Consider the following 112,626-nt stretch of genomic DNA (forward strand, 5'->3'; position numbering starts at 1 on the left):
GCGGGCAGGCGTGCCGCGACACGAATGCCCGAGTGGGGTGGTCCAGGACTGGTCGAGGGGACGAAGGGACGAAGTCGGTCACACACGGTCTCCTGCCGAGAGGACTGAAGCAAAAGGGTGGTCCGGCGTACAGGTCCCTGCGCGGGCGGCGGAACGCCGTGCGGCGGCTGCCGGGCCGGGACTGCCGGCCGCAGGCACGGCGCGGCCGGAGCGGGACCTTACCTGCTGGACGGCGGGAGGCCGGCCCCGTGCCGGTCGGCACCGTGGCCACCGGCGGCGGTGCCCCCGGGGACGATCCCGGGCGCCGAGGTGGCCGCCGGGGCTCCCCCGAGGTCTTCCTGGGCGGCGCGCAGGTTGCGCCACTCGCGAGGGGAGACGCCGTAGGCGGCGCGGAAGGACCGACTGAAATGGGCCGGGCTGACGAAGCCCCACCTCTGGGCCACGGCGGCCACGGTAGGGGCCGTCCTGCCGCGGCGGGCCAGTTCGCGGGAGCACTCCTCCAGGCGCCGTTGCCTGATGAGCTGGCCGACCGTGGTCCCCTCGCTCTCGAACAGCCGGTGCAGGTACCGGACGGAGATCCGTTGCACCCGGGCGATGCGCTCCGGCGACAGATCCGGGTCACCCAGGTTCCGGTTGATGTGGTCACGGACGCGCAGCACCAGATGGCTGGGTGCGTCCGTGTTCGTGCCGCCCGGGTGGGCCCGCTCGGCGATCAGGGTGGCGAACAGCTCGACGACATTGCCGGCCAGCCGGTCCGCGACGGCCGGCTGGTAGCCGTCGGCAGGGGAGGAGGCCAGGGTTGCCAGGAACGGGAGCAGCATCGCGCCGAAACCGTCCCCGGTGCCGATGGCGTTGCCCGTGACCCGCCGGATGTCGCTGTCGGGCACGCCCAGTGTGCGGCGCGGAAGTTGGAAGACGTGCGTGGCGAACCGCTGCGGATAGTCGAAGGAGTACGGCCGGGTCGTGTCGTACACCACCAGGTCACCCTCACGCACCTCGGCCCGCCTGCCGTCCTGGACGAAGGTGGCCGTGCCGGATATCTGGACACCCACCGCCACCAGCGCCTCGGACGACCTGGCGATGAGCGCCGGCGTGCGGCTGACCCGCTCCGCGTCGGCCTCCACGGTGGAGACCTGGAGATACCCGAGACAGTCGGTGGCGATCCGGCCGTCGAACGGCCCGTCACCCCGTGGGGCGACCTCCATCGGCACCAGCGTCCTGCTCACCGCATCGTTCCAGTACGCGACCTTGTCCTGGTCCGGCACGGAGGCGGTCGTCAACACCACGCTCAATTTCTCTCCGCTCAGGGGAAGTGACTCCGGGGCTGCCGCGGGCGGGAACAGGACGCTGCACCTACCCGGAAGACGGCCGCCGGGTGCCCCGACAGGGTCGGACGGCTCGTCGTACGGGCAACGACCCCGCCGGCGTGCAACCGGACCACGTCGACGAGGTCCGGGTTCCCGCCCGCACCGAACAGCCAAGCAGCGGGCCGTTTCCGTCTCCAGGCAGAACCACAGGCAGGAATCGGCAGAACGCGACGCCGTCCGAAGGCGGCTTCGACCTGGCCGTATTCGAGGGCGGCCAGTTCGTCGACGTCGTGGACCACAAACTGTGGCGCTCGAGGATCGGCCCGAACGAAGAGAGGCGAGGCGGCGAAACACCAGGGGAACTCTTCAGCGACGCACTCAATTTCCCACTGTTGCCGGGCAACGGATACGCGGTGAACGTGGGGGTCCGGGCCCTGAGCGATCGCACGCCGGATATCGGCGCCGCAGCGGTCCAGTCCCTCATGCGAGCCACCATCGCGCGGATCAGCGTGTTGGGCTGAGCCCGGCGGCCTCCCTCGCAACAACCTCGCCGAGACTCACCACCTGAGCGGCGAACAGCTCGTCGGCACTTGCCGCTGATGCTCGGTCAGCGTGGGGACGAAGACCATGGCGTCGGCACGGTTGCTTCCCGCGCCTCGGCCACCTCGCGGACCTTTCCGGCGCAGCGGGGCGCCGGTCGCGGACGACGACGGGCCGGGTCGGTGGTGGTCATCGCCGCACGCGTGCCGCCACCGGCAGGTGGTCGCTGCCCGTGTCGGGCAGCGTCCAGGTCGCCCCGACCTCGGCGGCGCCGCGCGCCAGGACGTGGTCGATGCGGGCGAGCGGCAGGACGGCGGGCCAGGAGAAGGCGAAGTCGTCACGGTTGCCGCGCACCTCGGAGAGGACCGGCGCCAGGCCCCGGTCGTCGACGGTGCCGTTGAGGTCGCCGAGGACCAGGACGGCCGCGGACCGGTCGGCCGCGAGCGCCCGGCCGAGCCGGCCGGCGCTCTCGTCGCGCCATCCGGTCGCGTACCCCTGGCTCGCCCGCACCCGGACCGACGGCAGGTGCGCCACGTAGGTCGTCACGTCCCCGTGCGGGGAACGGACGACGGCCCGCAGCCCGCGGTCCCAGCCGGCCTCCACCGCCGCCGGCTTGAGGTCCACGCGTGTGATGTCCGTCAGCGGGTGCTTCGACCACAGCCCGACCGTCCCCACGGTCGCCCGGTACGGATGCGAGGGGTCGAGGACGAGCCGGTAGGCGGGCAGGCTCGTCGGCGTCAGCTCCTGGAGGGCGATCACGTCGGGGTCGGGCCCGAGGAGGATCCGCGCGACGCGGGACGGGCTGGTGTTCTCGTCGCTCACGTTGTGCTGCACGACCGTCAGGCCGTACCCCGGAGACGCCTCGGGTGACCCCAGCGGCCCTCGGAACACCCCCACCCAGACGACGCCGACGACCAGGCACACGAGGGCCGGGAGGAGCGAGCGGCGCACGGCGGCGACGAGCAGGCCGATGGGCACGGCGAGACCGAGCCACGGCAGAAACGTTTCGACCAGGCTCCACGGATTGCCCGGCAGCCCGGGCAGCCGGCGATGTACGAGCAGCAGCACGCCGGCCACCCCCACGACGACCGCCGTCACCAGCCCGCGCTTCCTCCGCGTCCCCTCCACATGACCCCCTTCGGGGGAAGGGACGCCGTCGCGCTTGATCCAGTTCCGGGGGGGGGGGGTGGGCACCCCCTCGGAGCGGCCGGCCCGGTGGCCGACGGCGACCACCTGGCACGGGGAGTCCGTGCCTCAGGGTTCACCCAGGCGTACGGCGAGAGCGGCGATGTCGTCGTCCAGGCGTCTTCTGCTGTAGCGGAGGAGGTCGCGGTGGAGGGCCGTGAGCAGTTCGCGGGGCGGTGTCGGGGGCTGGCGACGCATCCAGGCTGCCAGTGGGAAGAACTCGCCGTCGCGGGCGCGGGCCTCGGCGATCCCGTCCGTATAGAGGAGCAGCAGGTCGCCGGGGGCGTAGTCGAAGGTGTCGACGTTGTAGTGGTCGCCGATCAGTTCCGAGAGGCTGAGCAGTGGCGAGGGGGTGGCGGACTCCAGGACACGGAGTTCCTTGCGGTTCAGGAGCAGCGGCGGGGGGTGACCGCAGTTGAGGATGTCGATACGTCTGCCCTTGTGCGGGATCTGGACGAGAAGGGCGGTGGCGAATCGCTCCATCGGCCCGTCGGCGGGGAAGGCGGCGTTGTAACGGGCGCTGCTGGCGTCCAGCCTGCGTGCGACGTCGACCATGTCCGCCTCGCCGTAGGCCGCCTCCCGGAAGGCGTTGACGATCGCCGCGGCCGCCCCCACCGCCGGCAGGCCCTTGCCCCGCACGTCACCGATGAGCAGCCTGACGCCGTACGGCGTGTCGACCACCTCGTAGAAGTCGCCGCCGATGCGGGCCTCCGCCGCGGCCGCGAGGTAGAGCGACTCGATCTCGACGTTCCCGAAGCGGCGTGGCATGGGGCTCAGTACCACCTGCTGCGCCGCGTCGGCGACGAGCCGCACCTGGAAGAGGGTGCGCTCCCGCTGGAGCCGGACATGGCTTCCGTACGCGGCGGCCACGGTGACCGCGATGATCCCTGCGGCCGTCCACCACGTTCCCAGATCGGGGAAGACGAGGCTGAGGCCGATCATCAGAAACAGGCACACCGTCCCGAGCAGGACGGTGGGGAGGACCGGCCACATGGCGGCGGCGAGGGCCGGCGCCGCGGGCAGGAGGCGGCTGAAGGCCATTTCCGGCGGAGTGGCGTAGGCCAGGCTGGCGATGACGACGGTCAGGATGACCGGCGACAGCCGCACAAGTCTTCCCGTGCCGGGGCGCCTACGGAGCCGCGGCCGTCCAGACGCGATCATCTGTCCAGAATATCGGTGCAACCAGGGCATAGCGCTCTGACGTAGGGCGTCCTGCCTGCCCTGCGGACCGATCAAGCTCGACTAAAACCGAACGCGTGTGCGATGTTCTGTGGGTGCGGGCGGAACGACGAGGACCGTCGCGAGCGCGGCGACTGACGCGCCCCGTGCCCACGGGCCCCTGCCCGTACGGTCGTGTGCGGAGCGCGCCTCAGCGGGAGGTCTCCCCTCAGGAACGGGCCGTCGCGGCTGCCAGGAGGCCCGCGATGCCCGTGAAGCCGCGTCTGCGGGCGTGGGTGAGCGGGGTGGTTCCGTCGTGGTCCGCGAGCAGCGGATCCGCACCGGCGGTGATCAGCAGCTCGACGATCTCCTCGTGCGGCCCGCCTCCGTCGCCGAGGATCACGGCCTCCAACAGGGCGGTCCAGCCGAGCCGGTTGACGTGGTCCACGTCCATGTCCGTCTCACGCAGCACGGCCCGGACGTACGCGACATGGCCGCGCTCGGCGGCCGGGATCAGCGAGGTCCCGCCGAAACGGTTGGTCAGCGTCAGGTCGGGGCCCGCCGGGAGCAGCACGCGCATCATCGGGACGCTGCCCGTCACGCCGGTGACCAGCCACGGCGTGTCCGCCCGGCTGTCCCGCGCGTCGGGGTCCGCGCCCGCCTCGACCAGGAGCGCCGCGGCCTCCACCCGGTCCGCCCGCGCGGCCAGCAGCAACGGGGTGCGCAGCTCGGTGTCCCGGCAGTCGACATGCGCGCCGGCGCCGAGGGCCGCCCGGATTCCCACGAGGTCGCCCCGGTGGGCGGCCGCGAGCAGCAACTGGTCATTCGGATCCATGACGGTTCTCCTTCTGATGGCGGTCAGCGGCACGGAGGTCGTCCCTTCCCGGTAAGTGGCTCCCCGTGGAATCGAGGTCGGTCCGCTCTCCCCACCATCGTGGGCCGACCTTGGTCCCGAGCCGGTAGGCCCTGTGGATCTTTGTGGAGGCCCGACCGGGGGACCGGCGGGTCAACCGATCGGCTGACCCGGCCCCGCGCCCGCCCTGGCCCGCCCGGGGGGGGCATGACCGAGATGCGGTAGAAATCCGCCAGGGGTGATCTTGAACGTCTGGCGGTCGGCGACGGGTGTCGGCCACGAGGGCGTCGACACCGATCTCCTGCTCGCGGCGGCCTTGGGCTGTGCGACCTGGGGGCCGGCGGTCGCAGGGACCCAGCACGACCTGCGTGACCGTGAGAGCCCGTGAGGTGCTTCCTGCGTGCGGGCCTACCGTGGGGTCATGCCTCACGACATCACACGCTTACATCACGTCGGTCACGTGGTCAGCGACATGGCGCAGGCCATAGCGCTCTACCAGCGGTTGGGATTTCACGTTCCACCGCCCACTGTGCCGGCGCTGGCACCCCGCGAGGGCGCCGCGCCGGAGCCCTTCGGGGCAGCGAACACCCACGCCGACCTCTCCCGGAGCTTCGTCGAGTTGGTGACACCGGTGAAGCCCGGGAGCACGGCGGGCCTCCCACCCGACGCCCGGATCGTTCCGCTCCAGGCACCGCCGGAGAAGCTCCCGGTGCTCCTGTCGCGGATCGAGGCGACCAGCGCCCAGCTTGGCGGTTGGTGCGATCGCTTCGAAGGGCTGCACATCCTGATGTTCTCCGCACCGGACGCCGTCGGCGCGGCGGACCGGCTCACCGCTGCCGGGGTCGGCCACGGCGGGGTGAACACCGTCGGCCGGCCGGTCGAGACTCCTGACGGCGTACGCACGGAACTCGTCCGCTACTTGGAGATCGACGGAGCGCCGGAAGGCCGGATCGGCGTCGTGGGCGACGTGGACCCGGAATTCCAGCACACCCGTCGCCTCGACCACCCCAACGGCGCCCAGGACCTCGTCGAGGCGGTGCTGTGCGTACCTGACGGACAACTCCCCCCGGTTCGCGAGCGGTATCTAGGCCGGCCGATCTCCGCCGAGGGCCCGGTCACCCTCGTGGCCAAGGCCGACCTCCCGGATCTGCTGCCGGGCGAGGATCCGCCCGCGCTCCCGGCGCTCATCGCCTGCACAGTCACCGTCCCCGACATCGCTCGAGTGCGTGCGCTGCTTGAAGAGAACGGGCTCCCGGTACGCGAGACGGGCCGAGGGGAGCCCTTCGTTCCCGCCGATGCGGCCCTAGGCGCAGCCCTGATCTTCCGGGAGGCCTGAGAGGGGGCCTTGGAATCCCGGCAGCATGCCCTCCCTGGGGTGCGCCGGGAAAAGCGGTGTCGGTGCACGGCCCGCGCAGGTGACAATGAGTCACCACTGACCAGGAGGAACCATGAGCCAGGCGCACCTGACTCTCCAGGAGCTGCTGCCCGCGGACGAGCTGGCCGAGGCCATCGACGCCGGGCACGTCACCCGCAAGGCACACCCCGAACTGCCGCTGTCCCTCTACACGTACACGCGGGCGTGCCAGTACGAGCGGATCTGGAACCAGGTGACCACGCGCTGCCGTGGGCTCGTCGCCGACGACGCGACGGGCGAGATCGTCGCGCTGCCCCTGCCCAAGTTCTTCAACATCGGCGAGCACGAGGCCGGTCAGCCCTACGCGCCCGCGCTGCCCGACGAGCCGTTCGAGGTCTACGACAAGGTCGACGGCAGCCTCGCCGTGATCTTCCACTACGCGGGCCGCTGGCAGGTCGCGTCCAAGGGGTCCTTCATCAGCGCGCAGGCGACCTGGGCGCAGCGCCGCCTCGACGGCCGGGACACCGGGGCCCTGACGCCCGGCGTCACCTACCTCGCCGAGATCCTGTACCCGCAGAATCGTATCGTCGTCGACTACGGCGACCGCCGGGATCTCGTCCTGCTCGCCGCCATCGGCCCGGACGGCACCGAGCTCCCGCTCGCCGAGGTCGCCGCCGACTGGGCGGAGATCGGCTCCGTCGTACGGACCTGGCCCGCCATGCCCCTCGACGAACTGCTCGCCCACACCGAGGCGAACACCCTGCCCGGCGGCAGCCCCGCCACCGGCACCGACGCCGAGGGCTTCGTGCTGCGCTACGCCTCCGGTGTGCGCGCCAAGGCCAAGCTGAGCGAGTACGTACGCCTCCACAAGGTGCTCACCGGCGTCACCGAGCGCGACATCTGGCGCAGCCACGGCATCCAGCGCTTCGCCGGCACCTCCGTCAAGCGCCTCGCGCAGGGCCTGGGCCTCTCGGTCTCCGAACTCGGCGGCGTCACGTCGGCCGGCGGCCGGCCGCTGGACGCCCTCCTGGAGCAGGTGCCGGACGAGTTCGACGCCTGGGTGCGCGGGGTCGTCGCCCGCCTGGAGGACGAGGCCGCGGAGCGTGAGCGCGCGATCGACAAGGCGTACGAGAGCATCGTCCACCTCGCCGGGGACCGGGGCGCGTTCGCCCGTGCCGTCAAGGCCCTGCCGGTCGACCCCGACATCCGCTCGGCCATGTTCCTGCGCCTCGACGGGCGGCCGACCGACCTCTTCGTCTGGCGGTCCGTCAGGCCCCTGGCGACCGACCCGTACACCACCGACCTGGAGAACTGAGCCGTGCCCGAAGTACACGTCATGACGGGGCTGCCCGCCTCGGGGAAGACCACGGCCGCCCGCCGCCTCCAGGCGGAGGCCGAGGGCAGGATGCGCCGCGTCAACCTCGACGACCTGCGCACCATGCTGGACGTCCCGGCCCCCGAGCGGGGCCGCTCGCACGCCCACGAGCGGACCGTCCTCGCCATCCAGGACGCGGCCGTCCGCTCGGCCGTCGAGGGCGGATTCGACGTCGTCGTCGACAACACCCACCTCACCCCGCACATCCCCAAGCGGCTGAAGGCGGCCGTCGTCGGCCTCGACGCCCGTTTCGTGGTCCACGACTTCACCGACGTACCGGTCGAGGAGTGCGTACGGCGCGACGCCGCGCGCGAGCGGTCCGTGGGCGAGGAGATCATCCGTATCCTCGCCGACAAGCACGCCAAGGCGGTCCGCGGCGGCTGGCGGCTGACCGCGGAGTGGCTGGACGCCCGGCCCGTCGCCGCGCCGTACGTTCCCGACCCGGCGCTCCCGTCGGCCGTCCTCTGCGACATCGACGGCACGCTCGCGCTGCGCGGCGACCGGGGACCGTACGACTTCACGCGCTGCGACCTCGACCTGCTGAACGTCTCGGTGGCCCGCGCGCTGCGCGCCTTCCGCCGCGCCGACAACGACACGATCGTGCTGCTGTCCGGACGCAGCGAGGACCACCGCGCGCTCACCGAGGCGTGGCTCGCCCGCCACGAAGTGCCGTACGACGAGCTGTGGATGCGGGCCTCGGACGACGGCCGGGGCGACGACATCGTCAAGGCCGAGCTGTTCGACGCACACATCCGGCACCGCTACGCGGTTCGCGTCTCTCTCGACGACCGCGACCGGGTCGTCGCCCTCTGGCGCCACATGGGCCTGCCGACCTGGCAGGTCAACTACGGCAACTTCTGAGCCGGACGGCGAGGAGGCCCGGTCGGCCCCGCGCGGCGGGGCGGCCACGGGCCTCCTCGCCATGCGGGGCCCGCGAGGCTGGGCCCGCCGGGCGGCCCCAGCCTGAGGGAGGAGCGTTGCCCTCGTCCGGCAGGAGGCTGCCGTGAGCTACTGGTACCCGGGCCGGCCGGCGCGTCGGCGCAGACTCTGTGTGGGTGTCGCCGCCACCGGCGCACTCGCCCTCCCGGCGTCGGCGGTCACCGCCCTCGCGCCCCCGCCGTCCCCTAGAAGGCGATCACCGGCATCGTCTCCCCGGAGCACGTCTACGACCTGCCCGGCACCCGGCCGTCACCCTCGTCATGAGCCTACCCTGGGTACATGGGCAGTGACCTGGTCGGACTGTTCCTCTGCGGCGACGTGATGCTCGGCCGCGGGGTGGACCAGATCCTTCCCCACCCCGGCGACCCGGCCCTGCGCGAGCGGTACGTGCACGACGCACGGTCCTATGTGGCGCTCGCCGAGGCGGTGAACGGCCCCATTCCCCACCGCGTGGACTTCACCTACCCCTGGGGCGCCGCGCTCGACGCCCTCGACGCCGCCGCGCCCGACGTCCGCGTCACGAATCTGGAGACGGCCGTCACCACGAGCGACGAGTTCGCCCCCGGCAAGGCGGTCCACTACCGGATGCACCCGGAGAACGTGCCGAGCCTGACCGCCGTCCGCCCCGACGTCTGCGTCCTGGCCAACAACCACGTCCTGGACCACGGCCACCGCGGCCTCGACGACACCCTGGACACCCTCGCCAAGCACGGAGTGCGCACCGTGGGTGCCGGCGGGGACGCCGAGGCGGCCGCCCGGCCCGCGATCGTCGACCTGCCCGGCGGCGGACGGTTCGTCGCGTACGCCCTCGGCATGTCCTCCAGCGGCATCCCGCGCGACTGGGCCGCCACCGCCCACCGCGGCGGGGTGCACTACGCCGCCGGGCCCACCGCCACCAGCGCCGCCCGCCTTCTCACCCGGATCCGCAACGCCAAGCGCCCCGGCGACATCGTCCTCGTCTCCCTCCACTGGGGCTCGAACTGGGGGTACGCGCTGTCCCGCGCCGAGGTCGACTACGCGCACGCCCTGGTCGACGCCGGTGCCGACGTGGTGCACGGCCACTCCTCGCACCACCCCAGGCCGCTGGAGGTCCACCGGGGCAAGCTCGTGCTGCACGGCTGCGGCGACCTGATCAACGACTACGAGGGCATCACCGGCTACGAGCAGTACCGCGACGACCTGCGGCTTCTCTACCTCGCCTCGGTGAGGCCCGACGACGGACGACTCGAGGAGGTACGCATCATTCCCCTGCGGGCCCGGCGCATGCGGCTGGAGCACGCCCCCGGCCGTGACACGCGCTGGCTCCACGACGTACTCGGCCGGACCAGCCGGCCCCACGGTGCGCAGGTCGACCTCGACGAGGACGGAACCCTCGTCGTACGCCCCGCCTGACGGGGCGGGCGGCGGCGCTCACGCGCCCGCGCGCAGGCTCGGGACCGCGCACGCTCAGGACCAGGGAGACGAGCGGGACATGTACTTCACCGATCGCATCGACGCCGGACGGCAGCTCGCCGCGCGCCTGGAACACCTCAAGGGCCGAGACCTCGTGGTCCTGGGGCTCCCACGCGGCGGGGTTCCGGTCGCCGAACAGGTAGCCGACGCACTCGGGGCCCCGCTGGACGTCTGCCTCGTCCGCAAGCTCGGGGTGCCCTACCAGCCGGAGCTGGCCATGGGCGCCATCGGCGAAGGAGACGTACGGGTCCTCAACGACCACGTCCTGGCCGGCACCGGCGTCTCCTCCGGGGATCTCGCCACCGTGGAGGCGCGCGAGCGGGTCGTGCTCGGACAGCGGTCCCGGCGCTACCGAGGTGCCCGGCCGCCGGCCCGGCTCGACGGCCGGACCGTCGTGGTCGTCGACGACGGCATGGCGACGGGCGCCACGGCGGTCGCCGCCTGCCGGGTCGTGCGGGCCCAGGGGGCCGCGCGGATCATCCTCGCGGTGCCGGTCGCGCCGGCCGACTGGCGGGAGCGGATCGGCCGGGAGGCGGACGAGGCCGTCAGCGTCCACGAACCGGAGTTCTTCTACGCGATCGGCCAGTTCTACCAGGACTTCTCACAGACCCCGGACGAGGAGGTCATCGCCTGTCTGGAGCGCCACCACGCCGGGCAGGGCCAGGGCGGCGAGAGCCCGGAGGTGCGCATTCCGGCCGGGGAGGTGGAGGTCGCGGGCCACCTGGTCGTGCCCGACGGTGCCCCGGGGATCGTGGTGTTCGCCCACGGCAGCGGCAGCAGCCGGCACAGCCCCCGCAACCGGGCGGTCGCCGAGAGCCTCAACCGGGCCGGGCTCGGCACGCTCCTCTTCGACCTGCTCACCGAGGAGGAGGCGGCCGACCGTGCCAACGTCTTCGACACCGAACTGCTGGCCGGCCGGCTGGCCAGGGCCACGTACTGGCTGGGTGGACGGCCCGGTCTCGACGGGCTGCGGACCGGCTACTTCGGCGCCAGCACCGGTGCCGCTGCCGCCCTCTGGGCCGCGGGCGACCCGCTGTCCGGGGTGGCCGCCGTGGTCTCCCGAGGTGGTCGCCCGGACCTGGCGGGCCCCCGCCTCGCGCAGGTGCGCGCCCCCACCCTGCTGATCGTGGGAGGCAACGACCCGCTCGTGCAGGACCTGAACGAGGACGCCCGCAGCCGGCTGCGGTGCGAGAACCAGCTCGTCGTCGTCCCCGGCGCCGGGCACCTCTTCGAGGAGCCCGGCACGCTGGAACAGGTCGGCGAACTCGCCGCGAACTGGTTCGCCGACCACTTCTAGGAGCTGCCCGCGCGGCGGGCAGTCGCCGGTCAGTACGGCCCGTCGACGTTGTCGATGGAGCCGTAGCGGTCCGCCGCGTAGTTGCAGGCGGCGGTGATGTTGGCGACCGGGTCGTAGAGGTCCATCGAGGTACCGGGCACGTGGTACGCGAGGAACGTCGGCTCGATCACCTGGAGCAGACCCTTGGACGGGGTGCCCTTGGCGGCGTTGGAGTCCCAGTTGTTGATGGCCTGCGGGTTGCCGGAGGACTCACGCATGATGTTGCGCTGGATCCCCTCGTACGAACCGGGGATGCCGTACTTCTGCATGATGTCCAGCGACTCGCGGATCCAGCCGTCGAGGTCGTTGGTGTAGCTCTTCGCGACCGTCTTGGCCGCCGGCGCGGCGGCCTTCTTCGCGGGGGCCGCCTTGGCCGGAGCGGCGCTGCGCTGCTGCGAGCGGTCGGCCCGGTCCGTACTCGTCGTACGGGCCGGGGCCTTCGGCTTCTGCGGGGCGGCGGCCTTTCCGCGGAGCGTCAGTTCCAGACCGGGGTGGATAAGTGACGGGTTGTCACCCACCGCGGCGCGATTGGTCTTGTACAGAGCCTTCCAGCCGCCCTGCACATTCTGCTCCTGAGCGATCACCGAAAGGGAATCACCGCGGGTGACGGTATAGGTGGTGGCGGCTGATTTCGGCGCGGCCGGAACGGATTCCACGATCTTCGTCGGCGCGCTGAGAACGGTCTTCTCGACGGAGGCGATCGCGGGAGCCGAGCTGGGCGCGGCGTGCGCGGTGGCCGTGCCGACCAGGGGCAGGGCCAGGGCGGCGCCGCCGGTGCTCGCGAGGGCGAGACCGCGGGTCAGGGGCCTTTTCTTGGGGCGCCGGTGCTTACCGTGTGCGGGCATGATGCAGTCCTCTCCGGCGCCTGCGGGGTGAGCTGTCGGGTTCGGGCTGGAGATGCCCGGCCGCGCATGCGCGACTTCACCCCGAGCCGTGCCGGAAATCCGGACCGGCGAAATGGTGGGTCCCCCGCTCCTGCCTTCGGGTGAATGAGCGGTGTTTTCGGACGGTGGCAGGATTCGGCGATCCGTCCGGGTCGAGGTGACCGTAGGCGAGAAATGTCGACCGAAACAAGACGTCGAATGCGCGGTTTATTCACGGATGAGTTCCGTGCACCGCGCGGCGCGCCTAACTTCCTTGCCCGACAAGGGGAGGGGCCGGTCGAGGAGGTCGTCGAAACGCTCGGCGTGATTCACCTCACCCGCCCTCTCATATCGGACATGCGGGGAAATGCGACCGAGTTGAGAAATCGGGCACAAGGGGCGGTAAAGCCGCTTGTGCCCGATTTGATCGGAAGTGTGGGCGTGCGTACGTCAGCCGGTGATACTCGGGGCGCCCGTCTCGATGTGGCCGGTGTAGCGGCGCGACCAGGTGCCGTCGATGTCGGCCAGGATCGTGAAGTCGTACCAGCCCTCGTGGTAGGCCACGGCGTTGAAGAAGTCCTCGCGCGAGGAGTTCGCCGGCACCGTGTACGTCCACGGCCCGTCCGTGCGGTAGGCGTTCGAGCGGATGGTGAAGGTCACCGGCCCGGCCGAGGTGTTGGACAGCTTGAAGAAGATCGCCGTCCTGCCGGTGCCCGGCTCGGTCGCGAACCGCGCCGCCACCTCGATCGCCTTGCCCGCCTTGGACGCGTCTCCGATGAAGCGCCGCAGGAAGCGGTTGGGACCCATCATCGAGATGTCGTACTTGCCCGAACCGGACCCGGTCCCGATGTTGAAGAAGTCCGTGGACGTCGTCCCCGGGTCGACCGTGTACTGCCAGGCGGCCGTGTCCCGGTGCTGGTGCGGGTGGATCGTGACATGCGCGGCACGCTTCGCCTGCGCGCCCTGGTTCGTCATCGAGAACCAGGCGAGGATCTTGCCCGACGCCCCGAACTCGAACCGGTCGAGGTTTCCGTTGACCTGGTACGGCAGGGCGCGCGCCGGGCGCGTCCCGGACTCCTGCGCCGGCAGGGCGTTGTCCTGCGGCACCGGGTTGGGCAGCGGGCCGCAGGTCGACTGCCCGATGACCTTGGCGGTGGACGGGAGACCCGAGGGGACGCCGTACACCGGGCGCGTGAAGTCGAAGACGCCCGTCAGGTCACCGGTGACCTTCCGCCGCCAGGCGCTGATGTTCGGGCAGGTGGCAGGGGTGCCGAGGGCGGCTGTCCAGGTCTCCATGAAGCGCAGGACGGAGGTGTGGTCGAAGACCTCCGAGCTGACCCACCCGCCGCGCGTCCAGGGCGACATGACGAGCATGGGGACCCGGAAGCCCAGGCCGATCGGCACACCGTCGAGGTACTCGCCGGGGGTGCCGGGCGGGGCGACCGGCGGCGGTACGTGGTCGAAGAAGCCGTCGTTCTCGTCGTAGTTGAGGAACAGTACGGTCGAGTCGAAGACCTCGGGGTTGGCCGCCAACGCGCGGTAGACCAGGTCGACGAAGTGCGCGCCGTCGCCGGGCGGGGCGTAGGGGTGCTCGGAGAACGCCTCGCTCGCCACCACCCAGGAGACCTGCGGAAGCGTGCCCGCGACCACGTCGGCACGGATCGCGGCGGCGATGTCGTCCGGAGTGGACCCGGTGACCTTCGGCACCGAGCCCATGCCCCGGTCGTACAGCGGATCGCCCGGCCGGGCGTCGGTGAACTTCTTGAAGTACGCGAGGCCGTTGTCGCCGTAGTTGTCCTGGGCGTTCTGGTAGACCTTCCAGCTCACGCCGGCCCGCTGGAGCGCCTCGGCGTACGTCTCCCAGGTGAGCCCGGACTCCTCGCCGCCGTCCTTGCTGGAGGCGTCGATCTTCCCGCTCCACAGGAACGTGCGGTTCGGGCCGGTGGCGCTGAGCGCCGAGCAGAAGTAGGCGTCGCAGACGGTGTAGTGGTCGGCCAGGGCGTAGTGGAACGGTATGTCACCGCGGTCGAGGTAGCCGAGGGTGCGGGTGTTGCCGACGCCCGTGACCCAGTTGTCCATCCGGCCCTTGTTCCACGCCGCGTGCTGCGAGATCCAGCTGTGCGGAAGGTCGCCGTTGCACTGGGCGAGGGTCTCCCCGTCGACACCGCCCGCCGGCGGGGTCGCGCTCAGCTTCCACGGGTACTGGCGGCCGCCCCAGTTGGGCTGGTTGAACATGCCCCAGCCGCCCGGGAGGTTGCCCGCGGCCCGGTCCCCGAAGCCTCGCACACCGCGCAGTCTGCCGAAGTAGTGGTCGAAGCTGCGGTTCTCCTGCATGAGCACCACGACGTGCTGAACGTCCTTGAGGGTGCCCGTCGCGGATGCGGCGGCGGCCGAGGCCGTGCCCGTGGGCAGCGCCGCGCCGGCCGCGAGCCCTGCCCCGATTCCGACGAATCCCCTGCGGCTGATGGGAGTCAATGCCCCGCCTCTCGTGTCACCGTGTGCCCTCCTGGCACACGGTGGACAGGATGAGGGAAGGCGCCTTAAAGGTATACCTCCGTGCGGTAAGACATGGGTGAACTTCCGACAGTACGCACGAAGTTGGGGACTGATTGGTTCGGGCATGGACCAATGCGGTCAGGGTGCCGTCCCCGCGAAGTCCCGGCGCACCATCAGCAGAGCCGCGTCGTCCTCCGCGTGCGGGCCGCCGGTGAGGGTGTCGAGGAGGTGGTCGGCCAACGCCTCCAGATCGGGCGGGCCCTCCGCGAAGGCGGCGGCCAGTCGCGCCAGGCCGATGTCGAAGTCCTCGCCCGGTTTCTCGACCAGTCCGTCGGAGTAGAGCAGCAGCGTCTCGCCCGGTTCGAGCCGGGCGGTGGTGTACGGATAGCCGGTCAGGCCCCACTCGGCGGGCAGGCCCAGGGGCGGCCCGCCCGCCAGCCGGACGTGCTCCACCGTGCCGTCGGCGTGGCGCAGCAGCGGCGGTGGATGGCCCGCGTTCGCCGCACAGACCTCTCCCGTGGCGAGCACCACCCGCAGATACTGGCAGGTCGCGAAGCGGTCGGCCTCCAGATCGGCGAGGAACGCCGACGCCTTCCCCAGCACGCTGTCGCAGCCGTGGCCCTCCGCCGCGTACGCCGTCATGGCGACCCGCAACTGCCCCATGAGAGCCGCCGCCTCGGTGTCGTGCCCCTGCACGTCACCGATCGCGAGCCCGAGCCCGCCGTCGGGAAGCGCGACCGCGTCGTACCAGTCACCACCGACCCGTACCCCCCTCCGGGCCGTCCGGTACCGCACCGCGATCGATCCCCCGGGCGTCCGGGGGATCCGGCGCGGCAGCATGGCGTTCTGCAGCGCGGCCGCGATCTCCCGCGACCCGTCCAGCGGCACCACCCGGTGCACCGCCCGCGCGACCGCCTTCGCCCAGCCGGTCATCAGGGTGTGGTCCGCGAGACAGAAGACCGACCGGTCGTCGTAGAACACGCCCAGCGCGCCGAGCGGCTGCCCCTCGTCGACCAGCGGCAGGAACGCGGCGGCCGTGGCGCCGAAACCGTGGCGGTAGGGCGCCAGCCGCGGGTAGCGGTCCAGGAACGCGTGGACGGAGGTGAAGAAGAGCGGGCTGCTCGTGCGCACGACGTCGTTGAGCGGCCAGGCGTCCGCGAGCCGCGACTTCCGGGGAAAGTCGGTCGCGCCGGGGGAGAGCACCGTACGGACCATCTGCAGGCGCCCCTGCTCCAGCACGCCCAGCGACATCGCCTTCGCCCCCAGCGGCCGCAGGCTCGCCTCGCTCCCGAGCACCTCGGCGACCTCGCTGACGCTCATCGCGCGGGACAGCGCGAGCGCCCCCTCGCCGAGGGCGCGCAGTGGATCCTGCTCCTCCTCGGCCGGCAGCCGCAGGGCGGAGTGCGCCAGGTCCAGCGTGGCGTCCCGGACCACCCCCACCACCCGTATCGCCCCGCCCGGGCGCTCGCGCACCACGGAGCCCCGGGCATGGGTCCAGCGGTGGCGCCCGTCGTGCAGGACGACACGGAAGTAGGCGCTGTACGCGTTCCTGCGGCCGGCCAGGAGATCCGCCGACAGTCCCGACAGCAGGGCCCAGTCCGCCGCCCGTATCCGGGGACGCAGATCCCTTGCCAATCCGCTGAACTCGGCCGGGAGCAGCCCGAACACCGTCCGCGCCACGGGGTCCAGGGACATGCGTCCACCTGCGGGATCCCAGGCGAAACAGCCCACGCGGGTCGCCGCGAGCGCCTCGCCCGGCTCAAGGCCGGGATCCCTGTCGCCCATACGGGTGCCGGTCAGCGGCGGGCGCGCCGGCGGGCGATGTACATGCCGAGGGCGATCCCCACGAGGAGCGTGACCGTGAGAACGCTCCAGAGCGGCAGTGTGACCTCGGGGATCCACAACCTGATCGTGACCGACCCTGTGTTGGCGGCGATGAACCAGATCGCCAGCGCCGCGAGCAGCACGAATCCGATCGTGCGCAGCCGCATGTCCCGCCCCTTGACGGTCACGGTCGGCGGAGCGTGCGGAGGTGATTGCTTACGGGTCATAGCGCTCATTATCGGATGTTTCGGGCGAGTGCGCTGGGTGCCGACCAGGCTGACTTTTCGGGATGCCCCCTCACCCGCGCGGGACTAGGCTCCCTCGACAACGGCAGATGACAGCCGACGCCGAGTGCGAGGCACGATGGCAGAGCGTGAGGAACCCCCGGGGCAGCATGTCCGTGCAGGGCGTGCCGGGCGCGGAGCGGTCGCCGTCCTCGACGAGCACGGTGTGGTCGTGGCCTGGAGCCGGGCGGCCGAGCGGCTCCTCGGCGTGGACCGCTCCCGCATCCTGGGCCGCCCCGTGACCGACCTGCTCACCCAGGTGGTGGCCGAGGACCTGTCCGAGGGCGTGACGGTCGGACCGGTACGCCACGCGGGCGAGGTCGAGCCCGGGCGCTGGGGCCTGTGGCCCGCCGGACCCCTCCCCGGGGGCATCCGCTCCGGAGTCCTGGAGGCCGTCTTCACCCAGTCACCGGTCGGCCTGCACGTCCTCGACGCCGAGCTGCGGGTCCTCCGGGTCAACTCCGCGGCGATCGGCATGCGGGGGGTCCCCGAGGAGGAGATCGTCGGGAGGTACTTCACCGACGTGTACGACCGTTTCGACCCCGAGCCGATGGAGCAGTGCCTCCGCGGGGTCCTGGCGACGGGTACTCCCGACTTCGACCGCCGGGCCGCCGGCTACCCGACCGCGGATCCCACGCGCGAACACATCTTCTCCGTCTCCGTCTTCCGGCTGGAGGACGACGAAGGCCGCCCGCTCGGTCTCGTCGCCTCCGCCGTCGACGTCACCGCCCGCGACCGCGCCCAGGGCCGGCTCGCCGTACTCCACCGCGTCCACGCCCGGATGGGCCTCAGCCTCGACCCGGTGCGGTGCGCGCAGGAACTCGCCCGGGCGGTCGTGCCCGTCCTGGCCGACGTCGCCGTCGTCGCCCTCACCGCGCCACCGCTCCACGGACCCGACGCCGACGTGGCCCCGGAGGCCGACGAGCCACCGCGCTGCGCGGCGGTCTGGCCCCCCGGCGCCGAGGGGACGCCCGAGGTGGGTGCCGTACTGCCGCCGACCGACGGAGCCGGCGCCGATGGCGTCACGGATCCGCTGGGGGCCGTGCCGTACGTCGAGCGGACGGCCACCGGCGGGCCCGTGCTCGTCGCACCGATCGTCCTGCGGGGCGCCCTCCTCGGCTTCGCCCGCTTCGCCCGGCCGCATCGGCCCGACCCCTTCGAGGACGACGACCTGCGGCTCGCGGCGGACCTCGCCGCCCACACCGCCGTCTGCGTCGACAACGCCCGCCGCTACGAGCACTCGCACGCGGTGGCGCTCGCCCTCCAGGGCAACCTCGTCCGGCCCGGCCGTACCTGCGGCAGCACCCTGGAGACCGTCCACCGCTACCTGCCGACCGGCCTCAACACGGGTGCCTGGTTCGACGTCATCCCGCTCTCCGGCAGCCGCGCGGCCCTGACGGTCGGCCACATCTCCGGTGTCGGACCGGACGCCACCGCGGCCATGGTCCAACTCCGCTCCGCCCTACAGGCCTTGGCCGCCCTGGACCTCGACCCGCACGACCTGCTCGCCCGCCTCGACGACGTCGCCCACCGACTCGAAGAGGAACGCTCGGCCGCCGGTACGGAGGGACGCCTGACCGCCCAGTGCGTGTACGCCGTGCACGACCCGGTCGAGGAGACCTGCGCCGTCGCCCGCGCCGGCTGCCAGACCGTCCTCGTCGGCGCCCCCGACGGCAGCTGGCGGACCCACTCGCTGGAGGAGACCAGCGCGCTCGGCGAGGAGGGGCCGCCGTTCGCCGCCGACGAGATCCCCGTCCCGCCGGGCAGCACGCTCGTCCTCCTCTCCGGTCGCGCGGCCCCCGACGACCCGGCCCTGGACGCGCTGCGCACCCGCCTGACCAGTGCGAACCCCTCCCGTACGCTCGACGCCACCGCCCTCGACGGTCTGCCCGCCGACCAGGCGGCCGTCCTCGTCGCCCGCACCCGGGCCCTCGCCGCGGGCGACGTCGCCGACCGGGAGATCGAGCAGGAGCTCACCTCCGTCGCCGAGGCCCGTCACTGGGCCGTCCGCCGACTGGAGGAATGGGGCCTGGCGGAGACCGCCTTCGCCGTCGAACTCATCGTCAGCGAACTCGTCACCAACGCGGTCCGCTACGGCACCCCACCGATCCGGCTCCGGCTCATCCGTAACCCCGCGGACCACACCGTCACGTCCGAGATCTCCGACAGCGGCGGCGCCGCACCCCAACTGCGCCGCGCCCGGGCGGCCGACGAGGGCGGACGCGGACTGTTCATCTCGGGCGAGCTCTCGGAACGGTGGGGCGTGCGCTGGTCCGACGAGGGCAAGACGGTATGGACGGAGACCGCGTACCCCTCCTGAGGCCCATGCCAGTTGGCTTGCCAAGACGCTCAACAGGCCCTGGTGGAACGGGCTTTTTCTGTGTGTGGCGCCCCTGAGGCCGAAGGGTCCGGGGGGAGCGGGAGTGAAAACTGACGCCGCCTAAGGCTGTTCAGTGCAATTTCACATTGCTATGTTACACGGCAGTGCAAGGCAGGGTCATGCCAATGGCCCCCAACTGCCTTGCCTTCCAACGAAGTCCACCCCCCTCACAGGAGACCTCGTGTCCCAGCACAGAACCGTGCGCACGACCCTGCTCGCCGTGGTGCTCACCGCCGGCCTCACCGCACCGCTCGCCTCCTCCGCCCAGGCCGTGGCACCGACCGCGTCCGCCGCGCGGCCGGGCACCTTCGCCCCGCGCGTCACCGGCCCGGCCGCACCGATGACGTACGCCCCGAACCCGCACGACGAGGTGGAGCGCCTCGCGAAGGCCCCCGCCGCGAAAGCCGGGCCCGCCGCCGCACCCCGGGGCGTCACCGCGGGCCGCGTCCCCGGCGCCCAGACCGCGCCGGCCACCGCGGGCGCCCCGCGCGCCGCCGCGCAGGCGGCGTCGCCGGCCACCACCGCCGCCGGCGTTCCCTGCACCCTCGACGGCATCAAGGGGCTGAGCCCCACCCAGTTCGCCGACTTCCTCGCCGACCCGGCCGTCCAGGCCGACGGCTGTCTGCGCGACCTCATCTGGACCTGGGACGCGCGCCTCGCCCCCGTGATGTCGGACGCCCACGTCCAGGCCGTCGCCGCCCGGATCACCTCGCTCGCCCCGGGACACGACGGCATCAACTCCCGTCACCTGCTGGAGATGTTCACCTATCTCCACGCCGTCGCCTACCACGACTTCAGCCGGTCCGAGATCGACATCACCGACGCCCCCACCGTCGCCGCGATGCGCTCCGCGACCAGCGCCTACGCCGCGGCCCCCCGCACCTTCGACGTCACCCCGCAGAACGCCCAGACCCTCCGCGAGGCCCTCTACACCGGCAGCGCCCCGGGCCTGCGCCAGCACCAACTCGGCCTGATCACCCAGGTCCTGGCCCGGGTGGGCCCGGGCCACCCCCAGACCGCCACGGACCCGGCCTGGGGCGGCGCCGCCCTCGCCGCGCTCTCCGTGAACTACCTCGGCGTCTACCCCGGCAATCAGGACACCGCCTTCCACGCCGCCGTCGCCCAGGACCCCGCCTACCGCGCCGCCTTCAAGGCCTTCTCCGGCCACAGCCACCTGAAGGGCACGGCCAACGCCTGGCTCGTCCGCGACGCCCTCGGCGAGTACGGCCGCTTCGGCCAGATCGAGGGCCTGCGCGCGGGGATCGTCGCCGACCTCGGCGCTCTGCTCGCCCCCGTCGAATCCACCTTCGGTACCGGCAGCACCCCGTGGGCCTCCCTGGTCGGCTGGCTCAACTTCTACGAGGCCTGCGCCCCGTACAAGGTCTGCAAGGCCGACATCGAGGCGAAGATCTTCCCGTACACGTACAGCTACGACAACGGTGCGATCAAGATCCGCACCGCCCTCGCCCGGGCCACCGTCGACCAGCTCTACTACGCGAGCAAGCAGGTCAAGGCCCAGTTCCACCGCGTGCTCGGCACCGAGCAGCCGCTCGCCGGCGATCCCAACACCGCGCTCAACGTGGTGCTCTACGCCTCCCGTCAGGACTACGAGACGTACCACCCGATCCTCACCGGCATGTCCACCGACAACGGCGGCATCTACATCGAGCGCGGCGCGACCTTCTACACGTACCAGCGTCGCGTACCGCAGGACTCCACCCTCACGCTCGAAGAGCTCTTCCGCCACGAGTACGTCCACTACCTCAACGGCCGCTTCGCCGTCCCCGGCTTCTTCGGCGAGGGCCCCTGGTACGAGAACGACCGCACCACGGCCATGGACGAGGGCACGGCCGAGTTCTTCGACGGCGCCACCCGCGACGACGGCGTGGCCGTCCGCAAGTCCCTCGTGCAGGGCATCATCCGCGACACCGCCGGCGGCGGCCCGCGCATGACCGTCGACCAGATCCTGCACGCCACCTACGAAGGCGACGGCTTCCGCTTCTACAGCTACGCCGGGACCTTCTTCGAGTACCTCTGGACCGAACGGCCCGCCCTGCTGCGCGCCATGTACGGCTACCTCCGCGCGGGCGACGTCCAGGGCTACGACACCTGGCGGAACGCCATCGGCAAGGACGCGGGCACCCAGCGGGACTACGACGCCTTCCTCGACCGGCAGATAGCGGACGTCGACGACCTGTTCGTGCCCGACACCCGCCACGAACCGACCGCAGGCCTGTACCACGCCACCCCCGCCCAGATACGCACGGCCTTCGCGGGCGCCACCGGCAACAAGCCGACCTGCAAGGGAACCGGCGACCCGACGCTGCCGCGGTTCGTCTGCACCGGGCGGATCACCGCCAACCTCAGCGCCGCCTCCGACCCGGACCAGGTCTTCAAGGACATGTCCGAGACGGTCGACTACTTCGTCCTCGACCGCAGCCGCTCCGGCGGCAACAACTTCAACGACATGAACTGCTCCTTCGGACCGGTCGAGATCTGGTCCGACCGCAGGGCCGGCACGTCCGACTTCAGCTGCGAGGGTCCGTTGCGCCGCTGAGCAGGGGGCGGGCGGCCGTTCAGTGCGGAGGTTCGGGAGCGTCCGGCTCCCGCGACGGCCGTGCGGCGTCCGACGGCTGCAGGGGGCGGGTCGCCGGCCCCTGCAGCACCCGGCCGTCGGCCGCCGCGAACCGCGAGCCGTGGCACGGGCACTCCCAGCTGTCCTCCAGCTCGTTGAAGCCCAGCTCGCACCCCATGTGGGTGCAGCGCGGGGGAGAGGCGACGAGGTAGTGGCGGGCCACCGACGCCTGTGCCTTCACCACCTCCGGAAACTCCCGCAGGGGAAGGGGGCGGCGCGGGTCGAACAGCTCGGTCCAGTCCGGGCGCGGCCCTCCGGCCACATGGGCCGCGAGGAGCCGCCCCGCCATCACCCCGTTGCTCATGCCCCAGCCGCCGAAACCGGTGGCCAGGAAGACGTGCTGGGTGCCCGGGTGCTCATGGCCCACGTACGGGAGGTGGTCCGCCGACCCCACGTCCTGCGCCGCCCACCGGTAGGCCGTCGTGGCCTCCCCGAAGTCCGGGAAGATCCGCCGCGCCCAGCCGGTGAGCCGCTCCAGGCGCTCCCCGGCGTGGTCGGTACCGGGCTCGTAGGCCTCGCCGGTGACGACGAGCAGCCGACGACCGTCGTCGTACGGGGCGGTGCGCACCGAACGCGTACGGTCCTCCGGGGTGAGGTACATCCCGCGCGGCGCCCGGTCGGCCGGCACGGGAGCCGCGACCACCAGCTCGCGCCGCACCGACAGCCGGGTCAGCAGCGAGGCGTGCACGGTCAGCGGGAAGTGCGTCGCGATGACGACGTCCCGGGCGTGCACCGTGTGACCGGCCTCCGTGGTCAGCCGGCAGTCCGTGTGCTCCTTCAGCTCCGTGACCCGGGTGTGCTCGTGGATCGTCCCGCCGCGCGCCACCAGGTCCTCCGCGAGGCCCAGCAGGAACTTGCGCGGATGGAAGAGCAGCTGGTCGTCGAGGCGTACCGCCGCCGCCACCGGGAAGGGCAGATCGGTCTCCGTCACGTACGCGGCGTCGAGCCCTGCCTCCAGGGCGGCCGCCGCCTCGGCGCGGATCTCGTCGGCGCGGCGCGCGTCGGTCACGTACGTGTAGGCGGGGGCCCGCTCCAGCTCGGCGTCGACGCCCATCTCCTCGCAGAGACCCACGACGTGGTCCATGGCGTCCTGTTGGGCGAGGGCGTACCGCCGTGCCGCGAGCGCGTCGTGCGTGTCGCGGAGCCGGGCGTACGTGAGGCCGTGCAGCGCGGTCAGCTTCCCCGTGGTGTGCCCCGAGACCCCGCCGGCGATCCGGCCGGCCTCCAGGAGCACGACCTCGCGCCCCGCGCGGACCAGCTCGTAGGCGGTGCACAGGCCCGCGATGCCGCCGCCGACGACGACGACGTCGGCCATGAGGTCCTCGGCGAGGGCGGGTCGGTCGGGGGAAGGGGTGTCACGCATCCAGTACGACGTGCCGAAACTCGCGTCCGCCGACATCACACGCTCCTTCGGGCGGGGGCTGCTGTCGCGCGACTGCCCCCGAGGCCCCGGACCATGCGCGCGCCACTGCCGGGTGCGGGTCAAGACGTCCCCCTACGGCAGCGGGCGAGACACCCCCTACGGCTTCGGGGAGAGGCGTTCGACGGCGACGAGCGCCGCGTCGTCGCCGAGATGGCCGCCCGCGTACGCCCGCAGGTCGTCCCGGAGGTGGCCGAGCAGAGTCGGCGGGTCGTCCCCGACCCAGGCGACGAGCCGCTCCGCCAGCGGGTAGAAGGCACGCGCGTGGTCGCGGGCCTCGACGACACCGTCCGTGTACAGCAGGAGGACGTCACCGACGTCGAAGGGGAAGGTCTCCACCGTCACCTCGGGGGAGAGCACGTCGGCGAGTCCCAGCGGAGGGCTCGCGTCGGCGGTGTCGAGGGGCACGACCTGCCCCCGCCGCAACAGCAGCGGCGGCGGATGGCCGCAGTTCACGAGCCGTACCACCGGCTCACCGTCGGGGATGTCGAGGACCAGCGCGGTGACGAAGGCCTCGGCGGCGTCGTCGGCCGCCTCGCCCACGCCGGACCCGGGCGCCGAGTCGGCCTCGGCCTCCTCCGCGGAACCGACACCCGCCTCCAGGTGCCCGACCAGCTCCGGCAGCCCGGCCTCCCGCCGGGCCGTGACCCGGAAGGCGCCGAGGACGAGGGACGCCTCGCTGATCGCGTCGAGCCCCTTGCCTCGGGCGTCCCCGATCAGCAGCCGGGTACCCGACGCCGTACGGGCCGCCGCGTAGAGGTCGCCCCCCATCTGCGCCTCCTCCTCGGCCGCCAGATAGACCGAAGCGATGTGCAGCGGGCCGGCCCGGTGGGGGAGCGGGCGCAGGACGACGCTCTGGGCGGCCTGCGCGATCGAACGCAGCTGCGTCACCTTGCTCTCGTGCTGCTCGCGCAGGTGGGCGAAGAAGGTGACGATGACCGAGATCAGGACCAGCGCGATGATCTGGTAGGTGTGGTTGAGGTCGGTCAGGCTCGTCCGCGCGATCGCCACCACCGCCTGCGCGAGGACCGCGGCCGCCCCCACGAACGCCGTCATGCGCGGCCCCGCGAACGATGCCGTCACCGCCGGGGCGGCGATCAGGAACGGCCCCAGGTGGACCTCCGGCGGAGCCAGGATGTCCACCACGGTCACCACCGCGATCAGCGCGAACGACGCACCGAGCAGCAGCCGCCCGCGGCGCCGCGAGAGGCGTGGTGCGGGGTCGTGCCGACGGGCATCCATGGGAAAGGCATACATCAGGTCATGGGGCATGTCCTGTTGCCGCGCTCCCCGTTGCGGCGCGTCCCCACCGCTCGACGTTCTGTGTCCGGGGCGCGGCACGGTCAGACCGGTGAGGCCGCCGCGTAGTCGGCGAGTGTGCGGGAGGCGGACCAGCCCTGGGACCGGGCCTTGGACACGTCCAGGACGACACGGTGGGCCAGCTGATCGACGGCGTACCGCGTCAGCGGCGGCTCGGCGCCGGGCCTGAGGCGCCCCAGCGCCTCGGCAGCCGCGGCGGCCCCACGGGCCAGCGGCACGGGGAGGTGATGGATCCGCGCGCGCACCCCATGGGCCTCCAGGACGGTCCGGATCGCCTCGTCACGGCGGTACGGAACGGGGTCGGCGATGTTGTACGCCCCCGGGGGCCAGCCGGCGGCGTCGAGGCACGCCTCGGCGAGGTTCTCGACGGCCGTCAGGCTCAGCACGACGTCCGGACCGGGCAGCAGCAGCCGGCCCGCCCGGACCCGGGCGAGGATCCGGGGCACCAGGTGCGGATCACCCGGGCCGTACACCGCGCGCGGCCGCAGGACCACCGCACCGGCCGCCAGGGCGAGGGCCTCGCCCGCCGCCTTCGTGCGCCCGTAGGCGTTCAGCTGCCCGCCCACGGGATGGCTCTCGGTGATGCGGTCCCGGCCGGGACCGGGGGCGTACACGCTGGAGCTGCTCACCCAGACCAACGGACGGCCCGCGGAGGCCTCCAGGAGCCGGGCGGTGCCGTCGACGTTCACCGCCCGCATGGTCGCCTCGGCCGGCGAACCGGGCACAGGGTCGCCGACGGCCGCCGCGCAGTGCACGACGAGGTCGGCGCCGGCGAGGTCGGGCGGCGCGCTCTCGGCGTCCCAGGGGACGTGCCGGCCGACCGGCCCCGGCCGCCGCCCCACACACAGCACGTCGGCGCCGCGCGCGGCGGCGAGTGCGGCGACGTGCGAGCCGCAGAAGCCGCTCGCTCCGGTGACGGCGATCGTGATCACGAGGGGTTCTCCGAGCGGGGGCGTGGGCGGGCGGGGGTGGTCGCGCGGACGGTGAGCCGCCGCCAGCCGGGCAGCGCGGCGCGCCGGTCCACGCGGGCGGTGACGACGGCCGGACGGTACGGGGCCAGTGCGGCCAGGACGTCTTCCAGCTGCGCCAGGGCGAGCCGAGCGCCCGGGCAGGCGTGCGGCCCCGCCCCGAAGACGAGCCGGGCGACGGCGGGTGGGGCGGGCCGGTGGGCGTCCGGTAGGTCGACGTCCGCGCCCACGGCGTGCCGCGCCACGAGCACCAGCCGGTCACCCGCCCTCACCGGGCACCCGCCGAGCACGGCGTCGGCCGCCGCCACGCGCGGCAACAACGGGGACGGCGCGATCACCCGCAGCAGCTCCCCGACGAGCGGGCCCCGCAGCCGCTCGTCGGCCGCTTGCTCCCACAAGCCCGCGTCGGCGCACCAGGCGACGGCACGTGGGAGGGCGGCGACGGTGGTGTTGACGGCGGCGACGGCGATCATGGCGCGCAGCGCGAGGTCCTCGTGCGCGCCCGCCGCCGTGGTGTCCGGCGTACCCAGGCCGGACTCGCTTGGACGTGCAGGTGCCGTGGCCGTCGCCGGTGGCCGGGCGTCGCGGTGCGGGCACGCGTGCGCCTCACGCAGCGGCGGGCTCATGGCTCCGGCGCCGAGCAGGGCCTCCAGGCGCGCGGTCGCCCTGGCCGCCGCGCGGGCGGTGCCCGGTGGGCGCGGGCCCGGGAGGTGGTCGCGTACGGCGGCGGACGCGGCGTCCGCCGCCGCCTCCGCGAGGGCCGAGGCCTCGGCCGGGCTGTCCAGCAGCGCTCGGACGGTCGCCCCGGCGAGTTCGCGGGCCAGCGGGACGAGGTCGACGACGTGACCGTCCGCGAGCGGCGCGAGTTCGCGGTCGAGCACGGCCCGCCAGACCGGCCGCAGCCGCTCGACACCGGCGGCGCCCAGGTCGTCCGCGACGGCGCGTCGGGTGCCGCGGTGGTCGGCGCCCTCCTGGTCGAAGAGCGTTCCTCCGCCGGCGAGTTCACGTGCCGCGCCTCCCGTGGTCCCGGCCGCCGCACGGTCCATCGGGATCCGGGTGAGCGCCTCACGGTAGGGCTCGGGGCCGCTCACCAGCACCGCCCGCCCGAGCCGCGCGACCGGGCGACGCCGGACGGCCGCGAGCAGCGCGAAGAGCACGGGATGCGCCCGCGTATACACCCGCCGATCCCGCCGCCGCGCACTTCGCAGACCGGCCCCGGGGGCCACGCCCCGCGAACCGGCCGGTCCGCCGGCCGCCCCGCCAGGCGCCGCCCCTTCCGCCTTCGGTACGGCGCGCGGAGCCACCGCGCCCGGCCCCGTCCGCACCCCCACCCGCTTCTCCACGCCCACCCGCATCTCCACTCCTGCCCCCGCCGTCCCCCGCTCCCGCGCCGTGCTCATCGGACCGCCCCTGTCGTTCGCGCGGCCGCGAGTTTCGCGGTGGCCGCGCGGTCCGGTTTCAAGGAGCGGCCGGAGAGGGGGATGTCGGCGAGCAGCAGGGCGTCCGGGCGGGCCGTGCCCATGCGGCGCAGGGGGTCGGCCAGGGCCGCCCGCACCAGGTCCGGGTCGGCCTCGCGGCGCGGCTGGACGACGGCGACCAGGCGCTCGTCGCCGTCCCCGGCCGGTATGCCCACCAGCAGGGCCAGTTCGACGCCCGGCACGTGCAGGGCGGGCTCGTACAGCCCCGGGTAGATGTTCTCCGCCCGCCTCAGGACCATGTCCTTGGAGCGGCCCGCGAGCACGATCCGGCCGTCCGCGTCGAGTCGCCCCTGGTCACCCGTACGTACCCAACGCTCCGGCTCCTCGCCGAGGTAGCGGTGCCGGGCCGCGGGGCCGGAGAGCAGCAGTTCGCCGCCGGGACCCGGACGCGCCTCCACGCCCGGCAGCGGCGCTCCCACGAGGTCCCCGTCGCCCGTGAACGCCGCCTTCTCCGCCTGTTCGACGGCGGCGGCCGGGAAGAGTTCGGTCAGCGCGTACACCCCCCACGCCTCCGCCGCGCCTGCCCGCCGCACCCGCGTCAGCAGCTCCGCGCTCGCCGGAGCCGAACCGGTCCACACGCGTCCGCCGAACCGCGCGTCCGCAGCCAGCGCGGCCCGTAGCTGAGGAGGCGTCAAGTAGGTGGCCTGTGGGTCCAGTCGGCGCATCTGCCGGGCAAGGACGCGCGGCGACCGGGAGGGCAGCGCGACCGGCGCGCCGTTCGCGAGCGACGGTACGAGGACGAAGAACGTACCGCCGAGCACGGGACGCCCCGGCTCCGGCCGTACGAGATCGGTCACCGTGGCCATGCCCGCGGCCAGCGAGGAACGCGTGTGCACCACGGCGCGGGGGCGCGAGGTCGTGCCCGAGGTGAAGACGATCACCGCGTCCCCGTCCTCGTCCACCGCGCGCGGCAGCACCGACGGTCCCGCGTCCGCCTCCAACGCGGGGGCACACCCCGGCAGCCGCCGTCCGACCGTGGCGACGGGCCCGCCCAGCTCCGCGAGGTCCGGGAGCGCGAGGCGGGCCCGGCGGGCGAGCGGCCGCGCCCAGCCGGCCACGGCCTGCGCGGCCGCGTCGGCGAGCACCAGGTCGGGGCGGGCCAGTGCCAGGCGCGCCCGCAGGACGTCCGGACCGGCGCCGGGGTCGAGCACGGCCGCCCGCAGGCCGAGCCGGTGCACCGCAAGGAGCACGGCGAGGGCGCGTGGCCCGGGCCGTACCGCGACCCCGACCGTGGCGCCGCGCCGCAGCCCGCGCGCGTGCAGCGCCCCGGCGTACCGGTCGGCGAGGTCGGCGAGCTCTCCGCAGGTGGCCTTCGTCCGGACGGCGCCGGAGCGGGTGGTGCCGAGGACGGCCGGGCGGTCGGGACGCGACCGCAGGCTGTGGGCCAGAGCGTCCAGCATCAGCGGGGGTCCTCTCCGTGCCGTCCCGGACCTCGGTCCAGGTACCAGCGGGCGGTGCCCACGATCCCGTACGCGCGCAGGCGCCGGGTGGAGTTCTCCACGACCATGTCGCGGGCGTGCACGATGGCGGTGGTGGTGCGCCGCACCCGGTTCAGGAAGAGCCGGTCGGTGGGGGAGGGGCGGCGGGGCATCCCGCCGACGGCCTCGTACAGCCGCGCGGTGATGGCCATGTTGTTGCCCGCGTGCATCCGGTACGGCGCGAGAAAGCCGTGCCGCCGCCGGTGGGCCGGGCGCACCCGCCCGAAGAACGCGGCGACGCGGACGAGCGTACGGAACAGGGCGCGCCCGACCGGCCCGTGCTCGTCGCGGCGGGCGTCGATCCGGCCGCACACCAGGCCGGCCCCCGCGCGCAGCGCGGTCCGCGCGGCGGCCGTCCAGCCGGGGTGCGGCAGACAGTCGGCGTCCGTCCGGGCGAGGTGCACCGCCCCGCGCCCGATCGCGTACCGGAAGCCGGTGTCCACGGCGCACCCCACGCCCTTCTCGCGCTCGTCGAGCACATGGACGGGGAACGGCGCCCGCCGGGCGAACTCCCGGGCGATCGCGGCGGTGTCGTCCTCGGAGGCGTTGTCGACCACGACCAGCTCGAAGTCCCGGTCCGCCTGGGCGGCCAGCGCCTCCAGGGTGTCGCCGATGCGCGCCGCCTCCTGATGCGCGGGCACCACCACCCACAACGCGTCGCTCATGCCTTCTCCCACACCATCGTCATGATGCTGACGCCACCGCCGAGCCCGACGAACAGCACCCGGTCGCCGGAACGCAAGCCGCCCTGCACCTGGTCGAGTTGCACGCCGAGCGTCGCGCTCGCCATGTTGCCCAGCTCGGGGACGGTGACGACGAGCCGGTCCTCGGGGACGCCGGTGATCTCCACGAACCGCTCCAGATACGGCACGGTGACCTGGTGGACCAGGACGTGCCGGAAGTGGCGCCAGTCGAGGCCGGTACGGTGCCGCATCCGGTCGATCACCGAGGTGCCCACCTTCTCGAACACCTCGCGCAGCTCGCTGCCGTCGCCCCGGAAGTACGTGTGCTCGTCGCCGCGCGGATGACGCGAACCGCCGCCGAATATCCCGCCGACCGGCCAGTGTTCGGAGTGCGTCTCGCTGTCCACGTCGAGTATCCCGCCCCGGTCCACGGTCTCCAGGACCACCGCGGCGCCCGCGTCGCCGAAGGTGTAGCCGGCGAACCCGTCCCGGAACTGGGCCAGGTCGGCGGGGTCGTGCCGTACGGCGCGGCTCGGCGTCTCCCCGGTCACGACGAGGGCCCGCCGGGCGCGCCCGGCCAGGATCATCGCGCGGGCGAGGTCGATGCCGTTGACGAAGCTGTTGCAGGCGTTGGTGACGTCCAACGCGTGGGCGCGCGAGCCCAGTTCGGCCTGCACGATGTGCGCGGTGGCCGGTTCCACCATGTCGCGCGTGGCGGAGGCGAACACCAGCAGGTCGACGTCCACCGGCTCGACCCCCGCCCGCCCGAGCGCCTGCCGGGCAGCGCCCAGAGCCAGAGTGGAGGCGTACTCGCCCGGCCGTACGGCCCTGCGCGTCCTGATCCCGGTGGCCCGCTCGAACACCCCGGCGGGCAGCGCCATCCCGCTGCCGGCGACGACCCGCCGCCGCAGCTCCTCCGAATCCACGACATGCTCGGGAAGGCAGGCGCCGACCCCGGTGATCCCGACACGGAGGGGGCCGTCCGCGACGGCCTGATGACTGTTCATAGGACGCAGGCTACGAACATTCCGAAGATCGGTGCCTGAGTGTCCGTACTCAGCCGCCCTGGGGTAAAGCCCCCGGCCGCGGACGGTCCCGATACGGTGGCCGGAAGATCGTTCGGAGGAAGAGGAAAGGGACGCGACCATGCGACTCCATCGCGACACTCGACCGGAGCCGGACGGCCCCCATGTCCTCGTCCGCACCGAAGAGCGGGCCGGCCTCCTCACCCTGAACCGGCCCCGGGCCATCAACGCGCTCACCCACCCCATGGTGCTCCGCCTCGACGAGGCGCTGACCGCCTGGGAGAACGACCCGGCCGTCGAGACCGTGGTCGTCCAGGGAGCGGGCGAACGGGGGCTGTGCGCCGGGGGAGACATCCGGGCCATCTACGAGGACGCCCGCGCCGGCCGCACCGCGACTCTCGGCTTCTGGCGCGACGAGTACCGGCTCAACGCCCGCATCGCCCGTTACCCCAAGCCCTACGTGGCCCTCATGGACGGCATCGTGATGGGGGGCGGCGTCGGCGTCTCGGCCCACGGCTCGGTCCGCGTCGTCACCGAACGCTCGCGCGTCGCCATGCCGGAGACCGGCATCGGCTTCGTCCCGGACGTCGGCGGTACGTATCTGCTGAGCCGGGCGCCCGGAGAACTGGGCACCCATCTCGCGCTGACCGGCGGGCAGGCGGACGCCGCCGACGCCCTCCTGACCGGTATCGCCGACCACTTCGTCCCGTCCGGGGACCTGCCCCGGCTCGTCGACGAACTCACCCGCGCGCCCGCCCACGAGGTGCTGCCACGGTTCGCCCGGCCCGCCCCGCCCGGCCGGCTCGCCGCCGCACGCGACTGGATCGACGCCGCGTACGCCGCCGACACCGTGGAGGAGATCGTCGACCGCCTCCTCGACTCCGGCGTCCCCGAGGCCAAGGAGACCGCCGCGACCCTCCTGACCAGGTCGCCCACCGCCCTCAAGGTCACCCTCGCCGCCCTCCGCCGCGCCCGGCTCCTGGATTCCCTGGAGGCCGTCCTCGACATGGAGTTCCGGCTCTCCCACGCGGCCCTCACCTCCGCCGACCTCGTCGAGGGCATCCGCGCCCAGGTGATCGACAAGGACCGCGCCCCGCAGTGGACACCGCCCACGCTCGCCGAGGTCACGGAGGCCGACGTGGCACGGTACTTCGCCGAACGGGACCTCCCGTAAAACCCGGTGACCGGGCCGGGCTCCCCTCCCTAGACTCGCAGCACGCGCCGCCGAGATCACGGTGTGCGCGCCGACGACCGACGAGGGGAGCCCGACCGTGTGTGCCCACACCGCTGTCGTCGTTCCCCGCTCCCGGTACGACGTGATCCTGACGTCCCGGTCTTCCCGGTGCCGGCTGCGCGGCCGCCACCGGACCCCGTGACGAACACCTGACCCCTGCCTGCCCGGTTGCGCCGTGAGACGCGCGCCGTGTGCCGCGAGGTCGCCCTCGGCCCGCATCCGGGCCGCTTCGTCCGGGAATCGCGCCGCCCCTTTCTCGTATGCACCGAAAGGTCCGCGCCGTGCGTACCCCGCTCTCCCGTCATGTCACCACCAGCCCCCTGAACCGCGTCCGCAACCTGGGCATCCTCGCCCACGTCGACGCGGGGAAGACCACCGTCACCGAGCGGATGCTCTACCTCACCGGCGCCGTCCACAAGCGCGGCGAGGTCCACGACGGCACCACCGTCACCGACTTCGACACGCAGGAACGCGACCGCGGCATCACCATCTTCGCGGCGGCGGTCAGCTGCGACTGGGACGGCCACCGGATCAACCTCATCGACACGCCCGGACACGTCGACTTCTCCGACGAGGTGGAGCGCTCCCTGCGCGTCCTCGACGGCGCGATCGCCGTGTTCGACGCCGTCGCCGGGGTCGAGCCGCAGAGCGAGACCGTCTGGCGCCAGGCCGACCGGCACGGCGTCCCCAGGATCGCCTTCGTCAACAAGCTGGACCGCGCGGGCGCCGACCTGGACACGGCCGTCGCGTCCATCCGGGACCGCCTGGGAACGGTGCCGCTCGTCGTCCAGCTGCCCATCGGCCGCGAGGACGCGTTCACCGGAGTCGTGGACCTGGTGCGCATGCGCGCCCTGGTCTGGGAGGCGGGCGCCGACACGTACACCGAGGGACCCGTGCCCGAGGACCTCGTGGCGGAGGCACGGCTCAGGCGCCGAGCCCTGGAGGAGGCGGTCGCCGAACTCCACCCGCAGGCCCTGGAGGAGTTCTGCGGCGAGTCGTCCCTCGGCGCGGACGCGCTCACGACGGCGCTGCGCGACCTCACCCGCACCGGCGAAGGCGTCGTCGTCCTCTGCGGCTCCGCCTACCGCAACCGGGGTACGGAGCCCCTGCTCGACGCCGTCGTCTCCTACCTGCCCTCGCCCCTGGACGTGCCGCCCGTACGCGGCACCCTGGACGGCGCGGAACGGGAACGGGCCGCCGACCCGGCGGAACCCTTCACCGCACTCGTCTTCAAGGTCAACTCGACCGCCACCGGGCGGCTCACCTACCTCCGCGTGTACGCGGGGACCATCGGAAAGGGGGACACGGTGCTCGACGTCGCCGCCCGGCGCACCGAGCGCGTCGGCCGGATCCTGCGCGTGCAGGCCGACCGGAACACCGAGGTGGACTCCGCCCGGGCCGGCGACATCGTCGCGGTCGTCGGCGTGAAGGAGGCCCGCGCGGGTGCGACGCTCTGCGCGCCCTCCGCCCCGCTGCTCCTCGAACCGCCCACGCCGGCCGACCCGGTCGTCTCCGTCGCGGTCGAGGCGCGCCGGAGCCTGGACACCGACCGGCTGGCGTCCGCGCTGGCCCGACTCGTCGAGGAGGACCCCTCGCTGACGGTCCGGACCGACGCCGAGACCGGTCAGACCGTGCTCTCGGGCCTGGGTGAACTGCACCTGGAGGTGGCCGTGGAGAAGATCCGCCGGGCCCAGGGCCTGGAGATCGCCGTCGGCAGACCGCAGGTGGCCTACCGGGAGACCGTGGTGCGCGGGGTGTCCGGCCTGGTGTACCGGCACGTCAAACAGGACGGTGGCGCGGGCCAGTTCGCCCATGTCGTCCTCGACGTCGAGCCGGTCGGGGCGAGCGAGGACGGCGCGTTCGTCTTCTCCTCCACCGTCACGGGCGGCCGCGTGCCCCAGGAGTACGTCCGCGCGGTCGAGGCCGGCTGCCGGGACGCCCTGGCGGAAGGCCCGCTCGGCGGCCACCCGGTCACCGGCCTGCGGGTCACGCTGACCGACGGGGCCACCCACTCCAAGGACTCCTCGGAGATGGCGTTCCGCACGGCCGGCCGCTTCGCGCTGCGTGAGGCACTGCGGGCCTGCGCGATGACGCTCCTGGAGCCGGTGGTCGAGGTCACCGTCACGGTGCCCGACAGCGCCGTGGGCGGCGTGCTCGGTGACCTGGCGGCCCGGCGCGGCCGGGTCTCCGGCTCGACCGCGCGCGCCGGAACGGCCGTTCTCACGGCGACCGTTCCACTGGCGGAGCTGTTCGGCTACGCGTCCCGGCTGCGCGGCCGCACCCAGGGCCGGGGCACGTTCACCGCCCGGCCCACCGGCTACGCTCCGGCGCCGGTCGGTACGACGGTCCGGTGACGGCCACGGGACGGGCCCGCCCCCTGCGAGGGCGGGCCCGTCCCATCCGTATGATCGGAAATGATCACGGAGGGGGCGGCATGGCGTCGGGGAGGGAGTCCGCGCGCTCGCGGCGGCAAAAGCGGCGCGAGGACGGGGAAGAAGGCTGCTGCGCGGGGGCGCTCGATCAGTGCACCGCTTGCGGGGCGTACTGCCCCCAGATGGCGCTGGTGGCGCTCCCCGCGCTGATTCTGGGGCTGCTGCGCTCCTCGGCCGGCACCGGCCCGACCTCCGGTCGGCCGTCGGGGCGGGTGGCAGGAGCGCTGTACGCCGCCGTCCAGTTCTACCGGACCGAGATCAGTCCGACCCGGCCGCCGTGCTGCCCGTACACGCCCAGCTGTTCCACGTACGCCGTCAAGGCGCTGAGCCGCCACGGCGCGGTCCGAGGGACCCTGCTGACGGCGGCCCGGCTCCTGCGCTGCCGCCCGGGAGCGGCCCGCCGCCGAGGCTTCACCGACCCGGTACCCCACTGACTCGCAGGGCGGGCGCGGACGGTCAGTCCTCCGTGTAGCGCAGCAGGACCGCCACCCCGTCCTCGATCGGCAGTTCGTCCTCGGGTACGACGATCAACTCGGCCCTCGTACCCGCCGCCGCACGCAGCAGTGCGGCGCCGACCGCCGGCTCCTCCCACGAGAACCGCAGCCCGAAGGCGCTCAACGCGGTCTCCGACAGGGCGAGATGGGTGGGCGCCGAGCCGACCCACAGGTGCCGGGTGTAGCGGACCGGACGGTCGAGGATCAGGGCCCGGGCCTGCCCGCGCTGCAGGGCGGCGACGACCGCGTCGATCCCCTCCACGTACTCCCGGTGACGGGCCCGCTGGCCGAGGTAGGTGTCCAGTTGGTGCCGGTCGTGCTCGGGCAGCCGCCCGGCGAACAGGGCGGCGAGCTCCTCCTCCAACAGGGCCCGGCCGGGCTCGGGTCGGCGGGGATGCCCGTCCTTGAGCTTCACGGCGACGTCCCGGACCTTCTTCGGGGCGGACCGCACGAGGCTGTTCACCGCCCAGGGATCGCCGGCGAGCACGATCGCCTCCGTCCCCTCGGCCTCCACGTCGTCGACCAGCTCCGCGACGAGCTGCGCGGCCTCCTTCGGCCAGCCCTCCGCGGGGACCCGGCGGTGGGCGCGCGGTCCCGGAGCGACCCGGCTCACCGGCCACCGGCCGCTCTCGTGGTCCAGCTCCCACTCCTCCTCGCCGCCCCCGTGCTCCGGGGCGTGCACACGGTGGACGAGTACGGCCGTGTAGGGGAGGTCCGGGGCGTGCTGGAGCGCCAGGGGGAGGACGTCCGGGAGCATCCCGTACCGTGCGCTGCTCAGCGCGGGCGGCTCGGGCAGCCGCTCCGCCAGGGCGAGCCGGCCGTGGGCGGCGAAGAGGGCCAGGCCGTGCGGCCCGGACACCTCGCGGTCCCGGCCGGCGGCCCGCGCGAGAGCACCGATCGTGGCCTCGTCGGCACCCTGGGAGAGCAGGGTCGCCCGGACGTTGCGCAGGCGCAGCTCGACCTGCCGTTCCGGATCGTCGCCCTCGCGCGAGGTGTCGAGGTAGACGGAGACGACAGGTCCCGGGTGGTCGTACAGAGGGTCGAGGAAGTGCAGCTTCACGGCTTCCTCCCGGAGCGGTGAAGACGGTTCACCCCAGCGGCTACCCGCGCCGGGCCCCCCGACACGGCGACCCCCTCGGGGGTCGGTCAGGCGGTGACCGCCCGGCGCGGCCGGGGGACCAGCTCGTCGCCGCAGTTGGGGCAGACGCCGTCCATGGCGTCGCCGCAGGGCACGCAGAAGGTGCACTCGTACGAACAGATGCGGGCGGGTGCGTCCTGCGGCAGCTTCGCCGTCTCGCAGCGCTCGCAGGTGTCACGCATCTCCAGGGCCATGGTTCTTCCTCACCGTGAATCGGGGTTCCCCCGGGCGGAGCGTACGATCACCCGCCCGCTCGACCCGGAGACCCCACTCTCCCCGGCGCGGCGGGGCGCCCGACAGCGCGCCGCGAGCCAAACATCAGGACGATCGCGTCTCGTCGCGCCGGGGCGGCGCCACCAGGTCGGGGGACTGGTGCGCGCGCCGCAGGGCGTCGGCGACGAACCCGTCGGCCTTCAGCTCCTCGACGAGGTCGGTCAGGAAGCGTACGGTCCCCGGCCGGCGGGCCTTCGTCGTGCCGACGGCCTGCCGGATCTCCATGAACCGTTCCTCGATGAGTCGGAGACCGGGGTGCGAGGCGACGAACGCGGTCATCGGCTGCCGGATCCCCGCCGCGACCTCCAGGCCTTCGGCGCGGAAGGTGTCGACGCCCTCCTCGCCGCGGACGACGGTGGCGCGGCGCAGCGTGCGGGTGAGGTAGAGGTCGTACGCGGACCCGCGCTTCACACCGATGCGTACCCCGTCGCGGTCGACGTCGGCGGGCGTGGCGAACTCGGAGTCGGTGGGCACCGCGTAGACCCCCTCGATCAGGACGTACGGCGTGGTGAAGGCGACCTCGGCCTCGCGCGCCGGCTCGACGGCCAGGAAGCAGAGGTCGGCGCGACCGGTGGCCATCGCCTCGTAGGACTTACGGGCCGCGTCGAAGCAGAGGAGCTCGACCGGCACGCCGAGGCGCGCGCCGATCTCCCGGGCGATGTCGACGGTGACCCCGCCGGGGGAGTCCGGCGTGCCCTGCGCGAGGACCGGGTTGCCCAGGTTGATCGATGCCCGCAGGACGCCGGTCGGCGCGAGGTCACGGGCGATGTCGGCGGTGGCGGTCGTCATGTGCCGGAGTCTAGGTCGTGTCCGGACACTCCCTAGGACAGTGGTCAGGGACGGGGGCGCGGCCAGGGGCGGCCCTCCAGGCGCTCGGTGTCGCCGCCGAAGCGTCGGAGGCACGCGGCGAAGTCGGCCACGACCCGGATGATCGTCGCCGCGCTCGGCGCCGAGACCACCGCCGCTCACGGCCCAGGATCACGCTCGGGACGGCGACCGCCACCCTTCACCGCCCGGTCATCGGCCGGTCCTCCGCGCGACAGCGGGGTTCGAGAGAACTGAACTGGGCATGCCAAAGGCCGTGCGTCCGACACCGGGCGCGCGGCCTTCGGCTCGTGTTCCGCCCGTGGTTCCCGCGCCCCGTTCAGGCAGTTCCGGAACGCGAGTTCCCGCACCCCCCACCCATCCATCGCAGTCCTCAGGAGGACGCAGGTGAAGACGAGTTCGTGGCTTCGACGGGCCACCGTCACTCTCGGCAGCAGCATCGCGCTGGTCGTGGCCGTACCGGCCAGTGCGTTCGCCGCGCCGCCCACGGCGCTGCCGGCCAACGCCGACGGCCTTGAGCAGACGTTCCAGCCCGCGTACGACTACGACACGGACGGCTGCTACTCCACGCCGGCCATCGGCCCCGACGGCACGATCAACGGCGGCCTCAACCCGTCCGGCGCCCTCAACGGCCAGTGCCGAGACTCCTGGGACCTCGACAACACCAACGGCTACGCGCGCGCGAAGTGCAACAACGGCTGGTGCGCCGTCCTCTACGGCCTCTACTTCGAGAAGGACCAGGCCGTCGTCGGCAGCAGCCTCGGCGGCCACCGCCACGACTGGGAGCACGTCGTGGTCTGGATCCAGAACAACGAGGCGAAGTACGTCTCCACCTCGGCGCACGGCAACTTCAACACCTACGGCCGCGACCAGATCCGCTGGGACGGGACGCACCCCAAGGTCGTCTACCACAAGGACGGGTGGAGCACGCACGCCTTCAGGCCCGCCAACTCCAACGACGAGCCGCCGGAGAACCACGAGCACCAGTGGCAGTTCCCGGCCCTGGTCGGCTGGAACGGCTACCCCGCAGGGCTGCGCGACAAGCTCAGCCAGGCGAACTTCGGCAGCGCCGTCTTCGGTCTGAAGGACGGCAACTTCGCCCCGCACCTCGCCAAGGCGAAGCCGGCCGGCATCCCGTTCGACCCGTACGCCTGAGCCGTACCCCCGCACCGTCCCACGTCGCCCGCACGCGCCGAGCTCCGCTTGTCCGGACCGCCGGATCAGTCCAGCGGCACGGCGCGTGCGGGTACGTCGTGACTCTGGTGCCCGCCGCTCGCGACCATGCGCACATGGCCCTGCTCGTCGATCTCGGCCTGCACGATGCCCGTCTCGTCGGAGTACACGGGATGACCGCCGGCTCCCGTGCGGTCCGTCCGGGTGACCACGATGGAGTCACCCGACCCCGAGAAGGTCAGCTCATAGCGTTCGGCATGGTCCATGGGCCCGTTTATACCGACACCTGGCGCCGAACCGGCGGCCCGCCGGGCGTCCGCGCCCGGACGGACCCCGGAAACCGATCATTCGGCCGCGCGGACCCCGACGTCGTAGCGCACGTCGGTCAGCTCCTCCGACACCTCCCACAGCCGGTGACCGGTCCCGGCGTCCGTCGCCCCGGGGGAGAGGCGTACGAGGGCCGGCCCGCCGCGCAGCTCGCCCGGCCCGCCCGGCCCGTAGAACTGACCGCCCTCCACTCCGGGCGCCGTCGCCGCGTACAGCTGCGGCAGCGCGCCGCGCTCCGGCGACTGGGCGAGCGGCTTGAGCACATGACCGAACAGCACACGGACCAGCGGGACCGGCGTGTCCGCCGGAAGGTTGGTGGCGGCGTAGCCGGGATGGGCGAGGACGCTGCGCACCGGGCTGTCGGCCGCGCTCAGCCGCCGGTGCAGCTCCTGCCCGAAGACGGCGTTGGCCAGCTTCGACTGGTCGTAGAAGGGCATCGGGGCGTAGCCCCGCTCGCCGTGGAGGTCGTCGAAGCGCAGGCGGCCCTTGCGGTGCTTGAGCGAACTCACCGTGACCACACGCGGGTCGACCCCGGCCACCAGACGGTCGAGCAGCAGCCCGGTCAGCGCGAAGTGGCCGAGATGGTTGGCGGCGAACTGCAGTTCGTGGCCCTGCGCGCTCAGCGTCCGGGGCGGCGCCATCACCCCCGCGTTGTTGACGAGCACGTCCAGGCGCGGGTGCTCCGCCCGCAGTCCATGCGCGAAGGAACGCACCGAGTCGAGATCGGCCAGGTCCAGGCGGCGCACGTCGAGCCGGGCCGCGGGATGGCCGGCGGTGATCTCCGCGGCGGCGCGGCGGCCCTTGGCCTCGTCGCGCACCGCCAGGACGACGTGCGCGCCCCGGTGTGCGAGCGCTCGCGCGGTCGCCAGGCCGAGGCCGCTGTTGGCGCCCGTGACGACGCATATGCGTCCCGTCTGGTCGGGAATCTGTTCGGCGGTCCACTGCTGAGTCTCCGTCATGCGGCACACGCTGCCGTTTGTGGCACCAAGTGTCAAGATGCCTCTCAGTGTCACCGAGGGCATGAGGTGTACGGTGGTTCTCGTGAGCTCGCGACCCGACATGACCCTGGCCCAGCGCAAACGGCAACTCGTCTCGGACGAGTTGACCGAGGCGGCGCTGCAACTCCTCGCCGTGAAGGGCTTCGACACCGTCACCGTCGACGAGATCGTGGCCGCCGCAGGCGTGTCCAAGCGGACGTTCTTCCGGTACTTCGCGTCCAAGGAGGACGTCGTCGTCCAGTTCCTGGCCGACTTGGGCACCGGCATCCGCGCCGAACTGGCCGCCCGCCCCGCCGACGAGCCGCCCTCTCTGGCGCTCCGGCACGCCATGGCGGTCCCCTTCGACCTCTGCACCGACCACCCTGACCACACCGAGCGGGCCCTGCGCGTGGTGCGGCTGATCCTGGACACCCCTTCGCTCCACGCCCGCTTCCTGGAGCGCCGGCTGCGATGGAGCGACGACCTGGCGGCGGAGCTGACCCACCGTCTACGGCTGCACGCCAGCACGGATCTGTATCCGCGCCTCGCCGCCGGGGCGGCGCTCACCGCCTTCGACGTCACCCTCCAGCAGTGGAGCGCGGCAGGCGGCGCCGACGACCCCGGCGCACTGATCGAGCGCGCCTTCGCCCTCCTCGCCCCGGCTTTGGACGCTCACCCGGCGCCCGCGCCGCTGCCGTCCCCGACCAGCGCGGCGACCTGATCGGTGACCAGGTCCAGAAGCGCGGACGAGGTCTCCTCGTCGTGGCCCACGACGAGGAGGTTCAGCGTCAGGCCGTCCGTGACCGCCGCCAGATAGCGGGCAAGGACCGGCACGGGAACCCGGAGGACGAGCATCATGCTCGCGTCGAGCTCCTCGATGAGCTCGCGGTAGATCTCCGCGTACCGCTCGTGCTGACGGCGGGCCAGCGGCTCGAACCCCGGGGTGCGCAGCGCGTACTGGGTGAGCTCGTACGTCAGCATGTGCTCGCCCGGACGGTCCCGAACATGCTGCCAGTACGCCTCGAAGCCGGCCCGGATCGTCTCCCGGAACGTCTCGCGCGGGCGCAGCGCCTTCTTCACCGTCCCCACGTAGTGGTCCGTGATCGCCGTGATCACCGACTCCAGGAGAGCCTGCTTTGAGTCGAAGCAGTAGTGGAAGACGCTGAGCGACACGCCTGCCTCGGCGGCGATCGACCGCGTCGTCGTCCTCGCCACGCCGTCCCGCGTCATCGCCCGGATCGCCGCCTCGGTCAACTGGCGGCGCCGCTCGGCGAGCGGCATACGCGACATGCGGTGGTTCCCTTCTCGTACGGACGGGGGGTGGGGCGACCGGCCGGCCGCCCCACCCCGCCCATGGATGTCCGGATCTCCGTCAGCCGCTGAAGACACCGACCTCGCGGAGCGAGTACCCCCACTCGGTGCCGCGCGTCACCCCGTACACCCGGACGTGGCGCGCGGTCGTGGCGGAGAACTGGACGGTGTCCAGGCCGCCGTCACCGCTCGTGGTGGACCAGGCGGTACGCCAGTTCACGCCGTCGTCGGAGAGCTCGACGCGGTACGCCTTCCCGTACGCCCGTTCCCAGTCGAGCGTGACCCGCTTGACCAGCTGCGGCTCCCCGAGGTCGATACGGAGCCACTGCCCGTCCTTCCACTCGCTCGCCCACCGGGTGCCCGGGTCACCGTCGACGGCCCGGGTGGCCGCGAAGGAGGTGAACGGGTTCCACCACTCCGTGGTGGACGCCGAGGCGGGTGCGCGCGCGGCCAGGTTCACGCCCGCCCGATGCCGCTCGGAGGCGCCCCAGGTGTCGAGATAGGACTCGGCGCCCCGGAACAGGTCGTCCACGACGCCCTGGCCGCCGACCTTGCGGATGTCCTCGATCCAGTCCGGCACCAGGCCGTGGTGGGCGGCACCGTCGGTGTTGAGGTCCCACGTCCGCTGCCCGGTGGTCTGCCGGTCGATGACCGAGCCGCCGTCGGTGCTGCGGAACGGGTACGTCACCGCGTTCGGCGCGTCCGCGCCCCGGGGCCCGGGCCAGCCGCCGACCCCGTTCATGTCGGTGCCGTAGCCGTAGCCGACGTCGTACTTCTCGCGCAGCGCGTCGGTCCGCCGCGCCTCCGCGATGAAGCCCTCGGAGCCGTGCATGTACTGGGCGATGAAGCCACCCAGACCGTAGACCCGCTCGGTCCAGTTCAGGTCCATCCAGCTGTGCGAGGAGAGGACGCCCGGGTACGAGGCCGACTCCAGGATGTCCAGCGCCCGGCCGGTGGCCTTGACGCTCATGTGGTCGATCTCCAGCATCATCTTGCGCTTCATCATGCCGCGCACCGCGTACTCACCCAGCTCCGTCAGGCCCCGGGTGTTGCACCGCGCGTCGCCGGCGTACGACGGCACCGTCACGCCCGCCGGCAGCTGCTTCTCGGCCTGGGGCGCCGCCGCGAGCCCGATCGGGTTGTCGGCCTGCGGGCCCGTGCACTTCTCGGTCTTCCAGAAGGTGCCGGTCGACAGGAACTGGCCGACGTTGATCGCCGTGCCCAGCGTGCCGCTGTCGAACCGGACCCCGCACAGCGCGTTGTCGAACTTGTGGCAGAGGAACATGCTCCGCACGCCCAGCTGGTGGAGCTCGTCAAGGCCCCGATCGATGTCCTCCCGGTCGCACTGGGCGATGTCCAGGATCTGCTTGCAGCCGAAGGGCTCGGAGGTCTCGACCCCGAGGACGACCGCCAGCTTGCCCTGCTCGATGACCTGACGTGCCTGTGCGGAGTCGGTGACGATCCGGAACCAGCCCTTGCCGGGCCCGCCGAACATCGTGTCGATGTACTCCTGCATCTCGTACGTCTTGCGGGCCTGCAGGCGGATCGAGGTCATCTCGTCGCAGCTGCGGTCCTTGAAGAAGTAGACGGAGCAGATGACGCCGTTGGTCACGAGGTCGTTGACGAGAACGCGCTGACCGCCGCGCCAGGCCCGCTCCACCCAGGCGTAGTAGTTCTGCTGGTGGGTGAGCGAGTCGTGTGCGGGCCAGTCCTTGAACGTCGGCCAGCCGTCCGGGTCGTGCCTGCCGTCGCCGCCCTTGGTGATGAAGTCGAAGACGGCGAGCGAGCCGTCGGGGTAGTGCTCGGGGCAGTCCTTGAGCGCGTCGGCCACGCCCTTCACCGAGAAGGTCTGACCACAGATGAGGCGCCCGCCGAAGGCCTCGTTGGACATCAGGTGGTTGTGCGCGTCGACGAACCCGCGCACCTCGCCCTGGGCGTTCGTGCCCTTGAACGGCTCGCCCGTGACGTTGATCCGGGAGTCGGGCGCGGGACGGGCGGAGGGGTTCCACCAGGAGCCGTCCTCGGCGGCGGAACCGGGCGCGGGGCTGAGCAGCAGGGTCACGGTGGCGAGCAGCAGCGCCAGCACGGCCAGCGGCCCGCGCCTGCCGGACGTACGGCTGAGCGTGGGGGGTTTCATGGACATCACTCACGTCTTCGTAGAGGAATCGTGCGCGGGGATTGTCATGCTCCGTGCGAAACGCGTGGTCGAGGATCCCGACTGCCGCAAGCGGAGTCAAGAGACCGGGACGGATGACCTGAAGGACCGGGCTCCTGCGGAAACAGGCCACGGCGTCCACATTCTGATCTTCCGTCAGAGCGCGCCGCCCGCGACGCTGGAGGAGACTCCCGTCCTCGTACGTTCCCGGAAGGACCCGCCGTGACCAGGCCGAACCCCCCGATCGTGCTCGACCCCGCCGGCGCCGACCACCACGCCGAACACCGGCTGCTGCGCGCCCACGGCGCCGCCGCACTCGTGGACGTCCTCGGCGTCCGCGCGTGGTCGGTCACCGACCCGCTCCTGCTCCGCAAGCTCCTGACGGGCCCGGACGTGTCCAAGGACGGTCGCCGCCACTGGCCCGCCTTCGACGAGGCCGTCCCCGAGTGGCCGCTCGCCCTGTGGGTCGCCGTGTCCAACATGTTCACCGCCTACGGCGCCGACCACGCCCGGCTCCGCCGCCTGGTCGCCCCCGCGTTCAGCGCCCGCCGCGTCGCCGCCCTGCGCCCCGTCGTCGAGGCTCTGGTGACCGGGCTCCTCGACGACCTGGCCGCCGAACCGCCCGGCGCCGTCGTCGACCTGCGCGAACGCCTCGCGTACCCGCTGCCCATCGCGCTCATCGGCCACATGATGGGCGTCCCGAAGGCGCGGCGCGACGGCTTCCGCTCGCTCGTGGACGGCGTCTTCGACACCACGCTCACCTCCGCGGAGGCCGCCGCCAACGCCGTACTTCTCTACGGCCTCCTCGACGAACTGATCGCCGCCAAACGCGCCGAGCCGGGCGACGACATGACCTCCCTGCTGATCGCCACCCGCGACGAGGACGGCTCCACCCTGACCGAGACCGAACTGCGCGACACGCTGCTGCTGGTCATCAGCGCGGGGTACGAGACGACCGTGAACGTCATCGACCAGGCGGTCACCTCCCTCCTCACCCACCCCGACCAACTCGCCCACCTCCGCGCCGGCCGCGCCGGCTGGAACGACGTCGTGGAGGAGACCCTCCGCCACGAACCGGCCGTCAAACACCTCCCGCTGCGTTACGCGCTCACCGACATCCCGCTCCCCGACGGCCGGACCATCGCCCGCGGCGACGCGATCCTCGCCTCCTACGCGGCCGCCAACCGCCACCCCGACTGGCACGGACCGACGGCCGACACCTTCGAAATCACCCGCACCACGAAGGACCACCTGGCCTTCGGCCACGGCATCCACTTCTGCCTGGGCGCCCCGCTGGCCCGCCTGGAAGTGGCCACCACCCTCGAACAGCTCTTCACCCGCTTCCCCCACCTCACCCTGGCCGTCCCCGCGGAAGCCCTCCGTCCCCTCCCGTCGCTCATCAGCAACGGCCACCAGGCCCTCCCGGTCCACCTGCGCGCGCCTCTGACGTCGGGCGAAGCCGTCGAATAATCCCGTGCCGTGCCGCCGGCGGGCGTGCAGACTCGCGCCATGGTGGAGACAGAGGCGTTCCGGGACGCGGTCGGAGAGTGGGCGAGTGGCGGTCATGGCGGGCGGGCGAAGGAACTGGCCGACCGGCTCGGGACACGGACGGTGGTCCTGCTGGAAGGGCTGAGCGATCTCGCGGCCGTCGAGGCACTGGCCGAACGCCGAGGCCGGGACCTGGCCACCGAAGGGGTGTGCGTGGTGGCGATGGGCGGGGCGATGAGCGTCGGCCACTACGCCGACATCCTCGGCCCCTCCGGACTCGGCCTGCGCCTGACAGGACTCTGCGACGAGCGCGAACGGAGCTTCTTCGACCGCGCCCTGGAGCGTGCCGGGGCATCACGCGAGGACGTCTTCGTCTGCGCGGCCGACCTGGAGGACGAGCTCATCCGCACGCTGGGCACCGCGACGGTCGAGGAGGTCGTGCACACGGAGGGCGACCTCCGGCCCTGGCGGACCTTCCTGCACCAGCCCGCCCAGCACGGCCGCACCCGGGAGCAGCAGTTGCGGCGCTTCCTCGGCACGAAAGCAGGCCGCAAGATCCGCTACGGCCGCCTCCTGGTCGAGGCCCTCGAACCCGGGCAGGTACCGGCACCCCTCGACGACCTCTTCGCGAGCCTGTGAGGCCCGGGGCGCAAGGCCAAGGGCCGTAAATCGGTTGACCGGTCGGCGCCGCCTGGGCAGGCTCCGCACCACGACCTGGATCATGCCCCCTTGCCGGTGGACGTCGCCCGGCCCGCATCGACACGGGTGGGGGCGGCGAGCCGGCGGATCGGAGACCGAGCAATGACGTCCCATCTCCACGCCCTCTGCTTCGACGCGAACGACCCGTCGCGCCTCGCGCGCTTCTGGGCCGACTTCCTCGGCTGGGAGACGACGGACGACCCCGACGACGGCATCGTCCTCCTGCCGAGCGACGACACCGGCTTCCGGCTCCGGTTCCTGCCGACCCAGGAGGGGAAGACGGTCCAGAACCCCCTGCACTTCGACCTGACGAGCACCTCCCGGGACGACCAGCAGGCGGTCGTCGCGAAGGCGCTCGCACTCGGCGCCCGGCACACCGACGTCGGCCAACGCCCCGAGGAAGGGCACGTCGTGCTCGCCGACCCCGAAGGCAACGAGTTCTGCGTCATCGAGCCGGGCAACAACTTCCTCGCCGACTGCGGGTTCATCGGTGCGCTGGCATGCGACGGGTCGCAGGAGGTCGGGTACTTCTGGAGCAAGGCGCTCGGCTGGCCGCTGGTCTGGGACCAGGACCAGGAGACCGCGATCCGCTCGCCCCACGGCGGACCGAAGGTCACCTGGGGCGGCCCGCCCCTGCTGCCGAGGACCGGTCGGACCCGCCTGCGCTTCGACCTCGCCCCGGCCGCGGACGGCGATCAGCGGGCCGAGGTCGAGCGCCTCGTCTCCCTCGGAGCCACACGCGTCGGCCCCGGCCCGGACGGCTCAGGCCACGTGGTGATGACCGACCCCGACGGCCAGGAGTTCCGCGTCCTGCCTCCCCGCCGAGGCCTTGGGGCGCCCAGTGGATCGCGCCGGGCGCGCGAGATCTCCTGAGGTCGTGGCGCGCGCCGGTCGTTCCCGGCGCGTGCCGCCCACCGGCCCGCGGGCGTGCACCTTACGAATCCCGGACGTCGGCGCGCAACACGCCGCCGGAGCCCTCTCCTCTTCGTACGGTGATCCGCATGCGTGTACTTGTGACCGGCGGTGCGGGCTTCATCGGCTCCCACGTCGTCGACGCCCTCGCGGCCCGTGGCCACCAGCCCGTCGTCCTGGACGGCCTTCTGCCGACCGCCCACCAGGGCCCTTTGCCGGCCTCGGCCACCGCCGCCGAGTGGGTGCACGGCGACGTACGGGACCGGGAGACCGTCGCCCGCGCCCTCGACGGCGTGCGGGCCGTGTGCCATCAGGCCGCGATGGTCGGCCTCGGCAAGGACTTCGCCGACGCCCCCGACTACGTCTCCCACAACGACCTCGGCACCGCCGTCCTCCTCGCCGCCATGGCAGAGGCCCGCATCGACCGGTTGGTGCTCGCCGGCTCCATGGTCGTCTACGGCGAAGGCCGCTACGACTGCCCCACCCACGGCCCCGTCCATCCCGGCCCCCGCGCCGAAGCCGACCTCGCGGCAGGCCGCTTCGAGCCCCGCTGCCCCACCTGCGGCGCCGACCTCGCGCCCGGCCTCGTCGGCGAGGACGCCCCCGCCGACCCGCGCAACGTGTACGCCACCACCAAACTCGCCCAGGAACACCTTGCCGCCGCCTGGGCCCGCACCACCGGCGGCCGCGCCATCTCCCTGCGCTACCACAACGTCTACGGTCCCCGGATGCCCCGCGACACCCCGTACGCCGGCGTCGCCTCCCTCTTCCGCTCCGCCCTCGCCCGCGGCGAGGCCCCCCGCGTCTTCGAGGACGGCGGCCAGCGCCGGGACTTCGTCCACGTACGCGACGTGGCCGCCGCGAACGCCCTCGCCCTGGAGACCCTCGACGACCGGGCACCGACCACCCTCACCCCGTACAACACCGGCAGCGGCGACCCTCACACCGTCGGCGAGATGGCGACGGCGCTCGCCGCCCACGGCGGGCCGCCCCCGGTGGTCACGGGGGAGTACCGGCTCGGCGACGTACGTCACATCACCGCCGACTCCGCGCGCCTGCGCGCCGACCTGGGGTGGAAGCCCGAGGTCGGGTTCGCCGAGGGCATGGCCGAGTTCGCTACGAGCGGGCTGCGGGGAGCGTGACCTCGAAGCGGCAACCACCGTCGACGTTCCGCACATCGGCACGGCCCATGTGCGCCTCCACGATGCCCTGGACGATCGCCAGACCAAGCCCCGCGCCGCCCGGCGGGGTACGGGCCTCCGTACCCCGCCAGCCGGTGTCGAAGACCCGCGGCAACGCGTCCTCGGGGATGCCGCCGCAGCCGTCCGTGACCGAGAGAACCACGGACTCGGCACGCCGCTCGGCCGCGACGGCGACCGTGCCGTCGGCCGGCGTGTGACGGATGGCGTTCACCAGGAGGTTCGCCAGGACCCGCGTCATCTCTCGGCCGTCGACCTCCACCGGCACCGCCGCGACCTGGTCGCCCACCAGGCGTACGCCCTGCTCGCGCGCGAGCGGCACGGCGCCCGCCAGCGCGTCACCCACGAGGTCGTGGATCGACATCCGGGCCGGGCTCAGCGTCAACGCGCCCGCGTGGATGCGCGAGAGCTCGAACAGGTCGCCCACCATGCTGTTGAGCCGGTCCACCTCGGTCCGGATCTGCCGGTGGTAGCGCGCCGGATCGGCGACCACACCGTCCTCCAGGGCCTCGGACATGGCCCGCAGACCGGCCAGCGGTGTCCGCAGATCGTGCGAGATCCAGGCCACCAGCTCCCGGCGGGAGGCATCCAGGGCGCGCTCACGCTCCCGTGACGCGGCGAGCCGCTCACTCGTGGCCGACAACTCCCGGCTCAGCACGGCGAATTCGGCAGCAGCGGGCACGCCGGGCGCGGTGAACACCCCGCCCTCACCGAAGTCCCGTGCCGCCACCGCGAGTTCCCGCGCGCCGGCGACCACCTGACGTCCGAGGAGCAGCGCCGTGCCCAGGGAGACGACGGCCGCCATCGCCACGACCATGGTCACCACCCACAGGTCGTGCGGCGACAGGAACATCGCCCACGCCACGGTGAGCGTCCCGCAGAGCATCGCCGTCACGGCGACGGACGCGACGACACCGAGCGACACGGCCACCGACCGGCGCCGCACCACCCGCAGCAGACCGGCCCCGAGGAGACCGGCCGCCCCCGCGCCCACGAAGGCGTACACGGCGATGAGGAGAATGTCGCGCACGACTCATCCCTCCTTCTCGGCCGGGGAGCCGGAGCCGGGTTGGCCCGACAGGCCATCGGGCCGACCGTCCTGCGGGTCCCCGTCCTCCGGGCGCCCCGCCGCGTCGAAGCGGTACCCGACGCCCCACACCGTCTGGATCAGCAGCGGGCGGGCCGGATCCTCCTCGACCTTCCCGCGCAGCCGGCGGATGTGGACCGTGACCGTCGACAGGTCACCGAAGTCCCACCCCCACACGTCCCGCATCAGGCGCTCGCGGTCGCACACCTCGCCCGGATGCCGCAGGAAGTAGCTCAACAGGTCGAACTCCCTGAGAGTCAAGGAGAGTTGGTGCCCGTCCTTGGTGGCGCGCCGCGCCCCCGGGTCGACCTCGAGGCCGCCCGCCCGCAGCAGCGTTCCCGGCCGTCGGACCTCGGTGTGACGGCGGAGCACCGCCTCCACCCGCAGTACCAGTTCACGCGGGCTGAACGGCTTGGTGACGTAGTCGTCGGCCCCGATCTCCAGGCCGAGGATCCGGTCCTCCTCGTCGGTGCGCGCCGTCAGCATGATCACCGGCACCGGCCCGCGCTTCCGTAGCTCCCGGCAGACCTCCAGGCCGTCCATCCCCGGCAGCATCAGGTCGAGGACCACCAGGTCGGGCCATCGTGCCCCGGCGGCCGCCAGCGCGGACGGCCCGTCGGCCACCCGGTCCACGGCGAAACCGCCCCGCTCCAGATAGCCGGTGACCACTTCGGCGACGGTCGGATCGTCGTCCACGACCAGGACGCGCGGTGCTGTCCGCGTGGGCTGCTCAGGCTGCTGCATGGGGGTCAGCCTCGCACCGGTCGGGCGGCGGGGGTGCGCCCGGGGTGGAGCGAGGGGGCGATGTCCGCGTTTCGTAAGGTTCACACATCCCTTTTGTCCGTTCCGGATTCGTACGGTGAAGTCCGTGACCGACTCGCCTTCCGCGACCACGTACGCGGTGAACGTTGTCCTGCCCTGCCTCGACGAGGCCGGGGCGCTGCCCTGGGTCCTGGAAAGGGTGCCGCCCGGCTGGCGGGCGATCGTCGTCGACAACGGATCGACCGACGGTTCCCCCGACCTTGCCCGCGCCCTCGGCGCGACCGTCGTCACGGAACCGCGCCGCGGCTTCGGAGCGGCCTGCCACGCCGGTCTCCTGGCCGCCGACGCGGACATCGTCTGCTTCTGCGACTGCGACGCCTCCCTCGACCCCTCACTCCTCGTACCGTTCGCCGCTCAAGTGGCGGCGGGGGAGGCCGACCTCGTCCTCGGCCGCCGTCGCCCCCAGTCACGCGGCGCCTGGCCGCCGCACGCCCGGGTCGGCAACCTCGCCCTCGCCCGCATGCTGCGCCGCCGCACGGGGCTGCGCCTCCACGACCTCGGGCCGATGCGCGCGGCACGCCGCGAGGCGCTGCTCGCCCTCGGCCTCACCGACCGCCGCAGCGGCTACCCCCTCCAGATGGTGGTCCGCGCCGCCGACGCCGGGTGGCGAGTGCGCGAACGGGACGTCCCGTACCTGTCCCGTACGGGGAAGTCCAAGGTCACCGGCACATGGCGGGGGACCTGGCACGCCGTCCGCGACATGCGCGAGGTCCTGCGTGAAACACCCCCGCCGGCCGGCCCGGTGGCCGCCGCGTCGACCCCGCAGGAGGCAAGCCGGTGAGCACCCTCCTCGTCATCGCCAAGGAGCCCCTACCGGGCCGGGTCAAGACCCGGCTCACCCCGCCCTTCACGCCCCACCAGGCGGCCTGCCTCGCGGAGGCCGCACTCGCCGACACGCTGGCGACCGTCCGCGACACGCCCGCCGACCGCCGCGTCCTCGCCCTCGACGGCGCGCCCGGCGACTGGCTTCCGTACGGCTTCGAGGTCCTCGCCCAGGGCCCGGGCGGCCTGGACGAACGCCTCGCCGCCGCCTTCGCGCGCTGTACGGGCCCCACCCTGCTGATCGGCATGGACACCCCCCAGGTCACTCCGGAACTCCTCGACCGCGGGCTCGACTTCAGCGCCTGCGACGCGTGGTTCGGACCGGCCGAGGACGGCGGCTTCTGGGCACTGGGCCTCGCGGACCCCGACCCCGCCCTGCTGCGCGGGGTGCCCATGTCCATGGCCGGGACCGGAGCGGTCCAGCGCGCCCGTCTCATGGCCGCGAGTCTGCGCGTACGCGACCTGCCGCGCCTCCGAGACGTCGACACGGCCACCGACGCCCGCGCGGTCGCCGAACAGGCTCCAGATACGCGCTTCGCCGTCCGCTACGAGGAGTTCAGGGCGGGCGTGAGCGCGGCCGGGACAGTGGCCCGGACCGGCATCGCACCCGCGACCGCTCCCCGCGCCGCGACCTCGACGGGCATCGCGATCGGCACCGGAACCCGGGCCGGGACCGCATGAGCGCGCTGGAGTCGGGTACGACACCGGACCTCCCCACGGCGAGGGCGGCGGCCCCGCCCAGGCCCGCGGACGGGCGTGTACGCGCCCCCGCGCCGCGCCGCGCCTGGCGGGCCGATCCCTGGGGCGACGCCCTCCGGTCCGGCCGAGGGCCGCTCTTCCTCCGGAGGGCGGACGGCTGGCTCCTGCCCCTGGAGGTCGAACGCTGGTGCGCGGCCGCCGACCCGGCCGACACCACCGTGCTCGCCCGCTGCGAGGGCCCCGTCCTCGACGTCGGCTGCGGACCGGGCCGCCTCGTGCACGCCCTGGCCGAAGCCGGCCGGCCCGTGCTCGGCATCGACGTGTGCCAGGAGGCCGTCGACCGTACGGTCGCCGGCGGCGGAACCGCCCTGTGCCGGTCGGTCTTCGAACCGCTGCCGGGCGAGGGCCGTTGGGGCACCGTCCTGCTGATGGACGGCAACATCGGCATCGGCGGCGACCCCGGCACCCTCCTCGAACGCGCCGCCGCGCTCGTGGCACCCGGCGGACAGGCCCTGGTGGAGGCCGCCGGCCCCGACGTCGACGAGCGGATCGAGGTGAGGGTCGTCGACGGGCGCGGCGGGCGCGGCGCCGACTTCCCGTGGGCCCGCGTCGGCGCCCGGGCCCTGCCCGCGTACGCCGACGCCGCCGGTTGGCGGGTCGAACGCCGCTGGCGGGCCGAGGGCCGCAGCTTCCTTCAGCTCCGGCGCCGCTGAGCCGACCGCCTGTGAGCCGACCGCCGCCCAGCCGCCCACCGTACGCCGAGCAGCGCGCCCGTACCGACGGCCACCACCCCCATCAGGACCAGCCAGTTGCGGACGTAGTCCAGGGGAAGGGCCGTCGGATTGGGCGCGCTGCCGGGCCGCAGCATCAGGGGCAGCGCGACCAGCGTCAGCGACCCGGCGACGATCAGCCCGCCGCGTACCGTGCCGCGCGCGGGCAGGGCGGCGAGCAGCAGCCCGACACCGAGCACGAACGGCGCGATCAGCCCGTCGTGCAGGACGATCGCCCCCGCCAGCCAGAGGAGCACCTCGCCGACCGTCCCGGTGCGCACCACCAGGACGGCGCCGACGCCCATCAGCGCGACCCCCAGCGCACCCAGCACATACCGGACCACCATCACAGCACCTCCAGTCCGGCGACCCACTTGGTCTGGAGCACACCCGGCCGGTTCGGCGCGATGATCCGCGCCGGGAAGCCGTGGTCGAGGGACAGCTCCTGCCCGTTGAGGCGCAGCGCCAACAGGGTCGCCGGATCCTCCGCGTACGAGGCGCCCATCTCCATGACCCGGTACGCCCCCCGGCGCTCCAGGGACACCACCCGTACCCGGGAACGCGCCGGCGCCCCCGCCCGCTCCAGCAGGTCCCGGATCCGTACGCCGGTCCAGCCGGCCTCCACGCTCCAGCCCTCCACGCAGGCGATCGGCAGTCGCACCTCGACCTGCGGCAGGGCACTCAGTTCGGCCAGGCTCAGCGAGTACGGCCGGGGTCCGGTCACCGTCAGCCGCCAGTCGCGTGCGGTCGCCGCGCTCACCCCGGCCGCGGCGGCCGTACGGTTGATCGGCAGTCCCTGCGTCCCGTGGTCCGGGTGACGCGGGGCGAGCAGGTCCAGCCGCTTCAGCGGCGTGAACGACTGGCCCACCGTCGTCAGCGTCACCGCCGCGACCCCCGCCGCGACGCCCGTCAGGAGGGAGCGCCGGTCGACGTCGTCCTCGGCCGGCAGCTTCAGCGTCCCCTCGGACCTTCGCCCCCAATGCGACCGGATCTCCGGCCACTTGACGACGACGTGCAGCAACAGGGCGCCCGCGAGGAGCCAGGCCACGGCGAAGTGCACGGGGACGAAGGAGAACGGCCACGGGTACCACTCGACGATGTTCAGCAAGCCGGTGAGCAGCTGGAACACCCCGGCCGCGACCAGGACGGCCACCGAGAGCCGCTCCAGCGCGTGTCGCACCGACCGTACCGCCGGCCAGACGAACAGCCTCGGATAGACCGCCCACAACTTCGCCATCAGCAGCGGGATCGCGGCGATGCCGCTCGCCACGTGCAGCCCCTGACTGAAGCGGTAGCCCCATGTCGGCCGGCTCGGCAGGACGTCGGCGAGCCAGTCCGGTGGCCGCTGCAGATAGTGGCTGGTGACGCCGGTGACGAAGCAGACCGCCAGGGCGAGTCCGAGCCAGCGGCCGATCGAGGTGGCCGTCCTCGCGTCATGGAGGCGGGCGCGGAACGTGGGCAGAGGGGGAGGCACGATGCGCGATGTCATGCGCTCCATCTCACCGCTCGACGGGCCGCGAAGGGCCGATCGACTCCTTACGAAACACGGACGGCCGGGGCGCCGGACCCGTGCGGCGCACCGCCGGCTGCCACGCTGCCGGGTGTGATCCCTTTCCGTACCGCCCTGGCCGGCGGGCTCCTGGCCGCGCTCACCACGGTGCTGGTGTGCACCGTCCGACAGGACGCCTACTACAGCGACCCAGGCGGGCTCTCCTGGTGGTACGCGGCCGCCTGGGCGCTCTTCGCCGCCTCGGTCCTCGCCCTGCGGAAGGTCCCGCCCCGTCAGGCCGTCGTCCTCGTCCTGGCGGGCTCGGCGATGGTCGCCGCCACCGGCCTGGCAGCCCAGGCGCGCACGAGCACGGACGCCTACCGCTACGCCTGGGACGGCCGCGTACAGGCCGCGGGCATCTCGCCGTACGACCACACGCCCGCCGACCGCGCCCTCGCCCCGCTCCGGGACGACTGGCTCTTCCCGACCGGAGCTGCCTGCGACGCCCCGGCCCGGGCCCCGCTCCCCGCCCCACCGGCCACGACCCAACCGGGCGCCGCGGTCCCGTCCGCCGCAGCCCCGGCCCTACCCGTCACCGCCCACTGCACCCGCCTCAACCGCCCCGCCGTCCACACCATCTACCCCCCGATCGCCGAGTCGTACTTCCTCGGCGTCCACCTCCTCGCCCCCGACGGCGCCCGTCTGAAGCCCCTCCAGATCGGCGGCGCGCTCCTCTCCGTCGCGGTCACCGGAGCCCTGCTGCTGATCCTGCGCCGACGCGGCGACCCCCGTACCGCCGCCTACTGGGCCTGGTGCCCCGCCGTACCCGTCGAAGCCGTGAACAACGCCCATGTCGACGTCCTCGGCGTCCTGTTCGCCGTCGCCGGACTAGGCCTCGTGGCACACCGGCGCCCGGCGGGAGGGGTACTTCTGGGCGCCGCGATCGCCGTGAAGCTGATGCCGGCGATCGTCCTGCCCGGCGCGCTGTCCGGCGTACGGCGGGCCCGGGACGCGACGGCGATCCTTGCCCCGGCGGCAGCGGTGACCGCCCTGGCCTACGTCCCGTACGTCCTGCTCTCCGACGGCTCGGTCCTCGGCTACCTGGGCGGATACGTCGACGAGGAGGGTTACGACGACGCCGACTCCCGGAACCGCTACGCCCTGCTGCGGCTCGTCCTGCCGCCCTCCTGGGCCGTGCCTGCGCTGACCGTGGTCCTGCTCGCCGTCTGCGCCCACGTCCTCAGGCGCGGCGACCCCGAACGCCCGTGGAGCGGGGCTCTGCTGGTCACCGGGACGGCCTTCCTGCTCCTGACGCCGGAGTACTCCTGGTACGCCCTGCTCCTCATCGCCCTCGTCGCGCTGGACGGCCGCTGGGAGTGGCTGCTCGTCGCGGTGGCGGGAGCGGCGAAGTACGTGAGCAGCAGGGCGTTCGCCGACCCGAACGCCGTGGGCACCGTCGTGTACGCCGTCGCCGGTTCGGCGGTCCTCGTCGGCGCCGTGCTGCGCCACCGCAGCGGCCGACGCGACCCGCAGGGGCCGGTTTCCAGCCCGCCGCGGGCACCGCGCGACACACCTGTCGAACGTCCTGGTGTCGCGCCGTAAGACTTTCGTCATCGGGCCGGTCATGGCGTGCACCGCCGTACCCGGGGTGGAATGCGTGGGAGGGAAGATCCCTGGCAGGCATTGAGGAAGGAACGACCGTGGCACGTGGGGGCAGGAAGTCGCTGCTGTGGGGAGCGATGGTGGTCGTGGTGGCGCTGGGGGCCGTGGGGCTCTACTGGTTCCAGCCCTGGAAGCTGTGGCAGAACGAGACGATCGACGAGGCGCTGCCGACGGTGGCACCCACGCCCGGCTCCTCCGCCGGCGCGTCGGACGCGGTCGCGGACCCGTCGTCCGGACCGCGGACGCTCGCGCAGGGATCCCTGATCAGCCACGAGCACGCCACCACCGGCACGGTGAAGCTCATCCGTCTCGCCGACGGCAGCCTCACCCTGCGCCTGGAGGACCTCGACACCAGCAACGGCCCGGACCTGCGTGTCTGGCTGACCGACGCTCCGGTCAAGGAGGGCATCGCCGGCTGGCGCGTCTTCGACGACGGCAAGTACCTCAGCCTGGGGAAGCTGAAGGGCAACAAGGGGGACCAGAACTACCCGCTCCCGCCTGGCACCGACGTGTCCGCCTTCACGAGCGTCTCCATCTGGTGCGACCGCTTCGACGTCTCCTTCGGAGCGGCGGCCCTGAAGGCCTGACGCGCCCGCCCGCGTGCCCGCCGCACCGGTGATCCGGTCGTGCTCCTGGTTTGACCCGACGAGAAGCGGCAAGCCGAACCGTCAGGCGCGCCTGAACAAGTAGTGACGAACAGCCAGCCAGGAGTCACCTTCCAGGAAGGCAGTCATGTCGACCCTGACCACAGTTCTCATCATCGCGGCGGTCGTCGCGGCGCTACTGGCGGCCGGTGTCCTGCTCCGGGCCCGCACGGGCACGGGCAGTGCCACGCGCTCCCTCAAGCGGCGCTTCGGCCCCGAGTACGACCGCACCCTCCACCGGCACGGCGGCGACAGCGAGGCCGCCCACCGCGACCTGCGCGAGCGCGTCGAGCTGCACGGGCACATCCGGCCGCTGCCGTTGGAACCGGCGGTCCGTGAGCAGTACGTCGCACAGTGGACCACGCTCCAGGAGCGCTTCGTCGACGCGCCTCGGCAGGCCGTCGCCGACGCCGAACAGCTCCTCACGCGGATCGCCGCGACGCGCGGCTTCCCGGATCCCGAACGGCGCGATGAGCAGCTGGCCGCCTTGTCGGTCCACCATCCGCACCATGTGGACGGCCTGCGGCGGATGCGCCACGCGGGGCACTCGAAGTCCGCTTCCACGGAGGAGCTGAGGGAGGCGCTGGTCCACGCACGAGCCCTGTTCGAGGACCTGACGTCACCCGGACATGCGGGCGGAGCGGCCACTCGAAGCCGCCCGGTGCCCGGGCGGACCCGCAGGCATCTCCTCCATACGAAGGGAAGTGGCGCGTAATGGCACGCGACAACCGGGACCGGCATGCGGCAGGCAGGACCGGCGCGGACGCGCGGCACGATGCCGCCGCGCCCCCGCAGGGAGGGGCAGTCCCTTCCGCGGCAGTCCCCGCTCAGCGCACCGGCCATCCCGTACCGCCGCCCCCGCCCCCGCCGCCCGCGCCGGGAGTCGTCGGGCCCCCGTCGCCCGCCACGCCTCCGGCGATGCCCCTGTCGAAGGCGCCGCAGTCCGCCATCCCGTCCGAGGACCCCGGTGCCACGGGCCGGAGCGGTGGGAGCCGCACCCTCGCTCCCGCCGCGACCCCCGCCGCGCCTCGCGGACGGGAGGCGACGGACCGCCCCGGCGACGCGGCGGCCACGGACCACGGGCACAGCACCGACGGTGACGGCCCGGCCGGTCAACTGCTCGGTGACGGGGAACGCGACCGCCTCGCCGAGCGCCTGCACCACGCGCTCACCGGCTTCGTGGACGCGCCGCGCGACTCGGTCGCCCAGGCGGCAGAGGTCCTGGAGGAGGCGGAGCAGCAGCTCGTCGCCTCCCTGAGGGATCGCCGCGCAGCGCTGCAGGCGGGCTGGCAGACGAGCGGCGACCCGAACGGCCCGCGCCCCGACACCGAACAACTCCGACTCACCCTGCAGACCTACCGCGAGGTGACGGAGCGGCTGCTCCGGGCCTGACCCGGCCGACCCGAGCCAGAAGCCCCCGCCACCGGGGGCTTCTGGCCGAGGTTTGCCCGGCGGCACAACGGTGAGCAGCCGAACGTACAGGAACGACCACCCGCCCTGGAGGTGAGCAGCATGAGCGCTCGGGACGACGCCGATCAGAAGAAGGACGAACCGCTTCCCCGCGATCCGCAGAACCAGCAGGCGTCGGAGGGGGAGGACCCCCTGGCGATACCGGAACCGGACTGGCCCGACAGCGACATGCCCCGGACCGATGTGGCGGGCACCGGCCGTCGGGACCGTGAGGAGGCGGACGAGGACTCCGCCGTGGACGAACCGGTGGACTGACGCCGGGCGGGGTCAGGGAGGCGGGAGTGGCCAGGCGGATAATGGCATCTCAGCCGGCCGACTGGAGACGAAGGATCGATGACGCTCACGGAGGGCCAGCAGGTGAAGCTGGCGGAGGACCTGAGGATCACGGGCCATGTCGCCCGGGCCGACGCGCCCTCGACGGACTCGGACGCCGACTCGGGTGCGGGCTTTCTGGCGCTCGGCGCGGGCATCGCGGGCACCGTCGAGCGGATCGACGAGCACGGGCGTGAGAAGAGCCAGGACGTCCGCGAGTACGAACGGCTCAAGTCGCTCCTCGAGGACTTCGGCCACCAGATGCCTCCTGGCAGCAGGAAGCAACTGGAGGAGCAGGTCGCCTCCTTGGAACCCGCGTGGAACTCCTACCAGGAGCAGCGTCGGCGCGTGACGGTCCGCGTCCGCTTCGACAACGGCTTCGTCCTCGACGAAGCACCCGAAGACCTCTTCACCGGCATCTGACCCGGCGAGCACCCCCGCGAACTATCTCTGGTCGAACCAGCGTTGATGTTCCCCACCTGCTTCCTGGGACCCACCGAAGGACTCCTACGACAGAGCGGGCGGAGCCGCCGTCGGCGGCACCGGAGGCGTCACCCAGCGGACGGCCGCGGTGATCGCCCGGCCGCCCGGCCGGCCCACGGGCAGCAGAAGGCGGGTGGTGAGGGGCAGGTCGACCGCGGCCCTGGCCCACGGCGGCAGCAACTCGGCTGCTGCCGCGGCGAGGAAGGCGTAGGGAAGCCGCACGGGCCGCGGCAGCGGAGGGTGCGCCAGCAGGTAGCGCGCCGTCGCACGGGACTCCGGGGTGGCGCGAAGCTCGGGCCGGTAGGCGGCGAGGCACTTCACCAGCTCGGCCCAGGTCTCCGGCGGATGCGTCACGCCCAGCCGCCGGGCGACCTGAGCCATGTCGGCCACGTAACCGTCCTGCCCCTCCGGGGGCAGCGGGTGCCGGCCGTACCGTTGGTGGGCGCGCAGGAAGCAGTAGGCCTCGGCGGCGTGCACCCAGGTGAGCAGGTGGGGATCGGACGCCCGGTACGGTACGCCGGCCGGCGAGGTCCCCACGACGCGTTCGTGCACCCGGCGTACCCGCAGCACCGCGCGCTCGGCGTCCTCACTCGTGCCGAACGTCGTCACCGCGAGGAAGGTGCTGGTGCGCTGCAGCCGGCCCCACGGATCTCCCTGGAACCCCGAGTGGGCCGAGACGGCCGCCATGGCCACCGGGTGGAGCGACTGGAGCAGCAGAGCGGCGAGCCCGCCGACGTACATAGACGCGTCGGAGTGCACCACCCGCACGGGTCGCTCGGGGGTGAACCATCGAGGCCCCGGCGTGCCGTGGATGCGGGCGCGCTTCTCGTGCGCGGTAGGCCCCGCGACCCGGCGCAGCAGCGCCTCACCGGCTCGCTCCCGCAGTCTGGGCACGACAAGGGGTGGCAGAAGCACCCCTCCAGTATGTCGCGAGGGCGCCGTCACCAGTCGCGTGCGACCCTTTTTCGACGCATGATCGACGCACATGGCGCGGTGGCCGACGCCGAGGGATCGTGGGAGGCGACCCCCGCTGTCGGCGGCCGATGCTCCGGAGTCGTCCCATGACTGTTTCCGTCGTCCTGTTCACCTCCGATCTCCGCCTGCACGACCATCCTCCGCTCAGGGCGGCGCTGGAGGGCGCCGACCAGGTCGTCCCCCTGTTCGTGCGCGACCCCGCCGTGGACCGGGTCGGCTTTGCCGCCCCCAACAGACTGGCGTTCCTCGCCGACTGCCTGGCCGACCTCGACCAGGCGCTGAAGGCAAGGGGAGGAAGGCTGGTGGTGCGTACAGGCGACGTGGTGCCAGAGGTGTGCGCCGTGGTGCGGCAGACCCAGGCCGACGAGGTGCACATGGCGGCCGGACACACGGCCTTCGCGGCCTCCCGCGAGGCGCGGCTCCGCCAGGCACTGGAGGCGGACGGGTGCCGCTTCTTCGTGCACGACGCCGTGAGCACGGTTGTCCCGCCCGGTGACGTCACCCCTCAGGGATCGGACCACTTCGCGGTCTTCACGCCGTACTTCAGACGCTGGGCCGACCAGCCCCTGCGCAAGCCGTTCGCGGCCCCGCGCGCCGTGCCGGTCCCGCCCACCGTGCGGTCCGAGGAAGTGCCCGCCCGCTCGGCCGTCTCCGGCGTGTCGGAGGGCTTGGCCCTCGGCGGGGAGAGCGAGGGGCGCAGGCGGCTCGGATCCTGGCTCTCGCGTGACGGCGACGCCTACCACGAGCGCCACGACGACCTCGCCGGTGATGCCACGTCACGGCTCTCCCCGTACCTCCACTTCGGTGCCCTGTCGCCCGTCGACGTGGTGCACCGCGCGCGGGCGCGCGGCGGGGACGGCGCGGACGCCTTCGTCAGGCAGCTGTGCTGGCGTGATTTCCACCATCAGGTACTGGCCGCGCGTCCCGAGACGTCCAGCGAGGACTACCGCCCTCAAGGCGACCGCTGGCGCCGGGGCGAAGACGCCCAGGCGGAGCTGCGGGCCTGGCAGGAGGGACGCACCGGGTACCCGATCGTCGACGCGGCCATGCGTCAACTCGCCCACGAGGGCTGGATGCACAATCGCGGACGCCTGATCGCCGCCTCCTTCCTCGCCAAGACGCTCTACATCGACTGGCGCGAGGGCGCCCGCCACTTCCTGAGCCTGCTGGTGGACGGCGACGTCGTGAACAACCAACTCAACTGGCAGTGGGTGGCGGGCACGGGCACGGACACACGGCCCAACCGGGTCCTCAACCCGATCCGGCAGGCGCGACGGTACGACCCCGACGGCAGCTACGTGCGCCGGTGGATTCCGGAACTCGCGGATCTGCGGGGTCCCGCGGTACACGAGCCGTGGCGGCTGACAGGACTCGACCGAGCGGGGTTCGACTACCCGGATCCGCTGGTCACCCTCACGGACGGGCTCGCACGGTTCCGCCACGCCCGCGGAGCCGGCTGACCCGGGGGAGAGGCCCCTTGCCCAGGATCGCGCGTCGCCGCTCGGCGGAGGCCCGGTCGGCGGACGCTGTCATTCGGCGGCTCGGTGCCCGGGCAGCCCTTCGTACAGCCGCGAGATCACGTCGAGCGCCTCGCGCAGCCCGTTCGGCCGCGACAGGCCCGCGCCGAGGCTGCGCCCGGCCCACCCCGGTCCCGCGAGCAGCACGAGCGGAGTCCTCCGGGCGCCTCTGATCCCGAACGTCGTTTCGGCCACGTGTCGGGCCAGCGCGTGGGCCGCGGTAGAGCGCGCCTGGGACCACAGGACGACGGCGGCCGGGCCGCACCGCAGGACCGCCGCGTTGAGCGCTTCGGCAGGTACCGCACCGCCGAACATGCGGGTCGGCAGACCCCGTTCGGCCAGGCCGGCGGCGAGGGCCTCCAAGGGCAGCGTGTGGAACTCCGTCGGGACGCAGGCCAGGAGCACCGGAGGCGTTCGGTCGGACACGGCGGGGCCGGTGACGGCCGCCCGCCGCAGGGCGGTCGAGACATGCCACGACAGCAGGTGCTCGACCTCGACGTAACGGTCGTCGGACGACTCCCACTTGCGGCCCACGGCGTGCAGCGTGGGAGCCATCACCTCCTCCCAGGCGGCGACGAGACCGTGGTCGCCGATGACCTGGTGGAGCAGGGTGTCCATCGCGGGACCGTCGAGCCGCACGGCCGCGCGCGCCAGCCCCCGACACTCGTGCCGTACGTCGCCGAGGGGGAGCCCGGAGCCCGGCTGGTGTCCTGAGGACGGGCGCTTCGGCGACGGCGCGGCCTCGACCTCGGCGAGGGCCTGCCGCCCTTCCGTACGTACAGCCTTGGCGCCGTCGCCGTCATGGACCGCCGCCCGCACCGCGCGTGCGGCCTCGCCGGGAGGAACTCCGGATGCCGTGAGTCGGCACATCTGCTCGAGCATCGTGATGTCCGCGGCCGTCCAGCGCCGATGCCTCCCCGCCTCCCGGACCGCAGGGCCGATGCCGTACCGCTGGTCCCAGGAGCGCACGGTGGTGGGCGAGACTCCCAGGCGCCGTGCCACCGCGCCGGTGGTGATGCCGTGCGTCGCTTCCGACATGGAACCCAGTTTACGACGCACGAACGATGCGAGCGCGCGCCGCGGACGCCCGGTGGACCAGGTGCGGCGGGCCGTCCCCGGGCGACGCCCGCGACGAACTCAGGCGTGACGGCGGTGTGGTCGCCGGGCTTGCGGGGCTCGGCCGCGGCCGCCCGCCGCCGCGCGCGCAGGCGAAGGGCGCGGCCCGTTCCGTACCCTGGCGGCATGCGTACGCGACCTACCTTGAGCTGGACCCCGTCCGAGGCCCTGCCCCCGGCAACCACGGATCTGGAGCCGGTCGCCGACGCCCTGAGCAGCGGTGGGGTGCTGGTGCTCAGCGGGGCGGGCATGTCCACGGAGTCGGGTATCCCCGACTACCGGGGCGAGGACGGGAGCCTGCGCCGGCACACGCCGATGACGTACCAGGACTTCACCTCCAGTGCCCAGGCACGGCGCAGGTACTGGGCCCGTAGCCACCTCGGTTGGCGCACGTTCGGGCGGGCCCGGCCCAATGCCGGCCACCGGGCCGTGGCCGCGTTCGGGCGGCACGGGCTGCTGTCGGGTCTGATCACCCAGAACGTCGACGGCCTGCACCAGAGCGCCGGCAGCGAGGGGGTCGTGGAGCTCCACGGAAGCCTGGACCGGGTCGTCTGCCTCGACTGCGGTGCCTTCAGCTCCCGTAGCGAACTCGCCGAGCGGCTGGAACAGGCCAATGCGGGCTTCGAGCCGGTGGCGGCCGGCCTCAACCCGGACGGCGACGCCGACCTCACGGACGAACAGGTCGGTGACTTCCGCGTGCTGCCCTGCACGGTCTGCGGCGGCATCCTCAAGCCGGACGTGGTGTTCTTCGGCGAAACCGTTCCGCCGCAGCGGGTCGAACACTGTCGCACCCTGGTCCGTGAGGCCGCCTCGCTGCTGGTCCTGGGGTCCTCGCTGACCGTGATGTCCGGCCTGCGGTTCGTCCGCCAAGCCGCCCAGGACGCGACACCGATCCTGATCATCAACCGGGACCCGACCCGTGGCGACCGGCACGCCAGGACACGCATCGCCCTCCCGCTGGGAGCAGCTCTCACGACCCTGGCCCACCAGCTCGGCATCCCTCCGGACAACCGAACCGCTCCCTGAAGACCCCTCGTGCGGCCCTCCGACGCCCCGTCCCGTGGTGCGCTCACGCCCCGGCGCGGGCAGCGGCGCGTACGGCTTGGTGGACGGCCCGGGCCACGCGCGCGCCCCACACCGAGCGGGGACCGGCGAAGGCATGGACCTCGCCTCCGGGGCGCGCGGACGGAGCGGCGACGCACACCGCGTCCGTGGGGGTGCCCGAGCAGTCGTAGCCGGCGTCGAGCAGCGCCTGCACCTTGGCTTCGGTGGCGGTGGCGACGGCGTTGACCAGTGCCGCGTCCGTGAGTGCGACCGGCAGCGCGACAACGATGTTGATGGTGCCCGGCCGGGCCGCGACGGCCGTACCTTGAGCCGGCGAAGCAGCCCAGCCGCGTACCCCGAGCCCCGCGGTGGCGATGGCGTCGACTCCGCCGTCGTGAGCGTGACCGTACGCCCGGACGTCCGCGGCCGTCATCAGCCCCACGCCCGGTCCGCGAGCGCCGGCGTCCCGGGCCAGATCGGCGAGGTGGCGGTCCGGGTCGGTGCGCCGGTAGCCGTGGGACACCTGGGCGTTGAGGACCCAGAAGCGTTCCCCGACGCCCCCACCGAGCACGGCGCTGCTGATCATGCGCCAGCCGTCACCGGCCCGCCACAGCAGGCCGTGCAGACGCTCGCCGTTCTCAACACGGGTGAGATGCTCCACCAGCGGCAGGCCGGTGGCCGGGCGGGGCGGCGGAACGAGAGTGGTCACCGAACAGGTACTCCATACGACGCGGGCGGGCCCGCAGATCGTACGTCCCGCCTTACCGCCGTGTGCACGGCGGCCTTGCTCCTGGGCGGTGGAGGCGTCTGCGAAGCACCGGTGCTGCTTGACCTTGACACGGTGACAAGGCCTTCACTGCTCGCCAAGGAGGTGGTCCCGATGACCATGCGGAGTACGGACACGGATGTGATGCGAGCGCTCCACGGATTGGAGGACGGCCGTTCGTCCGTGCGGCTGCGGGCTGCTCTGGCGGTCGGCACGACGCCTGACCCGCGTTTCGTCGACAAGCTCGTCGAGCGATGCGCGATCGAGCCCGAGTTCTTCGTTCGCGACATGCTGACCTGGGCGCTCACCCGCCATCCCGCGTCCACGACGCTCCCCGAGCTGTTCCGCGAAGTCCGCTCGGAGCGTGCGCAGGCACGGAGCCAGGCGCTGCACACGCTGTCCAAGATCGGGGACCCGCGGGCGTGGCCGGCGATCACACGGGCGCTGCTGTCCGACCCCGACGACGACTTGGCGAGGAGCGCCTGGCGGGCCGCGGTCGTGCTCGCGCCGGAAGGCGAGGAGGCCTCGCTCGCCACGGTGTTGGCGACGCAACTCGGGCGCGGCGGGCGGGAGACGCAGCTGAGCCTCAGCCGGGCGCTGGTCGCCCTGGGCGAAGAGATCGTGCCCGCTCTGCGCGCCGCACAGGCGTCCCCCGATCCGCGCATGCGCGCCCACGCGCTCGCCACACAACGGCTGTTGCGCGACCCTGACACCGGATTCGAGTTCGCGATCGAGGAGGCCAAGCGCGTCGTGGCCCTCGGCGGGGCCAGGCCAGGAGGGACAATAGGGCGTGTTGATCGGTGAGGTGGCGCGACGGTCCGGGGTCAGTGCCCGCATGCTCAGGCATTACGAGTCGCTCGGCCTGGTGCGGCCATCGGGTCGTACGGGCTCCGGCTACCGGGAGTACTCCGGGCAGGACATCCGGCGGATCTTCCACGTGGAGAGCCTGCGGTCGCTGGGCCTGTCGCTACGTGAGATCGGGCGCGCGCTCGACGATCCCGGCTTCACGCCCTCGGCGCTCGTCGGCGACCTCATCCACCAGACACGCGAACGCATCGCGGCCGAGACCGAGCTGCTCACCCGGCTCGGCCGGATCGATGCCGCGAACCCCGCCGGGTGGGAGGACGTCCTCCAGGTCGTCGCGCTCCTCCAGGCTTTGGGGTCGAAGAGCGCCGACGCGCGTCAGCGCGCCGCCCTCTCCTCGGGCGACGACATCCCGGTGCCGGTGGAGGCGCTGGTCGAGGCGGCGCTGAGCGAGACGGAGCCGAACGTCGCCGGAGCCCTTCGCTGGGCCCTCGCGCGATCGGGCCGCGACGGCTCGGCGCTGCTGGCGGAGGGCCTCGGCTCTCCGGTGGCCGCGGTGCGGGAACGTGCCGTCCGGTCCCTCACCGAGATGCCCGGTGACGAGGCCACCGCGCAGTTGCGGGACGCCCTCGTGAACCCCGACGCCGTGGTGCGCGGCTACGCGGCTCTGGCGCTCGGCGCACGCGGTGTGGCCGATGCCATCCCGACGCTCATCGAACTCATCGTGGAGGGACGGAACGACACCGACGCCGCCGACGCGCTGAACGTGCTGGCGAGCGACACCACGGCGGCGGACCAGATCGCGGCACGGCTCGTCGACCGCCTTGCCGACCACACCACTCAGGCGCCTGCGCGCGGACGGCTGACCCAGGCGCTTGCCGCCATCCCGGGGACGACGGCGTCACGCGCGCTCGTGGAGCTGTCGAAGGACGAGGACCCCGCCGTCGCGCTGACCGCGGTGTACCTCCTCCGGCTGCGCGACACACCTCGACGGCCCTGAACGGCCGGACCGGTCCCGACGGAACGGACAGCACCCCTCAGGAGATACCCAAGGACCGCAGACGATCGGCGATGTCGTAGGAGTTCAGCCTGAGTGCGCGAATGTCGTTGACCAGGTCGCGCCACGGCTCGAACGTCGTGTCCACATGGTGGCCGGACGCCTCCAGGTAGGCGATGGCGATGCCGTACCCGTAGAGCTCGTTCCGGGCGGGGAGCGGGCGGAGCAGGACGCACTCCTCCAAGAACACCGCGGCGCGCCAGAAGGCGTCCGGGTCTGCCTGGTCGAGACGCGGGGTGTTGACGCGGTGGCGGGCGGCCATGCCGACGAGTACCGAGAGGTCGTCGACCGTGAGGTCCTTACGGAGGATGTCCTCCTGGCGCTCCAGCAGCCACCGGTGGTCGATGTGCAGGTCCACGGGCTCAGACCGCCCGCGGATTCTCGCGCTTGGCCGCCGCCGGCAGTCCGCCGAACTCGGCGTCGAACCGGTCCACGATGCCCGACGCGGTGATCGCGCGGCGGAAGGCAGCCGTCGCTGTTTCCTGAAGGCGTTCCTGCTCCTTCTCGGCCGCCACGTGCGCGAGGTAGTCCTTCATGGACATACCCGCGCCGTCCGCCAGCGCCTTGAGCCGGTCCCGTGTCGTGTCGTCGATCTTGACCGTGGTGTCTGCCATGGCTCCAGTATGCCGCGTGGTATACCGGCATGGCTACCCTGGATGCCGAGGGGGAACGAACCGCCGCCCGCCCACCCGGGAAGCCAACACGGGTGCGTGAAGCCCGCGTTCGCCCACCTCACGCCACGAGGCTTCCTTGTCGGAGCCGCGCGTGCTTGCGCAGTGCTCAGGAGGCGAACCGGGTCACGTCCGTGATCCGGCACGTGACCTTGGTCGTGATCTGGTCCAGTCCCTGCGCCGTCACCTCGGACTGTTGCCCCGGAGCGAGGTTGTTGGTGGCTGCCACCGCCTCACTCAGGCGTCTGCCGGACGCGTCGACGAACTCGACCTGCACGATGTAGTTGCTGGCCTTGCTGGACCGATTCGTGATCAGCAGCTCCGCGCCGGCCCACTTCGTGACCGGGTCCACCTCGCAGGCCCTGATCCGCACGTCCCCTCGTGGGCCGTCGCCCTCCTCCGGCTGCCCGGAGGCCGTCATTTCGCCCGCCGTGGGCCGCGTGGCAGGGCTTGTCGGCGTCCGGTCAGGCTCGTCGTCCCCTCCGCTCGCGGCGAGGGCGGCGACGACCACGACGATCAGCACGAGGACACCCAGGCACGACAAGCCGAGGATCTTGCCCGTCCTGCCCTTACGGGGAGGGGGTGGTGCTCCCTGCCCCGCCGGCGGCGTGCCCCAGCCGGGCTGCGGCTCCTGATGCGACATACGCACAGCGTCCGTCCGTGACGGATCGGACGCATGCGTACTGCTCCAGGCGGGGCATCCGCGGGTGCCCCTGGTCAGGGCTCGGTGCGCAGCCCCGCCAGAAGCCGGTCGAGCGCCTGCTCCGGGTCCTGTCGGTCCCCGCCCCGCGCGATCCACTAGGCGGCCTCGTTCATGGCTCCCGAGAGCAGCCGGACGAGGGGCTCCACCGGCTGGTCGGCGATGATCCCGGCTGCGACGAGAGCCGTCAGGGCATCGGTGAGGTGCCGGGCGGACGAGTCCTCGTCCAAGCACGGTCGGGACGGCGTCCCTCGCAGGCTGGGCACGACAACTGGCGGTCCGCTCCTGCGGCGGGATGATGGAGGGGACCCGTGCGTCCGCGGACGCGGGCGGGGGCGGCAGTCGTGGGGGCGCGAGGAGGGATGCGGTCTGGATGAGCGCGGCGGCTTTTCCTGCCGGCCCGGACGCGGCGGGCAGCGACCTTGCTTTGGAACCGGGCGGTCTTCTCGACGTACTCGGGGTGGCCGCGATCGTACTGAACGCGAGCGGGCGCATCGTGCTGTGGAGCCCGCAGGCGGAGAAGATCTTCGGGTACCCGGCGGACGAGGCCCTGGGGCGGCCCGCCGCCCGGCTCCTGGTCGAGGAGCGTCACCAGCACCTGGTGCTGTCCCTGTTCGAGCGCGTCATCGCGGGCGGCGGGCCTTGGGCCGGCACGTTTCCCATACGGCACAAGGACGGCCGCACGATCCCGGTCGAGATCCGCAACACCCGCCTCGAGGACGACCAGGGCCGGTTCTACGCCCTCGGTCTGGCCTCCGACCGGACCACGGTACGGCGTGTGGAACAGGACCTCTCCCTCTCCTCCCGCCTGGTCGCCCACTCACCCGTCGGCCTGGCCGTCCTGGACCCCGACCTTCGGTTCATCCTGGTCAACCCGGCTCTGGAACGCATCGACGGCCGACCCGCCGCCAGCCATCTGGGCCGTACGTTCCGCGAGGCGGTGGCGTCACCCGACGTCGCCGCGTTGGAATCGACGCTCCGAGAAGTGCTGCGGACGGGGACTCCCGTCCTCGCACGGACCCTGCGGGGGTCCGTCGGCCCCGGCGGAAGGGAGCGGGTGTGGTCGATGTCCCTCTACCGGCTGCAGACCCCGGGGCGGCTCGTCATCGGGGTTGCCGCGTCGGTCGTGGACATCACCGACCAGCACCGCGCGGCCAAGGCCGCCGCACAGGCAAGACGACGCCTCGCGGTCGTCGCGGACGCCTCCGAGCGCGTCGGCACCACGCTCGACCTGGACCTCACCGCGCACGAACTCGCCGACCTGGTGGTGCCGGAGTTCGCCGACATCGCGGCCGTCGACGTCCTGGAGTCCATCCTGACCGGGCCGCATCTGCGGGGCACGAGGGCAGCCCCCGGAACGGCGGTGTTCCGCGCACTCGCGGTGAAGTCCGCGTACCCGAGCCCGGCCGAGGAGGCCGCCGACCCGGTCGGGGAACCGGCCCGCTACGACACGGAGCGGCTGGTCACCTGGTGCGCCCGCACCGGCCGGCCCGTCCTCGTGGAGCACGTCACCGAGAGCGACCTGGCCCGGATCGCCCGTGACGGCTCCGCCGCGGCACTCCTGCGGCAGGCCGGCGTCCACTCCTACCTCGCCGTCCCCCTGCGCGCCCGCGGTGTCGTCCTCGGCGTGCTCGACCTGAAGCGCGCCCGCAACTCCGTACCGTTCGACCAGGACGACGTCCTGCTGGCGGGGGAGCTGGCGGCCCGCGCGGCGGTCGCGATCGACAACGCCCGCTGGTACCGCCACCAGAGCCAGGCCGCACTCGTCCTCCAGCGCCACCTGCTTCCGCACGGCCCGCCGCGCCTGAAGCGGCTCGACGTCGCCGCCCGCTACCAGCCCGCGTCGGCCGCGGTCGAGGTCGGAGGGGACTGGTTCGACGCCATCCCGCTGCCCGACGACAAGACGGCCCTGGTCGTGGGGGACGTGATGGGCAGCGGAATCAACGCCGCCGCGACCATGGGGCAACTGCGCACCGCGGCCCACACGCTCGCCGGACTCGGGCTCGCCCCCGCCGTGATCCTGAACCAGCTGGACCGTACCGCCGCCGACCTGGACGACGCGATGGCCACCTGCGTGTACGCCGTGTACGACCCCCACCGGAGGACCTGCCGCCTCGCCTGCGCCGGGCACCCCCCACCCGTGCACGTGCCGGCAGGCCTCGCCCCGCAGCTGCTCGACCTGCCCACGGGCGCGCCCCTCGGCGTGGGCGGCGTCCCCTTCGAGACCGTGGAGATACCGTTCGACGCCGGTGACGACCTGGTCCTGTACACCGACGGCCTGGTCGAGACGCGGGACCAGGACATCGACGTCCGGCTGGCAGCCCTCACCGACCTGCTCGCGCAGTCCTCCTCCCTTCCGCTGGAGGAAACCTGCGACCTGCTCCTCGGCGCGCTGAGACGCCCCGACGACCACGACGACGTCGCCCTGCTGATCGCCCGCGCCCAGCCCCCGCCCGACCAGGACCAGGACCAGGGCCAGGACCACGCTCGGAACCACGGGCACGGCGGGAAGGAGGAGGCACCGTGAACGGCAGCGCGGTCCCCAGGGATGGCCTCCCACCCTTCTCCGAGGAGACCGCCGCCGCCCTGCTCGACGCACGGGGAGTGGTGAGCGGCTGGACTCCGGAAGCCCGGGCACTGCTCGGCCGGTCCGCCGCGGACGTCGTCGGCCGCCCGGCGCGCGCCCTCCTCGCGAACCCCCTCTCCTGGGCGACGCTCGTGGAGGCGTACGCCCAGGGGGAACGGAACGGCGAGGCGGTGCTGCGTACCGGCGAGGGCGGGGAACTGCCCGTCGTCTTCAAGGCGTTCGGCCTCACCGAGGGCGACGGTCACGGCGGTGCGGGGGAGTACCGGGCGGGGCACGAGGCCGGGTGCCTCGTGCTGGCGGCCCCGGCGGCCCTTGCCACCCGCTGGAACCAGGACCGGTCGTTCGTCAACGAGCTGTTCCTCCAGGACCGCGTGGGTCTCGCCGTGTTCGACTCGGGGCTCCGGCTCCTCCGGACCAACACCCACCTCCTGCCCTACACCGGCGTACCCTCCGACCTGCGGGGACGCCGCCTGTCGGACTTTCTGTGGCCCGGGGACGCGGCGGCGGTCGAGGAGCAGCTACGAGAGGTCCTGCGCACCGGCCGGCCGTTGATCGGGGCCGAACAGATTCTGCGGACCGTCGAGGATCCCGCCGGCGGGGTGTTCATCACGATCTCGGCGTTCCGGTTGCAGGCCCCCGACGGCGGTGTTCTGGGGCTCACCGCCCTCTTCACCGACGTCACCGAACTGCGTCGCTCGGGCGAGCGCCTGGCACTGCTGTACCGGGCCACGGGCTCGGTCGGCGGTTCGCTCTCGGTCAAGGACACCTGCGCGGAACTGGCCGCGGCGCTCGTACCCGGTCTCGGAGACCTGGCCGTCATGGAGATCGCGGACGCCGTGTCGCTGGGCGAGGAGCCGGTACCCGACGAGGAAGGCCGGCTGGTGCTGCGCCGTGCGGCCGTCGCGGGGCGGCCCGCGGAAGGGGACCACCCGCCGGCTTCGACCGTGGTTCGGGTCGCCGCCCCGATCGTGGACACCGGCACCACCGCCCCCGTCACCGGCGCGGGGACCGAGGTCGGCACCAGGATCGAGGCAGAGGCGGTCGTCGGGGGCTACCCGACGACCATGACCGCCCTTCTCCGCGCGCGAGGAATGGTCCTCGGCCGGGTCTCAGTGGGCCGGCACGCCGACCGTGGCCTGTACGAGAAGGCCGACCACGACCTGCTGCGCGAGATCGCCGACCGCGCGGCCCTCGCACTGGACAACGCCCGCCGTTTCGCCCGCGAGCACCGGGCGGCCGTCGGCCTGCAGCGCAGCATGCTGCCGCCCACGCAGACCGAGACCGCGGCGGCGACTACCTCGGGCACGTACCTCCCCGCCAGCACCTCGACCGGCGTCGGGGGAGACTGGTTCGACGTCATTCCGCTGTCCTCCGCGCGGATCGCGCTGGTCGTGGGGGACGTCGTCGGACACGGACTCGCGGCCACCGCCACCATGGGCCGACTGCGCACGGCCGTCCGCACCCTCGCCGATCTCGACCTTGAACCCGACGATCTGCTCACGCACCTGGACGACCTGGTCGCCCAGCTGGTCGCCGAACCCGAGGACCCGGCCGACGAGGACTCCGAGGACGACGGCCTGGACGCCGGCGACGACGGATGGCGCGACCGCCACCCGTCCTCCTCCTCCACGGGCGCGACCTGCGCGTACGCGATCTACGACCCGGTGTCCCGTACGTGCGTGGTGGCATCGGCCGGGCATCCACCGCCGGCGGTGGCGGATCCGATGGGCAACGTGTCGTACCTGCCGGTCGACCCGGGCCCGCCGCTCGGTGTCGGCGGTCTGCCGTTCGAGACGACGGAGGTCGACGTGGCCCCCGGCACCGTCATCGCCCTGTACACCAACGGCCTGATCGAGAACCGGGACGGTGACCTGGACGTGGGGATGGCCGAACTGGCCGGCCACCTCGCCCGCCCCGGCGCCCTCACCGGGCCTCTGCGCGACCTCGGCAGGAAGATCGTGGCGGGCCGCCCCGCCGTCGGACTCGGGGACGACGTCACCGTGCTGCTCGCCCGTACCCGAGCGGTACCGCCCGAGAACGTGGCCGCCTGGGAGGTCGAGCCCGATCCGGCGGCGGTGGGCACGACACGGGGGGCCGCGGCGGCACAACTGCGCGCGTGGGGCCTTGAAGAGCTCGTCTTCACCACCGAACTGGTGCTGAGCGAACTTGTCACCAACGCCATCCGGTACGCCGGCGGCCCGGTCAGGGTACGGCTGATCCGCGCCGGCCGGCTGATCTGCGAGGTGTCCGACCCCAGCGCCACCCACCCCCGCATGCGCCGGGCCCGGCTCACCGACGAGGGCGGCCGCGGCCTCTACCTCGTGGCTCAGCTCACGACCCGCTGGGGCAGCCGCTACAGCCGCAGCGGCAAGACCATCTGGGCGGAGCAGGAGTTCGGACCCCCCGCATGACCCGACCTGCGCCGTGCGATACGAAGGCTTCCGTGAACGATCAGAACCAGACCCCGACCGTCCGGGCCTTCATAGCGCTCGCGCCGCCCGACGACGCCAAGGCGGAACTCGCCCGGGCGCTGCGGCCCGCCTACGAGGCGTACCCGGGCATGCGGTGGAACCGCATCGAGGACTGGCACATCACCCTGGCGTTCCTCGGCGAACTCCCGGTCGGGGCCGTAGGGCTCCTCCAGCCGCCGCTCGCGGAGTTGGCGGCGGCACGCGCCCCTCTGAAGCTGGCGCTGCGCGGCGGCGGACACTTCGACGGACGGGTGCTGTGGAGCGGGATCGACGGCGACCTCGAAGGCCTGCACCTGCTGGCCTCCGAAGTACGCGCGGTGGTCAAGGCGTGCGGGATCCTCATCGAGGACCGCCCGCTGCGCCCGCACCTCACGCTGGCCCGCGCCCGCCGAAACGATCCGGCGTCCGTGGTGGACGCCGCGTGTGAACTCGACACCTTCTGCGGCCGCCCCTGGCCGACCCCACGCCTGCACCTGGTCGCCAGCAACACGGCCAGGGGCCCCGGCCCGATCCACTACCGGGACGTCGACTCCTGGCACTTCGGCGGCGGTCACTGAACCACCCGTAACACCACGACCGTACGGTCCGAACGGCGCGACCCGTCCCGCACCGGCCGACGATCCTCCGAACACCTGACGATCCGACCTTTGATCCGGGTGGCGGGACGGTCGCCTGGCACCGGAAGTAATACCCGCGTGGGTGACTGCGTCGTGCGTGCGGGCCGGGTCATGATCATCGGCATGAGTGCCTCCCTGATGCGCCGCGCGTGCGCCGCGGCCCTGCTTCTCACGTCCACGCTGACCCCCGTGGTAGCTGCCGCAGCCCAACCCGGCGACTCCGGACCGCAGTTGGAGAGCGCGGTGCAGGCCCGCCTGCTCGGCGAGAAGACCGTCCCGTACAAGCTCGATTTCCAGGGCACCACCGTTGGCGGCTTCTCCGGTATCGACCGCAACCGCTGCACGGGCGAGTACGTGCTCATCAGCGACGACCGGTCCTTCCTCCAGCCTGCGCGCTTCTACACCGCGAAGCTGGACGTGGACGGTGACGGCGTGCACGCCGTCGACTTCACCGGCACCCGCCCGTTCCGGCAGCCGGACGGCTCGCTCTACCCGTCGCCTGCCCTCGGGGACGGCAAGGCCGTCGACCCGGAGGAGATCCGGGTCGACCCCGCCGGATGCCACTACTGGTGGGCGCAGGAGGGCGACCGGCCCACTGCGGCCGGCGGACCGGTGATCCAGCCCTCCATCGAGTACGCCGCCACGGACGGCGCCCATCGCGGCCGGCTGCGGCTGCCGCAGAACTACACGATCAGCACGGAGGAGCGCGGGCCGCGCCGGAACCAGGCGGTCGAGGCATTCACCTTCGGCGCCCGGGGCGCGGTGGTGACCAGTGCGGTCGAGGGCCCGCTGATCCAGGACGGCCCGGTGCCGGACCTGACCCACGGCGCGCTCGTCCGGGTCACGCAACAGACCCGCGGCGGGCGGGTGCTCGCGCAGTTCGCGTACCCCGTCGAGAAGATCTTCGCCGAGTCCGACCCGACGAGCCCGTGGGGCCCGGACACCGGCGTACCGTCCCTCCTCGCCTTCCCCGACGACCCGAACCGCTACCTCGTGCTCGAACGCACCTGGGTCGCCGGCGCGGGATACAAGATCCGCCTGTTCGAGGCCACCACGAGGGGAGCCACCGACGTACAGGCCGTGGAATCCCTGGCCGGACAGCCCGTTGTCCCGATGCGCAAGAAGCTCGTCGCGGACTTCGACACGCTCGGTCTGTCCACCGTCGACAACACCGAAGGCATGACCTGGGGCCCCGTCCTGCCCTCCGGTGAACGCTCCCTGATCCTGGTCAGCGACGACAACTTCGACAAGGACGCGGTCACGCAGATCGTCGCGCTCGCCCTCCGCTGAACAGCGGCACCCGAAGGCCACCCCGGGCCGTGCCCGGACGGACACCGCCCTGGTAACGGCCCACCCGGCTCGTCCTGTTGAGGCCCAGAATCGACGAACCTGCGCCAACCCGGCCTGCCGCTCGGCCTCGGCGTGTGCCGCCTGGACGTGCTGCGTGATCATGAAGTCGCGTATCGGACCGTACGAGAGCGGTAACCGATACTCGTCCATGAATCGACGGTGGAAGCCGGACTGTTGGCGAACCAGGCCCCGTGCGGAGGCACTGGAGCGCGGGGCACCTGTCTGACCCCTCCAGGAATCCCACGCACCGTTCTGCCCCAGGACTTGGGTGTGCCGAGTCGGTTCGAGGGCATCCGCAGATGAGGAGCATTCGTCGCAAGGAAGCGGGAGGGTGTCGTGGAGGCGGAGATTCTGGAGACGTTCCCGGCCGGAGCGCCCCGTGGCGTCTGGCCTGCCGAGGAGTGTGCCGCCGCCCTGCAGCGCGAGGGCGTACCGGCCACGGTCGTCATGGATCTGGAGTCCGACTGCTTTCTGGTCGTGCTGCCGACACAGCCCGAGACGGCCGCGGTCGACACCGTCGCTGCCTGACGGGAAAGCATCACCCCCGGCCTGCCCATCGGGGTCTCGGTCAGTGACTGGACGTCACCGACGCCCGGGTCAGCCGTACATCGCCACGCGGTGGAAGGCCGCAAGCGCGTGGTCGATGGGATGAGGCTGCGGCTTGCCGGAGGGGTCGAGCCTGTTCCACCTCTGCAGGTTCACCGCGACGCACATCTGACGCTTGCCGTCGGCACGCGTCATGGCCAGCGCTCCACCACCCCAGACCGTGCCGCCATGGCCCCAGAAGGTGCCGTGACCGGGAGCGTCCATCGGGTGCAGGCCGAGGCCGTAGTCGATCGTCTTTCCCTCTTGGGAGACGACCGGGACGGTGCGTTGCATCTGCGCCAGCGACGACGGACTGACGATCTCCCCGGCCAGCAGCATGCGGAAGAAGCGGTTGACGTCCGTGACGGTCGATATCAGCGACGCCGACGGCCCCACCCATGACATGTCGTAGACGCTGTAGTCGCGCGGCGGGTCGATCATGCCGAACCACGCCTCGTAGAGCAGCGAGTGCGGCCCGTCGACGCACGGTCCGGCGGGAAGTTCGGTGTCCCGGAGCCCGGCGCGCTCGATGACGTTCCGGGTGATGTACCGCTCGGCCGTTGTGCCGGTCACCTGCTCCAGGAGTTCGACGAGGAGCAGGTAGTTGGTGTTGGAGTACAGCCCCGGAGTGCCGCCCGGGGCGCCGACAGGAGGTGCGGTGACGCCCATCTCGATCAGGTCAGCGGGGTCGAACCGCGTGAACCGGTGGTCGTCCAGGCTCTGGGGCCCGGTGTCCGCGAGGGCGGGGTACGCCTTGAGGGAGGGGTAGGCGTACGGGAGGTACTCGGCGAGGCCGCTGGTGTGGTTGAGGAGCATCCGGACCGTGATCGCCTCACCGCGCTCTCCGGGAACCAGCTTCGGAAGGTACCGGCCGATCGGTGCGTCGAGATCGATCGGACCGCTCTCGACCTGCTGCAGAACCGCGGCGGCGGTGAAGGTCTTGGTGATGCTGCCGACGCGGTGCCGCATGTCGGCGGTGACGGGGCGGCCGGTGGCGAGGTCGGCGACCCCGGCTGCGCCGCGCCAGACCTGGTCGCCGTCTCGCACCTCGGCGAACAAGCCCGGCATCCCGGCGCGGTGGATGTTTTCGACGGCTGCGTCCAGTGCCGCGAAATCCAGTGGGTTCTTCACGTCATGCGTCCTTTCGTGTTCCCCGGCGTGAGCGCCGCATCGCTCGCCCGACCCGGACAACAGGGCACGAGTGGCGTGCCGGCCCGTCCGGCACGCTCATGCACTCATTATGCACGCGGTGCGTGCAACACCAAGTGCACAGGTAGGCTGAGGTTCGGCGAGAGGAGCAAAATGGCAGGCCGAAAGCGTTGGTCGACCGAAGAGATCCTGGACGCGGCGGAGGAACTGCTGCGCACGAGCGACGCGGAGTCGTTCAGCGTGCGCAAGCTGGCCGCGGCCCTCGGGACCGACTCCTCCAGCCTCTACCGGCACTTCCGCAGCAAGACCGACCTGATGCGCGCGGTCGCCGACCGGATCCTGCTGGCCGCGATGGAGGGCTACCGCCCCGAGGGGGACTGGAAGCAGCGCATCACGACCCTGGCCCTGCATGTGAGAGAGGCCTTCGGGCAACAGCCCCAACTCGCCGCGATCTGGGGGCGCTACGCCTCGGGCGGCACCGGTTCCCGGCTGGTCGTGGAAGAGGTGCTGCAGGCCCTGCGCGCATCGGGCTTGCCCGACGAGGAGATCCCGGTGCGCTACCACCGGATCGCGGTACTCATCGCTGCGTTGATCGCCTCCGAGGCCGCGGTCAGCACCCTCACCCCCGGAGAGTACGAACAGGGCATGGAGCTGTTCCGCGTGTCGGTTCTGGGCGCCGACCCCGAACGCTTCCCGGCCCTGGCCCACTTCGCCCGCGACGTCCGACCCCTCGGAGCGGATCGCCGCGCCGCGTTCGAAGAGATCCTCGCCGCCCAACTCGCCGACATCGAGTCAGCGATCCGCCCGAACTAGCCGGCCGGCTCGGGCAAGCACAGGGGCATCCGACCCGCGCCCTGTGCTCGCCCGTCCGGCGGGAAGGCCCGCGGCAGGACCGGCCGGGGTTTCCGGCTAGGCGGCGTGAGGTGCCTGGTGCTCCATGCGTTCCTGCATGTGTCCGAAGAATTCCTCCGGCCGCGTCACGCCGGCCGTCACTCGGGCGAACTCGTCCTGTGCCGAGCGGCTCTGGGAGGTGGCGAGGAGCAGTTGCTGCATCTCCGGGGGTGGCGGTTCCAGCGTCGCGAACTCGGCCGTGAACTCGTACATGCTCATGACCTCGGAGTCCCGTACTTCCTGGCAGGATCGCATGGCCTCGTCGAACGGCCGGCGGTCGGCGAGCACGTCGTCGAGTGCCTCGGTGCACCGCTCCGCGTCCCGGAAGGCGTCCTGGATGCCCTGTGCGGTGATGGGATCCTTCAAGTACCCGGCGTCACCGACGAGGATCCAGCCGGGTCCGTAGGGTTTGCGGAAGTAGTTGGGGATGGCCATGCCGACGAACCGCTCGGCTTGGGTGGCCTTCGAGATCCGTTCGGCGAAGGCCGGCGCGCGGGCCAGTGTCGCGTGGTAATTGCCTTCGATGTCACTGCGGTTGGCCTCGAAGTCGCGCATGGGCCACGCGCAGATGACCAAGGTCTCGTCGTCGTTGGTGGGCCATGCGGCGAAGGCGCGGTCCTCGCGGTCGTACGCCTCGAACGTCCCGTCCATCGGCAGTCCGGCCCAGTAGGTGTAGTAGTAGGCGTTGATCTTCGGCTTCTCCGCGTAACCCGGGGCGGCAGTCGCCTTCGCGACGGACGAGTGGAGTCCGTCGGCGCCGACGACGATCCGGGCGTGGTGGGTGGCGGTCCTCCCGTCCTTGCCGTGCCCCTTGACTCCGGTGACCGTCTCGCCGTCGAACAGGATCTCGTCGACGGTGAATCCCTCTCGCACCTCGGTGCCCGACTCTGCGGCGGCGTCGACCAGGATCTTGTCCAGGACCGTGCGGCGCGGGGCGTAGGAGGCGTCGAAGCCCTCACCGGCAGGGGACCCGGCGATCACGAAGGGACCCAGGTCGAACGCGTAGGTGTCGATCGCGGGGCAACCCGTTTCGACGACCCTGTCCAGCAGTCCCCAGCGTTCGAGCGCGGCCAGGCCGGGCGGGTGGATCAAGTGGGTGGAGATCGTGTCGCTCGGGAACGTCGCCCGGTCGACGAGAAGGACCCGGTGACCGAGGCGGGCGAGAAGCATGGCGGTCGGGGCACCTGCGCACCGCGCGCCGACGACGATCACGTCATGGTCTTGGTTTTCGGCACCGGACGCGCCGGCCGTTCTGGTCATGGACCTCACCTGCCGATCAAGCACACCGCGCCTGGCGGAGCGTCTGCGGGCGGACGGGGTGTCTGTCGCTGCTGCGGTGCGCATCTTCAACGCTAGACCAGGCTCGCCTCCGGTTCCCACCGAGCCGTGGACGACTGTCCGGGCCCTCTTCCGGAGGACATGGGTGAGCTGCGGAGGTGAATACACTGTGTGACGACCGTGTCACGCTTGGCGGGACTTTCAAAGACCGCCGTACGTGAGGTGGGGGCGCGGTCATCTACCAGTGCAACGGCCCGCCCTGCGGAGGGCCGGGCCGGACGGTGCCGTGGCTGCGACCACCGTCCGGCCCGGAGTGTGAGGGGCCGCGGCCTCAGGGGACGTACTCGTGCTCGCAGGCGTCCTCGATGCCGTACGTCTCCCAGGCGGGAAAGTCGTCGTCGGTGGGAACGCTCTCTCCCGGCGCCAGCAGGCAGGCGTCCAAGGCGGCGCGGAGGGCGTCGACGCGCAGGCCGGTGCCGATGAAGACCAGTTCCTGGCCCTGAGCGGTCTCCGTACCGCGGGCGCCCGACGGTTCGAACCGGGCGACGGCGCCGGCCTGTGACCACAGTCCGGTCACCCGTGGCCGGCTGGCGAGCCAGAAGAACCCCTTGGAGCGCAGAACGCGCCCGAAGGTGCCACTGTCGAGGCCCTTGGTGACGAAGGCCCACAGCCGTCCGGGATGGAAGGGCAGGTCGGAGCGGAACACCAGCGAGGAGATGTCGTACTCCTCGGTCTCCGGCACGTGGTCGCCGTTGAGCTCCTTCACCCAGCCGGGAGCCTGCTGCGCCTTCTCCACGTCGAACAAGCCGGTGCCCAGGAGGTGTTCGAGGGGAACTTGTCCGCGCACCGCAGGGACGATCCGCGCCTGCGGATTGAGCCGGGCGAGCGCGGCGCGGAGCTGGCGCGCCTCCTGCGGCCCGACCAGGTCCAGCTTGTTGAGAACGATGACGTCGGCGAACTCGACCTGGTCCATGAGGAGGTCACTGACGGTGCGCTCGTCGTCCTCGTACTGGTCGAGGCCGCGTGTGACGAGTTCGTCGCCCCCGTCGAGTTCCGGCAGGAAACCGGCGGCGTCCACGACGGTCACCATGGTGTCCAGGCGGGCGAGGTCGCCGAGGATGGCGCCGTCGTCGCGGGGGAAGGAGAACGTCGCGGCGACCGGCATGGGTTCGGAGATGCCGCTGGACTCGATGAGCAGGTAGTCGAACCGGCCTTCCCGTGCGAGCCGGTCGACCTCCTCCAGCAGGTCGTCGCGCAGGGTGCAGCAGATGCACCCGTTGGTCATCTCGACCAGCCGCTCCTCGGTCCGGGACAGGGCCGCCTCACCGCAGCGGACGAGCGCCGCGTCGATGTTGACCTCGCTCATGTCATTGACGATGACCGCGACCCGCAGCCCTTCGCGGTTGCCGAGCACATGGTTGAGCAGCGTGGTCTTCCCGGCCCCGAGAAACCCAGAGAGCACGGTCACGGGGAGCCGGTCGGTGAACGTCATGACCGCTCAGCCCTCCGGCTGGATGAGACCACGCTCGTACGCCTTCACCAGGCGCTGCGGGACCTGGTAGACGACGCCGTCGACGGTGAACGGCACGAGCTGAGGCGTGGTCGCCTTCCACTGGGCGCGGCGGTGGCGGGTGTTGCTGCGGGACATCTTCCGCTTGGGGACGGCCATCGTGAGACTCCTCGGTTCGGTTCTGACACCGAGAGGCTATATGAAAATGGATTCCATTATCAATCTGGCGCTGTCGGGGCGGGCCACCCGGTACAGACGGCGCGACCCGGCGCGACGGCTCGGCACCCGGGACCCATGCGTCGTCCACTCCACCGGATCAGTGGACTGTCGAAGGGGTAGGGGCCGGACCTGAATGTCAGCCGTCCGGCGCGGGCGGGGCGGTGGCCGATTTGCGCTCTGTCCGGCGCGCACTGCCGGATGATGGGCTGGGCGTTGTGTCGGGGATCATTGCGGCCGCCATCGCCGTCATGGGAACACTGTTGGGTGCTGTCGTCGCACACCGCTACCAGGAGAAGATCGCAGCGCGGTCTGCTGCCCGTGCTGACCGCGAGCGAAGCCACCAGCGTCTTCTCGATGCCTGCGCCGACTTCATTGCCCTGGCGGAGGAATACCGGCGGGCACAGTACGACCGGTGGACAAGCCAGCACGCAGCACCCGACTCCGAGGCCGCCCTGACAGCCCGGGCCGAGTCGTACCGGCTCTATGTGGAGATCCGAAGCAGCGTCTTCCGGCTCCGCCTCGTCGCGCTCGGCCCGCAGGCGCAGCAGCTTGTCGAGCGGGCCGCTGAGATACGGTGAAGACGCGAGAGATCTTCTTCGCTGCCGATAGGTTCGACATGCTCGCCCGCGGCGAGGTTGCGGAGCATGCCTGTGAAGCCTTCGCGGTCCGCGCCAAAGAGGTGCTGGCCGCAGGGGAGTGACGCAGCTTCTCAGTGGTCAGTCATCGCCGAGAACGGCCAAGTTTCGCTGGGGCTGGACGAAAGGCCCACGGACGCGCCGGATTTGAACTTCTCCGCAAGGGGACCATGCTCCAGAGGTTCCAGTGGCTCCTCGCGACAGCGTTGGTCTGTGCCTGGTCGGCGCGTTTCGAGGTCAGGGTTCCGTTGTCCAGACCCCGACAGGGTGCTCACCTTGACGCAGAGGCACCGGGACGGATCATCAGTCATGCGCGGAGGCTACGCAGCAAGCATTCGAGTCGCGCAGCCGGGATTCGTGACTATCTTTCAACCGACCGCATTGTCACTCTCCGCGACGACTCCCGACGGTCTCTGTGCCGCAGCCGAGGTGCAGGCGGCCCCTCACCCTGCCCCTAGTGTCCAGATGATGGTGATGCCCGAGCCGGTCTCACTTCTGCTCTCCGGCGAGGAATTGCCGGATGTCGGACGCCAGGGAAGCCATCTGCTCGCCGGCCTCCAGCCAGGTGGTCACTGATGCGCTCCAGCCGCCGGCGGCCTTCCGCCAGGGACGCAAGGTCCAGGTCAGTCCGATGTGCCCGGCGGAGCGGAAGACGGCAGAGACCGCCAAGTCCCGGTCGTCGGTCTGCCAGCTCCGTTCGCCGTCCCACCCGCGGTAGTCGGCGGCCAGCCCTTCCAGAAACGAGGCGAGGCCGCTGTCCCAGAGCCAGGCGACGACCTCGTCGACGCGAGCGGTCAGACCCGGGGCCCCAACCTCGACGGCATAGTGCACAGAGTCTGCGTCGAAGGAGAACCGGTCGCAGAACTTCACGCCGATGGACGCATTGTCCTGGCAGCGGATGGTGACGCGGGACCCGACGTCAGTGCCGTCATCGACAGAGGTCATGGGCAGAACGCTAGGTCACGGCTACGTGTGCCGTCACTCGGATTCATCTCCGGCGGAGTGAGTGAGGGCGGCCTGCCGCAATGCGGTCCGGTTGCTTGTCGCGGTACTCGCGATCGCCGCCGCACGACGGCGTGAGCGCTCTGCTCGCGGACATGGTCACTGCTAGGCCGTGTGTCGGAAGTGATCTAGTGACCTGGGTCGGAAATTCTTCGGCAGGTCGCCCGGATTTCCGGTGCAGCCCTCGACGGTGTCAAGACGATCCGCACCCCGGTCACTAGCCGACGGAAACAAACCGGTCGGGCCGACCGTTCGAGGCCATGGTCACTTCGTGGACCGCGCCTCCCTGGGTGGTCATGCGAATTCGGTCGGGAGCCGTCCACACGGTCTCGCTGAGCGCATTGTCTTCGGAGTCGCCGTTGAAGCAGCCGACAGTCCGGCGGCGTTCCAACGGCGGTTTCCCCTGGTCGACGTAGACGCATCAAACCGGGTCGAGAGATCCGCTCCGCGCCACCACGAGCAGCTGGCGGTCGCCGCGATCGGGGGCCGGCTCAGTCTGCACCTCCTCGTCCGAGCCACTGAACGCAGCGGAGACAAAGCCGCCGAGAAGCAACGTCGGTGCACCGATGACGAGCAGCGTGGTGACCAGAGGCACGCGCAGTGAGGACTTCGTCCGACCCAAGAGGGCTGCCCCAGTCAGCGCGGCCAGGGCGAGCCATCCCAGCAACAGGACGTACTTACGTTCCCGACTCAAGTCCGGCCACGGCCGTAGCACCGAGGACGACTGACGCCGTCAGCAGCAGGAAGGCCAACGGTCTGCGATGCCGCTTGAAGTTCATGATCCCCCCCCAACGATGTGGATCACGCAGCACAAGAGGGAAGGCGCGGCAGAGGCCAGGGCCGACGGGCATGGGTCACAGCCACTTGTTGATGGCTGCGATGAGGACGGTCGCCTCATAGCGGACGACGAGCTTGTCGTAGCGCGTGGCAACAGCGCGGTGCCGCTTGAGGCGGTTGATCCCGCACTCGACCGCGTGGCGCTCGCGGTGGTCGGCCTGGTCGACATGAGGCGGCCGGCCACCATGAGAGCCGAGCTTCCGGCGGTTGCGCGCCTGGTCGGCCTTCTCCGGGCTGGTGCATCTGCCATACACCCTCAGACGGAGCTGAGGGCCTCTTCGTCGTCCTGCTCCGTTATCGGACCCTTCTTCTTTTCGGCAGCAGGCAAGGAAATCAGCAGCACACCTGCTCCGAGGAGTGCGATGACCGCGATCCAGCCCGAACCGACATGCATAGCATGGATAAACGCATCATCAGCAGCCTGAGCAAGAGTGGGCCGGTGGATTGCGGCGGCGACGTGGCGGGCCTGTTCGGCGGAGACTCGTGCCTGATCCTGCACCGGGCCGGGTGCACCCTCCAGCGAGGGTTCGATCGCACGTCGGTACGTGATCGACATCATCGTGCCGCCTACTGCCATTCCGATCAAACTGCCGGTTTGTCGCACGGTGTTGGTGACGGCCGATCCTGCACCGGCCTGTTCCAGGGGCAGGTTGCTGAGCAATGCGGCCGTAACGGGGCCGATCACCATGCCGATCGAGAGGCCTTGTATCAACAACAGGAGCTCGATCCAGACGAGGGGAGTCTGGAGTCCGAGGAAGCCGTATCCGCCCATGGACAGCGCAGCCACGATCAGCGCCGGCACGGTGACGAGGCGCAGAGACAGGCGGCGAACCAGGCGCGCGGCAAGGGGCGCTCCCGCGAGCGCGCCGAATGCGGTCGGGATATTGGCCAACCCCGCCTTCATCGGCGAAAATCCGAGCGCGCCTTGCAGGTAGAATGCGTTGTAGAAGGTGATGGCAGCCACGCCAAAGAGCAGCAATCCGAGCGCCAGATTTCCGCCGCCAAAAGTGCGCTCCGCGAGCAGCCGCGGATCAAAGTTGGGCACCTTGACGCGCAGTTCGACGAGTACGAAAACAGCCAGCAGAACCAGGCCGACCGCGGTCGGAGGCCAAACGTCGGTACGACTCCACTCAGTCACCTGACCCGCCCGAATCAGCCCGTAGGCCAACGCCGCGAGTCCACTGATCGACAGCAACATTCCAGCGGGGTCCAGTGGTCGCCGAGTGGGGCTGCGGAAATTCGGAACCAGCACGGCGAGCCCGACCAACGTCAGTGCCGCGACCGGGACATTGATCAGAAATACCGAGCCCCACCAGAAATGATCGAGCAGGAACCCGGCCAGCACCGGGCCGCCAGCCATCCCGACGCCGGCCGACGTCGAGAAAATTCCGATCGCGGCAGCCCGCGCGGGGCCAGTAAAGGTCCACATGAGGATGGCCATCATGGCGGGCGTGATCAGCGCGCTGCCCAGCCCCATCGCAGCTCGAGCCGCAATCAGCTGGCCCACATCGCTGGCGTACGCCGCCCACAGCGAGGACCCGGCAAAGATCATCAACCCACTGGAAAACACAGTCCGGTGACCGAAGCGATCGCCCAATGCGCCTGCAGTGAACATCAATGTGGCGAAAGTCAGAGTGTACGAACCCGTCGCCCATTGCAGCTGGCCGGGATTGGCCCCCAGTCCACGGACCGGGTCTGAAAGGGTCTCCAGCGTAGTGCTCAGGACGGTATTTTCTAGCCAAATCAACAGCGAACATAACATAAGGACGGCAAGAATCAACTGCTGCCTGGATTTCTGCAACGCTGGAGGCGCGGTCATGAACACCTTCGGATGTCGATCGGCGGGGAACTGAACGACTGGACCATAGGCAAATTCCGCGACGCCGTCAATCTCAGAGTTTCTTGTCAATGCTGTTGCGATTGAACGGACGGTATGCCCTCTGCTGGAATTGCGGACGGAGCAATACTGTGCCCTCCGGCGGATTTTTGAGTTGAGAATTTCATGACTCTCGGAGGGTTGTGACTGGGCTGATTTCATGCCCTCCAATGAGCTGTCGCGTCCGCGTGGGTAGCCGCCACGCCCAGGTCGACGAACAGCTCGCATCCCACGATCAAGGCGACCTGGGAGTGCGGGTTCGACACCTTTACGTGCTGTCAGGTGGCGCACTGGGCGCCCCGGACGCGTGGGACGTGACGATCCAGTCGATGGACAGGGCGGTGTTGCAGGCGGACCTCGCGTCGCGGGTCAGCCTGCAAATGCTCCATGTGCGCTTCCCGGCCTACGACCTGCGGGAACTGACCTGGCGCCTCCGCGATCACGCCGCAGGCCGCTCAGTTCTGCTGGCCCCCGCCGACTGGAGCACCGTTGGCCGCTAGGTTCTGGCCCGGCAGGGCCGGCTCTGGCTGAGCAGCCACCTGGCCGTACGGGCCAACTCAAGCGCTCAGCCGCAGCTCGGCGATCACACTCTGGTTCAGGCCGTGGCTCCGCATTTCGTCGGGCGGCCGAACGGTCTTCAGCGGTTCAGGAGCCGGTTGAAGAACGAGCGATACTGGCGCAGGGCTACCCGCAGGCTCTCCGTGTCGACGTCCTCGCCCTCGCTCCACTGCCCCTCCAGCCGGGACTTGTGGTCGGCGAATGTGGCGGCGAGAGTCTGCATCACGTCGGCGACCAGACCGTCGGCCGCGTGCACGGCCTCACGGGGGTCGTCGACGAAGAGGCTTTGGATGTCGTGCCAGCGGGAGCGGAAGGACTCCTCGTCCTCGTTGGACAGAAGTTGTGGGGTCTCGTCCGCGTCGGCGCCACCCGATTCGGCGTCCTCGCCCGTGCCCTCCCGCGAAGGCTCGTTGCCCTCGTAGCCCTGGGCCCTGACGCTCGGCTCCGCGCTCTCGTCCTCCTGGGTGCTCTCGTACCCCTGGCCGCTCTCGTCCGCGGGCGTGCGCTCGTACTCTTCGCCGCTGCGTTCCTCCAGCGTGCCGGCGTCTCGGTCGGCGCCGAGGCCGGGGGTGCCGGTGCTCTCGCCGGGGTACACGGGTGGCGGCTCGGAAGCCTGCCTGTCGTCTGCTTCGTCACCGGGTGGGGACGGGTTGGCGATGTCCTCGGTGGACAGGCCGCTGTCAGCCCGTTCCGGTATGTCGTGGTCACGCATGGCGTGCCCTCCGCGTCAGGACCGACCGGGGTCGGCCTGGTTTTCGTTTCCGTCGGAGAGCAGCTCGTCGAAGAGTGCGCGGTAGTGCACCATCGCTCCTCTCAGCTGCTCAGTAGTAGCCCGCTGCGACGCGCTCAGCGTCTGGACCTCGTGTGCCGACCGGTAGTGCTCCATCGTGCGGCCGTGTTCCACGGAGAGGTCCCGCATCTGCTGCTCAAAGCCCTCCGTGGGGTAGCCACGCTCGTGCATGAGCGCGGTCACCAGCCGGTCGGCGTCGTGCACCGCCTCCTCGGGGCGGTCCACGAACTCTTCCTGGACTCCACGCCATTTCTGCGCGTAACGATCTCTCGCCCCGCTCGGCAGTGGCTTGATGTCGAGGGAGTCGTGGCGCTTCTCGCGGGCATCGAGGTCGTGCTCGGCGGCCCGCCTGCTCTCGGCCTCGTCGACCGTGCGGTCGTACTCGGGACCGAAGCGCTCACGCAGGCGGCTCCGGCGCCGCCTGTCCAGAACGATGGCCAGCGCGATCAGTAGTATCACCACCGCGATGGGGATGATGATGGCCAGAAGTGTTCCTGTGGACATGGCCCGACCCCTTGGCTTGTCTACCATTCGTGCTCACGGCGGCTGCCCACGCCGGTAGGCCTGAAACGGCCGAGGGGCGTGAGAAGCCCCTGCCCCCGGCGCGACGACCTTGGCGTACACCGTCGGCACCCGCTCGCTCGCGGTCCGCCTCGCATCAGGGAGCGTGGCTGACAGCCATCAGGGCGACGGCGAGGGTGAGGGTGTGGCCGAGCGGGGCTCAGCCCTCGTCCGCCGACGCCGGTGTCCCCGATGGCGGCCGTCTCCTCGGCTGTCCGTCGCTGAGCGGGCGGGGACCGGCCGCGTCCCTCGCCGGCCTTCCGCACTGCCGTCCCCAAGGACTCACCAGTGCTCCTTCAAAACCAGCCAAAGAAGCGCTGTGCATTCAGTAATCCAACGCTGAGGGGACTGGTTCGGGCGTACTTTCGCTCCGTGAATTCCACTTCTGAACCGAACATATCCGACGTCAGTACGTCGTCCGCGACATCTCCCCGCCGCCGCCAGCTGCTCCGCGCCGCACTCACCGGAACTGCCGTCACCGCAGGCGCCTGGGCTCTCGGCGCTCCGGCCGCATCGGCCCGGACGCACTCGCCCAACCGGCCGCGGCCTACGACCCCTGAAGAGGCCCTGCAAGAACTGAACGCAGGCAATCGGCGCTGGCGCACCTTTCGCGAGAAGCACCCCCACGAGACGCATGCTGTGCGGCGTGAAGCAGTGTCCGGGCAGCATCCCTTCGCCGTCGTTCTCGGGTGCATCGACTCCCGCGTGCCTCCGGAGCTGGTCTTCGATCAGGGGCTGGGCGATCTGATGACGGTGCGCTCCGCCGGTGAGGTCCTGGACGAGGCCGTCCTGGGAAGCGTGGCGTACGGCGTCCTCGAACTGGGTGTCCCGCTGGTCATGGTGCTCGGGCACCAGTCCTGCGGCGCGGTGTCCGCGGCCGTCCACGCGGAAGAAACGGGCAAGGAGCTACCCACCCACATTCAGTACATCGCTGACCAGATCAAGCCCGCGATCGATCACTCGGTCGAGGGCGGTGCTCGGATCGACGCGACGATCAACGCTCAGGTGCGGCTCGTGCGGTCCAGGCTCGCCGCAGAGCCCGACCTGGCCGCGAGGGTCGCTACGGGGAAGCTGTCGATCGTCGGCGCCCGGTACGAACTGACGAACCAGCTCGTTCACCGGATCGCCTGACCAAACTCTCCGCTCGTGGCCGGTGATACGTCGTCGCCGGCTACGGGGCTGGAGATGAGGCCCCGGCGGGCGTTGGGGCCCGTTGGTGGATGGTGCCGCATGGGTTGGCCCGGCCGTTATTGCCGGGGGAGTGGCTCGAGGAGCGACATGGGCGGCTGCCTCCCGTCGTTGTTCGTCGCCTGCACCGGCGATCAGCCGCTGTTCGCCGGCTGAAGAGCAAGCACCTCTCTCTGCGGCATCTCGCTGTTGCCGGGAACGTCGTCGTCATCGTCGAGGCCCAGCGTTGTTCAGACAGCAACCAGACAGCTTCCGGCGGGGTTCTCGCCATCGTTCATTGACTCGCTGCGCTCCGAGTGCGTGATCGGCTGCACTGATGCGGGGTCGCTGCGGGGCGGCCCGGAAGCGGTCTGGATGCGAGGGCGGGCGGGCTGGGAGTGGGTTGCGCATGATGACGATCAATGTGGCGGTGCTGCTCGCGGTCGTCGTGGTGATGCGGCTACGCCGCAGGACCCAGGCCAGAAGCCGTGTCGAGGAACGCAACACCGCCTTCCTCGTCCTGGCCTTGGGGATCCTGATCGCGCCGACCTCGCTCGGCCAAGGCATCTACAACGGGATCGGCCAGCTGGTGCGCGGCGTCTCGGGGGCCGGCCTGTGAGTTCACGATCCCGGCCGGGCACCCGCCGCTCCCCGGCCGCGCGCCGGGCCCGCACGACCTCCACCTCCCGCCGCCGACCCGCGCCCAGGCGCCGTACCGCGTCCCGCCGTCTGCGGCGGGCGTCCGGCGGGGAGCAAGTCGGTCTGCTGCTCCTGGTCCTCGCCGTGGTCTGGAGCCTGGTCGTTGGCGCGCTGCGGTGGCTGGCCGCTCACCCGTGGGTACCGGTCGTCCTCGTGCTGATCGCGGCGGCCGCCGGCGGCGCGTGGGTGTACCGGCGCCGGGAAGCCGCCCGCTGGAACCGCGTACGGGAACAGGGACTGCGCTACGCGCTGCCGCAGATCGATGCCCTGCACCACCGTCAGTTCGAGGAAGCGGTACGGGACCTGATGCGCCGGGACGGCTGTTCCCAGGCGATCCGGGTCGGCGGGGCAGGCGACAACGGCGCCGATGTGAAGGCCACCGATCCCTTCGGTCGCCTGTGGGTCATTCAGTGCAAGCACCGCAAGGCCGGCCTTGCCGGCTCCGCCGTCGGGACCCCGGACCTGCACGTCCTCAACGGCACCGGTCGCCCCGTCCACCACGGCGACGTCGTCGTGCTGGTCACCAACGGCCGCTTCACCGGCAAAGCCGTCGACTTCGCACGCTCCCAGCAACTCCATCTGGTGGACCGCCACTTGCTCGCTCAGTGGGCCGCGGGCTCCGCCCCGCTGTGGGAACTCCTGGGCGCGGTTCCCTCCCCGCGCCGTCCTGCCCCCGGCTCCTGAGCGCGGCCTAGTTCAGTAGAGGCCGGCGCGATCGGTGCTCGCCGCCGGGCGCCGGATCATCTCCTCGCCCGTGCGAGCACCGCGTTGAACTGCGCACCGGCGAGCAGTGCCAGGTTGGTCAACCACAGCCACACGAGGAAGACGATGACCCCCGCCAGTGAACCGTAGAGGCGGCTGTAAGCCCCGAACTGCGCGTAGAGGGTGAAGAGCGCCGAAGCACCGAGCCACAGGAACGCCGCCAGCGCGCCGCCCGGAAAACCCCGGCGCATTCCGCGGGCTTGAGCGGGACCGGTCCGGAAGAGGATGAGGATCAGGGCCGTGACGATCACAAGGAGCACCGGCCACCGCAGGACAGCCATGGCGTTCGCGCCCGAGTAGCCGGCGGCCGCTGCCAGCCGGCGGGCCACGGGCCCGGTCGCGACGAGGCTCGCGGCGCCCGCGACGAGGAGGGCCAGGAGCATGCCTGCGGTGAGGACGAGAATGTGCGCCGCGCGCAGGGGCGGCCGTGTGTCGGGCACCCGGTGCATCGTGTGCAGGGCACGGCGGAAGACCGCCAGGTAGCTGGAAGCCGACCAGAGCGCGCTCAGCACGCCGCTGACGAGCAGTACCCACAGGGAGGACGGCGCCGAGGCGAGGCCCTCCAGAGCCTCGCGGAGCACCTGGGCCGACTGGGGAGGGGCGTAGGAGGTGAGGTCGAGGATCAGGCGCTCGCGGGCGTCGGCCCCGGCCAGTCCGACCAGGGAGACGGAGACGAGCAGGGCGGGCACCAGCGCCAGCACCGCGTAGTAGGTGAGAGCTGCCGCGCAGTCGGCGATGTTGTCGTGCCAGAGGCGTACGGCGGTGCTGCGCAGGGTTGAGCGCATCCGTCTCAGCAGCTCGACGGTGCGGTTCCCTGGAGTGCTCCGGTGCGTGCGGAGAGTGTTCGATGCCACCATGCCCTCATGCCCGGCGTCGCCGCTCTCATCCTCCCTTTCCCGCGGCCCCCTTTCCGTCAGGCGGTAGGTAGGGGGTCTTTTCGATCACCTAATCGTGCTCGGGCCGTGAGGATCCCGCGGCGGAGACCTCAGGGCGGGTACGTCGGCTGCTGGGCGGTCAGCGCGCCAACCGGTCGAGGGTGGCGAGTACCGGCGCGATGCCGTCCTCCGCGGCCAGGCGGTCGGCCAGTGCGCGGGCGCGCGTGCGGTAGGAAGCGTCCGTCGTCGCCTGGCGCAGGGCGCCGCCCAGGGCAGCGGAGGTGAGGCGGCGTAGCGGTACCACCCCCGGGGCCGTTCCCAGCGCGGTCAGCCGGGACGCCCAGAAAGCAGCGTCGAACTGGACCGGCACCGGCACGGTGGGCACCCCGGCCCGCAGGACGGCACCGGTCGTGCCCGCACCCGCGTGGTGAACGACGGCGGCCATGTGCGGGAACAGCAGTGAGTGCGGAACCTCGTCGATGGTCAGGATGTCGTCGCTCTCGGCATCCAGTCCCGCCCAACCCCGCTGGATGACGCCGCGCATTCCAGCCGCACGCAGTGCGGCGACGATCTCCCGGCTCACTCCCTCGGGGTCGGGGACGGTGGCACTGCCCAAGCCGACGAAGACCGGGCGCGGTCCGGCGGCGAGGAAGTCCTCCAGCTCCTGCGGGAGCTGCCCGGTCTCATGCGGCCACCAGTACCCGGAGACCTCCAGCCCTGCATGCCAGTCCCGGGGGCGGGGGACGACGAGTTCGCTGTAGCCGTGCAACACCGCCCGTTCCCGGCGCCGGCGCGACCGGCCTGTCGCCTTGAGTCCGTGCCGTCGTAGCGACCGAACGGATCCGGCGAACACCAGCTCCACCGAGGCCATGACGGCCCGTCCGCTCAGCCGGTTGCCCACCGCGCCCAGTGACCGCGTCCCCAGTATCGGGGCGGGGAACTCCCCGGTCGGGTGAAGAGGTTGCAGATGCAGTCCCACGGCCGGTACTGACAGGCCGTCCGCGATGGCGGTACCGAGCGGCCCCAGCGCACCGCCGATCAGCAGGACGTCACCCTCCCGCGAGGCCTCCACCAAGGCCGCCGTCAGCTCGTCGGCCACCTCCCGGGCCATGGACACGAGCCGTACCAGTTTTCCCGCACCGGTTCTCGCGCCGTGCAGCCGCCTGCCCCGCTCGGAGTGCAACTCGGCCCGGGGATCCACCGGCAGCGGATGGAAGCGCACGCCCGAACCGGCAACCAGCGGCTCGAACACCGCGTGCGCGGCCAACGTCACCTCGTGCCCGGCCCGTACGAGTCCGGCGCCCAGACCCGTGTACGGCGCGACGTCGCCCCGCGACCCCGCCGTCATCATCACGATTCGCACGCCGCCAGTGTGGCCCACCCGGACGCGACGCCACAGGAGACCCGCTGGCTTTCGTGCACGAGTGGGCAGCACAGCGCTACTGCCGGACCCCCTCGGTGTAGAGCCGGGCGAGCGGCCCGCTGTCCCCGCCTCGGAAGAAGGGCGGCTCAGCCACTCAACGGCCACTTTGAGACAAAGCGCGAGGCGGCATTCAGAAAGCAGGCGCGCAGTCTTCGTGTCGCTCACCCGTGGACGTATGGTGTAGTTGTATGGACGGCGCCGCTGGTCAACACGGGCGGCTTTTCAAAAGGCCGATATCGGACTGATCGTAAATCCCCCTAATTGCAGGTGGGGAGAGTGTCGCGGCCTCTGTTTGTGCTGGTCAAAAGCCAGATGCATGCTCCCTCTCATGGATGCCGCCACCAGCGTGATCATTTCTGTCTTCGGGCTTGCAGGACTGCTGATCACTTTCGCCGCCTCAACCCTGCGTCAGCTCCCAGACCTGATCTCAGCCTTCCGTGAGTTTCAACGCTCCCTGCGTCAGGGGCACCCCGAGGGCGCGGACGACACCGAAGGCTAGGAGCTGCCCGGTGATCGAGGACCCGGTCGGACGGTCCGCGATTCGCGCGCATGCCACTCAGAGGGCAGTTCGTGAGGGATGCCCGTCGGGTGCGGCTCGTTCTGGATGAGGCCGTGGTTCTGGTCTCCGTCGGCTGCTGGTCAACCAGGGGGTGTCAGTGCTGCCGCTTAGCATCCACGCCATGCGTGAGTTCTTCATGGTCGGCGGGCGGAAACTGTCGTATCTGGACTTCGGTGGTCCCGGTACTCCGATTCTGGCCCTGCATGGGCACTACAACGAGGCGTCGGCGTTCGCGTCTTTGGCTGAGGAGTTGGCGCCGCGATGGAGGGTGATCGCACTCGATCAACGCGGGCACGGCGAGTCCGATCGTGCTCAAAGCTACGAGCGGGACGACTACGTCGCCGATGTCGCTGCCTTCCACCGGCATCTGGGCATCGGGCCGGTGGCAGTGCTGGGCCACTCGCTGGGCGGGGTGAACGCATACCAGTACGCTGCCCGGCAGCCGGATCAGGTCCGTGCGCTGATCGTCGAGGACATCGGCGCGGTGGTGGACTGTGACTGGTCATTCACCTTGCGTCTGCCCGGCCTTGCGCCGTCGCGCCAGGATCTGGTGGCCGCGCTGGGCTCGACGGCTCCCTATCTGGAGTGTTCCTTCCGCCGGTTGAAGAACGGCTGGGGGTTCTCGTTCGACATCGAGCACACGGTGGCGTCCCAGAAGGCACTCAACGGTGACCACTGGCAGGACTGGACGGCGGTGGCCTGCTCGACTCTGCTGATCCGTGGAACGCGCAGCGATGAACTGGCGGCTGCCCATGCCGGCGAAATGATCAGCCGTCGAGCCGGCAAGGCCCGTCTTGTCGAGCTGCCTGCCGGTCATGTCGTGCACCAGGATGCTCCGGCCCATTTCGCCGCCGCTGTCGCGGAGTTCCTGTCCGAACCGGGCTGCCCCCGGAGCGGCTTGGCTCGGCGTTCCAAGGAGCCGTGATCGATTACTTGCAGGCCGTCATCGCCATGGTCGGCCTCGCCAAGAACACCCCGAACCGGCCGACCATGACCGTCCAAGGGTGGTCCCGGGCCGACGGTGGGACCGCCTCCCGCCCATGGGCCCGGCCCTGAACCGGGCCGACGTTGGGACCGCGCCCCGCCCATGGGCCCGGCCCTGAACCAGGCCGTTTCCAACTCTCCCGCTCTGCGGCTGAGTACGCGTACTCAGGTGGCGTCCGACGGACTCCTCCATGCTGGGGCCCGAACGTCGAACCGTCTCAGGGGGACATACGCATGGGCCATGCCCTGCAGCTGCGCACTGCCACGTCTCGGGATCACGAATGGATCCACGAGCTGCGCCACCGGGTGTACGCGGAGGAACTCGGCCAGCATCCGGTGGATCCATCGGGAAGGCTGAGCGACGGACTCGACGGCGACAACGTCTATCTCGTGGCCGCGCGCGGTGAGACGCGGATCGGCTTCGTCAGTCTCACGCCGCCGTGGCTCGGCCGCTACTCCCTCGACAAGTACCTGACGCGCGAGGAACTGCCGGTCCTGACCGAGGAGGCGCCGTTCGAGATCCGCGTCCTGACCGTCGAGGAGCACTGGCGGACCACCGCGGCAGCGCCGCTCCTCATGTATGCGGCACTGCGCTGGGTCGCGGCGCGGGGCGGCCGCCGGGTGGTGGCGATGGGGCGCACGGAGCTGCTCGACATGTACCTCGCCGCCGGGCTGCGGCCGGTGGGGCGCACGGTCCGCTCGGGCGCGGTCTCGTTCGAGGTCCTCAGCGGCTCCGTGGACGAGCTGGCGAGGACGGTCGTGGAGCGCCACGGCCGGACCCTGGAGCGGCTGCGGGCGGGTCTCGACTGGCGGCTCGACGTGCCTTTCGCGCCGCGTGAGGACGGCTGTGAGCACGGCGGGGCGTTCTTCTCGGCGATCGGCACCGACTTCCGGACGCTGACCCGCCGTCACGAGGTGGTCGCGGCGGATGTGCTGGACGCGTGGTTCCCGCCGTCCCCCGCTGTCCGCGCGGTCCTTTCGGAGGATCCGGGGTGGGCGGCCCGCACCTCGCCGCCGACGGGCGCGGACGGACTGATCGCGGAGATCGCCGGGGTCCGCAGGCTGCCGGTGGAATCGCTCGTCGTCGGCGCGGGCTCGTCCGATCTGATCTTCCGGGCGTTCGGCCGGTGGCTGAACCCGGGGAGCCGGGTCCTCCTGCTCGACCCGGGCTACGGGGAGTACGCCCACGTCACCGAGCGGGTGATCGGCTGCCGGGTCGACCGGCTCCAGCTGCGTCGGGAGGACGGCTGGCTGCTCGACCCGGCCCGGCTCGCCGCCGCCACCAGCGACGGACGGTACGACCTCGTGGTGGTGGTCAACCCGAACAACCCGACCGGCCGCCACGCCCCGGCCGACGCGCTGCGCGCCGTGATCGAGGCCTCGCCCGCGCGGACCCGGTGGTGGATCGACGAGGCGTACCTGGGCTATGTCGATCCGGAGGACTCGCTTGCCAAGCTCGCCTCGGCCGACGCCCGGGTCGTGGTCTGCACCTCGCTGTCGAAGATGTACGCGCTGTCGGGCATGCGGGCCGCGTACCTGGTGGCCGCTCCGGAAACGGCCGGGGAGCTGCGCCGCTGGACGCCGCCGTGGCCGGTGAGCCTGCCGGCCCAGCTGGCTGCCGTAACGGCGCTGCGCGACCCCGCGTACTACGCGGAGCGCTGGGAACGCACCCATGTGTTGCGCGGGGAGCTTGCGTACGACCTCCGGAAGTTGGACGGTTTCGCCTCGGTCGACGAGGGCGTGGCGAACTTCCTCACGGTGACCCTGCCGCCGGACGGACCGAGCGCGGCGCGGCTGGTGCACGAGTGCCGGCGGCACGACGTGTTCCTGCGGGACCTGTCGCCGATGTCCCCGGCGTACGAGGGGCGGACCGTCCGGATCGCCGTCCGCGACACGGCCGAGAACGCGCGGATCGTGGAGGCGTGCCGGAGCGCCCTGGACGCGCTGCGCGCGCCGGCCGCGGTGGTGTCGGGCGCGCCGGGGCGGGCCTCCCGGTGACGACGGTCGCCGGTCTCGTGCCGTACCTCGGCGGGGCGCTGGCGGTCGGGGGCGCCGCGGTGGCGGCGACCCGGCGCCGGGAACTGATGGTCCGCTGGTGTGTGTGGGCGCTCGGAGTGCCCCTGGTGACCGCCGCGTTCTGGCTCGGTCCACCGGGGATCGCGGCGCTCGCGGCCGTGGTCGGTGTGGTCGCGGTGGCGGAGTACGGCGGGCTGCTCCGGATGGGCCTGGTGGACCGGGCGGTGCTGGGCGCGGCGGTCGTCGGACTCGTCCTGACCGCGTGGCTGGCCCCCGGAGAGGTGCTCCGGGTGGCGGCGGCCGGGGCGCTTGTGATCGCGGGAGTGCCACTGCTCTCGGGCGACGCGGAGCACGGGCTCCGCCGCTTGGGTGCGGGCCTGCTGGGGCTCGTGTGGCTGGGCGCCCTGGCCGGCCTCGTACCGTCCGGCGCCCTCGGCCTCGTTCTGTTCGTGGCCGTGTCGATCGCCGACATCGTCGCGTACGCGACGGGTCGCCGTCTCGGCGGCCCCCGGCTCTCCCCGCTGTCGCCCGCCAAGCGGTGGAGCGGCACGCTGGCCGGGGCCGCGGCCGGGCTCCTCACGCTGGCCGTGCTGTCCTCCCTGACGTGGCAGACAGCGGTGGCCGTGGCGGTCGGCGGCCCGCTCGGGGACCTGCTGGAGTCGATGGTCAAGCGGGGCGCCCGCGCCAAGGACGCCGGCCGATGGCTGCCCGGCTCCGGCGGCCTCCTCGACCGGATCGACTCCCTCCTCGTCGCACTGGCGGTGTTGTTGGTGCTGCAGTGAGCCACGGGACGGGCTGAGGCGAGCCGCACCAACGTGCCGCACGTGCGCTCGCTCAGCCCGTGAACGGTGGTTCCAGGGGGTTCCTGCCCCCGCCACCGCCTCCACCGTGGTCAAGCTGGCCGGAGCGGCCTACCTGGTCTTCCTCGGCATGGGCAATGGCCCACAGTCGGCGTGCACAGGTGAAGGTCGCCACGACAGCCCTGATGCCCGGAGCCGCAGGTCAGCTACGGAAGCATCCGTCCAGGCTCCCTTCCCGGGCGATCAGTTGGCCTGCGTGAGCGGTGGTGCCGACGCCTCCTCGGCTGGCTGCGCCTGCACGAGGCGGCTGGTGGCGGACGGCGCGCGAGCGCGAGCGCCGCATGCGCGGCCGGAGAGACGTCGGTGTGTGCGTCAGGTGCGGCTCGCGGTGCAGTCCGCCGGGGTGGGGCGGCCGGTTGGCCAGGCGAGGCCGACGAAGCGGATGCGGCCGGGGACGTCGGGCGCGAGCTCCACCACGGAGACCGCCTTGTTGTACGGGTTGCCGTAGTTGTCGAGGCAGATCCAGCCGCTGGCGCCGTCGACCTTGCCCATCCCGTGCAGCCGCAGCCATGAGTCGCTGATGCGGCCGAGAGTGGGGATGACCGGGTCGCCGTCGTCGCGCATCCGGATGGCGGTGATCGCGGTGAGACCGGCGTCGTAGAACGTGATCGTCCGCGAGTCGGTGAGTTCCACCGGGCCGATGTTTCCGACCGCCTTGCTGGCCGCCAGCTCGGCCAGGGTGCGGAAGGCGGCCGCGGAGCCGCCTGTGGCGGGCGCCTTGGGGCCGCTCCAGGCGTCGGGGTGGGCGACGGCGGCGTACTGGAGGGTCACGCCCTTGCGGAAGGCGTTCCAGTCCAGGAGCTTGTCCGAGGAGAGGGTGGAGGCCCCGGATCCGGTGATGATCGTGTACTTCTTCTCCGCGCAGCCCCGGTTGCCCAGTTCGTTGACGAACTGCCGTAGCTGGACCGGCCGTCCGGCGAAGTAGATGACCTTGGCCGCCGAGGTGCAGATGGTGTCGACCATCTGGTCGAAGGCGTTGGCGGTGGTGCCTTCCTCGTGGAACTCCTCGGGCGCACGGTACTGCTCGGGTGCGCGGGGCGATCCGGCGGTCCGTTCGGCGAAGGCCCGCTTGAGCGCGTCGACGTAGTTGTCGCCGGTGCGGATGTCTTCCACGACCAGCGTGTGCCGGGGGTCGATGCCCTCGTTGAAGTGGGACAGGGCCTTGGCCTGGTCGGTGGTGGTGGGGACGACCCGGGCGAGGCCCGGGTACGCGTCGGGCCGCTGGGCGCTGTTGCCCGAGTCGTCGGCGGTGATGGGACCGCCGACGACGGGAATGCCGCGCTCGCGGGTGAGATAGCCGATGGCGGCCTGGGTGGTGGCGGTGGAGACGTCGAAACCGATCACGGCCCGGAGGTTGTCGGTCGTGGATTCCGACATGGTGCCGAGCTGTTCGGCGACCGGGCGCCAATGCGTGTGGCTACGACCGGGGTTGGCGAGCAGGAGCCGTATCGCCGGCTTCTTGCTGTTGGAATCGTGGTTGGCGCGGTACTGCGCGAGGTAGGCGCCCTGCACCTCGTGGAGCGTCTTCTGCTGTTCGAAGGCCTGTGTCGGTGCCATCGGCAGCATCACGGCGACGGAGACGTGCGGTTCGCCCTTGATCCGCTCGTTCTCCGCCTTGATCCGTGCGCTGACCTCCCTGAGGTTGTCCGCGAAGACGAAACTGCCGTCGGTGACGCCCGTGCACTCCCGTGCGCCCTCGGGACCCCGTTCCTCGATTCCCTTGCCGCAGGCGGGATCCGGCCCGAAGACGACGATGCCGGCCCATACGGCGGCGCCGAGCACGGCCAGGGCGACGACGAGGGCGGCCGCCTTGGTGAGCGGCCCGCCGGGAAGTCTGGAGATGAACGACGTCATGACGTGGCACCTTCCTGGACAGGCAGGTCGGGAGCCTGTGCTCCGGCCCGCAGACGGGCCGGCCAGGCGGCGGACGCCTCGCGGTAGGCGGCGTGCGCGGCCTTGTTGCCGTACAGCGTCTCCAGCGCGATGCGGACGGTGGTCAGCTCGTCCTCGCGCGGGGCGAGGGTGAGCGGGTCGGAGAGCCGCCACAGCAGCGGCACCAGGGAGGCGATCGCGTCGTGATGCGGTCCCGGAAGGTCGCTGCGGCAGGCGGTGCACGACAGGAAGGGGCTGCCGGCCGGGGGCGGCTCGTAGCCCTCGCGTGGATGGGGCGCCGAGCAGATGACGTTGAGCGCGGTCAGCCATTCGCCGGGCGGGGCGACGGTGAACCGGTGGTGCAGGACGCTGACCACTTCGTCGACCCTGCCAAGCGCCAGCGTGTGGTGCAGATACGTGTCGCCGCGCGGGTCGCACAGGGAGCGCAGCCGGAGTTGGGTGTCGCGCCAGCGCTCGTGGGTGACGGTGGCGGCCAGCCGGTGCCGTAGCAGCAGATCGAGGGCACGGTCGCCGTCGAGACAGGAACGGGTCCGGTACTCGTCGGCCTCGCGGACTCGAACGGCCACCAACTCCTCGGAGTGGTCCTCGGGATGGGAGAACGTCCACAGCCCTCGCCGGGTACGCGCGTCGGCCGCGGCGGACAGCAGCACCAGACGCTCTCGCAACACGGGATCGGGCAGCAGTTTCGCGAGAAGCGCGGGTGCGGCCTCGTCGAGGAGTTCCCCGCCTCGTATCGTGCCCACGTCCTCGACACGGCGCACGGCCGCGTCCGCCAGAATGCGCGCGCTCGCCGCGCGGCCGCCGCTGTAGCGGGCGACGACGCGGGGGAGATGGTCGGGGTAGTCGACGGGGCTGAGCATCTGCGCGATATGGGCCGGTTCGATGTCGGGGATGCTCAGGACCAAGGGCCGTGCCTGCGGTACGGCGTCACCACCGACCTCGCTCAGCGGCGGGAACCCGTGACCCCTGCCGAGCAACGTGGCGAGGACCACGGGCCGTGTCGGGGCCTTGCCCGGCGAGTCGCCGGGGCCAGGGTTTCCGGCGTCGAGCAGATCGAGGAAGACGCGCCCGACGTCGGTATGGGCGTTGTCCAGGAGCAGCAGCGGGCGGGGCTTCTTGTTGAGTCTGCGCAGCGCGCCGTAGTTGGCGTCGATGTCGTCGAGAAGCGCGGCGACGAGGTGTTCTTCGGCGGTACGTCTGCGGTCGTCGAGTCTGCGGAAGCCACGGACGAACTGGAAGAGCCGCTGCAGCGAATCGCCCTGATAGCCCTGGGACCGGTGGAGCCGGCTACCCCACCAGGCGAGAGCGCCCTTGTCCGGCTCGCTCCTCACGAGTTGCGCCCGGGCGGTGTCGAGAACGATCCCTGCGATGCTGTCGAGGCCCGGGACCGCGGAGAGGACGAGCGGGAGGTTGTCCGTGACGACGTCGAACCAGCGACCGAGACTCTCCCTGCGGCGCCGTACGTCGGGGTCCTCGGCGGTGATGAGCGTACGCAGATCGGCCTCCGCCCGACGCAGATCGGGCGGCCGCACATCGGTCTCGTCGGTGTTCAGCGGGCGCCAGGCGGTGACGACGAGGAGACCGAGCGACAGGCGCGGAAAGGCCATCGGCTTACCGAAGTGCCGTACGTCCAAACCGAGTTTGTACGCGAGCAGATACAACAGGTGCGTGATGGGGGAGGCGTTGGGAACGTCGCCGTCACCGTCGGCCACACCGGGCTCGCCGAACCCCGGTGCCCCGAGGTCGACCCGTGCGAGCGGCACCCGGCCGTTGTACGCGTCATGGACGGCGCCCAGAAGGGCCGTCTTGCCGCTGCCCCGTCCGCCGACGATCCGTACGACGGGCGCGCCCTTGGGATAGGCGAAGGGGACCAGGTACCCGTCCTTGTGATGCAGCCCCACCAGCCGCGGTACGAACCCCTCCTGCAGGGCCTGCTGACCGTACAACCTCCCACCCATGGCGCTACCGCCTCCCCCTGTCAGCCGCGCGTCAAGAGATCAACTGGTCGTGCATAAAGGGAACTTACCCGAGATGCGTCTGTTCGGCAGTGGGGTTGCGGGCGATCAGTGGGCGGCAATCAGTGGGGGTAATCGGCATACGACTCTCGAGCGTGCCGCGACGCCAATGTCGAGCGTCGCGGTGTCGTGGCGGAAGCGCCTCTTGTGACGTCCGCCGGAGGTCGATGACGGGAAGGCGGCGCTTGGCAACAAGGAGGACCCATTCCGTGTTGCACGGGGAACTCAGGCCCGAGGCTGGCCGACTGGCCGCCGGCGAGCGGAGGGACCGCTGCTGACCGAGACAGGCGTCATCGCTCGTGGGCGTCAGCTCGAATCGAGGGGAGGGTACGGCCCTCGGTGTCGCCCGCCTCGGCCTGCCAGAGCGAGGGCTTCATGGTCGAGTGGGCGAGTTGGCCGGCCTGAGCGCCAACCCGGCGGCAAGGCCGGTGAGCGACGATCAAGCTGTTGTCAGCCCCTAGCTCTAAGGTCGGAACCATGACATCAGACCTGGTCCAGGACTCATGGACTCGCATCGACGCGTGGCTGCGCGAGCACGCGCCCCGGACTTTTGCCACGCTCCGGCCGCCCGCAGGAGACGAAGAGATCACAGCAGCGCAGCAGGAACTGGGGGTCACCTTTCCTCCGGACCTGGTCGCCTCACTCCTCCGGCACAACGGGGCGTTGGAGATACCTGAGGCTTTCCGGTTCAGCTCGGGCGACCGGCTGCTCGGAGTGAGCGGAATCCTCGGGGACACCGGGTTCATGCGCGGCATCGACCAAGGCCTCGACGGGGAGACCGAGGACTACTGGCTTCACGACTACGTGAAGTTCGGTTCGTACGACGCGACGTCGGACGGCCTTCTGGTGGACTGCCGTACTGGGCGGGACTCCTTCGGTGCGATCGGGCGGTTCTTCGACGAGACCGGCACCAGTTTCGGGAAGGCCGGCTCGCTGGGCGAGTATCTGGCCACAGAGGCCGACCAGCTTGAGCGAGGCCAGGACGCCGGTATCGTGACGTTCAACGGCCGGCTGTTCCGGGACGACCCTCTGCCTGCCAGGCCGAAGTACAGTGCCGACGAGCCCCTTCCCGCACCGGATGAGCAGCTGCCGGAGCTGGACCTGTCCTACAGCCCCACCGACCTCCTCCACGTGAGCTACCTGGACGGACACGAGGAACTCGGTGCGCTGATCGCGACTCTGCCGTATGAGCGGGTGGTCGAGGCCGCGCGGAACCAGTTGCGCAGACTGGCGGTCGATACAGGCCTGACCAACTACCCAGAGGTCAAGGCAGCCCTGAACGCCTGGGAGCGCGGTGAGGCCCCGCCACAGCCGGACCGGACCGGCCCGCTCGCCTTGCGACTCCGCGCGGTGCTCGCGCAGGCCGACACCGGACGAGACCACACGCGCAGGTGGGCCGCGGAGCAGATGGCGCTCGGGATCTGGGGGTCCCCTTACAGGTCCGTGTGCGAGAGCGCAACCGTGCGAAGCCACTTCACTCTTGACTGGCGGGCGGATCTGCATGCGGACCTGGGCCATCCGCCACTGCCACCTATACCTGACGACCGATTTTGGGGGGCGCTGCGCAACCCCGCCATCGACTCCAGTTGGTACGCGGCTCAGTACACCCAAGATCAGGGCTGACCCCACGCCATACGACGGATATCGCCGGACGAAGCGCTCAACGAGCTTCTTCCGCGCTGCCGCTCCGACGTGAGGAGGGCCTTGACGATTGACGTCATGCGGTTGGGCCTGGTTGGCGGAGGGCTGGCTAGCTGATTGTGCGACGTTTCAAGTGCCGTCAGCGGCCTGCGCCGTGACTTCGACACCGTCACGGCCGGGCTGCCCGGACCATGGAGCTCAGGACAGGTCGCAGGGCCCAGTCAATTGCGTCAAACTCTCAAACGCATGGTCTACGCACACGCCAATCGCGACCTCCCACGCGAGTGCGTACTCCTCAGCCCATGCCCCTGTGATAGCGGCATGGGTCTGCCCGCCCGTGCGACGATTCGGTCATGAACACCCTCACCCTCACCGAGCGCCGATCTCCTTGGGTCGTCTTCACTCTTGCTGACGACCCATGGGTGGGCGCCCAAACCGCAGAACTCCATGAGCAAGGCGGGCGCGTGTTCCGGTTGGACGGTCGGGAGCTGCGAGAGCCGACCTCGCTCTTTGCTGCCTTTGCCCGGGAGCTGTCCTTTCCTGGCTACTTCGGCCGCAACTGGGATGCCCTGGTGGACTGCCTGCACGACTGGCACGGCCATGGAGGCGACTCGAAGGACAGCGCCGTCCTCATCGACAACGCCGATGACCTGCTCGGCGTCGAGTTCCTCGGTCTCTTCGTCTCGGTCCTCTGCCAAGCAGGGTGGAAAGCGAACCTACAACTCGACGGCGACGGCGTCCCGCACGAAAGCTGGCCGCCTTTCACGCTGCACTTTGTCTTCCTCCTCAACAACACTTCGCCGGCTGCTTTCGCCGAGGCCGCGGCTGAAGGCATGGACGTGGGGGTGGCCGTACAGCACGGGCGTTTGACTGCGACCCTCACCGGTGAGGACTGGCCGGGTGCTGACCCAGCCGTGGCGAACCCTGTGCTGCCGTCACCAGCGTGACGGGAGGGGACGGCCGACGCGCTCCAACACAAGGTCCCCGACAGAGCCGAACAACGCGACCGCCCACACTCCAGGAACGAAGCACCAGCAACCGGCGGACTCGCCACGTTGGCGGGTGATTGCCGGCCACGGCGAGGGCATGTGACGGGCCGGCTCACCACAAAGAAGGGCGCCGAGCCTCGCCGCCACACACCGGTGAGTACGGTTCAGGGGCGACCGTGATCTCCACGTGCTCCGTGCGGTTCGTCGTGACAGTTCCTGCTCGTCGAGCCGCCTCGTTCGGAGCGGACACGCGAGCGCCGCTGTCGGACACGCTCCGTATGCTGCCGTCCGTGAGTATGAACCGGGAGTACGTGCGCGTCACACCCGTGGAACTTGATCGGCTCGCCTGACTCACTGGAGTGGGCCGGCGGCCCCTCCACTCCCTTGACAGAGTTCGTGCGGGGCGCCGCATCCGCCGGTCACGCGATGTTGATCCGGATCGACTGCTCCGATCCACCTGGGGCAGCCTGAGGGGCGATCGACCAGCTCAAGGTCGACAGCAGAACTTCCCCCGGAGCGGGTCTCCCAAGCCCCGGCATCAGCCCCGACGGCTGATGCGCAAGACGAAGGCGACCAGGGACTGTCTCATGGTCCGGCTCATTCGATCTTGTGGCAAGATCGCGGGATGCTACGACTAACCGACTTCATCATCGACTGCCCGGACACGATGAAGCTGGCAGCCTTCTACTCCGAGGTGATGGGGCTCCCGGTCAAGGAAACCAGTAACGAGAACTGGGCCGGCATCCAGTGCGGCGAGATCGAACTGGCCTTCATTCAGGTGGAGGACTACCGCGCCCCGCAGTGGCCCGACAGCGAGCACCCCAAGCAGTTCCACCTCGACTTCGAAGTCGACGACATCGAGGCCGAACAGCGCCGCGTCCTGGCCCTCGGCGCGACCCTGCAGCGGGACTGCGTCGGCCCCGACGGCTACGGCTTCCGCGTCTACACCGACCCCGTCGGCCACCCCTTCTGCCTCTGCCGCAACAAGGGCGTCATCTGGACCGATCAGGGCCGCCCAATCTGGCCCAAGCGCGACTAGGGCTAGTCCGGCGGGTCATGGGCCAAGCCAGGGCCGGCCCGGGGCGAGGGGCGGCCAGTGCCCTAATCGAGTTGACCTCCCCCGGCAGGCAGTGCTGGAGTCGGCACGTGGACAGCATCCCCGCCAACCGGCGGTTCTGGAACCGCATCAGCAGCGCCTACCAGCACAAGCACGATTCCCGAATCGGAGCCGCACCCCGGCTGTGGGGCATGTACTCCATCCCCGACGCGCACCTGAGCGCCCTGGGTGACGTCACCGGCAAGCGCGTCCTCGAACTCGGCTGCGGCGCCGGCCAGTGGTCCAGGGCGCTCGCCGCCGAGGGCGCCACCGTGGTCGGGCTCGACCTGTCCGAAGCCCAACTTGCGGCAGCGTCCCGTGCGATGGGAGAGGCCCGCTACCCGCTCGTGCAAGGCGCGGCCGAACAACTCCCCTTCGCCGCCGACAGCTTCGACCTGGTGTTCTGCGACTTCGGTGGGCTCAGCTGGGCGTCCCCGCATCTGGCCGTCCCGCAGGCCGCACGCGTCTTGGGCCGTGGCGGGCGCCTGATGTTCAACGTCGCCAGCCCATGGTTCGAAGCTTGCTACGACGAAGCCGCCGGCCGCGTGACCACGACGCTGCAGCAGGACTACTTCGGGCTGAACACCATCGCCGAGGACGACGGCGCGACCAGCTATCAACTCACCTACGGCGACTGGGTCAAGGTGCTGCGCGGCGCGGGTCTCGTCATCGACGACCTCATCGAGCCGCGGCCCGAACGCGGAACACCCAACGGCTACAACGAAACCGACCCACCCGACTGGGCACACCGCTGGCCGGCGGAACTGCTCTGGGTAACCCACAAACCGTAAGTTCCGCCGCGCCGAGAGTGTAAACATCCCCTCGCCGGGCATGCCAGGCCCTGTCCGGCTGATCACGGGCGGAGTCAGAGCTGGATCGAGGCGAGGGTGAGGTCCCGTGGAAGACGTAGACGCGTTTGCCGAAACGTGTGGCCACGGCCAGCAAGTTCTTCAACGCGTTGATCGTCAGCTGCACCTGCGTCTGTAGATCGTTTTGTCGAAGCCGGCGGGCCGTCCGCCCTGCTGCCGCGTCTTTCGCGGTGGGCTCGCCGCTCTCGGGGCTTGGGAATGGTGTGCTGATCTGGCCGAGTGCGCGGATGCCCGCCACCCGGGCGTTGCACACGACGGATGCGTTCAATGACCGGGATGAGCTGCGGGGTGTGCTTCCTTTCCGGCACCCGCGGAGGTCTCTTGCGCGCTCCCGCCGCATGCTGATGATTCCGACAGGACGCGGAGTCCATGCTCACCATCGACCAGTCGATACGGCCCTCGGCATCAGCGTCGGCAGCGCGGCTGCGAAGATCTTGTCCCACGTGCCGCCCGCCGACCACCGTCGGTGCCGCCCGAAGACGGTCTTCCACGGACCGAGACGTACAGGCAGATCCCGCCAAGGAAGCTCAGCGCGCTGTCGACACAGGATCCCGCTGATGATCCTGCGATGACTGACCCAACCGGTCTGACCGGCTCAGTCCCAAACCGGAGTGCGCTGTTGGCCTGCGACAAGGTGCGGGCCCTGCGTCGGCTGCCTACGGTCGGTTCTGTCGGGACACACGGGTGCGAGGAGGAGCGGCGTGCTGACGGAATCATTGGCGATGCTCGCTGCCGCTGGTGGTACGGCGGTGGTGACGGCCGCGGGCCAGGACGCATGGGAGGGGTTCCGCCGGCAGCTGGCCCGGTGGTTCGGCCGCGGTGACGCCGAGCGCGAACGCTCGGAGCTGGAGCGCCTTGACCAGACCGCGCAGGATCTCGAAGCGGCGAGTAGCGAGCAGGCGGAACGGGTCCGCATCCGTCAGGAGGCCTCCTGGCAGGCCCGTATCGAAGGCCTCCTCGAAAGCCTCGGCGCCGAGGAGCGCGAGGAGGCCGCTGCCGCGTTGCGCTCGCTGCTCTCCCAGGCCGGCCACAGCGGCCCGCAGGTCTCGGCCGGGGCGGGCGGCACGGCGGTCGGTGGAGACATCGCCATCACGGCGGACGCGGGCTCGATCGCTGCTTGGACGATCGAAGGCGGGGCGCAGACAGGCGGCCCGCCACCGCAGAACCCTTCCTCCGGAGAAGGGCCCCGATCGGTTCACCCTCCGACGCCGGATCCGCCTCAGGGCTGACCGGACCGGCGACGACAAGCCCGTCTCCCGCCGCCGACAGGCGCGACCTGACCGACGGCGTCCACATCACTGCAGGCGATCAGAGCATCGCCGCCTACCGCATCGACCAGGTCACTTATCACGCAGCCCCACGCCGTCCCGTCTCCTGGCCTCACCAGATCGGCGTGCTGCCGCGGCTCGCGGACTGCTTCCAGGACCGGTCGGCCAACCGCACGCTGGAAGCCCTGCTCGTCGGTGAGGCGACGCATGCCGCATGCCATGTCCTGACCGGTATGGGCGGCGTCGGGAAAACACAACTGGCCGCCCACCACGCGCGGAATTCCTGGCGAGCCGGCAAGATCGACCTTCTGGTATGGGTCACCGCCGCCACGCGCACTGCGATCATCGACAGCTACGCCCAAGCCGCTGTCACCATCCTTGACGTCGACCCCGCGGACTCCGAAGCCGCCGCTGCGGCATTCCTCGCCTGGCTCGAGCCCAAGGAGACACCGACGTTCGGCAGCTCTTCCGATCCGGGAAGCGACCCGAGATGGCTCGTCGTGCTGGACGATCTCAGCGACCCCGCCGACCTGCGCGGCCTACGCCCGCCCGACAGCCCCCGCGGCCGGACGCTGATCACGACCCGCCGCCGCGACGCCACGCTCACCGGCCACAGCTGCCGACTGGTCAGTGTCGAGCTGTTCACACCGGACGAAGCCACCGCCTACCTCTCCGAAGCCCTCGCAGCACACGAGCGCCACGAACCCCATGAGCAGCTGAGCGGCCTCGCCGCGGACCTCGGACGCCTGCCACTCGCTCTGTCCCAGGCGGCCGCCTACCTCGCAGACACCCACCTCGGCTGCGCCGCCTACCGACGCCTCCTTGCCGACCGCACCACCACCCTTGCCCAGGCGCTGCCGGAAGCCGGGGTCCTGCCGGACGACCAGACCACCACCGCAGCCGCCGCATGGTCCCTGTCCATCGACCGCGCCGATCGCGTCCGCCCCGCCGGCTTCGCCCGGCCCATGCTTGAGCTACTCAGCCTTCTCGACCCCAACGGCGTTCCCGAAACCGTCTTGACCAGCCAACCCGCCCTCGACCACCTCGCTGCACGCCGCACGCCCCACCATGATCTGGTTGACGCCGAGGCAATCGCCGAGACGGCGACCGCCGCTCTGCGAGCCCTGCGACGCCTCAGCCTGATCGACTACACCCCCGACAACCCCCACGAGACGGTCCGCGTCCACCAGCTCATCCAACGCACCTTTCGCGACGCGCTCGCCCCCCATCAGCGTTCCCACCTGGCGGTGACCGCTGCCGACGCCTTGATCGCTGCTTGGCCCGACCTCGAACGCGAGCGGGAGCTCGCACAGACTCTCCGTGCCAACGCTGACGCTCTCGCCCACCAAGCCGAAGACGCACTCTGGCAGCCCAGCGCCCATCCTCTCCTTCACCGGACGGGGCGAAGCCTCGGAGAGGCCGGGCAGATCACAGCGACGATCACGCATTACGAACGCCTCGCGAGCAACGCCCACCAGCGCCTCGGCTGGGACGACCCCGAGACTTTGATCATCAGGGAGAACCTCGCCGGCTGGAAGGGCGTGGCGGGGGACACTGCCGGCGCCGCGACCGCATTCATCCAGCTGGTTCAGGAGTCCACCCGCGTCCTGGGCCCCGACCACCCCGACACACTGGCGGTGCGCCAGAACTGCGCGCATTGGCGAGGTCAAGCCGGCGACGCAGCAGGCGCCGCAGCCGCACTGGAAGCGCTGCTGGAGGACTATTCCCGATTTGCTGAGCCGGATCATCCCAGTGTCCTTTCCGTGCGACAGGCTCTTGCGTTTTGGCGGGGCAAGGCCGGGGACGCAACAGGAGCGGTCAAAGCCTTGAAGGAACTGGCCGCCGATTCCGTCGGCGCATTCGGTGCTAGCCACCCCAGGACGCTTTCCGCCCGACACAGCCTCGCCGGGCGACGGGGTGAAGCGGGCGACGCGGTCGGCGCCGCGAACGCCTTTGCGGAACTCCTGGACGATTGCATGCGTGTATTGGGCCCCGACCACCCCGACACCCTCGCCACCCGGAACAATCTCGCTTTGTGGCGCGGCGAGTCAGGCGACGCCGAAGGTGCAGCGGCCGCATACGCAGACCTCCTGGAGGATTACCTGCGCGTGCTGGGCCCCGACCACCCCGACACCCTCGCCACCCGGAACAACCTCGCGCGCTGGAAATGCACAGCGGGGGACGATCTCGGCGCCGCAACCGACTTCGCGGTCCTGCTGGAGGACCACCTGCGTCTGCTGGGTCCCGACCATCCGGCGACTCTGCTTGCCCGGAACAATCTCGCCGATGCGCGGGGCCGAACAGGCGACGCCCCTGGCGCGATCGAGGACTTCGAGGCACTGCTGGAGGACCGAGTTCGGGTGCTGGGTCCCGATCACCCGGACACCCTCACCACGCGGCACAACCTCGCTTCGTGGCGCGGCGAGTCAGGTGACGCCGCAGGCGCAGCGGCCGAACTCGGTGAACTCTTGACGACCTGCCACCAGGTCCTCGGCCCGGATCACCCCCACACCCTTGCTACGTGCCAGAACCTCGCTTACTGGCAACGGGAGGCCGGAGACGCCCCCGCAGCGTTCACCACATGGACCGCGCTCCTGCAGGATTACCTGCGCGTGTGGGGCCCCGACCACCCCGACACCCTCACCGCGCGGAACAACCTCGCTCAGTGTCAAGGTGAGGCAGGCGACGCCGCGGGCGCCGCCGACGCGCTTGAGGCGCTCATGGAGGACTGCCTGCGAGTGCTGGGCACTGATCATGCCGAGACCATGGCGGCATGGAACGCCCTCGGATGGTGGCGAGGCCAAGCGGGTGACGCGGCCGGCGCGGCTGCCGCTTATGCGGAGCTCCTGCCTGTCTGCCTCCGCGTTCTCGGGCCGGAAGACCCCAACACTCGTACTACGGAAACGAACCTGGCCTACTGGCAGGACCAGGCGCGCGGTCCGGCTGACACGGCTGCACAGGCGACCAGGCTGCGGGCCGTGGGGTCACATGCCGACCCTCTGACCATGTTCGCGGCGCGGGCGGACCTCGCCCAACAACAGGGCCTCGCCGGAGATCCCGCCAGCGCCGCGGCAGCGTTCATGCAGCTGTGGAAGGACTATCTCGGCACAGTAGGGCCGGGCCACCCTGGCACGCTCACCGCTCAAGCGAAGCTCGCCTACTGGCGGGGGACTGCAGGAGATGCGGCCGGAGCGGCCGCCGTCCAGCAACGGCTGCTGGAGGACTGCCGACGCGCGCTGGGGGCCGACCATCCTGACACTCTCACCACCCGAGCTGTCCTTGCCCATTGGCAGCGCGAAGCAGGAGATCACACCGGCGCCGCAAGGACACTCGAGGACCTGCTAACCGCCCGGATCCGAGCGCTGGGCCCGTACCATCCTGACACCCTAGCGACGTGGGGCCTTCTGGCCTGGTCTCGCGGCATGGCCGGAGACCAGGCCGGCGCGGCCGCCGCCGTGGAAGGACTGCTGGACGGGCGGCTTCGCGCCTTGGGCCCCGATCACCGCGACACCCTCTCGGCCCGGGGCCACCTGGCCTACTGGCGAGGCATGGCCGGCGACGTAGCCGGGGCGGCCACCGCCTTTACGCAGCTGCTGGAGGACTACCTTCGCGTCCTGGGTCCGGACGATCCCGACGCCCTGGTCACCCGAAGAAGCGCTGCCTACTGGCAGGCCAGAGCCGACGAGAGGTCTTCCTGAAACCCGCCTGTGGCAGTCTCCGGCCCGGGTGGTCCAACTACTCCTCCCCGGAGCCCCGGCCCCGCACCACCGGGGCGTCATCGACTGGCCGGCCTCGTCCCCGAAGACGATCCAACCGTCGCACGCCGCCGCCGTGGTGCTCCTACCCGCGGCCAGACCTCCGTATTGGCCGTCTTCCAGTGTGGCTGGCTCGCGGACGTCCTCGTGGGCTGACCCGCGCGCGGCGCCCGATGCCTGGTGCCTGGCCTACATGATCGAGGGGCCGTTTCGGATCGCTCCGAAACGGCCCCTGCTTCGCGAAATGGAAATGCCGACCCGACTCGCATCCTCCGCTACGCCGGCCGCCGCTCGAGTCGCCCCGGGGCGGCGGATGTCGCCTCCGCCAGGGCGCGGGTGTATTCCAGGTCCCAGACGAGGCTGAAGGCGGCCAGCGACGGCCGGTCGGCGTGCAGGGCGTGGAGCAGGCAACCTGCTCCGATCGCGCCGGCGACCGCGCACCGACGAGCCGCCGGCGGCCCGCAGACCCGACGGGCAAGGAGCAGCAGCCGGTGCCGATGGCGCAGGTCCTCGCGCACCGACGACAGCCGTCGCGCGTCGGGCACGAACTGATCGATGAGAACGTCGAAGCGCGCGCTGAGGGCCGGGATGCGGACCCATGTCCGCAGGGTGCGATCGCTGTCGTGCCAGACGACGGCGACGGGATCGAACGCGAATTGGCAGCCCAGTCGGAAGAGCCGGAAGCCGAGTTCGATGTCCTCCTGTCTGGCCAGGCGCTCGTCGAACCCGCCGACGGCACGGAAGTCCGCGCGACGGACCGCGAGGTTGCCGGTGTAGCAGTGGGTCCACGTCGGGGTGCTCTCGCCGCGCCCCAGCCGGGCGTATTCCCGTCCCAGACGATCGGCGTCCCAGTGCGTCCAGGGCGGCATGCGCCGCGCCGGCGGGGCGAGGATCGGGCCGAGGGACACCACGGGCCCGGCGGCACGGCTCAACGCGGCGTGGTGCCGGGCGACCAGCTCGGGACGGGAGATGCAGTCGTCGTCGATGAACAGCACGTACGGTGCGTCCGACAAGGCCACACCCCGGTTGCGGCTCGCGGCGGGCCCGACCGACCTCTCATTGCGGATGATCCGGACGGGGCGGGTGGGGTGGGACGCCTCGATGCGAGGCGCCACCGGGTCCCGGCCGCCGTCGTCGACCACGATCACACCGAAGCGCTCGAAACTCTGGTGCCAGAGCGCGTCCAGACAGGCCGCCAGCTTGTGGGCCGGGCGGTCACGGGTCGCGATGACGACGTCCAGCTCGGTGTCTCGTCCTGGTCCCCGCATGTCCGTCATCATGTCCGCCTTCCCGGTACGCGCGTGCTCAGCGGCCGTGCTCGGCCACGTCACGGCGCCACCTGTCGTGCTCGGGGGGTACGTAGTGGGAGAACCAGACCGTGCGGTGCACGTCTCCGACGGCGAGGAGGTCCGACACGGTGACGCCCCGCAGCCCGCGCTGCGCCAGTCCGCCGATGAGGAGTTCGGTCATCCTGGCGCGGTCGAACGGAGGGGTGGGACCGCCTCCCTCGTCGATGCCCGCGCGGCCGTCGTGCGCTAGGACGATGTCGCCCTGGGTGGCGTGGGCGATGACGCCGTCCGCGACGTCCCGCTCGCTTCCGCCGCACCAGTCGAGGCTGTCCAGGTCCCAGACGACACACTCGAGGCCTGCGCCCCGTACACCGAGATAACTGCGCAGTGTCTGTGCTCCGAACGGGGGCCGGAACAGCCGGACGGGGGCACCGGCGATCGCGGCGAGTTCCGATGCCGCCGATTCGAGGCGCGTCCGTACGGCCTGGCGTGACAGGGGGACGAGGCTTTGGTGATCAGGTCCGTGCAGGGCGATCTCGTGGCCCTCGGCGACCACACGGCGGACGAGGTCGGGGTGTGGACGGGCGTTGTACAGGAGCATGAAGAACGTCGCGTGGCAGGCGTTGTCGGTGAGGACGTCGAGCACCCGCGGGGTCCACGTCCGGTCGGGCCCGTCGTCGAATGTCACCGCGATGTAGGGGAGATTCGTCCGCACGCGCCCGATCGATCCGAGCCAGGGGCCGGCGACTGCATCGACGGCGTGCCGCGCCGCTCGTCGGCCCCGCGGCCCCAGGACGCGCCGCATCGTGTCGACCACGCCTGCCTCGTCGCTCATCGCGTCCTGTCGCATGACGCACCTCCACGGCAGCGCGCTGTCGGCGGATCCGCTTCGGGGGTGGATCCGTGCGGGCGGCATCGGCCTGCTCTGTCGTTCATGTCGAAAGCTCCCGTCAGCTCCCGTCGATGGCTCCGTAGGAGCCGCTGGAGCGACGCACGCGGCGATCCCACGGCGGTTGCTCGCGGCCCCGGTCAGGTCCACCAGCGTCGCACCACCTCCTCGGCGGTCTTGCCGCGGAGCGTGTAATCGAGCGCGGCATCCAGGCTGCCGCGCGGCAGCACGTCCCAGGCCCACCAGAAGACACCGGCCCACCAGGACTCGTTCCGGAAGCTCGCAAACAGCGCCTCGTAGCCGGCCGCCTGCTCCGCCTCGTCCGGGGTCGTGCTGATCGTCCAGGAGTACGGGGCAGTGGTGGACCCGCGCTGGCTGGCATAGCCCGCTTCGGTGAACAGGATCGGGCGCTCGTGTTCGGCCGCGAACGCCGCCAGGTCCTCGCGGATGGGTCTCCAACTTCGTTGCAGCGCCCGCACGTCGCGGGTCGGCTGCGTGCTCAGGGGCCAGTAGGCGTCGATGCCGATCATGTCCACGGCGTCCCAGAAGGCGACCTGGTGGTACTCGTCGTGGTTGGCCGCGTACACCAGCGGCCCCGGATAGCGGTCGCGCACGGCCCGGATGACGTCCAGCCACTTGTCCCTTTCTCCCGAGACGCCCGTCAGTTCTGTCCCGACGGCGAATTGCTCCACTCCGGTCCGCGCGGCCATATCCGCGTAGTGGGTGATGAAGGCGGTGTAGGAGGCGAACCACGTGGCGTGATCGCGTGGCCGGATGTGGTTCCGGCTCTCGCCGCCCGGCAGATCGACATGCGGTTTGAGCAGGACCTTCAGTCCGCGCTCGTGGGCCAGGGCGATCACCTCGCGCATCCCGGCGTCGTCGGGCGTCTGCCATGCCGCTCCGGCGGGGGCCCGGATTATCTCGTCGGCGTCGGAGCCGGCCTGGAACCACGTGGGGGTGATCTGGACCCATCCCGCGCCGACGTCCGCGATGTGGCGGAGACAGCCCCCGATCATCGGCGCGTCGCCGTAACCGTCGCGGGAGTACGCGGGCAGGGCGAAACCGTACTGCCGCTGCTGCGCCGGTCCCGGCTCCGGGGCAGCGGAACATCCGGACATGGCCGTGGCGAGGAGCATGATGCTCAGCACGGCGCCGGCCAGCAACCGTGCGGGGCGCGTCAACGCACCGTACGGACCGAGGCCCTTGTCGCGAGAACGCCTGGTGGCCGGCACGGGGCATCGCCTCCTCACGTCCGCCGCACCCGCGGCCGCGTCTGCTCGGGCACACCGCTGCCGGGCGGCGACAGCGGTCTCGGCGAGGTGGTGCCGGCACCACCTTGGAAGCAGACGGCGACCAGCAGGCCCATCACCGCGGTGATGCCCAGGGCGTCGAAGGCCGGAAAGGTCACGCTGATGAGGAGAAGGGCGAGCAGGGACGCCCGGCTGCCGATCCTGAGGGCGTGCGACCGCCACTCCTCCGCGGGCGGGCCCCGCCGCACGACCGCCGCCACGATCACGAGCACCAGGAAGGCCGCCGCCGGTATCCCGATCTTCCAGGCCAGCCAGAGGTACCCGTTGTGGGCGAAGGGCGTCGTCAGCGTGTTGAACGTATCGTCCTTGCCCCAGGTGATCGTGGCGCCGAAGCCGGATCCGGTCAGCGGCCGGCTTCTGATCTCCTCCCCGACGATCTGCGACTCGATCACCCGGTACTCGTAGGACTTGTCGACTTCGAGTCGAGTGACCGAGTGCAGGCGTTCCACGGCAGTGCGGAGCTCGCCGGGCGCGAGCGCGAAAAGGCACACGAGCAGCGACAGGGCGCCGACGGGCGCCCACCTCGCCGCGATCCGGCGTGCCTGGGCCCCCGACATCATCAGCACGACGGCACAGGCCACCAACGCGGCCATCCAGAAGGTCCGCTCGTACGTCAGCCAGGCGCAGAGCGCGTTCAGGCACACGATCGCTGCCAACAGCCACCGCAGAGGGGCGGACCGCACGCGACCGGACACCAGCGCGGCCCAGGCCAGGGTCACGGCGACCGGGTACGCGTACAGCCCGCCCTGCAATGAACCCCGGCCCGATGAGGTGAGGTCCACGCCGCGGCGTACGCCGACATCGGCCGAGGTCGTGAAGCTGATGGAGAACCCCCACTGGATCAGCCCCCAGGCACCCAGAGTCAGGCCGAGAGCGATCAACGCGTTCTCGAGACGTCGTCGGGCCGCAGCGTCCTGGACCACCGGCCACGCCAGTACGAACGCACCCACCCCGAGCATCACACGACGGGCTTCATGGCCCGCCTCGCTCACGGCGGCTCCGTGCGCGATCCCCCACGCCAGGGCGCCGGTGAGCACCACGGCGACGGCCGCGGCGGCGAGGAGCGGCGCGTCGATCCTCAGCCTGCGTGACAGGATCAGCCATCCGACCCGGCACAGCCCGAGGATGAGGAGGACGTCGACGAGCAGCAGCCCGGGCCGGCCGGTTCCGCCGACGACGGAGAACCGGTCCTGTACCTGGATCGGCACCAGCACCGTGAGGGCGATCAGCGTGGCCAGGGTGGCGACCGGAGCCGCGAACGCCAGCGGGATGACGACGATCGCGGCGACGGCCGCGAGCGGGTCGCTGGGCAGGAGGGTCCCGAAAGCGAACGCCGACAGCACCGCGACACACGCCGTGCCCAGAGCGCGACGGCCTGATCCGTGCGCGAGCGGCGGCAGCGAGGACGCGCCGCTCCGTCCGGCCGCTGCCCAGGTCACGGTGATCGCCTC

Annotated in this window: 106 protein-coding genes, 2 pseudogenes and 1 riboswitch (2 of these 109 running past the window's edge); of the genes and pseudogenes, 54 read left to right on the forward strand and 54 right to left on the reverse strand. The window is 71.6% G+C overall.

The features are described 5' to 3' along the window. Together ACWF79_RS05100 and ACWF79_RS05105 are read right to left on the reverse strand one after the other, a co-directional pair. Window positions 1-22: the beginning of an alpha/beta hydrolase gene (locus tag ACWF79_RS05100; protein WP_453726654.1), read on the reverse strand. It extends 911 nt beyond the left edge of the window; only the first 22 of its 933 coding nucleotides appear in the window; its start codon is at window positions 20-22; its stop codon lies beyond the left edge, outside the window. A gap of 196 nt (window positions 23-218) precedes the next feature. Beyond that, window positions 219-1,292 (reverse strand): AraC-like ligand-binding domain-containing protein, encoded by a 1,074-nt coding sequence (locus tag ACWF79_RS05105; RefSeq protein WP_453726655.1) that lies wholly within the window; start codon window positions 1,290-1,292, stop codon window positions 219-221. Window positions 1,293-1,426: 134 nt separating this feature from the next. On the opposite strand from ACWF79_RS05105, the gene ACWF79_RS05110 reads away from it, so the two are divergent. Then, window positions 1,427-1,828 carry a hypothetical protein gene (locus tag ACWF79_RS05110; RefSeq protein ID WP_453726656.1) on the forward strand — a complete coding sequence of 134 codons (402 nt, stop codon included), beginning with the start codon at window positions 1,427-1,429 and terminating at the stop codon, window positions 1,826-1,828. Window positions 1,829-2,036: 208 nt separating this feature from the next. Here ACWF79_RS05110 and ACWF79_RS05115 read toward each other — a convergent pair whose 3' ends face one another. The 3 genes from ACWF79_RS05115 to ACWF79_RS05125 all read right to left on the reverse strand — a co-directional run bounded on the left by ACWF79_RS05115 (window position 2,037) and on the right by ACWF79_RS05125 (window position 5,025). Next, the gene (locus tag ACWF79_RS05115) at window positions 2,037-2,975 is read right to left on the reverse strand and encodes an endonuclease/exonuclease/phosphatase family protein (RefSeq protein WP_453726657.1); all 939 of its coding nucleotides are present in this window, start codon (window positions 2,973-2,975) and stop codon (window positions 2,037-2,039) included. A 126-nt stretch (window positions 2,976-3,101) separates the two neighbouring features. Then, window positions 3,102-4,193, reverse strand: coding sequence for a PP2C family protein-serine/threonine phosphatase (locus tag ACWF79_RS05120; RefSeq protein WP_453726658.1), 1,092 nt, complete (start codon window positions 4,191-4,193; stop codon window positions 3,102-3,104). A 226-nt stretch (window positions 4,194-4,419) separates the two neighbouring features. Then, window positions 4,420-5,025, reverse strand: a complete 606-nt coding sequence (locus tag ACWF79_RS05125) for an ankyrin repeat domain-containing protein (protein ID WP_453726659.1) — start codon at window positions 5,023-5,025, stop codon at window positions 4,420-4,422. 262 nt (window positions 5,026-5,287) lie between these two features. Here ACWF79_RS05125 and ACWF79_RS05130 point away from each other — a divergent pair, with 262 nt between their 5' ends. The 6 genes from ACWF79_RS05130 to ACWF79_RS05155 all read left to right on the forward strand — a co-directional run bounded on the left by ACWF79_RS05130 (window position 5,288) and on the right by ACWF79_RS05155 (window position 11,460). After that, the gene (locus tag ACWF79_RS05130) at window positions 5,288-5,431 is read left to right on the forward strand and encodes a hypothetical protein (protein WP_453726660.1); all 144 of its coding nucleotides are present in this window, start codon (window positions 5,288-5,290) and stop codon (window positions 5,429-5,431) included. Between the two features lie 33 nt (window positions 5,432-5,464). Then, window positions 5,465-6,379 carry a VOC family protein gene (locus ACWF79_RS05135; RefSeq protein WP_453726661.1) on the forward strand — a complete coding sequence of 305 codons (915 nt, stop codon included), beginning with the start codon at window positions 5,465-5,467 and terminating at the stop codon, window positions 6,377-6,379. A 112-nt stretch (window positions 6,380-6,491) separates the two neighbouring features. Continuing rightward, window positions 6,492-7,712, forward strand: a complete 1,221-nt coding sequence (locus tag ACWF79_RS05140; RefSeq protein WP_453726662.1) for an RNA ligase — start codon at window positions 6,492-6,494, stop codon at window positions 7,710-7,712. Between the two features lie 3 nt (window positions 7,713-7,715). Then, entirely contained in the window at window positions 7,716-8,633 is a 918-nt protein-coding gene (locus ACWF79_RS05145) for a phosphatase domain-containing protein (protein WP_453726663.1), read from the forward strand. Window positions 8,634-8,990: 357 nt separating this feature from the next. Continuing rightward, on the forward strand, window positions 8,991-10,103 hold the full coding sequence (locus tag ACWF79_RS05150) for a CapA family protein (protein ID WP_453726664.1): 1,113 nt from the start codon (window positions 8,991-8,993) through the stop codon (window positions 10,101-10,103). A 79-nt stretch (window positions 10,104-10,182) separates the two neighbouring features. Next, entirely contained in the window at window positions 10,183-11,460 is a 1,278-nt protein-coding gene (locus ACWF79_RS05155) for a phosphoribosyltransferase family protein (RefSeq protein ID WP_453726665.1), read from the forward strand. A gap of 29 nt (window positions 11,461-11,489) precedes the next feature. Here ACWF79_RS05155 and ACWF79_RS05160 read toward each other — a convergent pair whose 3' ends face one another. From ACWF79_RS05160 to ACWF79_RS05175, 4 genes are all read right to left on the reverse strand, one after another. After that, window positions 11,490-12,344, reverse strand: a complete 855-nt coding sequence (locus ACWF79_RS05160) for a transglycosylase SLT domain-containing protein (protein ID WP_453726666.1) — start codon at window positions 12,342-12,344, stop codon at window positions 11,490-11,492. A gap of 2 nt (window positions 12,345-12,346) precedes the next feature. Continuing rightward, window positions 12,347-12,505: riboswitch (cyclic di-AMP (ydaO/yuaA leader) on the reverse strand. A gap of 307 nt (window positions 12,506-12,812) precedes the next feature. Continuing rightward, on the reverse strand, window positions 12,813-14,837 hold the full coding sequence (locus tag ACWF79_RS05165; RefSeq protein WP_453726667.1) for a phosphocholine-specific phospholipase C: 2,025 nt from the start codon (window positions 14,835-14,837) through the stop codon (window positions 12,813-12,815). Window positions 14,838-14,996: 159 nt separating this feature from the next. Continuing rightward, window positions 14,997-16,553: a SpoIIE family protein phosphatase gene (locus ACWF79_RS05170; RefSeq protein ID WP_453726668.1), complete on the reverse strand. Its 1,557-nt coding sequence runs from the start codon at window positions 16,551-16,553 to the stop codon at window positions 14,997-14,999. 101 nt (window positions 16,554-16,654) lie between these two features. Further along, on the reverse strand, window positions 16,655-16,909 hold the full coding sequence (locus tag ACWF79_RS05175) for a LapA family protein (protein WP_453726669.1): 255 nt from the start codon (window positions 16,907-16,909) through the stop codon (window positions 16,655-16,657). A gap of 136 nt (window positions 16,910-17,045) precedes the next feature. Between ACWF79_RS05175 and ACWF79_RS05180 the strand changes: the two genes are divergently transcribed. Both ACWF79_RS05180 and ACWF79_RS05185 read left to right on the forward strand, forming a co-directional pair. After that, complete coding sequence (locus ACWF79_RS05180; protein ID WP_453726670.1) at window positions 17,046-19,286, forward strand: PAS domain-containing protein; 2,241 nt, start codon at window positions 17,046-17,048, stop codon at window positions 19,284-19,286. Between the two features lie 241 nt (window positions 19,287-19,527). Next, on the forward strand, window positions 19,528-21,903 hold the full coding sequence (locus tag ACWF79_RS05185; protein WP_453726671.1) for a collagenase: 2,376 nt from the start codon (window positions 19,528-19,530) through the stop codon (window positions 21,901-21,903). A 19-nt stretch (window positions 21,904-21,922) separates the two neighbouring features. On the opposite strand, the gene ACWF79_RS05190 is transcribed toward ACWF79_RS05185, so the two are convergent. From ACWF79_RS05190 to ACWF79_RS05220, 7 genes are all read right to left on the reverse strand, one after another. Beyond that, a complete protein-coding gene (locus tag ACWF79_RS05190) occupies window positions 21,923-23,380 on the reverse strand; it encodes an FAD-dependent oxidoreductase (RefSeq protein ID WP_453726672.1) in 1,458 nt (485 codons plus the stop codon). A 120-nt stretch (window positions 23,381-23,500) separates the two neighbouring features. Then, window positions 23,501-24,643, reverse strand: coding sequence for a PP2C family protein-serine/threonine phosphatase (locus tag ACWF79_RS05195; RefSeq protein WP_453726673.1), 1,143 nt, complete (start codon window positions 24,641-24,643; stop codon window positions 23,501-23,503). A gap of 101 nt (window positions 24,644-24,744) precedes the next feature. Then, window positions 24,745-25,653: an NAD-dependent epimerase/dehydratase family protein gene (locus ACWF79_RS05200; protein WP_453726674.1), complete on the reverse strand. Its 909-nt coding sequence runs from the start codon at window positions 25,651-25,653 to the stop codon at window positions 24,745-24,747. Then, window positions 25,650-27,089, reverse strand: coding sequence for a cytochrome P450 (locus tag ACWF79_RS05205; RefSeq protein WP_453726675.1), 1,440 nt, complete (start codon window positions 27,087-27,089; stop codon window positions 25,650-25,652). Before ACWF79_RS05205 ends, ACWF79_RS05200 begins: the two co-directional genes overlap by 4 nt. Further along, on the reverse strand, window positions 27,086-28,567 hold the full coding sequence (locus tag ACWF79_RS05210) for a class I adenylate-forming enzyme family protein (protein ID WP_453726676.1): 1,482 nt from the start codon (window positions 28,565-28,567) through the stop codon (window positions 27,086-27,088). The genes ACWF79_RS05205 and ACWF79_RS05210 overlap by 4 nt, the downstream gene beginning before the upstream one ends. Further along, window positions 28,567-29,310 (reverse strand): glycosyltransferase family 2 protein, encoded by a 744-nt coding sequence (locus ACWF79_RS05215; RefSeq protein WP_453726677.1) that lies wholly within the window; start codon window positions 29,308-29,310, stop codon window positions 28,567-28,569. The genes ACWF79_RS05210 and ACWF79_RS05215 overlap by 1 nt, the downstream gene beginning before the upstream one ends. Next, window positions 29,307-30,335 carry a 3-oxoacyl-ACP synthase III family protein gene (locus ACWF79_RS05220; RefSeq protein ID WP_453726678.1) on the reverse strand — a complete coding sequence of 343 codons (1,029 nt, stop codon included), beginning with the start codon at window positions 30,333-30,335 and terminating at the stop codon, window positions 29,307-29,309. Before ACWF79_RS05220 ends, ACWF79_RS05215 begins: the two co-directional genes overlap by 4 nt. Window positions 30,336-30,474: 139 nt before the next feature. Between ACWF79_RS05220 and ACWF79_RS05225 the strand changes: the two genes are divergently transcribed. The 3 genes from ACWF79_RS05225 (at window position 30,475) to yidD (ending at window position 34,453) form a co-directional block, all read left to right on the forward strand. Then, window positions 30,475-31,527: an enoyl-CoA hydratase/isomerase family protein gene (locus tag ACWF79_RS05225; RefSeq protein WP_453726679.1), complete on the forward strand. Its 1,053-nt coding sequence runs from the start codon at window positions 30,475-30,477 to the stop codon at window positions 31,525-31,527. A 320-nt stretch (window positions 31,528-31,847) separates the two neighbouring features. Further along, entirely contained in the window at window positions 31,848-33,941 is a 2,094-nt protein-coding gene (fusA, locus tag ACWF79_RS05230; RefSeq protein WP_453726680.1) for an elongation factor G, read from the forward strand. A gap of 80 nt (window positions 33,942-34,021) precedes the next feature. Beyond that, on the forward strand, window positions 34,022-34,453 hold the full coding sequence (gene yidD / locus ACWF79_RS05235; RefSeq protein WP_453726681.1) for a membrane protein insertion efficiency factor YidD: 432 nt from the start codon (window positions 34,022-34,024) through the stop codon (window positions 34,451-34,453). A 22-nt stretch (window positions 34,454-34,475) separates the two neighbouring features. On the opposite strand, the gene ACWF79_RS05240 is transcribed toward yidD, so the two are convergent. From ACWF79_RS05240 to ACWF79_RS05250, 3 genes are all read right to left on the reverse strand, one after another. Continuing rightward, window positions 34,476-35,573 carry a baeRF2 domain-containing protein gene (locus tag ACWF79_RS05240; protein ID WP_453726682.1) on the reverse strand — a complete coding sequence of 366 codons (1,098 nt, stop codon included), beginning with the start codon at window positions 35,571-35,573 and terminating at the stop codon, window positions 34,476-34,478. Window positions 35,574-35,659: 86 nt separating this feature from the next. After that, entirely contained in the window at window positions 35,660-35,845 is a 186-nt protein-coding gene (locus tag ACWF79_RS05245) for a DUF1272 domain-containing protein (RefSeq protein ID WP_453726683.1), read from the reverse strand. A gap of 124 nt (window positions 35,846-35,969) precedes the next feature. Next, complete coding sequence (locus tag ACWF79_RS05250; protein ID WP_453726684.1) at window positions 35,970-36,713, reverse strand: transporter substrate-binding domain-containing protein; 744 nt, start codon at window positions 36,711-36,713, stop codon at window positions 35,970-35,972. 423 nt (window positions 36,714-37,136) lie between these two features. On the opposite strand from ACWF79_RS05250, the gene ACWF79_RS05255 reads away from it, so the two are divergent. Then, window positions 37,137-37,904 (forward strand): NPP1 family protein, encoded by a 768-nt coding sequence (locus ACWF79_RS05255; RefSeq protein ID WP_453726685.1) that lies wholly within the window; start codon window positions 37,137-37,139, stop codon window positions 37,902-37,904. A gap of 65 nt (window positions 37,905-37,969) precedes the next feature. Here the strand turns inward: ACWF79_RS05255 and ACWF79_RS05260 are convergent, their stop codons facing one another. After that, window positions 37,970-38,188: a DUF6296 family protein gene (locus ACWF79_RS05260; RefSeq protein ID WP_453726686.1), complete on the reverse strand. Its 219-nt coding sequence runs from the start codon at window positions 38,186-38,188 to the stop codon at window positions 37,970-37,972. 78 nt (window positions 38,189-38,266) lie between these two features. Then, complete coding sequence (locus ACWF79_RS05265; protein WP_453726687.1) at window positions 38,267-39,208, reverse strand: oxidoreductase; 942 nt, start codon at window positions 39,206-39,208, stop codon at window positions 38,267-38,269. 100 nt (window positions 39,209-39,308) lie between these two features. Here ACWF79_RS05265 and ACWF79_RS05270 point away from each other — a divergent pair, with 100 nt between their 5' ends. After that, a complete protein-coding gene (locus ACWF79_RS05270) occupies window positions 39,309-39,947 on the forward strand; it encodes a TetR family transcriptional regulator (RefSeq protein WP_453726895.1) in 639 nt (212 codons plus the stop codon). Here the strand turns inward: ACWF79_RS05270 and ACWF79_RS05275 are convergent. Both ACWF79_RS05275 and ACWF79_RS05280 read right to left on the reverse strand, forming a co-directional pair. Beyond that, window positions 39,899-40,516, reverse strand: a complete 618-nt coding sequence (locus ACWF79_RS05275; RefSeq protein ID WP_453726688.1) for a TetR/AcrR family transcriptional regulator — start codon at window positions 40,514-40,516, stop codon at window positions 39,899-39,901. The two genes, ACWF79_RS05270 and ACWF79_RS05275, sit on opposite strands and share 49 nt — an antisense overlap. A gap of 82 nt (window positions 40,517-40,598) precedes the next feature. Then, window positions 40,599-42,680: a galactose-binding domain-containing protein gene (locus ACWF79_RS05280; protein ID WP_453726689.1), complete on the reverse strand. Its 2,082-nt coding sequence runs from the start codon at window positions 42,678-42,680 to the stop codon at window positions 40,599-40,601. Window positions 42,681-42,914: 234 nt separating this feature from the next. On the opposite strand from ACWF79_RS05280, the gene ACWF79_RS05285 reads away from it, so the two are divergent. The 4 genes from ACWF79_RS05285 (at window position 42,915) to ACWF79_RS05300 (ending at window position 46,933) form a co-directional block, all read left to right on the forward strand. Further along, entirely contained in the window at window positions 42,915-44,162 is a 1,248-nt protein-coding gene (locus tag ACWF79_RS05285; RefSeq protein ID WP_453726690.1) for a cytochrome P450 family protein, read from the forward strand. A gap of 39 nt (window positions 44,163-44,201) precedes the next feature. Next, entirely contained in the window at window positions 44,202-44,819 is a 618-nt protein-coding gene (locus ACWF79_RS05290) for a TOPRIM nucleotidyl transferase/hydrolase domain-containing protein (protein ID WP_453726691.1), read from the forward strand. 162 nt (window positions 44,820-44,981) lie between these two features. Further along, on the forward strand, window positions 44,982-45,752 hold the full coding sequence (locus tag ACWF79_RS05295; RefSeq protein ID WP_453726692.1) for a VOC family protein: 771 nt from the start codon (window positions 44,982-44,984) through the stop codon (window positions 45,750-45,752). A gap of 128 nt (window positions 45,753-45,880) precedes the next feature. After that, window positions 45,881-46,933, forward strand: coding sequence for an NAD-dependent epimerase/dehydratase family protein (locus ACWF79_RS05300; RefSeq protein WP_453726693.1), 1,053 nt, complete (start codon window positions 45,881-45,883; stop codon window positions 46,931-46,933). On the opposite strand, the gene ACWF79_RS05305 is transcribed toward ACWF79_RS05300, so the two are convergent. Both ACWF79_RS05305 and ACWF79_RS05310 read right to left on the reverse strand, forming a co-directional pair. After that, entirely contained in the window at window positions 46,908-48,020 is a 1,113-nt protein-coding gene (locus tag ACWF79_RS05305) for a sensor histidine kinase (protein WP_453726694.1), read from the reverse strand. The genes ACWF79_RS05300 and ACWF79_RS05305 overlap by 26 nt on opposite strands. 3 nt (window positions 48,021-48,023) lie before the next feature. Beyond that, window positions 48,024-48,821, reverse strand: a complete 798-nt coding sequence (locus ACWF79_RS05310) for a response regulator transcription factor (protein ID WP_453726695.1) — start codon at window positions 48,819-48,821, stop codon at window positions 48,024-48,026. A gap of 115 nt (window positions 48,822-48,936) precedes the next feature. Between ACWF79_RS05310 and ACWF79_RS05315 the strand changes: the two genes are divergently transcribed. The 3 genes from ACWF79_RS05315 to ACWF79_RS05325 are packed head-to-tail and all read left to right on the forward strand — an operon-like array spanning window position 48,937 to window position 51,133. Further along, window positions 48,937-49,680, forward strand: a complete 744-nt coding sequence (locus ACWF79_RS05315; protein ID WP_453726696.1) for a glycosyltransferase family 2 protein — start codon at window positions 48,937-48,939, stop codon at window positions 49,678-49,680. Next, window positions 49,677-50,402 carry a TIGR04282 family arsenosugar biosynthesis glycosyltransferase gene (locus tag ACWF79_RS05320; protein ID WP_453726697.1) on the forward strand — a complete coding sequence of 242 codons (726 nt, stop codon included), beginning with the start codon at window positions 49,677-49,679 and terminating at the stop codon, window positions 50,400-50,402. Before ACWF79_RS05315 ends, ACWF79_RS05320 begins: the two co-directional genes overlap by 4 nt. Beyond that, entirely contained in the window at window positions 50,399-51,133 is a 735-nt protein-coding gene (locus tag ACWF79_RS05325; protein WP_453726698.1) for a class I SAM-dependent methyltransferase, read from the forward strand. The genes ACWF79_RS05320 and ACWF79_RS05325 overlap by 4 nt, the downstream gene beginning before the upstream one ends. Here ACWF79_RS05325 and ACWF79_RS05330 read toward each other — a convergent pair. Together ACWF79_RS05330 and ACWF79_RS05335 are read right to left on the reverse strand one after the other, a co-directional pair. Beyond that, the gene (locus ACWF79_RS05330; RefSeq protein ID WP_453726699.1) at window positions 51,115-51,537 is read right to left on the reverse strand and encodes a hypothetical protein; all 423 of its coding nucleotides are present in this window, start codon (window positions 51,535-51,537) and stop codon (window positions 51,115-51,117) included. The genes ACWF79_RS05325 and ACWF79_RS05330 overlap by 19 nt on opposite strands. Continuing rightward, window positions 51,537-52,679, reverse strand: a complete 1,143-nt coding sequence (locus ACWF79_RS05335; protein ID WP_453726700.1) for a molybdopterin-dependent oxidoreductase — start codon at window positions 52,677-52,679, stop codon at window positions 51,537-51,539. The genes ACWF79_RS05330 and ACWF79_RS05335 overlap by 1 nt, the downstream gene beginning before the upstream one ends. A gap of 105 nt (window positions 52,680-52,784) precedes the next feature. Here ACWF79_RS05335 and ACWF79_RS05340 point away from each other — a divergent pair, with 105 nt between their 5' ends. The 6 genes from ACWF79_RS05340 to ACWF79_RS05365 all read left to right on the forward strand — a co-directional run bounded on the left by ACWF79_RS05340 (window position 52,785) and on the right by ACWF79_RS05365 (window position 57,190). After that, window positions 52,785-54,281 carry a glycosyltransferase 87 family protein gene (locus tag ACWF79_RS05340; protein ID WP_453726896.1) on the forward strand — a complete coding sequence of 499 codons (1,497 nt, stop codon included), beginning with the start codon at window positions 52,785-52,787 and terminating at the stop codon, window positions 54,279-54,281. Window positions 54,282-54,418: 137 nt separating this feature from the next. Beyond that, window positions 54,419-54,928 carry a DM13 domain-containing protein gene (locus ACWF79_RS05345; protein ID WP_453726897.1) on the forward strand — a complete coding sequence of 170 codons (510 nt, stop codon included), beginning with the start codon at window positions 54,419-54,421 and terminating at the stop codon, window positions 54,926-54,928. 145 nt (window positions 54,929-55,073) lie between these two features. After that, complete coding sequence (locus ACWF79_RS05350) at window positions 55,074-55,700, forward strand: hypothetical protein (RefSeq protein WP_453726701.1); 627 nt, start codon at window positions 55,074-55,076, stop codon at window positions 55,698-55,700. A gap of 203 nt (window positions 55,701-55,903) precedes the next feature. Continuing rightward, on the forward strand, window positions 55,904-56,377 hold the full coding sequence (locus ACWF79_RS05355) for a hypothetical protein (protein WP_453726702.1): 474 nt from the start codon (window positions 55,904-55,906) through the stop codon (window positions 56,375-56,377). Between the two features lie 120 nt (window positions 56,378-56,497). Then, a complete protein-coding gene (locus tag ACWF79_RS05360) occupies window positions 56,498-56,710 on the forward strand; it encodes a hypothetical protein (protein WP_453726703.1) in 213 nt (70 codons plus the stop codon). A 78-nt stretch (window positions 56,711-56,788) separates the two neighbouring features. Beyond that, window positions 56,789-57,190, forward strand: a complete 402-nt coding sequence (locus ACWF79_RS05365) for a hypothetical protein (protein ID WP_453726704.1) — start codon at window positions 56,789-56,791, stop codon at window positions 57,188-57,190. An 84-nt stretch (window positions 57,191-57,274) separates the two neighbouring features. Here ACWF79_RS05365 and ACWF79_RS05370 read toward each other — a convergent pair whose 3' ends face one another. Next, a complete protein-coding gene (locus ACWF79_RS05370) occupies window positions 57,275-58,159 on the reverse strand; it encodes an oxygenase MpaB family protein (RefSeq protein WP_453726898.1) in 885 nt (294 codons plus the stop codon). A 152-nt stretch (window positions 58,160-58,311) separates the two neighbouring features. Here ACWF79_RS05370 and ACWF79_RS05375 point away from each other — a divergent pair, with 152 nt between their 5' ends. Further along, window positions 58,312-59,685 carry a cryptochrome/photolyase family protein gene (locus tag ACWF79_RS05375; RefSeq protein WP_453726705.1) on the forward strand — a complete coding sequence of 458 codons (1,374 nt, stop codon included), beginning with the start codon at window positions 58,312-58,314 and terminating at the stop codon, window positions 59,683-59,685. A gap of 69 nt (window positions 59,686-59,754) precedes the next feature. Here the strand turns inward: ACWF79_RS05375 and ACWF79_RS05380 are convergent, their stop codons facing one another. Beyond that, a complete protein-coding gene (locus ACWF79_RS05380) occupies window positions 59,755-60,780 on the reverse strand; it encodes a MerR family transcriptional regulator (RefSeq protein ID WP_453726706.1) in 1,026 nt (341 codons plus the stop codon). 204 nt (window positions 60,781-60,984) lie between these two features. Between ACWF79_RS05380 and ACWF79_RS05385 the strand changes: the two genes are divergently transcribed. Next, the gene (locus ACWF79_RS05385) at window positions 60,985-61,884 is read left to right on the forward strand and encodes an NAD-dependent protein deacetylase (protein ID WP_453726707.1); all 900 of its coding nucleotides are present in this window, start codon (window positions 60,985-60,987) and stop codon (window positions 61,882-61,884) included. 43 nt (window positions 61,885-61,927) lie between these two features. Here ACWF79_RS05385 and ACWF79_RS05390 read toward each other — a convergent pair whose 3' ends face one another. Then, window positions 61,928-62,611 (reverse strand): adenosylcobinamide amidohydrolase, encoded by a 684-nt coding sequence (locus tag ACWF79_RS05390; protein WP_453726708.1) that lies wholly within the window; start codon window positions 62,609-62,611, stop codon window positions 61,928-61,930. A gap of 171 nt (window positions 62,612-62,782) precedes the next feature. Here ACWF79_RS05390 and ACWF79_RS05395 point away from each other — a divergent pair, with 171 nt between their 5' ends. Beyond that, window positions 62,783-63,472, forward strand: coding sequence for a HEAT repeat domain-containing protein (locus ACWF79_RS05395; RefSeq protein ID WP_453726709.1), 690 nt, complete (start codon window positions 62,783-62,785; stop codon window positions 63,470-63,472). Next, window positions 63,459-64,472 (forward strand): MerR family transcriptional regulator, encoded by a 1,014-nt coding sequence (locus ACWF79_RS05400; protein ID WP_453726710.1) that lies wholly within the window; start codon window positions 63,459-63,461, stop codon window positions 64,470-64,472. Before ACWF79_RS05395 ends, ACWF79_RS05400 begins: the two co-directional genes overlap by 14 nt. A gap of 37 nt (window positions 64,473-64,509) precedes the next feature. Here ACWF79_RS05400 and ACWF79_RS05405 read toward each other — a convergent pair whose 3' ends face one another. The 4 genes from ACWF79_RS05405 to ACWF79_RS05420 all read right to left on the reverse strand — a co-directional run bounded on the left by ACWF79_RS05405 (window position 64,510) and on the right by ACWF79_RS05420 (window position 66,130). Beyond that, complete coding sequence (locus ACWF79_RS05405) at window positions 64,510-64,887, reverse strand: toxin Doc (protein ID WP_453726711.1); 378 nt, start codon at window positions 64,885-64,887, stop codon at window positions 64,510-64,512. A 4-nt stretch (window positions 64,888-64,891) separates the two neighbouring features. Next, the gene (locus ACWF79_RS05410) at window positions 64,892-65,143 is read right to left on the reverse strand and encodes an antitoxin MazE7 (protein ID WP_453726712.1); all 252 of its coding nucleotides are present in this window, start codon (window positions 65,141-65,143) and stop codon (window positions 64,892-64,894) included. Between the two features lie 166 nt (window positions 65,144-65,309). Next, window positions 65,310-65,843, reverse strand: coding sequence for an FxLYD domain-containing protein (locus ACWF79_RS05415; protein WP_453726713.1), 534 nt, complete (start codon window positions 65,841-65,843; stop codon window positions 65,310-65,312). A gap of 155 nt (window positions 65,844-65,998) precedes the next feature. Next, window positions 65,999-66,130, reverse strand: a complete 132-nt coding sequence (locus ACWF79_RS05420; protein ID WP_453726714.1) for a hypothetical protein — start codon at window positions 66,128-66,130, stop codon at window positions 65,999-66,001. A 143-nt stretch (window positions 66,131-66,273) separates the two neighbouring features. Between ACWF79_RS05420 and ACWF79_RS05425 the strand changes: the two genes are divergently transcribed. From ACWF79_RS05425 to ACWF79_RS05445, 5 genes are all read left to right on the forward strand, one after another. After that, on the forward strand, window positions 66,274-68,427 hold the full coding sequence (locus ACWF79_RS05425) for a SpoIIE family protein phosphatase (protein WP_453726715.1): 2,154 nt from the start codon (window positions 66,274-66,276) through the stop codon (window positions 68,425-68,427). Then, window positions 68,424-70,898 carry a SpoIIE family protein phosphatase gene (locus ACWF79_RS05430; protein WP_453726716.1) on the forward strand — a complete coding sequence of 825 codons (2,475 nt, stop codon included), beginning with the start codon at window positions 68,424-68,426 and terminating at the stop codon, window positions 70,896-70,898. The genes ACWF79_RS05425 and ACWF79_RS05430 overlap by 4 nt, the downstream gene beginning before the upstream one ends. Beyond that, on the forward strand, window positions 70,895-71,515 hold the full coding sequence (gene thpR / locus ACWF79_RS05435) for an RNA 2',3'-cyclic phosphodiesterase (protein ID WP_453726717.1): 621 nt from the start codon (window positions 70,895-70,897) through the stop codon (window positions 71,513-71,515). The genes ACWF79_RS05430 and thpR overlap by 4 nt, the downstream gene beginning before the upstream one ends. Before the next feature lie 183 nt (window positions 71,516-71,698). Continuing rightward, entirely contained in the window at window positions 71,699-72,865 is a 1,167-nt protein-coding gene (locus tag ACWF79_RS05440) for an esterase-like activity of phytase family protein (protein ID WP_453726718.1), read from the forward strand. Window positions 72,866-73,261: 396 nt separating this feature from the next. Next, the gene (locus tag ACWF79_RS05445; protein WP_453726719.1) at window positions 73,262-73,453 is read left to right on the forward strand and encodes a hypothetical protein; all 192 of its coding nucleotides are present in this window, start codon (window positions 73,262-73,264) and stop codon (window positions 73,451-73,453) included. 69 nt (window positions 73,454-73,522) lie between these two features. Here ACWF79_RS05445 and ACWF79_RS05450 read toward each other — a convergent pair whose 3' ends face one another. Further along, a complete protein-coding gene (locus ACWF79_RS05450; RefSeq protein ID WP_453726720.1) occupies window positions 73,523-74,641 on the reverse strand; it encodes a serine hydrolase domain-containing protein in 1,119 nt (372 codons plus the stop codon). Between the two features lie 171 nt (window positions 74,642-74,812). On the opposite strand from ACWF79_RS05450, the gene ACWF79_RS05455 reads away from it, so the two are divergent. Further along, complete coding sequence (locus ACWF79_RS05455) at window positions 74,813-75,472, forward strand: TetR/AcrR family transcriptional regulator (protein WP_453726721.1); 660 nt, start codon at window positions 74,813-74,815, stop codon at window positions 75,470-75,472. A gap of 96 nt (window positions 75,473-75,568) precedes the next feature. Here ACWF79_RS05455 and ACWF79_RS05460 read toward each other — a convergent pair whose 3' ends face one another. From ACWF79_RS05460 to rpmF, 3 genes are all read right to left on the reverse strand, one after another. After that, window positions 75,569-76,810 (reverse strand): NAD(P)/FAD-dependent oxidoreductase, encoded by a 1,242-nt coding sequence (locus ACWF79_RS05460; protein WP_453726722.1) that lies wholly within the window; start codon window positions 76,808-76,810, stop codon window positions 75,569-75,571. A 349-nt stretch (window positions 76,811-77,159) separates the two neighbouring features. After that, window positions 77,160-78,320, reverse strand: a complete 1,161-nt coding sequence (locus tag ACWF79_RS05465; protein WP_453726723.1) for a GTP-binding protein — start codon at window positions 78,318-78,320, stop codon at window positions 77,160-77,162. Window positions 78,321-78,326: 6 nt separating this feature from the next. Continuing rightward, the gene (rpmF, locus tag ACWF79_RS05470; RefSeq protein WP_453726724.1) at window positions 78,327-78,497 is read right to left on the reverse strand and encodes a 50S ribosomal protein L32; all 171 of its coding nucleotides are present in this window, start codon (window positions 78,495-78,497) and stop codon (window positions 78,327-78,329) included. A 221-nt stretch (window positions 78,498-78,718) separates the two neighbouring features. Here rpmF and ACWF79_RS05475 point away from each other — a divergent pair, with 221 nt between their 5' ends. Further along, window positions 78,719-79,135, forward strand: a complete 417-nt coding sequence (locus tag ACWF79_RS05475; protein ID WP_453726725.1) for a hypothetical protein — start codon at window positions 78,719-78,721, stop codon at window positions 79,133-79,135. Beyond that, entirely contained in the window at window positions 79,132-79,257 is a 126-nt protein-coding gene (locus tag ACWF79_RS05480) for a hypothetical protein (protein ID WP_453726726.1), read from the forward strand. The genes ACWF79_RS05475 and ACWF79_RS05480 overlap by 4 nt, the downstream gene beginning before the upstream one ends. Window positions 79,258-79,681: 424 nt before the next feature. On the opposite strand, the gene ACWF79_RS05485 is transcribed toward ACWF79_RS05480, so the two are convergent. From ACWF79_RS05485 to ACWF79_RS05500, 4 genes and pseudogenes are all read right to left on the reverse strand, one after another. Beyond that, window positions 79,682-80,137 carry a DUF6228 family protein gene (locus ACWF79_RS05485; protein WP_453726727.1) on the reverse strand — a complete coding sequence of 152 codons (456 nt, stop codon included), beginning with the start codon at window positions 80,135-80,137 and terminating at the stop codon, window positions 79,682-79,684. A 478-nt stretch (window positions 80,138-80,615) separates the two neighbouring features. Further along, entirely contained in the window at window positions 80,616-80,789 is a 174-nt protein-coding gene (locus ACWF79_RS05490) for a hypothetical protein (RefSeq protein ID WP_453726728.1), read from the reverse strand. 259 nt (window positions 80,790-81,048) lie between these two features. Further along, a pseudogene (locus tag ACWF79_RS05495) lies at window positions 81,049-81,297 on the reverse strand (IS5 family transposase); the annotation flags it as partial. After that, window positions 81,288-83,069 carry an MFS transporter gene (locus ACWF79_RS05500; protein ID WP_453726729.1) on the reverse strand — a complete coding sequence of 594 codons (1,782 nt, stop codon included), beginning with the start codon at window positions 83,067-83,069 and terminating at the stop codon, window positions 81,288-81,290. The pseudogene ACWF79_RS05495 and the gene ACWF79_RS05500, both read right to left, overlap by 10 nt. Window positions 83,070-83,095: 26 nt before the next feature. Between ACWF79_RS05500 and ACWF79_RS05505 the strand changes: the two genes are divergently transcribed. Then, window positions 83,096-83,407, forward strand: a complete 312-nt coding sequence (locus ACWF79_RS05505) for a hypothetical protein (RefSeq protein WP_453726730.1) — start codon at window positions 83,096-83,098, stop codon at window positions 83,405-83,407. A 137-nt stretch (window positions 83,408-83,544) separates the two neighbouring features. On the opposite strand, the gene ACWF79_RS05510 is transcribed toward ACWF79_RS05505, so the two are convergent. After that, complete coding sequence (locus ACWF79_RS05510; RefSeq protein WP_453726731.1) at window positions 83,545-84,177, reverse strand: hypothetical protein; 633 nt, start codon at window positions 84,175-84,177, stop codon at window positions 83,545-83,547. A 15-nt stretch (window positions 84,178-84,192) separates the two neighbouring features. Then, window positions 84,193-84,759 carry a hypothetical protein gene (locus ACWF79_RS05515; RefSeq protein WP_453726732.1) on the reverse strand — a complete coding sequence of 189 codons (567 nt, stop codon included), beginning with the start codon at window positions 84,757-84,759 and terminating at the stop codon, window positions 84,193-84,195. Between the two features lie 429 nt (window positions 84,760-85,188). On the opposite strand from ACWF79_RS05515, the gene ACWF79_RS05520 reads away from it, so the two are divergent. From ACWF79_RS05520 to ACWF79_RS05530, 3 genes are all read left to right on the forward strand, one after another. Beyond that, entirely contained in the window at window positions 85,189-85,947 is a 759-nt protein-coding gene (locus tag ACWF79_RS05520; protein ID WP_453726899.1) for a carbonic anhydrase, read from the forward strand. 445 nt (window positions 85,948-86,392) lie between these two features. Further along, window positions 86,393-86,602, forward strand: a complete 210-nt coding sequence (locus ACWF79_RS05525; RefSeq protein WP_453726733.1) for a hypothetical protein — start codon at window positions 86,393-86,395, stop codon at window positions 86,600-86,602. After that, on the forward strand, window positions 86,599-87,366 hold the full coding sequence (locus ACWF79_RS05530; RefSeq protein ID WP_453726734.1) for a restriction endonuclease: 768 nt from the start codon (window positions 86,599-86,601) through the stop codon (window positions 87,364-87,366). The genes ACWF79_RS05525 and ACWF79_RS05530 overlap by 4 nt, the downstream gene beginning before the upstream one ends. Before the next feature lie 56 nt (window positions 87,367-87,422). Here ACWF79_RS05530 and ACWF79_RS05535 read toward each other — a convergent pair whose 3' ends face one another. Further along, window positions 87,423-88,301, reverse strand: a complete 879-nt coding sequence (locus ACWF79_RS05535) for a YihY/virulence factor BrkB family protein (protein WP_453726735.1) — start codon at window positions 88,299-88,301, stop codon at window positions 87,423-87,425. Between the two features lie 157 nt (window positions 88,302-88,458). After that, a complete protein-coding gene (locus ACWF79_RS05540) occupies window positions 88,459-89,667 on the reverse strand; it encodes a glycosyltransferase (RefSeq protein ID WP_453726900.1) in 1,209 nt (402 codons plus the stop codon). 403 nt (window positions 89,668-90,070) lie between these two features. Here ACWF79_RS05540 and ACWF79_RS05545 point away from each other — a divergent pair, with 403 nt between their 5' ends. The 5 genes from ACWF79_RS05545 to ACWF79_RS05565 all read left to right on the forward strand — a co-directional run bounded on the left by ACWF79_RS05545 (window position 90,071) and on the right by ACWF79_RS05565 (window position 94,083). Continuing rightward, window positions 90,071-90,241 (forward strand): hypothetical protein, encoded by a 171-nt coding sequence (locus ACWF79_RS05545; RefSeq protein ID WP_453726736.1) that lies wholly within the window; start codon window positions 90,071-90,073, stop codon window positions 90,239-90,241. 181 nt (window positions 90,242-90,422) lie between these two features. Then, window positions 90,423-91,226 carry an alpha/beta fold hydrolase gene (locus ACWF79_RS05550; protein ID WP_453726737.1) on the forward strand — a complete coding sequence of 268 codons (804 nt, stop codon included), beginning with the start codon at window positions 90,423-90,425 and terminating at the stop codon, window positions 91,224-91,226. After that, window positions 91,223-91,357, forward strand: coding sequence for a hypothetical protein (locus ACWF79_RS05555; protein WP_453726738.1), 135 nt, complete (start codon window positions 91,223-91,225; stop codon window positions 91,355-91,357). The genes ACWF79_RS05550 and ACWF79_RS05555 overlap by 4 nt, the downstream gene beginning before the upstream one ends. A gap of 162 nt (window positions 91,358-91,519) precedes the next feature. Then, entirely contained in the window at window positions 91,520-93,283 is a 1,764-nt protein-coding gene (locus ACWF79_RS05560) for an aminotransferase class I/II-fold pyridoxal phosphate-dependent enzyme (RefSeq protein WP_453726739.1), read from the forward strand. After that, on the forward strand, window positions 93,280-94,083 hold the full coding sequence (locus ACWF79_RS05565; protein WP_453726740.1) for a phosphatidate cytidylyltransferase: 804 nt from the start codon (window positions 93,280-93,282) through the stop codon (window positions 94,081-94,083). Before ACWF79_RS05560 ends, ACWF79_RS05565 begins: the two co-directional genes overlap by 4 nt. A 390-nt stretch (window positions 94,084-94,473) precedes the next feature. On the opposite strand, the gene ACWF79_RS05570 is transcribed toward ACWF79_RS05565, so the two are convergent. Then, window positions 94,474-96,015, reverse strand: a complete 1,542-nt coding sequence (locus ACWF79_RS05570; protein WP_453726741.1) for a hypothetical protein — start codon at window positions 96,013-96,015, stop codon at window positions 94,474-94,476. Further along, the gene (locus ACWF79_RS05575) at window positions 96,012-98,012 is read right to left on the reverse strand and encodes a hypothetical protein (protein ID WP_453726742.1); all 2,001 of its coding nucleotides are present in this window, start codon (window positions 98,010-98,012) and stop codon (window positions 96,012-96,014) included. The genes ACWF79_RS05570 and ACWF79_RS05575 overlap by 4 nt, the downstream gene beginning before the upstream one ends. A 534-nt stretch (window positions 98,013-98,546) precedes the next feature. Between ACWF79_RS05575 and ACWF79_RS05580 the strand changes: the two genes are divergently transcribed. From ACWF79_RS05580 to ACWF79_RS05595, 4 genes are all read left to right on the forward strand, one after another. After that, a complete protein-coding gene (locus ACWF79_RS05580) occupies window positions 98,547-99,692 on the forward strand; it encodes an SMI1/KNR4 family protein (RefSeq protein ID WP_453726743.1) in 1,146 nt (381 codons plus the stop codon). Window positions 99,693-100,063: 371 nt separating this feature from the next. Further along, window positions 100,064-100,657, forward strand: coding sequence for a barstar family protein (locus ACWF79_RS05585; protein WP_453726744.1), 594 nt, complete (start codon window positions 100,064-100,066; stop codon window positions 100,655-100,657). A 667-nt stretch (window positions 100,658-101,324) separates the two neighbouring features. Then, complete coding sequence (locus tag ACWF79_RS05590) at window positions 101,325-101,738, forward strand: VOC family protein (RefSeq protein ID WP_453726745.1); 414 nt, start codon at window positions 101,325-101,327, stop codon at window positions 101,736-101,738. Between the two features lie 107 nt (window positions 101,739-101,845). After that, window positions 101,846-102,586: a class I SAM-dependent methyltransferase gene (locus ACWF79_RS05595; protein WP_453726746.1), complete on the forward strand. Its 741-nt coding sequence runs from the start codon at window positions 101,846-101,848 to the stop codon at window positions 102,584-102,586. 100 nt (window positions 102,587-102,686) lie between these two features. Here ACWF79_RS05595 and ACWF79_RS05600 read toward each other — a convergent pair. Then, window positions 102,687-103,244, reverse strand: a pseudogene (locus ACWF79_RS05600) (transposase); the annotation flags it as partial. A gap of 121 nt (window positions 103,245-103,365) precedes the next feature. Here ACWF79_RS05600 and ACWF79_RS05605 point away from each other — a divergent pair. Next, window positions 103,366-103,893 carry a hypothetical protein gene (locus tag ACWF79_RS05605; protein ID WP_453726747.1) on the forward strand — a complete coding sequence of 176 codons (528 nt, stop codon included), beginning with the start codon at window positions 103,366-103,368 and terminating at the stop codon, window positions 103,891-103,893. A 164-nt stretch (window positions 103,894-104,057) separates the two neighbouring features. Continuing rightward, entirely contained in the window at window positions 104,058-107,630 is a 3,573-nt protein-coding gene (locus ACWF79_RS05610) for a tetratricopeptide repeat protein (RefSeq protein ID WP_453726748.1), read from the forward strand. A 332-nt stretch (window positions 107,631-107,962) separates the two neighbouring features. On the opposite strand, the gene ACWF79_RS05615 is transcribed toward ACWF79_RS05610, so the two are convergent. From ACWF79_RS05615 to ACWF79_RS05635, 5 genes are all read right to left on the reverse strand, one after another. Further along, a complete protein-coding gene (locus tag ACWF79_RS05615) occupies window positions 107,963-108,955 on the reverse strand; it encodes a glycosyltransferase family 2 protein (protein WP_453726749.1) in 993 nt (330 codons plus the stop codon). A gap of 37 nt (window positions 108,956-108,992) precedes the next feature. Then, window positions 108,993-109,826: a polysaccharide deacetylase family protein gene (locus ACWF79_RS05620; protein WP_453726750.1), complete on the reverse strand. Its 834-nt coding sequence runs from the start codon at window positions 109,824-109,826 to the stop codon at window positions 108,993-108,995. A 179-nt stretch (window positions 109,827-110,005) separates the two neighbouring features. After that, entirely contained in the window at window positions 110,006-111,097 is a 1,092-nt protein-coding gene (locus ACWF79_RS05625; RefSeq protein WP_453726751.1) for a glycoside hydrolase family 113, read from the reverse strand. A 14-nt stretch (window positions 111,098-111,111) separates the two neighbouring features. Next, window positions 111,112-112,614, reverse strand: a complete 1,503-nt coding sequence (locus ACWF79_RS05630; protein WP_453726752.1) for an O-antigen ligase family protein — start codon at window positions 112,612-112,614, stop codon at window positions 111,112-111,114. Further along, window positions 112,611-112,626: the end of an oligosaccharide flippase family protein gene (locus ACWF79_RS05635; protein ID WP_453726753.1), read on the reverse strand. Its footprint extends 1,448 nt past the window's final position; only the last 16 of its 1,464 coding nucleotides appear in the window; the start codon falls outside the window, past its right edge; its stop codon occupies window positions 112,611-112,613. The genes ACWF79_RS05630 and ACWF79_RS05635 overlap by 4 nt, the downstream gene beginning before the upstream one ends.

Source organism: Streptomyces sp. NPDC054975, assembly GCF_053609105.1.

What these genes read in the sequence shown, in the direction of transcription:
- ACWF79_RS05365 (WP_453726704.1), top strand. Translation starts at nt 56,789, where the DNA reads ATGACGCTCACGGAGGGCCAGCAGGTGAAGCTGGCGGAGGACCTGAGG.
- ACWF79_RS05310 (WP_453726695.1), bottom strand. Translation starts at nt 48,821, where the DNA reads ATGCAGCAGCCTGAGCAGCCCACGCGGACAGCACCGCGCGTCCTGGTC.
- ACWF79_RS05160 (WP_453726666.1), bottom strand. Translation starts at nt 12,344, where the DNA reads ATGCCCGCACACGGTAAGCACCGGCGCCCCAAGAAAAGGCCCCTGACC.
- ACWF79_RS05455 (WP_453726721.1), top strand. Translation starts at nt 74,813, where the DNA reads ATGGCAGGCCGAAAGCGTTGGTCGACCGAAGAGATCCTGGACGCGGCG.
- ACWF79_RS05245 (WP_453726683.1), bottom strand. Translation starts at nt 35,845, where the DNA reads ATGGCCCTGGAGATGCGTGACACCTGCGAGCGCTGCGAGACGGCGAAG.
- ACWF79_RS05590 (WP_453726745.1), top strand. Translation starts at nt 101,325, where the DNA reads ATGCTACGACTAACCGACTTCATCATCGACTGCCCGGACACGATGAAG.
- ACWF79_RS05335 (WP_453726700.1), bottom strand. Translation starts at nt 52,679, where the DNA reads ATGACATCGCGCATCGTGCCTCCCCCTCTGCCCACGTTCCGCGCCCGC.
- ACWF79_RS05140 (WP_453726662.1), top strand. Translation starts at nt 6,492, where the DNA reads ATGAGCCAGGCGCACCTGACTCTCCAGGAGCTGCTGCCCGCGGACGAG.
- ACWF79_RS05385 (WP_453726707.1), top strand. Translation starts at nt 60,985, where the DNA reads ATGCGTACGCGACCTACCTTGAGCTGGACCCCGTCCGAGGCCCTGCCC.
- ACWF79_RS05295 (WP_453726692.1), top strand. Translation starts at nt 44,982, where the DNA reads ATGACGTCCCATCTCCACGCCCTCTGCTTCGACGCGAACGACCCGTCG.
- ACWF79_RS05265 (WP_453726687.1), bottom strand. Translation starts at nt 39,208, where the DNA reads ATGACGGAGACTCAGCAGTGGACCGCCGAACAGATTCCCGACCAGACG.
- ACWF79_RS05190 (WP_453726672.1), bottom strand. Translation starts at nt 23,380, where the DNA reads ATGTCGGCGGACGCGAGTTTCGGCACGTCGTACTGGATGCGTGACACC.
- ACWF79_RS05465 (WP_453726723.1), bottom strand. Translation starts at nt 78,320, where the DNA reads ATGACGTTCACCGACCGGCTCCCCGTGACCGTGCTCTCTGGGTTTCTC.
- ACWF79_RS05460 (WP_453726722.1), bottom strand. Translation starts at nt 76,810, where the DNA reads ATGACCAGAACGGCCGGCGCGTCCGGTGCCGAAAACCAAGACCATGAC.
- ACWF79_RS05570 (WP_453726741.1), bottom strand. Translation starts at nt 96,015, where the DNA reads ATGACGTCGTTCATCTCCAGACTTCCCGGCGGGCCGCTCACCAAGGCG.
- ACWF79_RS05150 (WP_453726664.1), top strand. Translation starts at nt 8,991, where the DNA reads ATGGGCAGTGACCTGGTCGGACTGTTCCTCTGCGGCGACGTGATGCTC.
- ACWF79_RS05180 (WP_453726670.1), top strand. Translation starts at nt 17,046, where the DNA reads ATGGCAGAGCGTGAGGAACCCCCGGGGCAGCATGTCCGTGCAGGGCGT.
- ACWF79_RS05290 (WP_453726691.1), top strand. Translation starts at nt 44,202, where the DNA reads ATGGTGGAGACAGAGGCGTTCCGGGACGCGGTCGGAGAGTGGGCGAGT.
- ACWF79_RS05350 (WP_453726701.1), top strand. Translation starts at nt 55,074, where the DNA reads ATGTCGACCCTGACCACAGTTCTCATCATCGCGGCGGTCGTCGCGGCG.
- ACWF79_RS05515 (WP_453726732.1), bottom strand. Translation starts at nt 84,759, where the DNA reads ATGTCCACAGGAACACTTCTGGCCATCATCATCCCCATCGCGGTGGTG.
- ACWF79_RS05540 (WP_453726900.1), bottom strand. Translation starts at nt 89,667, where the DNA reads ATGACGGCGGGGTCGCGGGGCGACGTCGCGCCGTACACGGGTCTGGGC.
- ACWF79_RS05525 (WP_453726733.1), top strand. Translation starts at nt 86,393, where the DNA reads ATGATGACGATCAATGTGGCGGTGCTGCTCGCGGTCGTCGTGGTGATG.
- rpmF (WP_453726724.1), bottom strand. Translation starts at nt 78,497, where the DNA reads ATGGCCGTCCCCAAGCGGAAGATGTCCCGCAGCAACACCCGCCACCGC.
- thpR (WP_453726717.1), top strand. Translation starts at nt 70,895, where the DNA reads ATGACCCGACCTGCGCCGTGCGATACGAAGGCTTCCGTGAACGATCAG.
- ACWF79_RS05120 (WP_453726658.1), bottom strand. Translation starts at nt 4,193, where the DNA reads ATGATCGCGTCTGGACGGCCGCGGCTCCGTAGGCGCCCCGGCACGGGA.
- ACWF79_RS05415 (WP_453726713.1), bottom strand. Translation starts at nt 65,843, where the DNA reads ATGTCGCATCAGGAGCCGCAGCCCGGCTGGGGCACGCCGCCGGCGGGG.
- ACWF79_RS05380 (WP_453726706.1), bottom strand. Translation starts at nt 60,780, where the DNA reads ATGTCGGAAGCGACGCACGGCATCACCACCGGCGCGGTGGCACGGCGC.
- ACWF79_RS05375 (WP_453726705.1), top strand. Translation starts at nt 58,312, where the DNA reads ATGACTGTTTCCGTCGTCCTGTTCACCTCCGATCTCCGCCTGCACGAC.
- ACWF79_RS05575 (WP_453726742.1), bottom strand. Translation starts at nt 98,012, where the DNA reads ATGGGTGGGAGGTTGTACGGTCAGCAGGCCCTGCAGGAGGGGTTCGTA.
- fusA (WP_453726680.1), top strand. Translation starts at nt 31,848, where the DNA reads ATGCACCGAAAGGTCCGCGCCGTGCGTACCCCGCTCTCCCGTCATGTC.
- ACWF79_RS05550 (WP_453726737.1), top strand. Translation starts at nt 90,423, where the DNA reads ATGCGTGAGTTCTTCATGGTCGGCGGGCGGAAACTGTCGTATCTGGAC.
- ACWF79_RS05195 (WP_453726673.1), bottom strand. Translation starts at nt 24,643, where the DNA reads ATGGATGCCCGTCGGCACGACCCCGCACCACGCCTCTCGCGGCGCCGC.
- ACWF79_RS05210 (WP_453726676.1), bottom strand. Translation starts at nt 28,567, where the DNA reads ATGCTGGACGCTCTGGCCCACAGCCTGCGGTCGCGTCCCGACCGCCCG.
- ACWF79_RS05355 (WP_453726702.1), top strand. Translation starts at nt 55,904, where the DNA reads ATGCCCCTGTCGAAGGCGCCGCAGTCCGCCATCCCGTCCGAGGACCCC.
- ACWF79_RS05330 (WP_453726699.1), bottom strand. Translation starts at nt 51,537, where the DNA reads ATGGTGGTCCGGTATGTGCTGGGTGCGCTGGGGGTCGCGCTGATGGGC.
- ACWF79_RS05425 (WP_453726715.1), top strand. Translation starts at nt 66,274, where the DNA reads ATGAGCGCGGCGGCTTTTCCTGCCGGCCCGGACGCGGCGGGCAGCGAC.
- ACWF79_RS05155 (WP_453726665.1), top strand. Translation starts at nt 10,183, where the DNA reads ATGTACTTCACCGATCGCATCGACGCCGGACGGCAGCTCGCCGCGCGC.
- ACWF79_RS05325 (WP_453726698.1), top strand. Translation starts at nt 50,399, where the DNA reads ATGAGCGCGCTGGAGTCGGGTACGACACCGGACCTCCCCACGGCGAGG.
- yidD (WP_453726681.1), top strand. Translation starts at nt 34,022, where the DNA reads ATGGCGTCGGGGAGGGAGTCCGCGCGCTCGCGGCGGCAAAAGCGGCGC.
- ACWF79_RS05170 (WP_453726668.1), bottom strand. Translation starts at nt 16,553, where the DNA reads ATGTCCCTGGACCCCGTGGCGCGGACGGTGTTCGGGCTGCTCCCGGCC.
- ACWF79_RS05215 (WP_453726677.1), bottom strand. Translation starts at nt 29,310, where the DNA reads ATGAGCGACGCGTTGTGGGTGGTGGTGCCCGCGCATCAGGAGGCGGCG.
- ACWF79_RS05275 (WP_453726688.1), bottom strand. Translation starts at nt 40,516, where the DNA reads ATGTCGCGTATGCCGCTCGCCGAGCGGCGCCGCCAGTTGACCGAGGCG.
- ACWF79_RS05485 (WP_453726727.1), bottom strand. Translation starts at nt 80,137, where the DNA reads ATGACCTCTGTCGATGACGGCACTGACGTCGGGTCCCGCGTCACCATC.
- ACWF79_RS05175 (WP_453726669.1), bottom strand. Translation starts at nt 16,909, where the DNA reads ATGACCCGTAAGCAATCACCTCCGCACGCTCCGCCGACCGTGACCGTC.
- ACWF79_RS05580 (WP_453726743.1), top strand. Translation starts at nt 98,547, where the DNA reads ATGACATCAGACCTGGTCCAGGACTCATGGACTCGCATCGACGCGTGG.
- ACWF79_RS05545 (WP_453726736.1), top strand. Translation starts at nt 90,071, where the DNA reads ATGGATGCCGCCACCAGCGTGATCATTTCTGTCTTCGGGCTTGCAGGA.
- ACWF79_RS05125 (WP_453726659.1), bottom strand. Translation starts at nt 5,025, where the DNA reads ATGGATCCGAATGACCAGTTGCTGCTCGCGGCCGCCCACCGGGGCGAC.
- ACWF79_RS05500 (WP_453726729.1), bottom strand. Translation starts at nt 83,069, where the DNA reads ATGAAATCAGCCCAGTCACAACCCTCCGAGAGTCATGAAATTCTCAAC.
- ACWF79_RS05225 (WP_453726679.1), top strand. Translation starts at nt 30,475, where the DNA reads ATGCGACTCCATCGCGACACTCGACCGGAGCCGGACGGCCCCCATGTC.
- ACWF79_RS05585 (WP_453726744.1), top strand. Translation starts at nt 100,064, where the DNA reads ATGAACACCCTCACCCTCACCGAGCGCCGATCTCCTTGGGTCGTCTTC.
- ACWF79_RS05270 (WP_453726895.1), top strand. Translation starts at nt 39,309, where the DNA reads ATGACCCTGGCCCAGCGCAAACGGCAACTCGTCTCGGACGAGTTGACC.
- ACWF79_RS05205 (WP_453726675.1), bottom strand. Translation starts at nt 27,089, where the DNA reads ATGAGCACGGCGCGGGAGCGGGGGACGGCGGGGGCAGGAGTGGAGATG.
- ACWF79_RS05250 (WP_453726684.1), bottom strand. Translation starts at nt 36,713, where the DNA reads ATGACGACCGCCACCGCCGACATCGCCCGTGACCTCGCGCCGACCGGC.
- ACWF79_RS05220 (WP_453726678.1), bottom strand. Translation starts at nt 30,335, where the DNA reads ATGAACAGTCATCAGGCCGTCGCGGACGGCCCCCTCCGTGTCGGGATC.
- ACWF79_RS05410 (WP_453726712.1), bottom strand. Translation starts at nt 65,143, where the DNA reads ATGGCAGACACCACGGTCAAGATCGACGACACGACACGGGACCGGCTC.
- ACWF79_RS05440 (WP_453726718.1), top strand. Translation starts at nt 71,699, where the DNA reads ATGAGTGCCTCCCTGATGCGCCGCGCGTGCGCCGCGGCCCTGCTTCTC.
- ACWF79_RS05395 (WP_453726709.1), top strand. Translation starts at nt 62,783, where the DNA reads ATGACCATGCGGAGTACGGACACGGATGTGATGCGAGCGCTCCACGGA.
- ACWF79_RS05260 (WP_453726686.1), bottom strand. Translation starts at nt 38,188, where the DNA reads ATGGACCATGCCGAACGCTATGAGCTGACCTTCTCGGGGTCGGGTGAC.
- ACWF79_RS05300 (WP_453726693.1), top strand. Translation starts at nt 45,881, where the DNA reads ATGCGTGTACTTGTGACCGGCGGTGCGGGCTTCATCGGCTCCCACGTC.
- ACWF79_RS05535 (WP_453726735.1), bottom strand. Translation starts at nt 88,301, where the DNA reads ATGGTGGCATCGAACACTCTCCGCACGCACCGGAGCACTCCAGGGAAC.
- ACWF79_RS05345 (WP_453726897.1), top strand. Translation starts at nt 54,419, where the DNA reads ATGGTGGTCGTGGTGGCGCTGGGGGCCGTGGGGCTCTACTGGTTCCAG.
- ACWF79_RS05615 (WP_453726749.1), bottom strand. Translation starts at nt 108,955, where the DNA reads ATGCGGGGACCAGGACGAGACACCGAGCTGGACGTCGTCATCGCGACC.
- ACWF79_RS05560 (WP_453726739.1), top strand. Translation starts at nt 91,520, where the DNA reads ATGGGCCATGCCCTGCAGCTGCGCACTGCCACGTCTCGGGATCACGAA.
- ACWF79_RS05135 (WP_453726661.1), top strand. Translation starts at nt 5,465, where the DNA reads ATGCCTCACGACATCACACGCTTACATCACGTCGGTCACGTGGTCAGC.
- ACWF79_RS05510 (WP_453726731.1), bottom strand. Translation starts at nt 84,177, where the DNA reads ATGCGTGACCACGACATACCGGAACGGGCTGACAGCGGCCTGTCCACC.
- ACWF79_RS05620 (WP_453726750.1), bottom strand. Translation starts at nt 109,826, where the DNA reads ATGCGACAGGACGCGATGAGCGACGAGGCAGGCGTGGTCGACACGATG.
- ACWF79_RS05280 (WP_453726689.1), bottom strand. Translation starts at nt 42,680, where the DNA reads ATGTCCATGAAACCCCCCACGCTCAGCCGTACGTCCGGCAGGCGCGGG.
- ACWF79_RS05360 (WP_453726703.1), top strand. Translation starts at nt 56,498, where the DNA reads ATGAGCGCTCGGGACGACGCCGATCAGAAGAAGGACGAACCGCTTCCC.